General features: G+C 69.0%; 103 protein-coding genes and 1 tRNA gene (2 of these 104 only partly in view). 60 read left to right on the forward strand and 44 right to left on the reverse strand.

The annotated features are described in order from the left end of the window. Window positions 1-1,322, reverse strand: the 5' portion of a protein-coding gene (gene thrS, locus ACFFJC_RS12775; protein ID WP_379487865.1) for a threonine--tRNA ligase. Its footprint begins 685 nt before the window's first position; only the first 1,322 of its 2,007 coding nucleotides appear in the window; its start codon is at window positions 1,320-1,322; the stop codon falls past the left edge of the window. A 476-nt stretch (window positions 1,323-1,798) separates the two neighbouring features. On the opposite strand from thrS, the gene ACFFJC_RS12780 reads away from it, so the two are divergent. The 3 genes from ACFFJC_RS12780 to ACFFJC_RS12790 are packed head-to-tail and all read left to right on the forward strand — an operon-like array spanning window position 1,799 to window position 2,618. Further along, on the forward strand, window positions 1,799-2,224 hold the full coding sequence (locus ACFFJC_RS12780) for a hypothetical protein (protein ID WP_379487866.1): 426 nt from the start codon (window positions 1,799-1,801) through the stop codon (window positions 2,222-2,224). Next, window positions 2,221-2,415 carry a helix-turn-helix transcriptional regulator gene (locus ACFFJC_RS12785; RefSeq protein WP_379487867.1) on the forward strand — a complete coding sequence of 65 codons (195 nt, stop codon included), beginning with the start codon at window positions 2,221-2,223 and terminating at the stop codon, window positions 2,413-2,415. The genes ACFFJC_RS12780 and ACFFJC_RS12785 overlap by 4 nt, the downstream gene beginning before the upstream one ends. Next, window positions 2,415-2,618: a hypothetical protein gene (locus ACFFJC_RS12790; protein ID WP_379487868.1), complete on the forward strand. Its 204-nt coding sequence runs from the start codon at window positions 2,415-2,417 to the stop codon at window positions 2,616-2,618. Before ACFFJC_RS12785 ends, ACFFJC_RS12790 begins: the two co-directional genes overlap by 1 nt. 3 nt (window positions 2,619-2,621) lie before the next feature. Here the strand turns inward: ACFFJC_RS12790 and ACFFJC_RS12795 are convergent, their stop codons facing one another. After that, the gene (locus ACFFJC_RS12795; RefSeq protein ID WP_379487869.1) at window positions 2,622-3,959 is read right to left on the reverse strand and encodes an ArnT family glycosyltransferase; all 1,338 of its coding nucleotides are present in this window, start codon (window positions 3,957-3,959) and stop codon (window positions 2,622-2,624) included. Between the two features lie 125 nt (window positions 3,960-4,084). Here ACFFJC_RS12795 and ACFFJC_RS12800 point away from each other — a divergent pair, with 125 nt between their 5' ends. From ACFFJC_RS12800 to ACFFJC_RS12820, 5 genes are all read left to right on the forward strand, one after another. After that, the gene (locus ACFFJC_RS12800; RefSeq protein ID WP_379487870.1) at window positions 4,085-4,864 is read left to right on the forward strand and encodes an alpha/beta fold hydrolase; all 780 of its coding nucleotides are present in this window, start codon (window positions 4,085-4,087) and stop codon (window positions 4,862-4,864) included. Between the two features lie 17 nt (window positions 4,865-4,881). Next, window positions 4,882-5,790, forward strand: a complete 909-nt coding sequence (locus ACFFJC_RS12805; RefSeq protein ID WP_379487871.1) for a tetratricopeptide repeat protein — start codon at window positions 4,882-4,884, stop codon at window positions 5,788-5,790. Then, a complete protein-coding gene (locus ACFFJC_RS12810; RefSeq protein WP_379487872.1) occupies window positions 5,787-6,779 on the forward strand; it encodes an LLM class flavin-dependent oxidoreductase in 993 nt (330 codons plus the stop codon). The genes ACFFJC_RS12805 and ACFFJC_RS12810 overlap by 4 nt, the downstream gene beginning before the upstream one ends. A gap of 338 nt (window positions 6,780-7,117) precedes the next feature. Then, a complete protein-coding gene (locus ACFFJC_RS12815; RefSeq protein ID WP_379487873.1) occupies window positions 7,118-8,224 on the forward strand; it encodes an NYN domain-containing protein in 1,107 nt (368 codons plus the stop codon). A gap of 181 nt (window positions 8,225-8,405) precedes the next feature. Further along, entirely contained in the window at window positions 8,406-9,632 is a 1,227-nt protein-coding gene (locus tag ACFFJC_RS12820; protein WP_379487874.1) for an NAD(P)/FAD-dependent oxidoreductase, read from the forward strand. A gap of 55 nt (window positions 9,633-9,687) precedes the next feature. On the opposite strand, the gene queG is transcribed toward ACFFJC_RS12820, so the two are convergent. Then, entirely contained in the window at window positions 9,688-10,728 is a 1,041-nt protein-coding gene (gene queG, locus ACFFJC_RS12825; protein ID WP_379488037.1) for a tRNA epoxyqueuosine(34) reductase QueG, read from the reverse strand. Window positions 10,729-10,807: 79 nt separating this feature from the next. On the opposite strand from queG, the gene ACFFJC_RS12830 reads away from it, so the two are divergent. The 3 genes from ACFFJC_RS12830 to msrB are packed head-to-tail and all read left to right on the forward strand — an operon-like array spanning window position 10,808 to window position 13,639. Continuing rightward, a complete protein-coding gene (locus ACFFJC_RS12830; RefSeq protein ID WP_379487875.1) occupies window positions 10,808-11,800 on the forward strand; it encodes an ABC transporter ATP-binding protein in 993 nt (330 codons plus the stop codon). Then, window positions 11,797-13,056, forward strand: coding sequence for an ABC transporter permease (locus ACFFJC_RS12835; protein WP_379487876.1), 1,260 nt, complete (start codon window positions 11,797-11,799; stop codon window positions 13,054-13,056). The genes ACFFJC_RS12830 and ACFFJC_RS12835 overlap by 4 nt, the downstream gene beginning before the upstream one ends. 52 nt (window positions 13,057-13,108) lie before the next feature. Further along, window positions 13,109-13,639, forward strand: a complete 531-nt coding sequence (gene msrB, locus ACFFJC_RS12840; protein ID WP_379487877.1) for a peptide-methionine (R)-S-oxide reductase MsrB — start codon at window positions 13,109-13,111, stop codon at window positions 13,637-13,639. Between the two features lie 4 nt (window positions 13,640-13,643). Here msrB and ACFFJC_RS12845 read toward each other — a convergent pair whose 3' ends face one another. Continuing rightward, window positions 13,644-14,258 carry a PilZ domain-containing protein gene (locus tag ACFFJC_RS12845; protein ID WP_379487878.1) on the reverse strand — a complete coding sequence of 205 codons (615 nt, stop codon included), beginning with the start codon at window positions 14,256-14,258 and terminating at the stop codon, window positions 13,644-13,646. A gap of 235 nt (window positions 14,259-14,493) precedes the next feature. Beyond that, window positions 14,494-14,578: transfer RNA gene (locus tag ACFFJC_RS12850), tRNA-Leu, on the reverse strand. A 386-nt stretch (window positions 14,579-14,964) separates the two neighbouring features. Between ACFFJC_RS12850 and ACFFJC_RS12855 the strand changes: the two genes are divergently transcribed. Continuing rightward, on the forward strand, window positions 14,965-15,546 hold the full coding sequence (locus tag ACFFJC_RS12855) for a hypothetical protein (protein ID WP_379487879.1): 582 nt from the start codon (window positions 14,965-14,967) through the stop codon (window positions 15,544-15,546). Window positions 15,547-15,636: 90 nt separating this feature from the next. On the opposite strand, the gene ACFFJC_RS12860 is transcribed toward ACFFJC_RS12855, so the two are convergent. Both ACFFJC_RS12860 and ACFFJC_RS12865 read right to left on the reverse strand, forming a co-directional pair. Continuing rightward, entirely contained in the window at window positions 15,637-15,837 is a 201-nt protein-coding gene (locus ACFFJC_RS12860; RefSeq protein WP_379487880.1) for a hypothetical protein, read from the reverse strand. Between the two features lie 143 nt (window positions 15,838-15,980). Beyond that, window positions 15,981-16,262 carry an integration host factor subunit beta gene (locus ACFFJC_RS12865; protein ID WP_379487881.1) on the reverse strand — a complete coding sequence of 94 codons (282 nt, stop codon included), beginning with the start codon at window positions 16,260-16,262 and terminating at the stop codon, window positions 15,981-15,983. A gap of 275 nt (window positions 16,263-16,537) precedes the next feature. On the opposite strand from ACFFJC_RS12865, the gene ACFFJC_RS12870 reads away from it, so the two are divergent. The 3 genes from ACFFJC_RS12870 (at window position 16,538) to ACFFJC_RS12880 (ending at window position 20,941) form a co-directional block, all read left to right on the forward strand. Next, window positions 16,538-18,193: a peptide MFS transporter gene (locus tag ACFFJC_RS12870; RefSeq protein ID WP_379487882.1), complete on the forward strand. Its 1,656-nt coding sequence runs from the start codon at window positions 16,538-16,540 to the stop codon at window positions 18,191-18,193. A 67-nt stretch (window positions 18,194-18,260) separates the two neighbouring features. Continuing rightward, window positions 18,261-19,643, forward strand: a complete 1,383-nt coding sequence (locus tag ACFFJC_RS12875; RefSeq protein ID WP_379487883.1) for an amidohydrolase — start codon at window positions 18,261-18,263, stop codon at window positions 19,641-19,643. After that, window positions 19,640-20,941, forward strand: a complete 1,302-nt coding sequence (locus ACFFJC_RS12880; RefSeq protein WP_379487884.1) for an amidohydrolase family protein — start codon at window positions 19,640-19,642, stop codon at window positions 20,939-20,941. The genes ACFFJC_RS12875 and ACFFJC_RS12880 overlap by 4 nt, the downstream gene beginning before the upstream one ends. 204 nt (window positions 20,942-21,145) lie before the next feature. On the opposite strand, the gene dxs is transcribed toward ACFFJC_RS12880, so the two are convergent. From dxs to rpe, 7 genes are all read right to left on the reverse strand, one after another. Continuing rightward, window positions 21,146-23,068, reverse strand: coding sequence for a 1-deoxy-D-xylulose-5-phosphate synthase (dxs, locus tag ACFFJC_RS12885; protein WP_379487885.1), 1,923 nt, complete (start codon window positions 23,066-23,068; stop codon window positions 21,146-21,148). Window positions 23,069-23,222: 154 nt separating this feature from the next. Beyond that, entirely contained in the window at window positions 23,223-23,684 is a 462-nt protein-coding gene (locus ACFFJC_RS12890; protein WP_379487886.1) for a Fur family transcriptional regulator, read from the reverse strand. 76 nt (window positions 23,685-23,760) lie between these two features. Next, window positions 23,761-23,910 carry a hypothetical protein gene (locus ACFFJC_RS12895; protein ID WP_379487887.1) on the reverse strand — a complete coding sequence of 50 codons (150 nt, stop codon included), beginning with the start codon at window positions 23,908-23,910 and terminating at the stop codon, window positions 23,761-23,763. A 165-nt stretch (window positions 23,911-24,075) separates the two neighbouring features. After that, a complete protein-coding gene (locus ACFFJC_RS12900; protein ID WP_379487888.1) occupies window positions 24,076-24,681 on the reverse strand; it encodes a hypothetical protein in 606 nt (201 codons plus the stop codon). A gap of 61 nt (window positions 24,682-24,742) precedes the next feature. Next, complete coding sequence (gene purH, locus ACFFJC_RS12905; RefSeq protein WP_379487889.1) at window positions 24,743-26,335, reverse strand: bifunctional phosphoribosylaminoimidazolecarboxamide formyltransferase/IMP cyclohydrolase; 1,593 nt, start codon at window positions 26,333-26,335, stop codon at window positions 24,743-24,745. Window positions 26,336-26,463: 128 nt separating this feature from the next. After that, window positions 26,464-28,353: a heparinase II/III family protein gene (locus tag ACFFJC_RS12910; RefSeq protein ID WP_379487890.1), complete on the reverse strand. Its 1,890-nt coding sequence runs from the start codon at window positions 28,351-28,353 to the stop codon at window positions 26,464-26,466. 91 nt (window positions 28,354-28,444) lie between these two features. Beyond that, window positions 28,445-29,107 (reverse strand): ribulose-phosphate 3-epimerase, encoded by a 663-nt coding sequence (rpe, locus tag ACFFJC_RS12915; protein WP_379487891.1) that lies wholly within the window; start codon window positions 29,105-29,107, stop codon window positions 28,445-28,447. Between the two features lie 446 nt (window positions 29,108-29,553). Between rpe and ACFFJC_RS12920 the strand changes: the two genes are divergently transcribed. Beyond that, window positions 29,554-30,075 carry a DUF2141 domain-containing protein gene (locus tag ACFFJC_RS12920; protein ID WP_379487892.1) on the forward strand — a complete coding sequence of 174 codons (522 nt, stop codon included), beginning with the start codon at window positions 29,554-29,556 and terminating at the stop codon, window positions 30,073-30,075. On the opposite strand, the gene ACFFJC_RS12925 is transcribed toward ACFFJC_RS12920, so the two are convergent. From ACFFJC_RS12925 to ACFFJC_RS12935, 3 genes are read right to left on the reverse strand one after another with little or no spacing between them, the layout of a single operon-like run. Beyond that, the gene (locus ACFFJC_RS12925; protein ID WP_379487893.1) at window positions 30,041-30,838 is read right to left on the reverse strand and encodes a nucleotidyltransferase family protein; all 798 of its coding nucleotides are present in this window, start codon (window positions 30,836-30,838) and stop codon (window positions 30,041-30,043) included. The genes ACFFJC_RS12920 and ACFFJC_RS12925 overlap by 35 nt on opposite strands. Beyond that, window positions 30,835-31,776: a hypothetical protein gene (locus ACFFJC_RS12930; RefSeq protein ID WP_379487894.1), complete on the reverse strand. Its 942-nt coding sequence runs from the start codon at window positions 31,774-31,776 to the stop codon at window positions 30,835-30,837. The genes ACFFJC_RS12925 and ACFFJC_RS12930 overlap by 4 nt, the downstream gene beginning before the upstream one ends. A gap of 56 nt (window positions 31,777-31,832) precedes the next feature. Beyond that, window positions 31,833-32,882, reverse strand: coding sequence for a diacylglycerol/lipid kinase family protein (locus tag ACFFJC_RS12935; protein WP_379487895.1), 1,050 nt, complete (start codon window positions 32,880-32,882; stop codon window positions 31,833-31,835). Window positions 32,883-33,032: 150 nt separating this feature from the next. Between ACFFJC_RS12935 and ACFFJC_RS12940 the strand changes: the two genes are divergently transcribed. Continuing rightward, the gene (locus ACFFJC_RS12940) at window positions 33,033-34,181 is read left to right on the forward strand and encodes a CDP-alcohol phosphatidyltransferase family protein (RefSeq protein WP_379487896.1); all 1,149 of its coding nucleotides are present in this window, start codon (window positions 33,033-33,035) and stop codon (window positions 34,179-34,181) included. A gap of 4 nt (window positions 34,182-34,185) precedes the next feature. Then, entirely contained in the window at window positions 34,186-34,650 is a 465-nt protein-coding gene (locus ACFFJC_RS12945) for an HIT family protein (protein WP_379487897.1), read from the forward strand. 66 nt (window positions 34,651-34,716) lie between these two features. Here ACFFJC_RS12945 and ACFFJC_RS12950 read toward each other — a convergent pair whose 3' ends face one another. Continuing rightward, entirely contained in the window at window positions 34,717-35,472 is a 756-nt protein-coding gene (locus tag ACFFJC_RS12950) for a phosphocholine cytidylyltransferase family protein (protein WP_379488038.1), read from the reverse strand. A 120-nt stretch (window positions 35,473-35,592) separates the two neighbouring features. Between ACFFJC_RS12950 and ACFFJC_RS12955 the strand changes: the two genes are divergently transcribed. The 5 genes from ACFFJC_RS12955 (at window position 35,593) to ACFFJC_RS12975 (ending at window position 40,404) form a co-directional block, all read left to right on the forward strand. Next, the gene (locus tag ACFFJC_RS12955; protein ID WP_379487898.1) at window positions 35,593-36,969 is read left to right on the forward strand and encodes a lipopolysaccharide biosynthesis protein; all 1,377 of its coding nucleotides are present in this window, start codon (window positions 35,593-35,595) and stop codon (window positions 36,967-36,969) included. Window positions 36,970-36,988: 19 nt separating this feature from the next. Further along, a complete protein-coding gene (locus tag ACFFJC_RS12960) occupies window positions 36,989-38,218 on the forward strand; it encodes a M20 metallopeptidase family protein (protein WP_379487899.1) in 1,230 nt (409 codons plus the stop codon). A 100-nt stretch (window positions 38,219-38,318) separates the two neighbouring features. Continuing rightward, window positions 38,319-38,774, forward strand: a complete 456-nt coding sequence (locus ACFFJC_RS12965) for a nuclear transport factor 2 family protein (RefSeq protein ID WP_379487900.1) — start codon at window positions 38,319-38,321, stop codon at window positions 38,772-38,774. Then, window positions 38,771-39,715: a DUF7064 domain-containing protein gene (locus ACFFJC_RS12970; RefSeq protein ID WP_379487901.1), complete on the forward strand. Its 945-nt coding sequence runs from the start codon at window positions 38,771-38,773 to the stop codon at window positions 39,713-39,715. The genes ACFFJC_RS12965 and ACFFJC_RS12970 overlap by 4 nt, the downstream gene beginning before the upstream one ends. Beyond that, the gene (locus ACFFJC_RS12975) at window positions 39,712-40,404 is read left to right on the forward strand and encodes a phosphotransferase-like protein (RefSeq protein ID WP_379487902.1); all 693 of its coding nucleotides are present in this window, start codon (window positions 39,712-39,714) and stop codon (window positions 40,402-40,404) included. The genes ACFFJC_RS12970 and ACFFJC_RS12975 overlap by 4 nt, the downstream gene beginning before the upstream one ends. 27 nt (window positions 40,405-40,431) lie before the next feature. Here the strand turns inward: ACFFJC_RS12975 and ACFFJC_RS12980 are convergent, their stop codons facing one another. Then, window positions 40,432-42,855 carry a TonB-dependent receptor gene (locus tag ACFFJC_RS12980; protein ID WP_379487903.1) on the reverse strand — a complete coding sequence of 808 codons (2,424 nt, stop codon included), beginning with the start codon at window positions 42,853-42,855 and terminating at the stop codon, window positions 40,432-40,434. Window positions 42,856-43,097: 242 nt separating this feature from the next. Next, window positions 43,098-43,388 (reverse strand): GNAT family N-acetyltransferase, encoded by a 291-nt coding sequence (locus ACFFJC_RS12985; RefSeq protein ID WP_379487904.1) that lies wholly within the window; start codon window positions 43,386-43,388, stop codon window positions 43,098-43,100. A gap of 81 nt (window positions 43,389-43,469) precedes the next feature. Here ACFFJC_RS12985 and ACFFJC_RS12990 point away from each other — a divergent pair, with 81 nt between their 5' ends. Together ACFFJC_RS12990 and ACFFJC_RS12995 are read left to right on the forward strand one after the other, a co-directional pair. Further along, window positions 43,470-44,465 carry a threonine aldolase family protein gene (locus ACFFJC_RS12990; protein ID WP_379487905.1) on the forward strand — a complete coding sequence of 332 codons (996 nt, stop codon included), beginning with the start codon at window positions 43,470-43,472 and terminating at the stop codon, window positions 44,463-44,465. Window positions 44,466-44,490: 25 nt separating this feature from the next. After that, window positions 44,491-45,408 carry a DMT family transporter gene (locus ACFFJC_RS12995; protein ID WP_379487906.1) on the forward strand — a complete coding sequence of 306 codons (918 nt, stop codon included), beginning with the start codon at window positions 44,491-44,493 and terminating at the stop codon, window positions 45,406-45,408. Between the two features lie 61 nt (window positions 45,409-45,469). Here the strand turns inward: ACFFJC_RS12995 and ACFFJC_RS13000 are convergent, their stop codons facing one another. Then, window positions 45,470-45,868, reverse strand: coding sequence for a hypothetical protein (locus ACFFJC_RS13000; RefSeq protein ID WP_379487907.1), 399 nt, complete (start codon window positions 45,866-45,868; stop codon window positions 45,470-45,472). Between the two features lie 308 nt (window positions 45,869-46,176). Here ACFFJC_RS13000 and ACFFJC_RS13005 point away from each other — a divergent pair, with 308 nt between their 5' ends. Further along, the gene (locus ACFFJC_RS13005; protein WP_379487908.1) at window positions 46,177-46,569 is read left to right on the forward strand and encodes a hypothetical protein; all 393 of its coding nucleotides are present in this window, start codon (window positions 46,177-46,179) and stop codon (window positions 46,567-46,569) included. A gap of 76 nt (window positions 46,570-46,645) precedes the next feature. Here the strand turns inward: ACFFJC_RS13005 and ACFFJC_RS13010 are convergent, their stop codons facing one another. After that, a complete protein-coding gene (locus ACFFJC_RS13010; protein ID WP_379487909.1) occupies window positions 46,646-47,437 on the reverse strand; it encodes a Rossmann-fold NAD(P)-binding domain-containing protein in 792 nt (263 codons plus the stop codon). Window positions 47,438-47,545: 108 nt separating this feature from the next. Between ACFFJC_RS13010 and pepN the strand changes: the two genes are divergently transcribed. The 6 genes from pepN to ACFFJC_RS13040 all read left to right on the forward strand — a co-directional run bounded on the left by pepN (window position 47,546) and on the right by ACFFJC_RS13040 (window position 54,590). Beyond that, window positions 47,546-50,200 carry an aminopeptidase N gene (gene pepN, locus ACFFJC_RS13015; RefSeq protein ID WP_379487910.1) on the forward strand — a complete coding sequence of 885 codons (2,655 nt, stop codon included), beginning with the start codon at window positions 47,546-47,548 and terminating at the stop codon, window positions 50,198-50,200. Next, window positions 50,193-50,975, forward strand: a complete 783-nt coding sequence (pgeF, locus tag ACFFJC_RS13020) for a peptidoglycan editing factor PgeF (RefSeq protein WP_379487911.1) — start codon at window positions 50,193-50,195, stop codon at window positions 50,973-50,975. Before pepN ends, pgeF begins: the two co-directional genes overlap by 8 nt. Before the next feature lie 227 nt (window positions 50,976-51,202). After that, window positions 51,203-51,736, forward strand: coding sequence for a ubiquinol-cytochrome c reductase iron-sulfur subunit (petA, locus tag ACFFJC_RS13025; RefSeq protein WP_379487912.1), 534 nt, complete (start codon window positions 51,203-51,205; stop codon window positions 51,734-51,736). Window positions 51,737-51,760: 24 nt separating this feature from the next. Then, window positions 51,761-53,089, forward strand: a complete 1,329-nt coding sequence (locus ACFFJC_RS13030) for a cytochrome b (RefSeq protein WP_379487913.1) — start codon at window positions 51,761-51,763, stop codon at window positions 53,087-53,089. A 28-nt stretch (window positions 53,090-53,117) separates the two neighbouring features. After that, window positions 53,118-53,957: a cytochrome c1 gene (locus ACFFJC_RS13035; RefSeq protein ID WP_379487914.1), complete on the forward strand. Its 840-nt coding sequence runs from the start codon at window positions 53,118-53,120 to the stop codon at window positions 53,955-53,957. A 96-nt stretch (window positions 53,958-54,053) separates the two neighbouring features. After that, entirely contained in the window at window positions 54,054-54,590 is a 537-nt protein-coding gene (locus ACFFJC_RS13040; protein ID WP_379487915.1) for an adenine phosphoribosyltransferase, read from the forward strand. 97 nt (window positions 54,591-54,687) lie between these two features. Here ACFFJC_RS13040 and ACFFJC_RS13045 read toward each other — a convergent pair whose 3' ends face one another. The 3 genes from ACFFJC_RS13045 to ACFFJC_RS13055 all read right to left on the reverse strand — a co-directional run bounded on the left by ACFFJC_RS13045 (window position 54,688) and on the right by ACFFJC_RS13055 (window position 58,199). After that, window positions 54,688-55,962 carry a cytochrome P450 gene (locus ACFFJC_RS13045; protein WP_379487916.1) on the reverse strand — a complete coding sequence of 425 codons (1,275 nt, stop codon included), beginning with the start codon at window positions 55,960-55,962 and terminating at the stop codon, window positions 54,688-54,690. Between the two features lie 74 nt (window positions 55,963-56,036). Beyond that, window positions 56,037-57,047: a zinc transporter ZntB gene (locus ACFFJC_RS13050; RefSeq protein ID WP_379487917.1), complete on the reverse strand. Its 1,011-nt coding sequence runs from the start codon at window positions 57,045-57,047 to the stop codon at window positions 56,037-56,039. Window positions 57,048-57,092: 45 nt separating this feature from the next. Continuing rightward, entirely contained in the window at window positions 57,093-58,199 is a 1,107-nt protein-coding gene (locus tag ACFFJC_RS13055) for a S41 family peptidase (protein ID WP_379487918.1), read from the reverse strand. Window positions 58,200-58,368: 169 nt separating this feature from the next. Here ACFFJC_RS13055 and ispG point away from each other — a divergent pair, with 169 nt between their 5' ends. The 4 genes from ispG to ACFFJC_RS13075 all read left to right on the forward strand — a co-directional run bounded on the left by ispG (window position 58,369) and on the right by ACFFJC_RS13075 (window position 61,285). After that, the gene (ispG, locus tag ACFFJC_RS13060) at window positions 58,369-59,499 is read left to right on the forward strand and encodes a flavodoxin-dependent (E)-4-hydroxy-3-methylbut-2-enyl-diphosphate synthase (RefSeq protein ID WP_379487919.1); all 1,131 of its coding nucleotides are present in this window, start codon (window positions 58,369-58,371) and stop codon (window positions 59,497-59,499) included. 102 nt (window positions 59,500-59,601) lie between these two features. Then, window positions 59,602-60,141, forward strand: coding sequence for a hypothetical protein (locus tag ACFFJC_RS13065; protein WP_379487920.1), 540 nt, complete (start codon window positions 59,602-59,604; stop codon window positions 60,139-60,141). After that, window positions 60,138-60,770: a DUF4956 domain-containing protein gene (locus ACFFJC_RS13070; RefSeq protein WP_379487921.1), complete on the forward strand. Its 633-nt coding sequence runs from the start codon at window positions 60,138-60,140 to the stop codon at window positions 60,768-60,770. The genes ACFFJC_RS13065 and ACFFJC_RS13070 overlap by 4 nt, the downstream gene beginning before the upstream one ends. Further along, window positions 60,770-61,285 (forward strand): hypothetical protein, encoded by a 516-nt coding sequence (locus tag ACFFJC_RS13075; protein WP_379487922.1) that lies wholly within the window; start codon window positions 60,770-60,772, stop codon window positions 61,283-61,285. Before ACFFJC_RS13070 ends, ACFFJC_RS13075 begins: the two co-directional genes overlap by 1 nt. 83 nt (window positions 61,286-61,368) lie before the next feature. Here ACFFJC_RS13075 and rpoC read toward each other — a convergent pair whose 3' ends face one another. The 3 genes from rpoC to rpoB are packed head-to-tail and all read right to left on the reverse strand — an operon-like array spanning window position 61,369 to window position 70,261. Then, complete coding sequence (gene rpoC, locus ACFFJC_RS13080) at window positions 61,369-65,667, reverse strand: DNA-directed RNA polymerase subunit beta' (protein ID WP_379487923.1); 4,299 nt, start codon at window positions 65,665-65,667, stop codon at window positions 61,369-61,371. After that, window positions 65,664-66,104, reverse strand: coding sequence for a hypothetical protein (locus ACFFJC_RS13085; RefSeq protein WP_379487924.1), 441 nt, complete (start codon window positions 66,102-66,104; stop codon window positions 65,664-65,666). Before ACFFJC_RS13085 ends, rpoC begins: the two co-directional genes overlap by 4 nt. A gap of 2 nt (window positions 66,105-66,106) precedes the next feature. After that, window positions 66,107-70,261 (reverse strand): DNA-directed RNA polymerase subunit beta, encoded by a 4,155-nt coding sequence (gene rpoB / locus ACFFJC_RS13090; RefSeq protein ID WP_379487925.1) that lies wholly within the window; start codon window positions 70,259-70,261, stop codon window positions 66,107-66,109. Between the two features lie 498 nt (window positions 70,262-70,759). Here rpoB and ACFFJC_RS13095 point away from each other — a divergent pair, with 498 nt between their 5' ends. The 4 genes from ACFFJC_RS13095 (at window position 70,760) to ACFFJC_RS13110 (ending at window position 72,967) form a co-directional block, all read left to right on the forward strand. Next, window positions 70,760-71,857, forward strand: coding sequence for a hypothetical protein (locus ACFFJC_RS13095; RefSeq protein ID WP_379487926.1), 1,098 nt, complete (start codon window positions 70,760-70,762; stop codon window positions 71,855-71,857). Between the two features lie 161 nt (window positions 71,858-72,018). Further along, complete coding sequence (locus tag ACFFJC_RS13100; protein WP_379487927.1) at window positions 72,019-72,195, forward strand: hypothetical protein; 177 nt, start codon at window positions 72,019-72,021, stop codon at window positions 72,193-72,195. 11 nt (window positions 72,196-72,206) lie between these two features. Beyond that, the gene (locus tag ACFFJC_RS13105) at window positions 72,207-72,740 is read left to right on the forward strand and encodes a DUF2975 domain-containing protein (protein WP_379487928.1); all 534 of its coding nucleotides are present in this window, start codon (window positions 72,207-72,209) and stop codon (window positions 72,738-72,740) included. Beyond that, the gene (locus ACFFJC_RS13110; RefSeq protein ID WP_379487929.1) at window positions 72,740-72,967 is read left to right on the forward strand and encodes a helix-turn-helix domain-containing protein; all 228 of its coding nucleotides are present in this window, start codon (window positions 72,740-72,742) and stop codon (window positions 72,965-72,967) included. Before ACFFJC_RS13105 ends, ACFFJC_RS13110 begins: the two co-directional genes overlap by 1 nt. Before the next feature lie 124 nt (window positions 72,968-73,091). On the opposite strand, the gene ACFFJC_RS13115 is transcribed toward ACFFJC_RS13110, so the two are convergent. Next, window positions 73,092-73,367, reverse strand: a complete 276-nt coding sequence (locus ACFFJC_RS13115; protein WP_379487930.1) for a hypothetical protein — start codon at window positions 73,365-73,367, stop codon at window positions 73,092-73,094. Between the two features lie 84 nt (window positions 73,368-73,451). Further along, a complete protein-coding gene (locus ACFFJC_RS13120; protein WP_379487931.1) occupies window positions 73,452-73,637 on the reverse strand; it encodes a hypothetical protein in 186 nt (61 codons plus the stop codon). A gap of 225 nt (window positions 73,638-73,862) precedes the next feature. On the opposite strand from ACFFJC_RS13120, the gene rplJ reads away from it, so the two are divergent. The 3 genes from rplJ (at window position 73,863) to ACFFJC_RS13135 (ending at window position 77,880) form a co-directional block, all read left to right on the forward strand. After that, the gene (gene rplJ / locus ACFFJC_RS13125; RefSeq protein ID WP_379487932.1) at window positions 73,863-74,378 is read left to right on the forward strand and encodes a 50S ribosomal protein L10; all 516 of its coding nucleotides are present in this window, start codon (window positions 73,863-73,865) and stop codon (window positions 74,376-74,378) included. Window positions 74,379-74,466: 88 nt separating this feature from the next. Further along, window positions 74,467-74,844 carry a 50S ribosomal protein L7/L12 gene (rplL, locus tag ACFFJC_RS13130; protein ID WP_379487933.1) on the forward strand — a complete coding sequence of 126 codons (378 nt, stop codon included), beginning with the start codon at window positions 74,467-74,469 and terminating at the stop codon, window positions 74,842-74,844. A gap of 720 nt (window positions 74,845-75,564) precedes the next feature. Further along, window positions 75,565-77,880, forward strand: coding sequence for a CDC48 family AAA ATPase (locus tag ACFFJC_RS13135; RefSeq protein ID WP_379487934.1), 2,316 nt, complete (start codon window positions 75,565-75,567; stop codon window positions 77,878-77,880). 81 nt (window positions 77,881-77,961) lie between these two features. Here the strand turns inward: ACFFJC_RS13135 and ACFFJC_RS13140 are convergent, their stop codons facing one another. Next, window positions 77,962-79,131, reverse strand: coding sequence for a mechanosensitive ion channel family protein (locus ACFFJC_RS13140; protein ID WP_379487935.1), 1,170 nt, complete (start codon window positions 79,129-79,131; stop codon window positions 77,962-77,964). Between the two features lie 96 nt (window positions 79,132-79,227). Then, window positions 79,228-82,083 carry a DNA polymerase I gene (polA, locus tag ACFFJC_RS13145; protein ID WP_379488039.1) on the reverse strand — a complete coding sequence of 952 codons (2,856 nt, stop codon included), beginning with the start codon at window positions 82,081-82,083 and terminating at the stop codon, window positions 79,228-79,230. 206 nt (window positions 82,084-82,289) lie between these two features. On the opposite strand from polA, the gene ACFFJC_RS13150 reads away from it, so the two are divergent. Continuing rightward, a complete protein-coding gene (locus tag ACFFJC_RS13150) occupies window positions 82,290-82,616 on the forward strand; it encodes a hypothetical protein (RefSeq protein WP_379487936.1) in 327 nt (108 codons plus the stop codon). Between the two features lie 95 nt (window positions 82,617-82,711). Here ACFFJC_RS13150 and ACFFJC_RS13155 read toward each other — a convergent pair whose 3' ends face one another. The 4 genes from ACFFJC_RS13155 to ACFFJC_RS13170 form a co-directional block, all read right to left on the reverse strand. Further along, a complete protein-coding gene (locus ACFFJC_RS13155; protein ID WP_379487937.1) occupies window positions 82,712-83,695 on the reverse strand; it encodes a serine hydrolase in 984 nt (327 codons plus the stop codon). Window positions 83,696-83,993: 298 nt separating this feature from the next. Then, a complete protein-coding gene (gene groL, locus ACFFJC_RS13160; RefSeq protein ID WP_379487938.1) occupies window positions 83,994-85,637 on the reverse strand; it encodes a chaperonin GroEL in 1,644 nt (547 codons plus the stop codon). 52 nt (window positions 85,638-85,689) lie between these two features. Continuing rightward, window positions 85,690-85,977, reverse strand: a complete 288-nt coding sequence (gene groES, locus ACFFJC_RS13165) for a co-chaperone GroES (protein ID WP_160984197.1) — start codon at window positions 85,975-85,977, stop codon at window positions 85,690-85,692. 169 nt (window positions 85,978-86,146) lie between these two features. Continuing rightward, window positions 86,147-87,571 (reverse strand): MATE family efflux transporter, encoded by a 1,425-nt coding sequence (locus ACFFJC_RS13170; protein WP_379487939.1) that lies wholly within the window; start codon window positions 87,569-87,571, stop codon window positions 86,147-86,149. 139 nt (window positions 87,572-87,710) lie between these two features. On the opposite strand from ACFFJC_RS13170, the gene ACFFJC_RS13175 reads away from it, so the two are divergent. Next, window positions 87,711-88,301 (forward strand): c-type cytochrome, encoded by a 591-nt coding sequence (locus tag ACFFJC_RS13175; protein WP_379487940.1) that lies wholly within the window; start codon window positions 87,711-87,713, stop codon window positions 88,299-88,301. Continuing rightward, a complete protein-coding gene (locus ACFFJC_RS13180; RefSeq protein ID WP_379487941.1) occupies window positions 88,298-88,750 on the forward strand; it encodes a nuclear transport factor 2 family protein in 453 nt (150 codons plus the stop codon). Before ACFFJC_RS13175 ends, ACFFJC_RS13180 begins: the two co-directional genes overlap by 4 nt. Here the strand turns inward: ACFFJC_RS13180 and ACFFJC_RS13185 are convergent. The 3 genes from ACFFJC_RS13185 to ACFFJC_RS13195 form a co-directional block, all read right to left on the reverse strand. Then, on the reverse strand, window positions 88,740-89,519 hold the full coding sequence (locus ACFFJC_RS13185) for a 3-hydroxybutyrate dehydrogenase (protein ID WP_379487942.1): 780 nt from the start codon (window positions 89,517-89,519) through the stop codon (window positions 88,740-88,742). The two genes, ACFFJC_RS13180 and ACFFJC_RS13185, sit on opposite strands and share 11 nt — an antisense overlap. A 43-nt stretch (window positions 89,520-89,562) precedes the next feature. Beyond that, the gene (locus ACFFJC_RS13190; RefSeq protein ID WP_379487943.1) at window positions 89,563-90,723 is read right to left on the reverse strand and encodes a patatin-like phospholipase family protein; all 1,161 of its coding nucleotides are present in this window, start codon (window positions 90,721-90,723) and stop codon (window positions 89,563-89,565) included. Between the two features lie 112 nt (window positions 90,724-90,835). Further along, window positions 90,836-93,586: a [protein-PII] uridylyltransferase gene (locus ACFFJC_RS13195; RefSeq protein WP_379487944.1), complete on the reverse strand. Its 2,751-nt coding sequence runs from the start codon at window positions 93,584-93,586 to the stop codon at window positions 90,836-90,838. Window positions 93,587-93,761: 175 nt separating this feature from the next. Between ACFFJC_RS13195 and lgt the strand changes: the two genes are divergently transcribed. Genes lgt through ACFFJC_RS13215 form a run of 4 tightly spaced genes read left to right on the forward strand, consistent with a single transcriptional unit; the run spans window position 93,762 to window position 96,877 of the window. Next, window positions 93,762-94,655, forward strand: a complete 894-nt coding sequence (lgt, locus tag ACFFJC_RS13200; protein WP_379487945.1) for a prolipoprotein diacylglyceryl transferase — start codon at window positions 93,762-93,764, stop codon at window positions 94,653-94,655. Window positions 94,656-94,659: 4 nt separating this feature from the next. Continuing rightward, entirely contained in the window at window positions 94,660-95,715 is a 1,056-nt protein-coding gene (locus tag ACFFJC_RS13205; protein ID WP_379487946.1) for a class I SAM-dependent methyltransferase, read from the forward strand. Further along, on the forward strand, window positions 95,715-96,362 hold the full coding sequence (locus ACFFJC_RS13210) for a TMEM175 family protein (RefSeq protein WP_379487947.1): 648 nt from the start codon (window positions 95,715-95,717) through the stop codon (window positions 96,360-96,362). The genes ACFFJC_RS13205 and ACFFJC_RS13210 overlap by 1 nt, the downstream gene beginning before the upstream one ends. Further along, window positions 96,359-96,877 carry a DUF2306 domain-containing protein gene (locus ACFFJC_RS13215; protein WP_379487948.1) on the forward strand — a complete coding sequence of 173 codons (519 nt, stop codon included), beginning with the start codon at window positions 96,359-96,361 and terminating at the stop codon, window positions 96,875-96,877. The genes ACFFJC_RS13210 and ACFFJC_RS13215 overlap by 4 nt, the downstream gene beginning before the upstream one ends. A gap of 51 nt (window positions 96,878-96,928) precedes the next feature. Here the strand turns inward: ACFFJC_RS13215 and ACFFJC_RS13220 are convergent, their stop codons facing one another. The 4 genes from ACFFJC_RS13220 to ACFFJC_RS13235 form a co-directional block, all read right to left on the reverse strand. Further along, window positions 96,929-98,683, reverse strand: coding sequence for a bifunctional metallophosphatase/5'-nucleotidase (locus tag ACFFJC_RS13220; RefSeq protein WP_379487949.1), 1,755 nt, complete (start codon window positions 98,681-98,683; stop codon window positions 96,929-96,931). Between the two features lie 479 nt (window positions 98,684-99,162). After that, complete coding sequence (locus ACFFJC_RS13225; protein ID WP_379487950.1) at window positions 99,163-99,699, reverse strand: hypothetical protein; 537 nt, start codon at window positions 99,697-99,699, stop codon at window positions 99,163-99,165. Window positions 99,700-99,989: 290 nt separating this feature from the next. Then, window positions 99,990-100,391, reverse strand: coding sequence for a metallopeptidase family protein (locus tag ACFFJC_RS13230; protein ID WP_379487951.1), 402 nt, complete (start codon window positions 100,389-100,391; stop codon window positions 99,990-99,992). Between the two features lie 63 nt (window positions 100,392-100,454). Continuing rightward, a complete protein-coding gene (locus tag ACFFJC_RS13235) occupies window positions 100,455-101,180 on the reverse strand; it encodes an FCD domain-containing protein (RefSeq protein ID WP_379487952.1) in 726 nt (241 codons plus the stop codon). Window positions 101,181-101,316: 136 nt separating this feature from the next. Here ACFFJC_RS13235 and ACFFJC_RS13240 point away from each other — a divergent pair, with 136 nt between their 5' ends. From ACFFJC_RS13240 to tatC, 10 genes are all read left to right on the forward strand, one after another. After that, on the forward strand, window positions 101,317-102,792 hold the full coding sequence (locus ACFFJC_RS13240; RefSeq protein WP_379487953.1) for an aldehyde dehydrogenase family protein: 1,476 nt from the start codon (window positions 101,317-101,319) through the stop codon (window positions 102,790-102,792). A gap of 2 nt (window positions 102,793-102,794) precedes the next feature. Continuing rightward, window positions 102,795-103,571, forward strand: coding sequence for a carboxymuconolactone decarboxylase family protein (locus ACFFJC_RS13245; protein WP_379487954.1), 777 nt, complete (start codon window positions 102,795-102,797; stop codon window positions 103,569-103,571). 13 nt (window positions 103,572-103,584) lie between these two features. Beyond that, entirely contained in the window at window positions 103,585-104,340 is a 756-nt protein-coding gene (locus tag ACFFJC_RS13250) for an SDR family NAD(P)-dependent oxidoreductase (protein ID WP_379487955.1), read from the forward strand. A gap of 24 nt (window positions 104,341-104,364) precedes the next feature. Next, entirely contained in the window at window positions 104,365-105,150 is a 786-nt protein-coding gene (locus tag ACFFJC_RS13255; protein WP_379487956.1) for an SDR family oxidoreductase, read from the forward strand. A 70-nt stretch (window positions 105,151-105,220) separates the two neighbouring features. Next, window positions 105,221-106,231 (forward strand): beta-N-acetylhexosaminidase, encoded by a 1,011-nt coding sequence (gene nagZ, locus ACFFJC_RS13260; protein WP_379487957.1) that lies wholly within the window; start codon window positions 105,221-105,223, stop codon window positions 106,229-106,231. A gap of 1 nt (window position 106,232) precedes the next feature. Then, window positions 106,233-107,024 (forward strand): segregation and condensation protein A, encoded by a 792-nt coding sequence (locus ACFFJC_RS13265; RefSeq protein WP_379487958.1) that lies wholly within the window; start codon window positions 106,233-106,235, stop codon window positions 107,022-107,024. A 181-nt stretch (window positions 107,025-107,205) separates the two neighbouring features. Then, window positions 107,206-107,805, forward strand: a complete 600-nt coding sequence (gene scpB, locus ACFFJC_RS13270) for an SMC-Scp complex subunit ScpB (protein WP_379487959.1) — start codon at window positions 107,206-107,208, stop codon at window positions 107,803-107,805. A 113-nt stretch (window positions 107,806-107,918) separates the two neighbouring features. Then, window positions 107,919-108,161 carry a twin-arginine translocase TatA/TatE family subunit gene (locus tag ACFFJC_RS13275; protein WP_379487960.1) on the forward strand — a complete coding sequence of 81 codons (243 nt, stop codon included), beginning with the start codon at window positions 107,919-107,921 and terminating at the stop codon, window positions 108,159-108,161. A gap of 20 nt (window positions 108,162-108,181) precedes the next feature. Continuing rightward, window positions 108,182-108,568, forward strand: coding sequence for a Sec-independent protein translocase protein TatB (gene tatB / locus ACFFJC_RS13280; protein WP_379487961.1), 387 nt, complete (start codon window positions 108,182-108,184; stop codon window positions 108,566-108,568). 17 nt (window positions 108,569-108,585) lie between these two features. Then, on the forward strand, window positions 108,586-109,431 hold the full coding sequence (gene tatC, locus ACFFJC_RS13285) for a twin-arginine translocase subunit TatC (protein WP_379487962.1): 846 nt from the start codon (window positions 108,586-108,588) through the stop codon (window positions 109,429-109,431). 49 nt (window positions 109,432-109,480) lie between these two features. Here tatC and ACFFJC_RS13290 read toward each other — a convergent pair whose 3' ends face one another. Next, a protein-coding gene (locus ACFFJC_RS13290; RefSeq protein WP_379487963.1) for an amidohydrolase crosses the window boundary here: on the reverse strand, window positions 109,481-111,004 show its 3' portion. 183 nt of this gene lie beyond the right edge of the window; 1,524 of the gene's 1,707 nt are visible here — the last part of the coding sequence; its start codon lies beyond the right edge, outside the window; it ends in the stop codon at window positions 109,481-109,483.

Consider the following 111,004-nt stretch of genomic DNA (forward strand, 5'->3'; position numbering starts at 1 on the left):
TAGGTGAAGCCGAAGTCCTTGTAGACGCGGTCGGCCAGTTCGCAGAAGGCCTGCACTTCGGCGACGATCTGGTCCTCGCGGCAGAAGATGTGCGCGTCGTCCTGCGTGAACTGGCGCACGCGCATCAGGCCGTGGAGCGCGCCGTGCGGCTCGTTGCGGTGGCAGCAGCCGTTCTCGTAGAGGCGCAGCGGCAGCTCGCGATACGACTTGATGCCCTGGCGGAAGATCAGCACGTGCGCCGGGCAGTTCATCGGCTTCAGGGCCATCCACTCGGCATCGTCCGAGACGATCGGGCCTTCATCCGCGACGTTGGGAACCTCGTCGGGGATGACGAACATGTTCTCGCGGTACTTGCCCCAGTGGCCGGACTGCTCCCACTGGCGCGCGTCCATCACCTGCGGGGTCTTCACCTCGCGGTAGCCCGCGCCGTCGATCGCGCGGCGCATGTAGGCCTCCAGCTCGCGCCAGATCAGGTAGCCCTTGGGGTGCCAGAACACCGAGCCATGGGCTTCCTGCTGGAGATGGAACAGGTCCATCTCGTTGCCCAGGCGCCGGTGGTCGCGCTTGGCGGCTTCCTCCAGCCGCGTCAGGTGCTCGTTGAGCTGCTTCTTGTTGAGCCAGCCGGTGCCGTAGATGCGGCTCAGCATCGCGTTGTTCTGGTCGCCGCGCCAGTAGGCGCCCGAGACGCGGGTCAGCTTGAACGCGGCCGGGTCCAGCTTGCCGGTCGAGGGCAGGTGGGGCCCGCGGCACATGTCGAGCCAGTCCTCGCCCGACCAGTAGACCGTCAGCGGTTCGTCGCCGGGCAGCTCGGCCGCCCATTCCGCCTTGAAGCTCTCGCCCTGCTGCTTCCAGCGGCTGATGAGAGCCGCGCGGTCCCACACCTCGCGGCGCAGCGGCTTGTCGGCGGCGATGATGCGGCGCATCTCCGCCTCGATCGCGGGCAGGTCCTCGTCGGTGAAGGGACGGTCCTTGCCATCGATGACTGGCGGCGCGAAGTCGTAGTAGAAGCCGTCGTCGGTCGAAGGGCCGAAGGTGATCTGCGTGCCCGGGAACAGCGCCTGCACCGCCTCGGCGAGGATGTGCGCATAGTCGTGCCGCGCGAGTTCGAGCGCGTCGGCCTCGTCGCGCGCGGTCACCAGCGCCAGCTGCGCGTCGCCGGTGAAGGGGCGCGACAGGTCCACCAGTTCGCCGTCCACCTTCGCGGCGAGCGCGGCCTTGGCGAGGCCGGGGCCGATGGCGGCGGCGACGTCGGCCGGGGTGGACCCTTCCGGCATCTCGCGGACCGAACCGTCGGGCAGGCTGATCTTGAACATCTCGGACATGCGTGGGCTCGTCTCTCGTTGTCCCGGCGCAGCTTGGCTTGTTCCGGGCTTCGGCGCGCCATGGCACAGGCGCGCCTTCGGGTGAAGGTGCGGCGTGGCTAAAAGGCTTCGTTCCGGGGAGAGACGCCGCACTCGCCCGGACCCCGGGCGACGGCGGCTCGCGAACTCAGGCCGCGACCAACCGTGCCCGGGCCTGCCGGGGTGTGTCGGTAGTGGTCGTGGTGCTGCGCGACGGCATGGCGGCGATGTAGCGATTCGGGTGGCGAAAGGCAAACGGCGAGGCCCTCGCCAGGGACGGGGCGCACGGCGTGGGGACACGCGCGCCAGCTCGTCTCGCGGTTCGAGGCAAGCGTCATTGTCAGAGTGTCAACGGGCCTTGACATTGCGCGCGCCGGATGACAAACGCCCTTTACACAAGATCAAGGAAGCTAGACATCATGAACAGGAACCTTGTCCCCGGCGGGAGGCGCTGAACCATGGCCGCAAAGTCCAGGAATCCCGCGTACCGGCGGTACACGCGGCGGATGATGCCGCTCAGCCTGCTCTACGTCGCGGCGATCGCGCTGGCGTCGTGGCTGGTGCCCGACAACGCGCCTGCCAGCGCGCTCACCATTGCGCTCGCGCTGCTGCCCGGGCTGGCGGTGCTCGGGTGGATCTGGGCGATGGGGCGACTGCTGGTCGAACTCGACGACGAGTACCTGCGGGTGCTCGAAGTGCGCAAGTTCCTGGTCGCCACCGGCGTGACGCTTGCGGTGTGCAGCGTGTGGGGCATCCTCGAGCTGTTCTCGCCCTTCGTGCCGCGCATGCCGGTCTTCCTCGTGTTCCCGCTCTGGGCGCTCGGCTTGTGGGTGGGGCAGGCCTACAACCGGCTGACCCTGGGCAGCGGCGCGGGCTGCCCGTGAAGAACCGCCTCAGGGTGCTCCGCGCCGAGCGGGGCTGGAGCCAGCAGGACCTGGCCGAGCGGCTCGCGGTCTCGCGCCAGAGCGTCAACGCGATCGAGACCGGACGCTACGATCCCTCGCTTCCGCTCGCCTTCCGCATCGCCGACATCTTTGGTATGGCGATCGAGGACATCTTCCAGAGGGGCGAGTGATGGCGGCCGGGCCGCGCAGGACAGGAGCATGGATCGGCGCGGCGCTGGTGGTCGTGGTGGCGGCGCTCGTGTTCCTCTCGCTGTTCCATCCCTCGCCGGAACAGCGCCGCCCCCGCACGCAGCCCTCCATCGAAAGAAGCCTCGGCGCGATCGGGGCGGAGGGGCGGCTGGTGCTGCGGGTGCTGGCGCCGGCGCTCTACTGACGGTCAGTGCAGGGTCGGCGCGGGCGCGCGGCGCTCCCCCGCGCGGCCGAGCAGCGTCACCAGCAGCCAGCCCGCGGTCATGCAGACCCACGGCATCACCGGGTAGTGGAAGCGCGACTGGCCCGAGAACACGAGGCAGATCAGCGTCGGGTAGAGGGCGATGCCGTAAGGCAGCAGCCACCACCCGATCCAGCGCTGGCCGTCACGCCGGCGGCGGGCGATCATCGCCGGGAAGGCCACCGCGAAGCCCAGCATCAGCGCGCCGTAGAACGCCTGGTTGAGCAGGCGCACCGCGCGGTAGGCCGGCGCGAACCGGTCGTAGCCGGGGGCGCCGCCCTGGTAGGCCCACTCCGCCTCGCCGTCCGGCAGCCACAGCCGCATCAGCTTCTTCGGTGCCAGCGCGAGGAAACGCCCGGGATGGTCGCGGATCCACGCCAGGCCCAGCCGCCGCGCCTCGGCATCGCGCGCCACCTCGTCGAGGCCGGGGCGCGCCATCAGCGCTTCCACGACCGGGGCGTCGGGCGTGTAGTCGCCGGTCGCGGTGTCGTGGTTGCCGGTCAGCAGGGTGTACCCGCCGTTGGTCGAGACCGCGACCCAGTGGCCGAGCTGCGCCTGATTGCGGATCGACCAGGGCAGCACCGTCAGCGCCGCGATGGCGAGCACCAGCAGCCCTTCGCCCACCAGGCGCGGCAGGCGGCGCCAGAGGTCGCCCGCGCGCAGCCACGCGATCGCGAAGACCAGCGGGACCACCACCAGCGTCTGCGCCTTCACCAGCGTCGCGATGCCGAACAGCAGCCCGGCGCCGACGAGGTGCCAGCGGCTGGTGCGCGCCACCAGCACCCAGCACCCCGCCATCAGCAGCGCGGTGTAGAACACCTCGGTCAGCGCAAGGGGGACGTAGCCGATCGCGTTGGGATAGACCGCCAGCAGCAGCAGCCCCGCCCGCGCGGCGCCCTCGGACCCGAACAGCCGGCGCCCCAGCGCCAGCGTGGTCGCGCCGATCAGCATCGCGCTCACCAGGTTGAAGATCCCCAGCGACACCGTGGAGGCGCCGAAGCGGGCGAAGACCAGGCCGAGCGCGATGGGCCAGCCCGGGGGCCAGAACGCGGTCGGCGCGCCGGCGTTGTCGAGGTAGCCGCGGCCCGCCGCCAGGCTCGCCGCGCGCAGGTAGTACCACTCGGCGTCCGAGGTGGGCGCGACGTCGATCGTCAGCACCGCCACCCGCAGCGCGAAGTAGAGCGCCCAGATGCCGAGCAGCACCGACCGATCGGTGGCGAACCACTCCAGCCGGAGCGCGAGCCGCGTCGGGCGGGTGGGAAAGCGGATGACCTTGGCGCTCATGGTGCCTTTAAGATCGGATTGGCCCGGGGTGTCGAGCGGTTTGTTCCCCCTCCACCGCCCGCCCGGCAGGAGGTGGAGGGGCGACAACCCTTGCCCTGCTCCCCGTGCGTTCCCACTAAGGGCCTATGACGTCCCCCGCCCCCCAGACCCGCTACCTCGACCTGTCCGACGGCCGCTCCATCGCCTACCGCTTCACCCCCGGCACCGGGCCGGTGATCGTCTTCCTGCCCGGCTACATGTCCGACATGGGCGGCTCGAAGGCGACGGCGCTGTTCGCGATGGCGCGCGCCAGCGGGCTCCCCTGCCTGCTGTTCGACTATTCCGGCTGCGGCGAGAGCCCGGGCCTCTTCGCCGACGGCACCCTGTCGCGCTGGAAGGCCGAAGTGCTGGCGCTCGTCGCCGCGCTGGATACGGACGAGAAGGTGGTCCTGGTGGGCTCCTCGATGGGCGGCTGGCTGATGCTGCTGGCGGGCATGGCGCTGGGCGACCGGCTGGGCGGCCTCGTCGGCGTGGCCGCCGCGCCGGACTTCACCGAATGGGGCATCCCGCAAATGGACAAGGCCCTGCTCGCCGACGGCGAGACGATCCTGGAGGACAATCCCTATGGCCCCGAGCCGACGCCGACGCACCCGGGCTTCTGGGCCGACGGGCAGGCGAGCCGCGTGCTGGAGGGGGAGATCGCGATCGACTGCCCGGTGCGCCTGATCCACGGCCAGCGCGACCCCGACGTGCCGTGGGAGATCGCGCTCGAACTGGCGGGCAGGCTGCGTTCAGCCGACGTGCAGGTCACGCTCATCAAGGACGGCGACCACCGCCTCTCGCGCGAGGGCGACATCCGCCTGCTGCTGCGCACCGTCGCCGAGCTGGTGCTGCCCCGCGCGCCGGAGGACCCCGCCGCCGCCTGAGTTCCCCGGAGATCGCCATGTCCCTGCTGCCCCTCCTGCTTCCGCTCGTGGCCCAGGTCGGCCCCGCCTCGGCCCTGCCGAGCGCGGCCAGCCCTTATGCCTCGCAGCTCCCGATCGAGATCATCGAGAAGAAGGAGAGGGAGGCGGCGCGCCGCGCCCGCGAGGCGCAGAGCGTGGCGCTGCCCGCCGCACGCAGCAGCGCCGGCTGCCTGAGCGCGGTCGAATCGAACCCCGAGCGCTCGGCCGAACTGGCGCGCGGGGCGCTGGACGACGCCATCGGGCGCGAGCGGGTGCGCGCCGGGCTCTGCCTGGGCGTGGCGCTCAGCGACCTCTCGCGCTGGGACGAGGCCCGGACCGCCTTCACCCAGGCGCGCGACGCGGCCGCCGCCGAAGACCACCTCAGTCGCGCGCGCCTCGGTGCGATGGCGGGCAACGCGGCGCTGGCGGCGGACCAGCCGGGCCAGGCGCTGTCGCTGCTGGGCCCCGCGGCGACCGACGCCAAGATCGCCGGCGACCCCGAGCTGACGGCCACCATCGCGCTGGACCGGGCGCGGGCCCTGGTCGCGGTCAAGCAGCCGGGAGAGGCCGCGGCGGCGCTGGCGGAGGCGCGCGCGGCGCAGCCCGCGAATGCACAGGCCTGGCTGCTCTCGGCCACGCTGTCGCGGCGGCAGGACCAGCTCGCCCAGGCGCAGGCGCAGATCGAGAAGGCGGCCAGCCTTGCCCCGCAGGATCCCGAGATCGGCCTCGAGGCCGGCGTGATCGCCATGCTCTCGGGCAACGAGGCGGCGGCGCGGCGCAGCTGGACCTCGGCGGTCGCGGCCGGGCCGGGCAGCGACGCCGCCGCCACCGCCCGCCAGTACCTTTCGCAGCTCGGCCCGCAGACCGCGCCGGCCGCATCCCCCGCTCCAGCCAAGGCGAACCCATGATCCCGCTTTCCGTCCTCGATCTCGTTTCCGTCCGCGAAGGCGGCACCGTCGCACAGGCGCTCGACATCTCGGTGGCCACCGCGCAGGCGGCGGAGCGGGCGGGCTACCGGCGCTACTGGGTCGCCGAGCACCACGGCATGGACGGCATCGCCGGCGGCGCCACCTCGGTCGTGCTCGCGCACCTCGGCAACGCCACCTCGACGATCCGCATCGGCGCGGGCGGGATCATGCTGCCCAACCACACGCCCTACGTGATCGCCGAGCAGTTCGGCACGCTGGCGGCGCTGTTCCCGGGCCGCGTGGACCTCGGCCTCGGCCGCGCACCGGGGGCGGACGGGCGGCTCGCCCATGCGCTGCGCAAGGACATCCACGCCGCGGCGGAGCGCTTCCCCAACGATGTGGTGGAGCTCCAGGCCCGCTTCGCCGGGCAGGCGGCGGGCGGCGTGCCCTCGCCGCAGGCGGCGGGCGCCGACGTCGAGATGTGGATCCTGGGCTCCAGCCTGTTCGGCGCGCAGCTCGCCGCCATGCTGGGTATGCCCTACGCCTTCGCCTCGCACTTCGCGCCCGCGGCGCTCGACGAGGCGGCGCGGGTCTATCGCGAGCGCTTCCAGCCGTCCGAGGCGCTCGACCGACCGCATTTCATGGCCGCCATCAACGTCGTCGCGGCCGACACGGACGCGGAGGCGGCCTACCTCGCCTCGTCCACCGACCAGAGCTTCGTGGCGCTGCGCACCGGCAACCCCGGTCGCCTGCTGCCGCCCGTCCGGAACTATCGCGAGACCCTGCCGGCACCCGCGCGCGCCATGCTGGAGCAGGTCCGCTCGGTCAGCGCCGTCGGCAGCCCGCAGACGGTCCGCGCCGGAATCGAGGCGTTCGCCGCCCGCACCGGCGCCGACGAGCTGATCGTCAGCATCGCCACCTACGACCCGGCCGCCCAGGTCCGCTCGCTGGAACTGACCATGGAAGCATTTCGCCAGCCCGCCACCTGAGCTGCGGAAGCGCGTGGCGCCAAGGGCCGGGGAAGAGCGGGCGTCGTCCGCTTGCGCGCCACAGTCGTTCACTCAGTCTAGAGTGACAGCTCTGCGAAACCAAACGTTTATCTATCTGCGACATGTCAGTGTTAGACGACCATGAATACGATGGTCGGTCTTTACATCTTTGGAATGGCGTCAATAGTTACGGCGCGGGAGGGTTGGCTGAACAACCATGTCGGTTTCAGCACCCTGAAGCGATGACGTGTTTTATGCTCGACCTATTGCGGTCCTGCATCGACACGGCGGCGGCCCGGTGTCAGACTCTGTGCGTGACTAATAATGGGGATCAACGAGTGGAGCGCATTTCCGGCCACGCCATCGAGAAGCAAAGTGTGGACGGCTGCAAGCCGATTGCGCTGAACATTGGCGTCTACATTGATGGCTATGGCGCCAAGAGGAGCGCCGATGTGCTCTATGACTTGGGGGACAAGGAGCTCTATGAGCACCTGCGTAGCGACGCGAAGGGCGACGTCGCGCTGCACAAGCGCCTATACGACACGTTTCACTCACCGCCGAATCCTGAGGTTTACGCCGAACTCATCAGTTTTTGCTTGGCGCTTGTCGAGCTGCACGTGGTGGCGTCCATGGAGGACCGCTATCGAGCACAGGGCACGCCCATCCGTCCGAATGCGTTGCTGGTGAACCAATCCAACCCGCTCAACATCGAACTGGAAGAAGGCCGGCATAATCTCCTAGAGGCACTGTTTCCCGCTTCCGAGGAGGAGTGGGAGGCCACCCACTACCTTGATGTCTTCTGCGACGGGACAATATACACAACAAAGAAGATCGATCGTGCGCGAGAAGTCGATAATTTAAACCGAGAACTGTTGGTTGCCCGTCGCATGGGTGATACCTCGCGCATTGCTTGGATCGAACGAAACCTCTCGACGCTTCCGACTGGGATAATTCATTATAGGAATAGGGATGGTTCGATCGGCGGTCCGATCGATTTCGACTTCACGGAGCGCTTTTACGACGCAGTTTCCGACAGAGTGGGGTACTATTCTCGTCTGGGAGAAAGCAAAGTTCACTGGCGAAAGGACTTGAGCGATTTCGGGGAGAAGGGTGTCGACTGCGACCTTATCATGCAGGTGATGGACGATCTGCGTGCTGACAAAGTAGACGCCTTCGTGTTCATGACCAACGACATGGATTTCTTCCCTTTGATCGAGCGTGTCCACGCTGAGGGCAAGGCGGTTTTCGTGTGTGGGCTGGAGGGTCGCGTCTCACATCGCCTGATTGAATCTGCCGGGCGTGACGCCTTCTTTGACTTAGCCAATCAGCGGTTGCTTGCCAGCCTGCCTGCCGTATTCATAGCAGCCAAGAACCCCGCAATGCGTGATGTAACGCTGCAGTGGGCCTATCTGGCAATGATGCGCGAGCGCCAGGCGGGTGGCTGAAAGACGGACCCAGAGTCCGCGCTACACCCCTCGCCGCCGTTTCGCGCCCGGACAATCGGTCACGCGTCCCGACCGCTTCGGCCTGCACGCCGCGCGGGACAGCGATGGATACCGGTCCGGGTAACGAGATTTCGCCGGAGGGCATTGACCGCGCCGCGAAATTGCGGGAACTCCCCCGTTCATGGACACAGCAGACGTCGTCATCGTGGGAGCGGGACATGGCGGGGCGCAATGCGCCATCGCCCTGCGCCAGAACGGGTTCACCGGAACCGTCACCGTCATCGGCCGCGAGCCGGAGCACCCCTATGAGCGCCCGCCGCTCTCCAAGGAGTACTTCGCGCGCGAGAAGACCTTCGATCGCCTCTACATCCGCCCGCCGACGTTCTGGGCCGAGAAGGAGATCGACTTCAAGCTCGGCACCGAGGTCACCAAGGTCGATCCTGCCGCGAAGGTGCTGACGCTCTCCAACGGCCAGGCCTTCGGCTACGGCACGCTGGTCTGGGCCACCGGCGGCGATCCGCGGCGGCTGTCGTGCTCGGGCGCGGAGCTGGCGGGCGTTCATGCGGTGCGCACGCGCGAGGACTGCGACACGCTGATGGCGGAGGTCGATGCGGGGACGCGCAAGATCGTCGTCATCGGCGGCGGCTACATCGGGCTTGAGGCAGCCGCGGTGCTGTCGAAGATGGGGCTCGAGGTCACGCTGCTGGAGGCGCTGCCGCGCGTGCTGGCGCGCGTCGCGGGCGAGGAGCTCTCGGCGTTCTACCAGAAGGAGCACCGCGACCACGGGGTCGACCTGCGCACCGGCGTGGCGGTGGACTGCCTGGTGGGCGACGGGCACCGCGTCACCGGGGTGAAGCTGGCCGACGGCGACGTGATCGCGGCGGAAGCGGTGATCGTGGGCATCGGCATCGTCCCCGCGGTGGGCCCGCTGATCCTGGCGGGGGCGAGCGGCGCCAACGGCGTCGACGTGGACGAATACTGCCGCACCACGCTTCCGGACGTCTATGCCATCGGCGACTGCGCGGCCTTCGCCTGCGACTATGCCGGCGGCACCGTGATGCGCGTCGAATCGGTGCAGAACGCCAACGACATGGCGACCTGCGTCGCCAAGGCGATCTGCGGTGACAGCAAGCCCTACAAGGCGTTTCCTTGGTTCTGGTCGAACCAATACGACCTGCGGCTCCAGACCGCCGGCATCAACCTGGGCTTCGACCGGACCGTGATCCGCGGCAACCCCGAGGAGCGGGCCTTCTCGGTGGTCTACCTCAAGGATGGCAAAGTGGTGGCGCTCGACTGCGTCAACGCGGTCAAGGACTACGTCCAGGGCCGCAAGCTGGTGGAAGCCGGCGCCGCGCCCGACCTGGCGGCGCTGGCCGACGCGGGCACGCCGCTCAAGGAACTGGTGTAGCGGCGGGAGAGGGGCGCGCGCCCTGTCTCCACGCTAACCGCGCGCTAACGGCCCGCTAAGGGCACGCTAGAAGCTTCGCGCGGGCCCATCGGGCCGCCTCGGCGACCACCGGATCTGCGTCCGCCAGCAGCGGCTCGACCTGCGCCAGCAGCGCGGCGCGCCCGCTGTTCCCCGCCGCGTAGAGGCAGTTGCGCACGAAGCGGTCGCGCCCGATGCGCTTGACCGGGCTGCCCGAGAACAGCGCCCGGAAACCCGCATCGTCCAGCGTCAGCAGGTCGGCAAGGTCGGGCGCGGCCAGCTCGGCGCGGGGCAGGAAGGCGCGCATGGTGTGCGCGGTCTGCGCGAACTTGTTCCAGGGGCAGACCGCCAGGCAGTCGTCGCAGCCGTAGATGCGGTTGCCCAGCCTCTCGCGCAGGTCCTCGGGCACCGGCCCCTTGTGCTCGATCGTCAGGTAGCTCACGCAGCGCCGCGCATCGAGGCGATAGGGCGCGGGGAAGGCGGCGGTAGGGCACGCGTCCTGGCAGGCGCGGCACGATCCGCAGCGGTCGTTCGCGGGGCGCGAGGGCGGCAGCTCCAGCGTGGTGTAGATCTCGCCCAGGAACAGCCAGCTGCCGTGCTCGCGGCTGACGACATTGGTGTGCTTGCCCTGCCAGCCGAGGCCGGCGTGCGCCGCCAGCGGCTTCTCCATGACGGGGGCGGTATCGGTGAAGACCTTGACGCCCACCGTCTCCGCCACCTTGCGGGCCTCGCCCTCGGCGACGATCCAGCGGGCCAGGTGCTTGAGCGCCTTTTTCACCGTATCGTGGTAGTCCGCCCCTTGCGCATAGGTGGAGATGCGGCCGACCTGCGGCGCGGCGGCCAGCTGCAGCGGATCGGCCGCGGGCGCGTAGCTCATCCCTAGCGCGATCACGCTGCGCGCCTCGGCCCAGAGGTCCTGCGGGCTGCGGCGCTGGTGCGCGCGCTCCTCCATCCAGCCCATGGTCCCGTGCATGCCCGCCGCGAGCCAGGCGTCCAGCCGCGCGGTGCGCACCGCGTCGGGCGCGGCCGGGGCGATGCCGAAGGCGCAGAAGCCGAGCGCCCGCGCCTGCGCTTCCACGTCCCGCACGAACGCGCTTAGCGCCGTCTTAACCGGGTCTGCGCGATCGGGGGCGCTCGTGCTAGGGCCGGGAGGCGTCATGGATGCGCAAGTAGGAGATCGTCGGTTGACCGGCAATGGATTGCGTCCCGCGTCGGAGCTCGCGATCGAGGCGCGCGCCCTGGTGAAGCGCTTCGACGGGGTCACGGCGGTCGACGGCGTCGACCTCGCGGTCCCGGCAGGCGCGGTCTACGGCATCCTCGGGCCCAACGGCGCGGGTAAGACGACGACGCTGCGCATGCTGCTGGGCATCATCGACCCCGATTCGGGCTACCGGCGCATCCTCGGCGCCGAGCGTCCGCACGCGGTCGCCCACGCCATCGGCTACCTGCCCGAGGAGCGCGGCCTCTATCCCGCGATGAAGGCGACCGAGGCGATCGCCTTCCTCGGCGCCCTGCGCGGCCTGCCGCTGGGAGAAGGGCGGCGCCGCGCGCACGAGCTGCTCGAACGCCACGGCCTGGGCCATGCCGCCGACCGGCAGATCCGGCAGCTCTCCAAGGGCATGGCGCAGCAGGTGCAAATCCTCGGCACGCTGGTCCACCGGCCGCGGCTGGTGGTCTTCGACGAGCCCTTCTCGGGCCTGGACGCGCTGAACCAGGGCAAGCTGGAGCGGATGATGCGCGGCCTGGCCGAGGACGGGGTGACGGTGATCTTCTCCACCCACGTCATCGCCCATGCCGAGCGCCTGTGCGACGAGGTGGCGATCATCGCCGGAGGGCGGGTGCCGTTCGCCGGCCCGGTCGACCTCGCCCGCGACCGCATCCCCGCGCAAGTGCGGCTGGAGACGCGCGCGGCGGAAGGCCCCTGGCGCGCCGCGCTCCCCGCCGAGGCGCGGCGGGAAGGCCGCTTCTGGCACTTCGCGCTTCCGGACACGGGGATCGAGCCGCTGCTGCGCGCGCTGATCGCCGGCGAGGCGGGCGTGCTCTCGCTGTCGATCGAGCGCGCCGGCCTGCACGATGCCTTCGTCGCCATCGCCGGCGAGGCCGCCGCCCGCGCGCTCGACGAGGAGAAGCCCGAGGAGCCGCGCCGATGACGTCCGACATGCACTCCGGGCGGCTCTCCACGCTGGCCGCGGCCTGGGTGGTGGCGCGGCGGGACTTCACCGCCATCCTGCTGTCGCGCACGTTCTTCTTCTTCCTGCTGGGGCCGCTGTTCCCGGTCATCGTCGGCGGGCTGGCGGGCAGCCTGAGCCAGCGGGTGGACGGCACGGCGCAGCGGCCGGCGATCGGCGTGGCGATGACGGCGCAGGACGCGGCCGCCATGCTCGACGCGCGCGATGCGCTGGCGGCACGGCTGGGCGAGGACCTGCCGCCGCTCGTTCCCGCGCGGCGCACTGAGACGGGCGAACACCTCGCGCCGGCCGTGCTTCTCCGGCAAAGCACGGGCAGGTGGGCCGCCGTGCTCTCCGGCACGCCCGCGGCGCCGGTGCTGACCGGACCGCCCGAGCGCGTCGAGCGATGGCGCGGCGCGGTGGCGATGATCGCGGCGCAGGCGCGGGACGGCCGCCCGCTCGCCTGGCCCGCCGTGCGGCTGGAGCCGACCGCGTCGGGGGACCTCGACAATCGCCGCGACCGCCTGCGCACCGCGCAAGGCGCGCAGACGCTGCTGTTCCTCCTGACGATGATGCTCGCCGGCATGGTGCTGTCCAACCTGGTCGAGGAAAAGGCCAACAAGATCATCGAGGTGCTGGCGGCCGCGATCCCGATGGAGGCGGTGTTCCTCGGCAAGCTCTTCGCGATGCTCGGGGTGTCGCTGGTGGGGATCGCAGCGTGGGGCGGGGTGGGAGGCGCGCTCGTCCTGGCGGCGCAGTCGGCGCTGCCGCAGCTTCCCGCGCCGGCGGTGGGGTGGCCGCTGCTGATTGCGCTTGGCGTAGTCTACTTCTCCATGGCCTACCTGCTGCTGGGATCGGTGTTCCTGGCGATCGGCGCGATGGCGGCCACGGTGCGCGAGGTGCAGACGCTCTCGATGCCGGTCACGATGCTGCAGCTGCTGGTGTTTTTCTTCGCCAGCTATGCGATGACGGTGCCGGGCAGCGCGACGGAGATCGCCGCGATCCTGGTCCCGTTCAGCTCGCCCTTCGCGATGCTGGCGCGCGCGGCGCAGGCGCCGCAACTGCTCCCGCACCTGGGTGCGGTGCTGTGGCAGGCGCTCTGGGTGGCGGTGCTGGTGCGGCTGGGCTCGGGCCTGTTCCGGCGGCGGGTGATGAAGTCCGGCCCGCAGGGGACCGGCCGCCGGCTCCGGTTCGGGCGGCGGCGGCGGGAAAGCGGGCGGGCTCGGGCAGGCGGCTGATCGCAACCATTGTTTCCCGCCCCCGCCGTCGCCACATGACAGGAGCGAGAGGATGCTGCCCATGCCCGACTTCTTCATGACCGGTTTGCCCGGACGCAGCGTGGCGAGCCGGCGCCAGGCCCTCAGCTGGCTTGGCGCCGGGGTCGCGCTGCCCGCGCTCGCCGCCTGCGGCGTCTCCGATGCCGAGGCCAAGACCTTCCCGGTGAGCTACAGCGATGCCGAGTGGCGCCGCCGTCTCACCGCCGAGCAGTACCGCATCCTGCGCCAGGAAGGGACCGAGCGGCCCTGGTCCTCGCCGCTCAACGCCGAGCACCGCAAGGGCGTCTTTACCTGCGCGGCGGATGGCAATGCGCTGTTCTCCTCGGCCACCAAGTTCGACAGCGGGACGGGCTGGCCGAGCTTCTGGAAGCCCCTGGCGGGCGGCGTCGGGACCGCGCGCGACGTCACGCTGGGCATGGTGCGCACCGAGGTCCACTGCGCGCGCTGCGGCGGTCACCTCGGCCACGTCTTCGACGATGGCCCGCGACCGACCGGCAAGCGCTACTGCATGAACGGCGCGGCGATGCGCTTCCGCCCCGCCTGAGCCCTCAGGCGGCCTGCCCCGGTTGCATGCGGAAGGCGCGAACCGCCAGGTCCTCCAGGCTCATCAGCTGGCGGAAGACGAGGCCGTAGGAGGGCCGCTCGCGCCAGCAGACGGTCGCCTCGACGTGCGGGAGCGCGTCGCATTCGATCTGCAGCGTCTGGCCGATGGCGAGGTGGTAGTCGGTCACGATCCGCGCGCCCTGCCGCGACAGGTCGTGGATGCGCGCGCTCGCGGAAGCGCCTGCGGAGCGGATCCGCGCCGGCCTGTCCACCCCGATGCGGATCGGCCGCTTGGGGTAGGGCCCGGCCTCGGCGATGAAATGCGTCACGTCGATCGGCTGGACGAAGCGGAACCCCGCCTCGCCTTCGCGCTCCCACACCCGCTCGACCGGCAGGCGCTCGCCAGCGGTGGCTTCAAGCGCGAGCCGGCGCTCGCCGGTCAGCGGATGGAACAGCCGCAGCCTTACGCCGGTCTCCGAGACGTCGCGCACGATGCACAGGTACTCGCCACTGGCGCCGATCAGCTTCGCCGCACGCAGCAACGGCGCGAAACGCGGCGTGACGCTCTGGTCGACCGCCCCGCCGGCACGGTCTGCGGACAGGCAGTCCGGCAAAGTCATGAAGAACGCTACCCCCCGGTGCAGCCGCTCCGGCATGCGCGGCGCATCGCGTCCGGCACGGGTCGTGCTGCAGACGCGTGGATAGCCATGCGAAAGTTACTTATTTGTAAATGCAATCGCTTGCATTGTCGCTGTCGCAGTACACCGGCAGTATCCATCCGAAGCGCGGGGTTGCCTCAGGCATTGCGCAGCACGGCCGCAGTCGGCGCCGGCGATGTCGAAAGCACGAAGGGCTTGGTGCGGGCGGCGGGACTCGAACCCGCACTGGCAAGGCCAAGCGGATTTTAAGTCCGCAGCGTCTACCATTCCGCCACGCCCGCATACCGTGCTTTCGCTTGGTTCTCGCGCCTTAGCCGCCGCCGTTCCGCAGCGCAATCCGGTTAGAGGACGCTTTCGCCGTTCCAGAATTCGGCAAAGTCATTAAGATATCAAGACAGTTTCCGCGCCGATCGCCCGCTTTCCTCAAGCCGTGGGATGGCGCTGAGGACGGATGTCAGCCATTTCCGTATTCAGGAAAAAGTACTTTCTCCGACAAATAGTGGCCAATGCAAAATCGCGTGGCTCATAAAATAAAATAGAGCGGGATATCTAGATTATGAGAATCAGGTCACGCGCCGAAGTTGAGGTTGCACTTTCTGAACAGCGGATGGCGTTGCGCTCATCATGTGAGGCGTATGACGCGGGAAGAGAATGGGAGGCTAAGAGATTGGCCGCCAGCATCTATGTTATTCTCAGTGATGGTCTCGGCCGCTCGCGCGCAAAATCAATACTGTCCCAACTCGGCCTCAAAGGGATGGCCTTTAAATCTTCCGCCCGAAAGCCATTTCTTTCTCATGCCGCGGAAGAAATTGTAATGGGCGATCCTCCACTAATAATGTGCGCTTTCGGAACGACACTCGAGCCGACCTACATACCTCTTTCTAAAATGCCATATGATATGATATTCGAGAATAAGACATTCTCCGAATGGTGGGAGCAGGTTATTTTTAAAAATTCGCATGGATTGTCTTTAACTCGAAAAAATTTAATCATGTCTATGAGAAATCAGGACAACGGCGCTCACTTTGACGAAGCGATTTCTGTTCCAGCATATTTGGAGCTCGCGGAAAGCGCTCATGGAACGATGTTCTTTGGCCGAGGCGGAAACGGGTCGGACCCTGAGACGATGGATTTACGTCCCCCACCATCCAATGCTCACCTTGCGACGGTGCGGCAAATAGCTTTTGAGGTTGAAGCTTCTCTATTCGCCTATTTTAATGATGTGCCGCCGGTAGCACCATCCCCGTAGCTCACATGAGTGCATCCCACTTGAGCTTGCTACGCAACCATACAAGGGTTTAGACCGCCTCAAGCTGCGGTGCAAATGCGCTAGGCCACCTTAATCCGCGGGGGCCTTCTGGACCGATCCGGGATCGGTGTTGGGTCGCTTCAGGATGCCGATCGAGGTCGCGGCGACGGCCATCGCGATGAGGAACATCACGAGCAGCGCGGCGATGATCCAGGGGATCTTGCGCCGTCTGCCGCGGGTGGACCGGGCCGACGCTCCTTCGTTCAGCGGATCGCTTCCGTTGTGGGACAAAGCCTGAACTCCCTCGCCGACCGGAACGGTCCGCCTGCCTTGTCCAACACCTGGCCCCCTCGAGGGTTTCCGCCATGACGTGCGGATGACGAGCTTCCATCCCGCGCAGGCGCGAGCGGGCGCAGCGCCGGTCCGCCCGCGCGTCAGCTCACGTTGAGGCGGGCGCGCATTTCCTTGCCGGGCTTGAAGTAGGGGACGCGCTTTTCCGGCACGTCCACGCTTTCCCCGGTGCGCGGGTTGCGGCCTTGGCGGCTCTCGCGATGGCGGGTGGAGAAGGCACCGAAACCGCGCAGTTCCACGCGGCCGCCGTCGACCAGGCGCTGGCTGATTTCCTCGAAGAAGGCATCCACCGCGCGTTCGACATCCTCGGCGCGCAGGTCCGGGTTCTCCTTCGCCAGCACCTGGAGCAGCTCTGACCTGATCATCGACATAACTCCGGCAAAAAAGTGGTGCGTTCCCCGCGCACGATATTACGCGCGCAGACGCGCAATCTTGCGGGAAAATGCCATCAGCGCCGGCCGTGCGCAATGCCTTGTGTGACATGCGCCAAAGTGCACGTTTCTGCGCCTGTCATGGCGTGTTGGCGGTGGCAGAGGCCATTTACAGCGAAGAATTGGCCGCTAACCTCAGGATCTTTCGCCGTACCCGCTCGCGGGGGCGCGGCGGGGGCAACAACAAGAATGGGCGCAAGGCACAGGGCATGAAGGACATCGCACTTTGGACCGAGGGTGACTGGATCGGCGCGATCGGCGCCGTCGCCCTCTTCGCCGTGCTCGCGATCGGCGGCGTGATCGCCACGCGCAAGAGCGAAGAGTTCGTCGGCCACCCGCGCGGCCTCTTCGTGCTGTTCTATGCCGAGATGTGGGAGCGCTTCTCGTACTACGGCATGCGCGCGCTGCTGATCCTCTACCTCACCAAGTTCTGGCTGTTCTCCGACGGCTCGGCCAACCTGGTCTACGGTGCCTATACCAGCCTCGTCTACATCACCCCGGTGCTCGGCGGCTACCTGGCCGACCGCTGGCTGGGGCAGCGCAAGGCCGTGCTGTTCGGCGGCATCGTGCTCGCGCTCGGACACCTCTTCATGGCCTACGAGGGCCTGCAGGGCATCACCGACCCGGCTGCCAAGCAGGCGGACCCGGCGATCAACGTGTTCTGGCTGGCGCTGGCGCTGATCATCGTCGGATCGGGCTTCCTCAAGGCCAACATCGCGGTGATCGTCGGCCAGCTCTACAAGATGACCGACACCCGGCGCGACGCGGCCTACACGATCTTCTACATGGGCGTGAACACCGGCGCGGCGCTGGGCACGATCCTGGTGGGCTACCTGGGCGAGACCATCGGCTGGTCCTGGGGCTTCGGCCTCGCCGGCATCGGCATGCTGCTGGGCCTCGTCATCTTCGTGCTCGGCCGGCCCGCCCTGCGCGGCCGGGGCGAGCCGCCCCAGCCGCTGGCCAAGAGGAGCGAGATCACCCTCTACGCGGTCGGCGCGGGCGCGGTCGCGGTGATCTGGTTCCTGATCCAGTACGTCGACGTCATCCAGAACCTCCTCATCGTCTCGGGCGTGGCGATGCTGGGCTACACGCTCTACGAGGCGTTCAAGCTGCCCAAGGAAGCGCGCGAGCGGATCTTCGCGATCATCTTCCTGGTCGCGCTCAATCCGATCTTCTGGGGCCTGTTCGAGCAGGCTGGCGGCTCCTTGAGCCTCTATACCGACAAGTTCGTGGACCGCGGCGGCGTGCCCACCAGCCTGTTCCAGTCGATCAACCCGATCTACATCGTCCTGTTCGGCCCGATGTTCGCCGGCTTGTGGCAGTACCTGGGCAAGAAGGGGCTGGAGCCTTCCGCGCCCGCCAAGTTCGCGCTCGCGCTGGCGCAGGTGGGCCTCGGCTTCCTCGTCTTCGTGTGGGGTGCGGGCACGGGCGATCCGGCGGTGATGACCTCGGTGCTGTTCGTGTTCCTGATCTATGCGCTGCACACCACGGGCGAGCTGTGCCTGTCGCCGGTCGGGCTTTCGGCGATGACGCGGCTCTCGCCGCTGCATCTGGGCAGCTTCATCATGGGCGCCTGGTACTACATGACCGCAGTGGGCAACTTCGTCGCCGGCCGGATCGGCGAGGCCACCGGCGGAGAGGGCGGCGTCATGGACAAGCAGCTGACGCTCGACATCTATGCCACGATCGGCTGGGTCACGCTGGGCGTGTCGGTCGCGGTGCTGGCGCTGTCGCCGCTGGTCAGGCGCTGGATGCACCTCGACACCCTGGGCGACAGGGCGAGCGACCACGACCTGGCCGGAGAGCCCGCGCTGGGTCTCGAGGCGCAGGAAGCGGGGTTCCATCCGGGCAAGCGCCGCGACTGAGTTCACGAAGAAAGACCCGCTCCCGGGGGCGTCCCCGGGGACGGGCGAGGCAACAGGGGAAACGGTCATGAGGGTATCGACCGCGATGCGGCGCTGGGCGTCGCTGCTCGCGCTCGGCGGCGCGCTGGCGCTGGGGGCGCAGGCTGCCGACGCGAAGAAGAAGGACAAGGCGCAGGCGCCGGCGGGCACGCCCTACGCCTCGACCTACAAGCCCTATCCGGGCCGTCCCACGGCGCTGGTGGGCGCCACCATCTACGATGGCCGGGGCGCGCGGATCGACAACGGCACCGTGCTGTTCGAAGGCGGCAAGGTCGTCGCCATCGGCGGGGCCGACCTGGCCGTGCCCGCGGGATACGACCGCGTCGACGGCGCCGGCAAGTTCGTGACGCCGGGGGTGATCGACATCCACTCGCACCTCGGCGTCTATCCCAGCCCCCAGGTGGACGCCCTTTCGGACGGGAACGAGATGACCTCGCCCACCACCCCTGACGTCTGGGCCGAGCACTCGGTGTGGCCGCAGGACCCGGGCTTCAGCCGCGCGCTGGTCAATGGCGGCGTCACCGCGCTGCAGATCCTTCCGGGCTCGGGCAACCTCATCGGCGGGCGCGCGGTAACGCTCAAGAACGTTGCCAGCCGGACCGTGCAGGGCATGAAATTTCCCGGCGCGCCTTATTCGCTCAAGATGGCCTGCGGCGAGAACCCCAAGCGCGTCTACGGCGAAAAGGGGCAGAAGCCTTCCACCCGCATGGGCAACTTCGCGGTCGACCGGCAGGCCTGGATCGATGCGCGCCAGTACATGGACGGCGACCACGCCACGCGCGACCTCGGCAAGGACACGCTGGAAGGCGTGCTCAAGGGCGAGATCCTCGTCCAGAACCACTGCTACCGCGCCGACGAGATGGCACTCGTCCTCGATATGGCGAAGGAGATGGGCTACAAGGTCACCGCCTTCCACCATGCCGTGGAGGCGTACAAGATCGGCGACCTGCTCAAGGCCAACGACGTCTGCGCGGCGATCTGGGCGGACTGGTACGGCTTCAAGATGGAGGCCTACGACGGCATCCCGGAGAACGCGGCGCTGCTGGCGAAGCAGGGCGCCTGCGTGGTGATCCACTCCGACGACGAGAACGGCATCCAGCGCCTCAACCAGGCCGCGGCGCGGGCGCAGGCCGCGGGCCGGCGGATCGGCGTCGAGGTGCCGGATGCGCAGGTCATCGGCTGGTTCACCTACAACGCCGCCAAGGCCATGGGCATCGGCGAGAAGACCGGCAGTCTGGAGGCGGGCAAGATGGCCGACGTGGTGCTGTGGAACGGCAACCCGCTCTCGGTCTATTCGCGGCCCGAGAAGGTCTGGATCGACGGGGCGCTGATGTACGATGCCGACGACCCCAGGCGCAAGCCGGTGAGCGACTTCGAACTCGGCCAGCCCGGCGAAGGAGACGTGAAATGAGCCGCCGCCTGATTGTTGCCGCCGTGCTGGCGGCTGCGTCCTTCGCGCCCGCCGCGCTGGCGCAGGATTTCGCGATCACCAACGTCACCCTCGCGACCGGCGATGGCGGCGCGCCGATCGAGCATGGCACGTTGGTGGTGCGCGCGGGCAAGGTGGTCGCCGCCGGGGCCGCAGTGCCCGTGCCGGCCGGTATTCCTGCCGTGGACGGCACCGGCAAGTGGGTGACCCCGGGGCTCTTCTCCGCCGTCACCGATCTCGGGCTGTGGGACGTCGAGGCGATCGACGACAGCAACGACCTGGCGGCCGACAAGTCGCCCTTCAACGCCGCGCTGGACGTGGTGCCGGCGCTCAACCCCGCGAGCGCGCACATTGCCGTCAGCCGCGAGGGCGGTGTCACCCGCGCCAGCGTGACGCCGTTCAATGGCGGCTCGATCTTCGCCGGGCAGGGCGCGCTGATCGACCTGGGTGCGGATGCCGCGCTGGTCATGCGGCCGCGCGCCTTCCAGTTCGTCGAGCTTGGCGAATCGGGTGCGCGGCTCGCCGGGGGCAGCCGCGTCGCGGCACACACCGCGTTGCGCAACGCCCTGCGCGAGGCGCGGGAGGCCGCGACCCTGGCGCCCGGGGCGCAGCGGCAGGGCGACGTGCTGCTCACCCGCGCCGACGCGCTGGCGCTCGCCCCGGTCGTCGCGGGCACGCAGCCGCTCTACGTGGGGGTGGAGCGCGCCGCCGACATCCGCAGCGTGCTCGCGCTCAAGGGGGAGTTCCCGAAGCTCGGGCTCGTGCTCGTCGGCGCCACCGAGGGCTGGCTGGTCGCCTCGGAGATTGCCGCGGCCGGCGTACCGGTCATCACCATGCCGATGCGCGACTTGCCCGCCACCTTCGAGACGCTGGCGGCGACGATGTCGAACGTGGGCCGGCTGAAGAAGGCCGGGGTGAAGGTGGCGATCGGCATGTTCGCGGGCTCGGACCAGCCGCGCTATGCGCCGCAGCAGGCCGGCAACCTCGTCGCGCTGACCCGGATTCCCGGCGCTGCCGGCCTCACCTGGGGCGAGGCGCTGGCCGCCATCACCTCGGTGCCCGCGGAGATCAGCGGCATGGGGGGGAAGGCCGGGGTGCTGGCGCCCGGCGCGGTCGGCGACGCGGTGCTGTGGGACGGCGACCCGCTCGAACTGTCCTCCGCCCCGGTCTCGGTGTGGATCGACGGGGTGAAGCAGCCGCTCGACAACCACCAGAGCCGGCTGCGCGAGCGGTACAAGGACCTGGACGAGACATACCGGCCCAAGGCGTACGTCTGGTAGGGGGCATGTGCGGAGGGGTTTGACCCCTCCGTCACTGACTTTGTCGGCGCCGCGTCCCCATCGCTTCGCGACCGAGAGGATCGGATGCGGGCCATGCCTGAGGCATGGTTTCGGTGTTCCGCCCGCGACCATGGTGATCCTCCCTGTTCCGCTGGAATGGGGAGAGGGACCGCCCGCGGAGCGGGTGGTGGAGGGGGCACGGCCTCAGGCGCGCGCCTCGTTCACGCCGGCGCTGTTGTGGCGCAGGGCCTTGAGCACCGTGTCGACGATCTGCGGCGCGTTGAGGCCGGCCTCGTCGTACTGCGCCTCGGGCTTGTCGTGGTCCTGGAACACATCGGGCAGGCGCATGGTGCGGATCCGCAGGCCGGCGTCGGTCAGGCCTTCGTCGCTCGCCATGGTGAGGACGTGCGCGCCGAGGCCGCCGATCGCGCCCTCCTCGACCGTGACGACCACTTCGTGGCTCAGCATGAGGCGGCGGATCAGGTCGCTGTCGAGCGGTTTGGCGAAGCGCAGGTCGGCGACGGTGGTCGACAGGCCCTTGGCCTCCAGCTGGTCGGCCGCCTTCAGCGCCTCGGTCAGGCGCGTCCCGAGCGACAGGATCGCGACCTTGGCGCCTTCGCGCACGATGCGGCCCTTGCCGATCTCCAGCACCTGCGGGACCTCGGGCAGGGCCACGCCGGTGCCGTTGCCGCGTGGATAGCGGAAGGCGATGGGGCCGGAATCGTGCAGGGCGGCGGTGTGGACCATGTGGACCAGTTCCGCCTCGTCCGCGGCGGCCATGACCACCATGTTGGGCAGGGTGGCGAGGTAGGTCACGTCGAACGAGCCCGCGTGGGTGGCACCGTCCGCGCCCACCAGGCCGGCACGGTCGATGGCGAAGCGCACCGGCAGGTTCTGGATCGCGACGTCGTGGACCACCTGGTCGAAGGCGCGCTGCAGGAAGGTGGAGTAGATGGCGCAGAAGGGACGCATGCCCTGCGCGGCCAGGCCCGCGGCGAAGGTCACCGCGTGCTGCTCGGCGATGCCGACGTCGAAGCTGCGATCGGGGAACGCCTGCGCGAAGCTGTCGAGCCCGGTGCCCGAGGGCATGGCGGCGGTGATGGCGCAGATCGTCGGGTCACGCCGGGCCTCCGCGGTCAGGGCCCTGGCGAAGACGCCGGTGTAGCTGGGCGGACCGGCGGGAGCCTTGGCCTGTTCGCCGGTGATGACGTCGAACTTCTGGACGCCGTGGTACTTGTCGGCGGCGTTCTCGGCCGGGGCGTAGCCCTTGCCCTTCTGCGTCACGACATGGATGAGGATCGGGCCCTCGCCCGCGTCGCGCACGTTCTCCAGCACCGGCACCAGCGCGTCGAGGTCGTGGCCGTCGAGCGGGCCGACGTAGTAGAAGCCCAGCTCCTCGAACAGGGTGCCGCCCATGGCCATGCCGCGGGCGAACTCGTCGGTCTTCTTGGCGGCGAGGTGCAGCGGGCGCGGCAGGCGGCGCGCGAACTTGCGGGCGAGCCCACGCAGCCCCAGGAACTGGCCTGAAGAGACCAGCCGCGCCAGGTAGGCCGAAAGGCCCCCCACCGGCGGCGCGATCGACATGTCGTTGTCGTTGAGGATCACGATCAGGCGGTTGCCCGCCTCGCGCGCGTTGTTCATCGCCTCGTAGGCCATGCCCGCGCTCATCGCACCGTCGCCGATCACAGCGATGCCGCGGCCGGGCTCGCCCTTGATCTTGCTGCCGATGGCGAAGCCGAGCGCGGCCGAGATCGAGGTGGAGCTATGCGCAGTGCCGAAGGGATCGTACTCGCTCTCGGAGCGCTTGGTGAAGCCGGAGAGGCCGCCGCCCTGGCGCAGCGTGCGGATGCGGTCGCGCCGGCCGGTGAGGATCTTGTGCGGGTAGGCCTGGTGGCCCACGTCCCAGATCAGGCGGTCGACGGGCGTGTCGAAGACGTAGTGGATGGCGACGGTGAGTTCGACGACGCCGAGACCCGAACCGAGGTGGCCGCCGGTCTGGCCCACGGCGGAGATCATCTCGGCGCGCAGTTCATCGGCGAGTTGGCGCAGTTGTGCAGGAGCAAGCTTGCGCAGGTCTTCGGGCGTCGAAACGGTGTCGAGCAAAGGTGTGGCCGGATTGGCGTTCATTCAGTCGGCCCTACACTCTTGTTGGGGACGTGTCGATTGACGGGATTCGCAATATCGCGCTGATTTGCAGGCCGCTTGCAGGGGGAAAGGACTTGTGGTGCCGGTCGTTCCCGCCGTGGCCGGCCTGGAACGAGTCACGGCACGGACCCGCCGATCAGCTGCAATCCGCGCAGATGCCCCGCAGTTCGATCACCGGGCGCACGTCCGCGAAGCCGGCGCCACGCGCTGCCGAGACGAGCGCTCCCGTGAGCTTGTCGTCGTCGATATGCACCGCCTGCCCGCAGCTGTCGCAGATCAGGAAGATGCAGTCGTGCTGGCAGCCCGGATGGCTGTTGGCGACATAGGCGTTGGCGCTCTCCACCCGGCGGGCAAGGTTGGTGCGCACGAACAGGTCGAGGATGCGGTAGACGCTGTTGGGCGCGACCCGCTTGCCGCGCAGCGAGGAGACGCTCTCCGCCAGGTCGTAGGCCGATGCCGGACGTTCGAGCCCCGCCAGGGCCGAGAAGACATCGGCGCGCATGTCGGTCCACTGCTCGCCCGCGTCGACCAGGGCGTTGCGAGCAGCCTTGACGAGACCGTCGCCGGAGTGCTCGTGATGGACGTGTTGCGCGGACATGCGTGATATATGGGCGCTAACGCGGCGCTGTGCAATCGGCGCCCGGCCGACCGCGCCGGAGCGGCTCAGGAGCGGCTCAGTCGGCGGCCGCGGCGTGCGCGGGCGGCACGAAGTCGTTGGAGAGCGGCGTGATGCTGCCCAGGCCCATCGCGCCGAGCACCATCAGCGCCCCGCCGGCGAAGCCGAGCGCGAAGAAGCGGTAGAAGTCGGCCTTGAAGAGTCCCATGACGGAATCGGCTTTCGTTGCGGGTGACGGGCACTAAGGCCGGTCCGGGTTTTGCGTGCGGCCCCATTGGACGGAACCGGCTTGCCGTCCAGTGAACAAAAGGATCACAGCTCGAGTCTTCGACGAATGGTGGATCCGGAGCGACGAACGGTTGCAACAATTTAACTATCGACCAAACGCTGCAACAAAGACGGTGCGAGTGGTGGTTTCGTTGCCGGCGCAGAACGCCAGCCGGAACTCGTGCCAGCCGTTCAGGCCGTCGGCCGAGAGAATGGCGGGATGGAGGCACTCGGTGCCCGTGACCAGCTTCCCCGCGGCGGGGCTCGTGGACCGCATCCACCAACCGCCGGCACCGCGTTGAACCCCCCGCAGGGCGAAGTCCTCCGCCGTCATCGCCGCGGGACGAAGGCCGGGAAGGGCGGTCAGGCGGGCGTACTCGGCCGTGGTGGCGTCCAGCCGAAGCAGGATCTCGCGCTGGCGCCCCTCGCCGCGCGCCTCGAAAAGCATGCGCTCGCGATCCGGCATGGGCGGGCCGCCGGTCCCGAACACCTCCGCATAGAGCGCGCGCTCGTCCGGCGCCACCCAGGAGGCCGTCAGCGACAAGACCGCCAGCGCCACGACGGGCAGCGTGGCAAGGGCGAAGGGCAGGGCCGCCGCCGCGAGGGCGCTGCGCGGCGTCTTCAACCGCCCCAGGCGCAGGAGGACGGCGGCAAGCGTCAGGCCGAGCAGGAACCCGGAGACAACGAGAGGCCCCAACCCGGTCACCGACATCCCCGCGCGCCTCCTCGCTCGACCGCGCGGGCGGGCCGCGCCCCGTGGCGTTACGCCCCGATCAGTGCCGGAAGTGGCGCATGCCTGTGAAGACCATCGCCAGCCCGGCCTCGTCGGCGGCGGCGATCACTTCGTCGTCGCGGATCGAGCCGCCCGGCTGGATCACGGCCGTGGCGCCGGCCTCGGCGGCGGCGAGCAGGCCGTCCGCGAAGGGGAAGAAGGCGTCGGACGCCACCGCCGAGCCGACCGTGCGCGGCTTGTCCCAGCCGAACTTCTCGGCCGCTTCGGCTGCCTTCATCGCGGCGATGCGCGAGGAGTCGCGGCGGTTCATCTGGCCTGCGCCGATGCCGGCCGTGATGCCGTCACGGGCATAGACGATGGCGTTGGACTTGACGTGGCGCGCGACAGTCCAGGCGAACAGGCAGTCCGTCAGCTCGCGATCGGTGGGCGCGCGCTTCGTCACGACCTTGAGATCGTCCAACCCGATCGCACCGTTGTCCCGGCCCTGGACCAGCAGGCCGCCGGTGATGGGCTTGACCGACAGACCCGGGCGGCGCGGATCGGGCAGGTCGCCGGTCAGCAGCAGCCGCAGGTTCTTCTTCTTCGCGAAGAACGCGCGCGCCTCCTCGTCGGCATCGGGCGCGACGACCACTTCGGTGAAAATCCGGCAGATCGCTTCGGCGGTGGGCCCGTCGAGCGCCTGGTTCACCGCGACGATGCCGCCGAAGGCGGAGACGTCGTCACAGGCGAGCGCGCCGTCCCAGGCCTCGAGCAGCGAATCGCCCTGGGCGACGCCGCAAGGGTTGGCGTGCTTGACGATGACCACGGCCGGCTTCTGGCCCTTGAACTCGGCGACCAGCTCGAAGGCGGCGTCGGCATCGTTGTAGTTGTTGTAGGACAGCTCCTTGCCCTGCACCTGCTCGGCCTGCGCGAGCCCCCGGGTGAAGGGACCCGCCGGCGTGTAGAGCGCGGCCTTCTGGTGCGGGTTCTCGCCATAGCGCAGCGGGGTGGCGAGGCGGCCGGTGACGCTCAGCATCTCGGGGAACTCGAGATCCTGGTCGACGGTCGCGAACCACTGCGCGATCATCGCGTCGTAGGCGGCGGTCTGCGCGTAGGCGCGCGCGGCCATGAGCTTGCGAAAGGCCAGCGTGGTGCAGCCGTCGGTCGCCTCCAGCTCGACCATCAGCCCCTCGTAGTCGGCCGGGTCGGTGACGATGGTGACGTAGGCGTGGTTCTTCGCCGCCGAGCGCACCATCGAGGGGCCGCCGATGTCAATGTTCTCGATGATCTCCTCGCGCTCCGCGCCCTTCGCCACCGTGGCCTCGAACGGGTAGAGGTTGACGACGACGAGGTCGATGGCGCCGATCGCGTGCTCCGCCATGGCCGCGGCATGCTCGGGATTGTCGCGCACCGCCAGGAGGCCGCCGTGGACCATCGGGTGCAGCGTCTTGACGCGCCCGTCCATCATCTCGGGGAAGCCGGTGATCTCGGAGATGTCCTTCACCGCGAGGCCCGCGTCGCGCAGGGCCTTGGCGGTGCCGCCGGTCGAGACCAGCTCGACGCCGCGGTCGCTCAGCACCTTGCCGAGTTCGGCGAGCCCGGTCTTGTCGGACACCGACAGTAAGGCGCGGCGGATCTGGACGGAATCGGTCATGGAGCGGGCTTCCTTGGCGTAGTCTCTTCGCGCGCGCCCTTAGGACGGGCGGGGGATGGGGGCAAGTGCGGGGGCCCCAGTGCGGGAGGACCAAGTGCGAGGATGCCGGGAGGCATCGCGCGCCTGGCTCAGTTCATCCTCTTGATGACCCAGCCGAAGGTGCCGCCCCCGCGCGAGACCATGCCTTGGACGACGATCTGCTGCGTTGCCTGGGGGCGGCCCTGGCCATCCACCCACAGCGAATCCTCCACCGTCACCGCACCCTCGTCGGAGCCGGAGCGGAACAGCCAGTAGCTGCCGTCGGGGAGCAGCAGCCCCGCGCCCTGGCCGTCCGCGGTGAGGCTGACGTCGACCTCGGGCCCGAGATGGAAGCGGATCGCGAAGCCCACCTTGCCGCGCTTAGCCTTGCGGTTGGCGGGCAACAGCAGATCCTCGCCGCGCAGCTCGGTGCCGTCGTCGCGCAGGAGCAGGATGCGCCGGTGAGTGAGACCGTAGCGCGCGGCATAGCCGTTGTGGCCCGCTTCCAGCCGCGTGGCGTGGGTGCCGCCGTCCTGCGTCAGCGTCTTGCGATCGACCGAGACTTCGGTGACGCCCGAGCCGATCATGCCGTTCAGCAGCACCGCGGTCGAATTGGCGTCGTCCAGCGTCAGCGTGGAATGGGCGGCGGTCGCGCGCAGGCCTTGCTCCAGGCGGACCGGGACCAGCCCGCCGCCGCTCGCCGCGCCGCCGCAGTTGACCACCAGGCGGTGCGGCCCGTGCGACAGCTCGAAGGCGAGGGTGGAGGCGCAGCCGAAGCGGGCATGGGCGGGAAGGGGCGGGGGCGCGGTGTCGAACTGCAGGATCGACTTGGCCGCGACGACGCGCTGGTAGCCCCACTGGCGAACGTCGCGCAGGGGGCGGGTGCGCAGGCCGCTGGCGCGCACGATCCCGTCGACGTCCTCCGCGGAGACCGCCCAGGCGCCCTGCCACGAGCCGAGCCCGCCGTCGCCATGGGTCAGCGCCAGCAGCGGCGGGACCAGCAGCTCGACCACGCGCTCGATCGCGGGCGGCGCGTCGCGGCGGGTGGCATGGTAGCAGTTGCGCAGCCGCACCAGCAGCGCAATCGCCTCGATCTGCGCCAGCGGGCTGCGCGAGAGCACGCCGCCGTCGTCCCCCATGAGCTCGCCCAGCGCCTTGATCAGGCCGGCTTCGCCATAGAGGCGCCGTGGCCGGCCGTCGGGCAGCAGCAGGCCGGCGCAGACGATCCCGACCCAGCCCGCCACTTCCGCCAGCCCGTCCTCCGCGTGAGTGACGTGGCGGTCGAGCCAGCGCGCGGTGGCGGCGATGTGCCCCAGCGTGCGCGAGCGCAGCGCCTTGTCGCCCGAGAGGATCAGGGGCGCGTGCGCCAGCCAGTTGGCCAGCCGCATGCCGGTGTTGCCGATGCTCCAGGCCGGGCCCTTGCCCGGCTTGGCCGGCGGCTCCGGGTTGGCCTGCAGCCATGCCGAGAGGATGCGTTCCGCCACCGGCGCGCCCTGTTCGCGGGGCGCGCAGGCCTCCAGGTCGGTCAGCCAGGAGAACGAGTGGACCGTCTTCTCCAGCGGCGGCGCCACCCGCGCGGCGCCGGCGAAATCCACTTGCGCGATGGGCGTCTTGGCGCCGTGGACGAGGAAGTGGCCGGCGCGGATCGCAGTGCCCGCCATGCGGTTGCCGGGAAGCGAGTTGTTCACCGTCGCCAGCAGCCGCGTGCGTGCCTTCTTGCCCCGCGGGCCGCTGAACATCGCGCCCGGCATGCCGAGCCGGTAGGCCATGCGGATCAGGCGCTCGCCCAGCCCGACCGAAGGCGGCGAGAAATCGACCAGCGCCAGCGCCCGCGCGGGCTCGATGGGTAGTAGCTCGTGATAGCCCGGCTCGGCGGGGGATGCGTTCGCACCCGCCTCATCAACCAACGGCGCGAGCTGGCCGGGCTGGACGACACCGCGCACAGGTTCGCCCTTCGGCTGCCGCGCCTTTCGTGCCGCGCGCCCGCTGCTGCCGTCCACCACGCCCTCCTGCGCCGCCTCCGACAGGGGAATCTCCCGGGACCGGTCCGGGTTCCGCGTCGCCGCAGGAAGGCGCGCGCCGAGCTTCACGCTATGCGATGCCCTTGAGCATCTTGATGTTCCCGGCGTATTGCGACGGCCCGCCGCGGAAGGTCGCCGAACCTGCCACCAGCACGTCGGCACCGGCGGAGACGCAGGACGGAGCCGTGGTCGCGTCGACCCCGCCGTCGACCTCGAGCCGGATGTCACGGCCCGACTTGTCGATCATCTTGCGCACCGCCTCGATCTTGCGCAGCTGGCTGGAGATGAAGCTCTGTCCGCCGAAGCCGGGATTGACGCTCATGACTAGCACGAGGTCGATCTCGTCGATCAGGTAGTCGAGCATCTTGGCGGGCGTGCCCGGGTTGAGCGAGATCCCCGCGCGCTTGCCGAGGTTCCGGATCGTCTGCACGGTGCGGTGGACGTGCGGTCCGGCTTCCGGGTGGACGGTGATGATGTCCGCCCCTGCTTCGGCGAAGGCTTCCAGGTAGGCATCGACCGGCGAGATCATCAGGTGGACGTCGAAGGTCTTGGTGCTGTGCGGGCGCAGCGCCTTCACCACCGCCGGGCCGATGGTGATGTTGGGGACGAAGTGCCCGTCCATCACGTCGACGTGGATCCAGTCGGCCCCCGCTTCGTCGATGGCGCGGACTTCCTCGCCGAGCCGGGCGAAATCGGCCGAGAGGATCGAGGGGGAGATCAGGGGGACGGTCATGGCGGTAACGTACAGCTCCTTTTGCCATGGATAGTGCAAGCGGTTGGGCACGGACAAGCGCGGGAGGCGCCGTTTTCCACACGATCTCTCGGGTTTCGGCGTGGTTCGGCGGCGGATGGGTCCGGGGCTTCGACAGGCTCAGCCCGAGCGGGGCAGGGCAAGGCGTGGACGGCTTGCGCTGGGGCCCTTACCCCGCAACCAGGGCGACAATCCTCTCCCGAACCGCGGCGCAAGGGCAGAGCGCCTTGCCGCCACGTCCGCTCCGGTTGAGCTTGTCGAAACCCCGCCGCAATGCCCTTGCTGGTCCGGGATCAACCGGTGCTTTCCATCGGTGAACGGCAAGTTCAGTGCCTATTCACCGCTTTTCGGGCACATAGCGGCGATCGAAGGGTTGCTGCGGACCGAACCGCGTTCGGACAGCGCCCCGTCCTCTGCATGGGAAAGACATGAAACCGACCCGTTCCTACGCTTCCAACATCCTGCCTCGCCTCACCGCCGCGCTGGCCCTGGCCGCCGTCGCCGGGCTGGCCGCACCGGTGCCGGCGCTGGCCCAGTACCGCAACGAAATCCGCAACGACATGAGCCGCTGCTCGTCCGAGCGCGGCCCGGCGCTGATGGTCACGGTGGACGGGGTGAAGTCGTCGAGCGGCAAGCTGCGCGTCCAGGCCTATCGGGCAACGTCCGCGGAGTGGCTGGTGAAGGGCAAGTGGCTCTCGCGCATCGAGGTCCCGGCCCGCGCCGGCACGATGACCTTCTGCATCCCCGTCTCCGCCGCGGGCACTTACGGCGTGGCCGTGCGCCACGACGTCAACGGCAATGGCGATACCGACATCCGCACCGATGGCGGAGCGATGTCGAACAACCCGGCGATCAGCCTCTTCAACCTGGGCAAGCCGAGCTACACCAAGGTCGGCGTGCCCGTCGGGAACGGCGTCAAGTCGATCCGGGTGCAGATGAAGTACATGTGACCGGCGGCGCGGCGGGCGCGGACAGGCGCGCCCGCACCTCGGCCAGGTCGGCGGGCTTGTCCACGTCGACCGCCGCCAGCCCGTCGCGCGCGGTTACCAGGTGTCCCGCGACGCCGATCCGGCGGCCGAGCCGGCCGATCGCCTCGGCCAGGGTCAGGCGGCCCAGCACGTAGCCGGCCAGCATGTCGAGCCCGAGGCGCGCGGCGATGCGCCAGGGTCGCTTGCGGTCCGCCTCCACCATCTTCCAGGTCTCGATGGCGCGGCCGGCGCGCTCGCTCGCCAGCAGGAACAGGTTGCAGCCCGACCAGTGGCCGTCGGCGAAGCGCAGGTAGGTACGCCGGCTGCCGGGCGCCGCCGCCTCCACCGCCTCGCGCCGCGCGAGCAGGACGGCGACGTCGCTGCCCGCCGGGGTGTCGGCTAGGAAATCGCGCACCCATTCGGGGCGCAGCAGCGCGTGGTCGCTGGTGGTGACGAGCATCGGCGCGCCCAGGGCCTTGAGGCCGATGGCGACGCTCGCGCTCGGCCCTTCGCCCGCCGCGAGCACCTCGCATCCCAGTTGCAGGGCCAGGTCGCGCACGTGCGGCTCGCGGGTGGAGACGGCCAGCCGCTCGATCCCGGCGCCGCGCAGGCCCTCCACCACGTGCGCGAGCATCGGGCGCCCGGCGATCTCGGCCAGGGCCTTGTGCGGGATGTTCTCGGCGGCGGCGACAGGATCGGGGGCGCCTGGGCGCGCGCCGGCCAGGATCAGCGCGGCGGGGGTCATGCAGGCCGGCTTCCGGTCTCGCGTTCGCGCGCCTTGCGGCCGCGCCAGACCTGCCAGAGCACGCCGGGCGCGGCGAGCACGGGATGGCGCTCTCGCCAGGGGGTGAGCACGACCGGGACGCCGGTGTGGCGCTCGATCTTCCACGCGGCGTAGCGCGCCGCGCCGTGGAAGGTGGTGGAGGCCTTGAGCAGCCGCACGACGTTGTAGGGCTTGCCCAGGCGCCGGCGGCGCGACCACCAGGCCAGCGCGCGGCCCCGCGCGCGCCGGTCGAGCTCCGGCCGCAGGACGCCGCCGTCCGCCTGCGCGAAGGCGATCCCACCCGCCCGCAGCGCCAGCGGCAGCAGGCCCGCGAAGTGCTCGCGGTTGGCGGCGAGAATGGAATCCTCCCGGCCCGCCTTCTCCACCCGGAACTCGGCGGCATACGTCGCGCGGAACAGCGCGCGCCAGTAATCCTCGGCCGTCCCTTCGGCGGGGCCGAGGGCGACGGCGAGGCGGGCGGCGGTGCGCGCCGCGCCCGCGACTGCGCTTGCCACGGCGGCGGCGGCGACGCGGTCGCGCTGCCAGGCCAGCGCGCTCGGCTGGACGAAGCGGGCCCAGATGGTGGTGTCCACCCGCTCTCCGGCGGCAGCGGCACGGAAGGTCTCCAGCGCCATCGTGGCGACCTTGGCCCGCAGGACCATGCCCCGGCAGTCCCACTCGTGGTAGCTCACGCGCGGCCAGATGCGCTCCGCCTGGGAGCCGGGCAGCAGCACGTAGAAGTCGAGGACGCCGTCGAGCGAGCCGGTACGCAGGTTCGATCCGTAGAACAGCACGGCCAGTGCGCCCGAGGCGTGAGCAAGCCGTTCCGCGAAGGCCCTGACCTCGGGCGCCACGTCACGCGCGAGCGCGGCGGCGACGCGCTCGTCCAGGTTGCCGTATTCAGCCGTGTTGTCGCTCATGGGCATGGGAGTCGGGCAGGCGGGCCGCAATTACAAGCCCGCAGGCGCGATTCGGCTCAGGGCACCACGAAATCGATCTGGGGCCCTTCCTCCAGCACGTAGCGGCCGGCCGGAAAGGCCTCGCCATCGAGGATGAACGAGCCGCCGAGATCGAGATCGAGCTCGAGGTCGCTGGCGCTGAAGCGCTGCGCGCCGTTGCGGGCGAGGAACCTTGCGTTGAAGCCGAACATCATCGCCGGGAGGAGGGCGACGACCCAGCGCACCGGTCGGTCGATCACCGCGACCTTGAGCCCGCTGGCCGGGTTGCGGCCGAAGGGGCGGGCGCCGAGCGGGAAGCGCTCGAAGGTGGTGGCGATGGCGAGATAGCGCTCGTCGGCGTTGCCGCGGCCGGCGTAGGGCATGCGACGGCCGCTGCGGCGATCCTGGATGCGGGTGCGGGTGCAGGTGCGCCAGGGATTGCCTTCGCGGCCGAACAGCGTCTGCAGCACGCTCCACAGGATCGAGAGCCCCACCGCGAAGCTGTTGAAGGCACCCCGGCGATGGGCTTCCTGCCCGGCCTCGGTGGCGAGAGTGAAGGCGCCGGTGCCCAGGATAAAACCCTGGATGCAGCGGCCGCTGCCGTCGGCGGAGGTGATCCGCAGCGGGCGGCGGGCGAGGGTGCCGCCGCGATGCGCCGCCGCCAGCGCTTCGGCCAGCGACCAGTGGTTGGGCAGGCCGAGGTCGACCGCGAGCGCGTTGGTCTTCCCTTTGGGCAGGACGATGAACGTCGGCCAGTCGTCCCCGAAGATGTCGGCCCCGCACGACAGCACGTCGCGCACGGTGCCGTCGCCGCCGTCGACCACCAGATAGTCGATGCCGCGGCGCGCGAACTCTGCCAGGGTGTGGTGCAGGTCCTCCCGCGTGCGGGGGGTCTGCGTCAGGATGTTCGAGCAGTCCGCCATCTCGGGCGAGATGCCCTTGTTGCGATGGCTGCGCGGGTTGCGGACGATGCCGACGAGCGGCACCGCGCGTCCGCGCCGCGGGGCGCGCACCGTCCGCGCGCCGTCCCGGCGGCCGAGCTCACCGAAGATCGGCAGCGTTTCGAAGGTATAGATACTTCCGTGCACGGAAGCCTATGTAGTGTCGCCCGTCCGCGAAATCACTAGGAATCACGACCTGACACGTTAAAGTTACAGTTCTGTGGCGGTGTGGCCCAAGGGCCACGGCCCGGTGCGCCACGATTGCCACTCTCGGAGGGACTGGCTACGGGCGGCTTCATGGTCAAGGACGCGACAGGATTGCAGGCGCTGACGGTGGGCGCCAACCCCGTGAAGCTCTGGGGCTTGACGATGGCGGAGCGCGTGGCGCGGATCGCCCGCGCCGCCGGAGTCGAGGCCGGATCAGAGGCCAAACTCGGGGAGGTGGCCGGGCCTGCCATCCTCTCCAACGCCGCCCACGCGTGGGACCCGGCGTGGTTCGGGTATGTCGCCGCGCGGCCGGGGATCGTGCTCACCCTCGGCGGCATCCCGGCGCTCGCCCATGCGGCCGACGCAGGGCAGGCGGAGCGCATCGTGCGGGCCATGGAGCGGGGGGAGGGCATCGCCGACACCGCCGGGCTCACGCTCGTTGCCTACGAGGACGGGCCGACGATCGAGAACAAGCAGCTGCGCAAGCGCGAGACGCCCTTCCTCATGGCGCTCACCCCGGCAAGCGTGCGGCAGATCGAGCGCGCGAGCTACTTCGGCGCCTACAAGGGCGTGACCGACGTCCTGACCAAGTATCTCTGGCCCGAGTGGGCGCTGGTGCTGACGCGCATCTGCGCGCGGCTGGGGATCACACCCAACATGGTGACGACCGTGGGTGCCGCCTTCTGCGTCGCGGCCACGGTGCTCTTCGCTTACGGCCACTACTGGGCCGGCATGGCGCTGGGCCTGGTGTTCATGGTTCTCGACACCGTGGACGGCAAGCTGGCGCGCTGCACGATCACCTCGTCGGCCTGGGGCAACGTGTTCGATCACGGCATGGACCTGGTGCATCCGCCGTTCTGGTGGTGGTTCTGGGCGACCGGGCTCGCCACCTGGGGGCTCGGCTACGACGATGCCACCTTCTGGTGGGTGCAGGCGGCGATCCAGGGCGGCTACGTGGTCCAGCGGCTGATCGAGGGGCTGTTCATGCGCCAGAACGGCCTGATGCACATCCACGTGTGGCGCCGGTTCGACAGCCGCTTCCGCCTCGTGACCGCGCGGCGCAACCCCAACATGGTGATCCTGTTCGTGGCCATGCTGTTCGCGCGGCCGGACCTCGGCCTCGTCGCGGTGGCCTGGTGGACCGTGCTCTCGTGCCTGGTCCATGCCGTGCGCCTGGTGCAGGCCTGGATTGTGCGGGCGCGCGGCGGTACGATCACCTCGTGGCTGGCGGAAGGGTGAGCCGATGAACGCGACGATGGAGAAGTTCGGCTGGCCGGCGACGCAGGTGGCGCAGTTCGCGCACTGGACGGTCCTCGCCCGCCCGGCACAGCCGACGCTCGGCGCACTGGTGCTGGCGGCCAAGAGCGACGCCACCGCCTTCGGCGACCTCCCCGCCGAAGCCCATGCCGAGCTCAAGATCGTCACCGCCGCGATCGAGGCGGCGCTGGGCAGGGCCGTGGGCTACCGGCGGCTCAACTACCTGATGCTCATGATGGTGGATCCGCACGTCCACTTCCACGTCATCCCCCGCTACGAAGGCGCGCGCGAGTGGCAGGGGCGAGAGTTCGTCGACTGCGGCTGGCCCAAGGTGCCGGACCTCGGCCACGCCGTGGCGCTGGAGGGCTCCGACCGGGAAGAGTTGGTCCAGTGGCTCAAGGGGCATTTCGACCAGAGCGACGGTTCGGGCGCTTCGACCCGCTCAGCCTGAGCGTGTCGAAGGCCGCAGCTCAGCTCGCGGCCATCTCCCGCGGCCCACCCCCTGCCGCAAGGCCGGTCACCAGGTGTCGGTCAGCCTCGTCGCGATCTCGATGTCGTTGAGGAAGTCCACCTCGGCCCAGTCCAGCCCCTCGATCGAGACGGTGCCGACCTTGCCGGTGGGCGCGATCGAGTCGATCACCTTGAGGTACCAGTGCTGCACGCCTTCGGGGGTGCGCATCGCCTGGCGCACGGTCTCCCGGAACAGGTCGGCACCTTCGCCGCGGAAGGCGAGGAAGCCGATCGACTCGGCGTTCGACTGCGCCGCCGTCAGCGTCTTGCCGATGTGGACGAGGCGACCGTCGCCTGCGCGCTCCACCTTCATGTCGTCGCTGTCGTAGCCCTCGGCCTTCACGTCCACGGTGACGGCGATCGGCCAGGGCTTGCCGTCCGGCCCCGTCGCACCCTGCTGGACCCGGGCGACGATCTCCTCCGACACCAGCGTGTCGCCGTTGAGGATGAGGAAGTCGCCGCGCATCGCCTCGCGCGCGATCCAGCAGGAGCCGAGGTTGTCCGCCACCTTGTAGAACGGGTTGAAGCGGATCGCGATCTCCACCCGCGGGTCGCGGATCGCCTGGAGGTGCTCTTCCAGCATGTCGGTCATGAACCCGGTCACCACGTCGATGCGCCGGACGCCGCCGCGGGCGAGCATCTCGATCTGCCATTCGATGAGCGAGCGGCCGGAAAAGTCGATCAGGCACTTGGGCCGCTCGGCGGTGAGCGGGAGCAGGCGCGAGCCCTGGCCGGCGCTGAGAAGGATGGCGTGTTCGATCATGGTCAAGGCTTCGGTCTGCTGGGGGGAAGCCGCGCGCCATACTCCTTGGCGGACCAAGAGGAAAGGCTGGCGCGCGCGATCCCCTTGCAAGTGGCGGCACCCTCGTCCAAATGCGACGCAATGTCCGCGCAACGATACCGCCGCGAGAGCGCCACCCCGCTAGGGCGGATCCTCCAGAACACGGCATGGCTGCTCGGCGGCAAGGGCTTCGGCGCGATCTGCGGTCTGGCCTACCTGGCGATCCTGACGCGGACGCTCGGCCTCAAGGACTTCGGCCACTTCTCGCTGATCTTCGGCACCGCGCAGGCGCTGACCTCGCTGGCGGGCTTCCAGACCTGGCGGGTGGTGGTCCGCTACGGCTCGGAGCACGTCCACGCGCGCGACTGGGGCAAGTTCGGCCGCCTGAGCATGCTGTGCGGCATGATCGACGCGGCCGGCGCGGTGTTCGGCTGCCTGCTGGCGGCGCTGCTGATCTTCGGCTTCGCCCACGTTCTGGACCTCAACCCGGACTATGTCGACGTCGCCTTCTGGTACTGCTTCGGCTCGCTCTGGGCACTGGTATCTGCACCCACGGGCGTGGTGCGCGCGCTCGACCGCTTCGACATGGCGGTCTACGTCGAGGCCATCGTGCCCAGTGGCCGGTTGGCCGCGGCGTTGCTGATCTGGGCCACCGGCCCCTCGGTCGGGCGCTTCCTGGCGGCCTGGGCGGCGGTCGATATCCTGGAGGCCATCCTCTACTGGATCATGGCGCGGCGTCTTGCGCCCGAGGCGGTGCGGCTGTCCAACCTGGGGCGGTGGCGCCAGGCGCTGCAGGAGAACCCGGGCGTCGCGCGCTTCTTCCTGATTACCTATGGCGGCTCCACCATCGACGCGGCCATGAAGAACGGACCGCTGCTGGTGGTCGGCGGCTGGGTCAGCACGCGCGCGGCGGGCCTCTATCGCCTGGCCTCGCAGCTGTCGCAGGCGCTGAGCAAGCTTTCGACCCTGCTGACGCGCTCGGTCTATGCCGAAGTGGCGCGGGTCCGGGTCGCCTCCAAGGCCGCCGAGTTCCGCAAGCTGGCGGTGCAGACGAGCCTGATCGCGGGCCTCGCCGGGGTCATCGTCGTGCTCATCGCGGTCTTCGCCGGCGAGACGCTGCTGGCGCTGATCGGCGGCGACGATTTCGAGAGCGGCGCGGCGATCCTCGTCCCGCTCTCGCTCGCGGCGAGCTTCGACCTGGCCAGCGTCGCCTTCGAGCCGGTGCTGCACGCCACAGGGCGGGCGCAGCAGTCGCTGGTGGCGCGCCTGATCGCGCTCGTGGCGCTGGGCGTGGCGCTGTGGCAGTTCATCCCGATGGGGCCGAGCGGCGCCGCCTGGGCGGTCGCGCTGGCGGGGGCGGTGTCCTACCTCGCCATGGGGGTGATGGCCTGGCGCACGCTCCAGCAGGTGGAGCGCGGTCGGATCGCCGTCGGCATTGCGGACCCGGTCACGGACGAACCCGCCTCGACAGCCGACTGAGCGCGCGTATCATGCGGCGATGACCGCCAGCCTCGCCGCCGAAGCCGCCGCCTTGGCCGACCGCGCCTTGTCCGAGCGCATCGTCGCGCTGCGCCGGGCCATCCACGCCGACCCCGAGATCGGGCTCCATACCCCCAGGACGCGCGACAAGATTCTTGCGGCGCTGGCCCACCTCCCTCTCGCATGGGCGGAAGGGCCTTCGACCACCGGCCTGGTGGCGACGCTGCGTGGCGGTGCGGGGCCGGGCCGCTGCGTCCTGCTGCGCGGCGACATGGATGCGCTGCCGATGCCGGAGGAGACCGGCCTTGCCTATGCCTCCGCCGTTCCGGGGGTGATGCATGCCTGCGGCCACGACGCGCATGTCGCCATGCTTACCGGAGCCGCTGAGATCCTTGCGGGACGCGCCTCGGACCTGCGGGGCGAGGTGCGCTTCATGTTCCAGCCGGGCGAGGAGGGCTACCACGGCGCTCGCTTCATGCTCGAGGACGGGCTGCTCGGCGGCGCGGGTTTCGACCGCCCCCTGCCCGACGCCGCCTTCGCGCTCCACGTCATGCCCAATGCCCCGCACGGTCTCGTCGGCGGGAAGGCGGGGCCGCTGCTGGCGGCGGCCGACCAGCTGCGCATCACCGTGACCGGGAGAGGCGGCCATGCCTCGATGCCGCACGACACGCTCGACCCGGTGCCGATCGCCTGCGAGATCGTCGGCGCGCTCCAGACCATGGTCGCGCGCCGCTTCAGCGTGTTCGACCCGGTGGTCGTCAGCGTCACCCGGATCGAGTCCGGCACCGCCCACAACGTCATCGCCGACAGCGCCACGCTCACCGGCACGATGCGCACGCTCTCCGCCGCGAACCGTGCGCGTCTGGCCGAGGAGGTTCCCCTGCTCGCCGCGGGGATCGCGGGCGCGCACGGGCTCACCGCCGAAGTGGAGATCCTCCAGGGTTTCCCCGTCACCGTGTGCGACGCCGGCGCGGTCGATTTCGGCGAGGGGGTGGCGCGCGAACTGCTGGGCGAGGGCGCCTTCCTGCGGCTGGCCGACCCGATCATGGGGGCGGAGGACTTCGCCTATGTGCTGGAGACCGTGCCGGGGGCGATGTTCTTCCTGGGCGCCAGTCCCGAAGGGGCGGACTGGCGGCAGTGCTGCGGCATCCACTCCACTCGCATGACGCTGGACGAAAGCGTGATGCCGCGCGGCGCCGCCTTCCTGGCGGCGCTCGCCACCCGTTTCCTGGCGCAGGGCTGGGGCTGAAGCGCCAGCGCGTCGCATTGTCGATGCCGCTGCGTCTCCTGCGCTTGCCACGCCGCGCCCGCTCTGCTGACCTGCCGGCGCAGAACGGGGTGGAGAGGGAATGGACGGCATCGAGCGGATCGAGGCGATCGAGCGCATCCGCAACCTGAAGGCGCGCTACTTCCGGCTGATGGACACCAAGCAGTGGGACCATCTGGCAGAGGTCTTCACGCGCGACATGAAAGTGCTCACCCCTGACGGGAGGATCTGGCTCTGCGGGGGAGAGGCCTATGCCCAGAGCCTGAGGGCCTCGCTGGAGCACGCGGTGTCCTGCCACCAGGGCTTCACCGCCGAGATCACGGTCCACGACGCCGAGCACGCCGAGGGTGTGTGGGCCATGCAGGACGCCATCACCTGGGACACCGCCCACCCGCGCGAAGGCTGGAAGGCCATCCTCGGGCGCGGCCACTATCACGAGACCTACCGCGTAGAGAACGGGGCATGGCGCATCGCCACCCTGACGCTCACCCGCATCAGCCTGGCCATCGAATGGCCCGAAGGAGCGACCGCGCCATGAACGACCTCAGCTTCGCCGACCAGTTCGGCGCCGGACGCGACGACAATCCCTACTGGAACGAGAGCGTGTGGTTCTCGCTCTCGATCCCCGAGCGGCACGTCCACGGGATGATCCAGTACTACTTCCGCCCCAACATGGGGATGCTGAACGGCGGGCCGGTGCTCTGGGATCCTTCGGGGACGTTCCAGTGGAACTGCCTGCACTATCAGTGGAGCCACCTCCAGGCGCTGCCGGCGGACACCCGCGGCAAGTTCGACATGAAGGCGCGCAATTCGCTGTCGTGCCGGATGGTCGAGCCGATGCGCCGGTACAAGCTGGACTACGACAAGGACGGGCTGCTGCTCGACCTCACCTGGACCGCGGTCGGGCCCGCGCACGAGCTGCGCACCGGCGATTCGGGACAGGCGGCGACGGCGAAGTTCCACATCGAGCAACCCGGCCGCATGCAGGGCACCGTGCGGCACGACGGCGAGGAGTGGGCGATCGACTGCTGGTCGATGCGCGACACCTCCTACGGCGCGCGGGAGTACGAGTCGCTCGCTTGCGGCGGGTACTTCTGGGGCATCGCGGACGGCAGCGCCTTCCACGCCATCGCCATGGGCGCCGGCACCGAGGCGCGCTCGATCGGCGGGTTCATCTGGAAGGACGGCACGATGGCGAGCCTCGCCTCCGGCCGCCGCGAGGTGCTGGAATGGGGCCAGTTCGGGCCGGCGCGGGTGCTGTGGCAGGCGACCGACACGCTTGGCCGGACGATGGAGGCCACCGGCACCATCGACCCCGGCCTCGTCTTCACCGGCTATACCGATCACACGGTGGTCTGGTCGTTGGTGCGCTGGGACTGGGACGGGAAGGAGCACTGGGGCGACAATCAGGAGTTCGCCCCGGTCGAGCGCTTCCGCCGCATCGCGCGCGGCGAGATCGCGGTGGGAAGCCCGGCATGACGCCCGCGGTCGCGCCCGGGCAGATCGTCGTCGTCAACGGCACCTCGGGCTCGGGCAAGTCGACCACCTGCGAGCTGTTCCAGAAGCGGCAGGAGGATTACTGGCTGCTCTATGGCATCGACCACTTCACCGCCAACACCCTGCCGGCCCGCTACGGCCACCACGGCCCGCTCGCCGCGCAGGGGATCGAGGCGGTGCCGGTCGATCCCGCGGACCCCGACGGCCCGCTGCGCTGGCGTCTGGGGCCGCAGGGGGTGAAGGCCTTTGCTGCCCTGCACGAATGGATGGCGGCGAGCGCGCGGCAGGGCCTCAACGTCATCTTCGACCACCTGCTGATGAGCGATCCGCCGGTCCTGCAGGACCTGGTGGCGCGCACGGCGGGGCTTCCGGTGCTGCTGGTCACCCTCAGGCCGCCCTTCGACGTGCTCGAGCGGCGCGTGGCCGAGCGGCGGATGGACAAGAAGATCCCCACCGACCTGCTGGGCGAGGATGCCGCGCGCAGGATCGTCGACCGGCTGACCCGCCTGCGCCCCTGGTTCTACGAGGAGGTCTACCGCAACGACGTGTCGGACCTGGTGATCGACACCGCGGTTCATGGTCCCGAGGTGGTCTGCGCGATGATCGAGACGCGGCTGGCGCAGGGGCCGGGCACGGCCTTCGAGACGCTGCGGGCGCGGTACGGCTCCTGACCGGGGCCGGACCGCGCCCGCCGCCCCCTAGAGGCTGAACGGCCGCAGGGTCAGGCGCAGGAACACCTCGCGCCCGCGGTCGGGGATGCAGGCGAGCTCGTCCACGCCCGCGGCGTTGCGGGTGGTGCCACCCGTCAGCGGCGAGAGGAAGATCTGCCCGGTGGCGCCGCTGAACTGGGTGCAGTTGCCCGAGGTGTACTTGTTGGTCAGGTTGTTGCCGATCAGCGCCAGCTCCCAGCCGTCGGTATCGCCCGCAAGCGCGACGTTGCCGTTCAGCTTGAAGAAGGCGGGCTGGTAGAAGTCGGCGCGGTCACCCAGGTTGCGCAGGAATTTCGAGGAATACTGCCCGTTCAGCCCCAGCGTGAGCTTCATGCTGGCGCCGACCGGGGTCTCGTAGTCGACACCGCCCGTGGCGGTCCAGTCGGCCGCCTTGGGCAGGGGCACGCCGGAGAGGTCCTGCGCCTGGAACAGCCCCGTATCCTCGTTGAAGAAGCGGTCGCAGCCGTCCTGGATGCGCTGGCCGCCCCAGCAGGGCGCGTTGTCGAAGGTGGTGAACCGTGCGTGATTCCAGTTCACCGCCAGCCTGGCGCTGAGGCCTTCGAACGCGGGCGGGCGGTAGGTGGCCTCGAAGTCAATGCCGTAGACCTTGGACGAGGCCGCGTTGATCGTGCGGATCACCGGGAGCCCGCCCGAGGCGACCTCGTTGGCGCCGACCTGCAGGTCCGAGTACTTGTAGTAGTAGAAGGCCGTGTTCACCGTCACCGTGCGGTCCGCCAGCCGCGCCTTCACGCCGATCTCGCCGCCGCGCACCTTCTCGTCGCCGAAGGAGTTGTCGACGCCTTCCGCGGGCGGCGTGGTCATGATGAACGAGCCGGACTTGTAGCCCTGCTTGAGCGCGCCGAAGATCGTCAGGTCGTCGGTCGGGGTGTAGGTGATCGTGAGCTCGGGCGACCAGTTCTTCGAGCGGATGTCCGGCTGCCCCACTGTGACCGTGACGGGCGTTGCGTCGATTCCCGTCAGGGTATAGCCGTCGTCATGCCGCTTCTCGTCGGTGTAGCGCACGCCGCCGGCGATCTCGAGCGTTTCCGCCGGGCGCCAGCGCAGCTGCCCGAAGCCGGAGTAGGCGTCGATCCCCACGTCGTTGATGCCGGCGGTCAGCGTGGTGAACGCCGGGCTGCCGAAGAGGGCCAGGTTGCCGCCGACGAAGACTCGGTTGGTGATCCGCCCGTCCTGGTAGTAGCCGCCGAGGAGGAAATTCAGCGCGCTGGAGAAGTCCGACTGGAGGCGCAGCTCCTGCGTGTAGTCGCGCCGGGTGAAATGGTTGTCGGCCATCAGGCTGGGCCCGGCATAGCCCGTATTGACGCCGTTGATGAAGCCGTCGACGGTGGTGTTGAAGTAGCCGGTGGTGGACGTCAGCGTCAGCAGCGGCGCCACTTCATAGTTCATCTCCAGCGTGCCGAACTGGGTCTGGTACTTCATGAAGGGCACGCCGCCGTTGCGCGCGCTGGGGAAGGCGGCCGGATCGAGATCGACGATGTAGATGTCGCGGTCCACCCTGCAGTCGTCGGCCGGGTTGATGAAGGGAATCCCGGCCGGAGCGCCGTTCCCGTCCGGGCAGCTGCCGTAGGCCGAGCTGCCGCCGGTGATGCGCTTCTCCGTCGCATTGGCCTTGAGGCGCAGGCTGAAGCTGTCGTCCGGCTCCCACACGAAGGTTCCGCGCACGATGAACTCGTCGCCGCCGTTGTAGCGCTTGCTCGAGGGATCGACGGCGCCGGTGCCGGGGAGGGCCGTGGCCCGGTTGCGGAAATAGCCGTCGTCCTTGGAGTACATGCCGGCGAAGCGGAAGCCGACGGTGTCGCTGAGCGGCGCCGAGTAGATCAGTTCGCCGCGCCGCTCGCGCGATTCGAACAGGTAGCTGGCGCGGGCGATCAGCTCCGCCTCGTCGCCGGGATCGGCCGTGCGGATCGAGATCACGCCGCCCGGGCTGTTCTTGCCGAAGAACAGCGCCTGCGGACCCTTGAGCACTTCGACCTGCGCCATGTCGAACAGTCCGACCGCATACGTGGCGCCCTGGGTGAGCTGGAGCCCGTCGATGTTGAGCGAGACCGACTGGTCGACGCCGGCATCGAGCGAGCTGGTGCCAACGCCGCGCAGCGAGATCTGGGTGCCCACGGTCAGCACGTTGTTGCCCACCTGCAGGCCGGCGACCTGGTTGGTGATGCCCGTGATATCGGTCACTTGCGCCTTGGAGAGGATCTCCGGGCTCAGCACCGTCTCGATCACGGGAACCTTGAGCACCGATTCCTGCCGCTTGCGGGCGGTGACGATGATATCGCCGTTCTCAACCCTCGGGGCCTCGGCCGGCCGGGCGGCGGCTTCCTGCGCCTGTCCGGCGACGGGGCAGGCCAGCGCGCACCCGGAGGCGGCCAGCAGGAGCATGCTCTTGCGCATCGTGTTCTCTCCCATCCCTGCTCCGCCGCGCGAGCCGCGTCATGCGGCGTCGGTCCGTGGCGGAGGTCTTGCCGGCTTCTGCGGCCGGCCGGTGTTCGGACGGGCTGTCTAGCGCGGGATCGCTCCGGGCGATTTCCCCCGCGCGCAAGCGGCCTTGACTGCGGTTGCGCTCGGCGCACCCATTGCGCGCGAGGTCACGCCCGCGCTCAGGTCTGGACCAAGGAGGGGATCGGCGCGGGCGCTCAGGCCTGGACGTCGGCCCAGTCGGGATGGCGACGGAAGGCGGTCACGACGTAGCTGCACACCGGCGCGATCCGGAAGTCGTTCTCGCGCGCGTCTGCGACCATCGCCTCGACCAGTCGCATCGCCACGCCGCGACCGCCGATCGGCGGCGGGACCAGCGTGTGCTCGGCGTAGCGAACGCCGCCCCGCTCGGTCCAGGTGAGCCGGCCGATGTGATCGCTGTCGGCGACGTGCGCGTGGTACTCGCCGGTCGAGCCGTTCTCGTGCTTGGTGATGGTAACGCCGACCATGGGCGGTTCTCCTCTTTGTCAGGGTGCGAACGCCGGGGTAGTGCTTGACGTTCCAGGCGGCTGCTTTCAGGGCATGGGGCCATGCAGTTCACGTCCGACAATGCCGCCGCCGTCCATCCCGCCGTGTGGAAGGCGATGATGGCGGCCGATGCCGCCGACGCCCCATACGACGGTGACGATCTCAGCCGCCGGCTCGACGGCGCCTTCTCCGCGCTGTTCGGGCGCGAATGCGCGGTGCTGTGGGTGGCGACGGGGACCGCGGCGAACTGCCTGGGCCTGGCCGCGCTGGTGTCGCCGCACGGCGCGGTCGCGTGCCACCGCGAAGCGCACATCGAGATGGACGAGGCGGGCGCGCCCGGTTTCTACCTCCATGGCGCCAAGCTGCTGCTGGCCGAAGGGGAGAGCGCCCGGGTCACGCCCGAGACGCTCGCCGCCATCCTCGACCCGATCCGCGACGACGTCCACCAGGTGCAGCCCCACGCGGTCTCGATCACCCAGGCGAGCGAGTACGGCTGCGTCTATAGGCCGGCGGACCTGGCGGCGATCGCGGCCTTCGCCCGTGGTCGCAAGCTGGGCCTGCACATGGACGGGGCGCGCTTCGCCAATGCGGTGGCGTTCCTCGGCTGCAGCCCGGCCGAGGCGGCAGGCGACATCGACGTGCTCAGCTTCGGCTTCGTCAAGAACGGCGGGATGAGCGCGGAGGCGATCGTCTTCTTCGACGTCGAGGCGGCCCGCACGATCCGGTATCGCCGCAAGCGCGCCGGCCATCTCCAGTCCAAGGGACGGTTCATGGCCGCGCAGATCCTGGCGATGCTGGAGGACGACGTGTGGCTGGCCAACGCGCGCGCGGCCAATGCCGCCGCGGCCCGGATCGCCGCGGCGGACCCGGCTCGGCTGCTGCACCCGGTAGAGGCCAACGAGGTGTTCCTGTCCTGCACCGCGAACGAGCGCGAGGCGCTGCGGGCGCAGGGCTTCGCCTTCTACGACTGGGGCCCGGACGCGGCGCGGCTGGTGACGGCATGGGACGCGCGCGACGATCACGTCGAGGCGCTGGCCCGCGCCATCGCGGCGCTGTGAGCATCGCGTCGCAGACGAGGGCGCCGTGAGCGCCGGTGCCGGGGAGGCGCCGGCCTCCCGTGCCCGCATCGTCATCGCCTTCCTGGTGGTGACCGCGATCTGGGGCTCGACCTGGCTGGTCATCAAGGACCAGGTCGGATCGGTCCCGGCCTCGTGGTCAATCACCTACCGCTTCCTCGTCGCCTGCGTCGGCATGTTCGTCCTTGCGCTGCTGCGCCGGGATCCGCTGCGCCTCCCGCGCGAGGGGATGGTGCTCTCGATGCTGGTCGGGCTGGCGCAGTTCGTCGGCAACTTCCAGTTCGTCTACCAGGCCGAAATCCACCTGACCTCGGGCCTGGTGGCGGTGTTCTATGCGCTGTTGATGGTGCCCAATGCGATCCTTGCGCGCATCTTCCTCCAGCAGCGGGTCGCCCCCGGTTTCGTGGTCGGTTCGCTGGTGGCGATGTCGGGCATCGCGCTGCTGCTGGTCCACGAGTACCGCTCCGCCCCGCCCGAGGGTCGCATCGTGCTGGGCGTGGCGCTCACCTGCGCCGGGCTGCTGAGCGCCTCGGTGGCGAACGTGCTCCAGGCCGGGCGCGTCGCGCGCGGGCTGGCGGTGGTGCCGCTGATCGCCTGGTCGATGCTGTGGGGGACCCTGATCGACATCGTCTGGAGCCTGGCGACTGCGGGGCCGCCGGTGATCGAGACGCGCTGGGAATACCTGGCGGGCATCCTCTATCTTGCGATCATGGGCTCGGTGGTGACGTTCCCGCTCTACTTCATGCTGATCCGCCAGCTCGGGCCGGGCCGCGCGGCCTACAACGGCGTCGCGGTGCCGGTGGTGGCGATGGCGCTCTCGACGCTGTTCGAGGGCTATCGCTGGACCACGCTGGCCGTGGCCGGGGCGGTGCTGGCGATGGCGGGGCTGGTGATCGCCCTCTCGGCGCGGCGCAAGGCGGCGTAGGGCGCGTGGACAAATTCAGACGGTCCGGTCACGCCCCATGGCGGACATTTCGCGCAAAAGATTAGCCCGGCTTGCGGCGACCCAACAAAGCAATAACTGCGCCGATGGGCAGCACCCACAGAGGTTGAAAGATCAACGGATGAATAAGCAAGGCAACGGCAGATGTTGAAGATCTTGCGAGATCGATCAAGATAACCAACCGTAGATAATCAAGCGCAGCTGCGAGTGAAAAGACGACAATAGCGCCCTTAAATCTTATAGGTATCGACTTCTTGACAATGAAGACGCCGAGAATTTGCAGCCATGCAATAATGGGCGACGCCATCAAGAATGCTAATGCCTGCGTCAAGAAGTCCCCAACGCTCTTATCCCAAGATATAACGCTTGCAGTGGCAATTGGGTTTACAAAACACAGAGCACAGGCGGCAGGGATCAATTTGATTCGCATAGCTGATGCCATCCGCTTTGTGGCAGCAATCCACCCAACCTGGCCATTCCGGTGCGAAAAATCGCACTTTCAAGCGAAATGGCAGCTTACGCCCCATCCTCCCCTTGGGGGAGGGGAACCATGCGAAGCATGGTGGAGGGGCACGAGCGTTTGCGTGACCGTGATCGACAGGAAGTTCTGCTGTGGGCTAACGAGATGGCACGCACACCGAGGGTGCCCCTCCACCACCCTCCGGGTGGTCCCCCTCCCCGTTCCGGGGAGGATGGCTACGGCGGCTTCCGCCCCGTTGCAGTCCTTCGCTGATTTTCTAACATGCAGCGATGTTGCGCTATTACATTTCCTTGTCGCTGACGATTTTAGCTTTGTCGGGATGCAACTTCCCGGGAAAATATGAGCGGTTCCGAGGAATGGCAGTATTGGGACCGCATGGCCCCGAGTTTTATCCGGAAATGGAATTCAGGAGCGGACAGGAAAAGATTTCTCCTTGGCGTATGTCGGGGATCGGAAAGGATTTAAAGCCCCGACTAGAGAAAGCAAAGCGCAACGCAGCCGAGCTTGGCCTGTCGTCGTTTCCTTGGATCACAGTCGAATTTTTGGGCGAAGAGATCACCCCTTCGCCTAAATACGATGGACCCACAAAGGAAGTCAGGGTGGTCGAATGGGTAAAGGTAGAGCCGTGCACGACAATGCCGGACAAGTGCTTAGATCAATGACCGCTTTCCACTCCGTTGCTGCCATTTAGCAGACGTCGAATTTGTCCACGCCGCCTAGCGAACGGCCGGCGGTACATCAGCCGGGGCGCAGTGCCCGCAGCCCCTCCCGGTAGGTGGGATAGCGCGGTTGCCAGCCGAGGACGCGGCGGGCCTTGCCGTTGGCGACGCGGCGGTTCTCCGCATAGAACGCCCGCGCCATCGGCGAGAGGCCGGCCTCGTCCAGCGCCTGCAGCGGCGGCAGCGCGGCGCCGGTGAGGCGGCAGGCCTCCTCCACCAGCCGGTTCTGCGCGCAGGGCAGGTCGTCGGCGAGGTTGTAGGCGCCGCCCGGGGCGGCGATGCCGCCGACGACGCCGGCTGCGATGTCCTCCACGTGGACGCGGCTGAACACTTGCGCCGGCAGGTCGATGCGGTGGGCGCGTCCTTCGGCGAGCCGCTCGAAGATCGAGCGTCCGGGCCCGTAGATCCCCGGGAGGCGGTAGACCCGCGCACCCCGCGCCAGCCAGGCGGCGTCGGCCTCGCTGCGAGCGGTGCGGCGGCCACGGCCGACGGGGGCGCTCTCGTCCACCCAGGCGCCCCCGGTGTCGCCATAGACACCGGTGGAGGAGAGATAGGACAGCGCCTTGCCGCCGAGCGCGTCGCCGTAGCGCTCCAGCACCGGGTCGAGCGGCTCGCCCCGCCCCTCGCGCCCGGGCGGGACCGAGGAGAGCACATGGTCGGCGTCGGCCAGCGCCACGCGCACGCTGCCGGCGTCGTCGAAGCCGAGATCGCCCTCGCGGCCGGTCGCGATCACCTCCCAGCCGAGCGCGGCGAAGCGGCCCGCCACGAAGCGCGCGGTGTAGCCGAGGCCGAAGATGAAGAGACGAGGCATGCCGGCGACGTCATAGTCACCATCGCCGCTGCAGAGAAGCGCCCATCCGCGCCGGAATTCGGATGAGCCCGCGCTGGCAATCCCGGTCCGAGCCTCTAAGTATGCCGCATGGACATCGCCAGCAGACCCTCCGAGCCCGCCGAGAACCCCAAGGTTGCCGACGCCGCCCCGCCGCCGCAGGCGCCGCCGTCGATCCGCCGGGAGGATTACCTGCCGCCGGCCTGGCTGGTCCCCGAAGTGGCGCTCGATTTCCGCCTCGGCCTCGAGGAGACGCGGGTCGCCTCCCGCCTCTCGGTGCGGCGCAATCCGGAGGGCAACGGCACGGCCACGCTGCGGCTCAATGGGGACCAGATCACCCCCCTGACCCTGCGTATCGACGGGCAGGAGGTCCACGACTGGCGCATGGATGGGCCCGACCTGCTCGTCGCTTTGCCCGGAGAAGCGCACCAGGTGGAGATCGAAACGTGCCTCAACCCCGGCGCTAACAGCCAGCTAATGGGCCTCTATGCGTCGAACGGCATGCTCTGCACCCAGTGCGAGGCCGAGGGCTTCCGGCGCATCACCTTCTTCCCCGATCGCCCCGACGTGCTCTCCACCTACACCGTGCGGATGCGCGGGGACAAGGCTAAGTTCCCGATTTTGCTGGCAAACGGCAACTGCACCGCGCAGGGCGAGGACGCCGACGGCACGCATTGGGCCGAATGGCACGACCCCTGGCCCAAGCCCAGCTACCTCTTCGCCCTCGTCGCCGGCGAACTCGTCGCCAACCACGCCACCTTCACGACGATGACCGGTCGAACGGTCGACCTCAACATCTGGGTCCGTCCCGGAGACGAAGATCGCACGCAGCACGCGATGGACTCGCTGATCGCTTCGATGAAGTGGGACGAGGAGACGTTCGGGCGCGAATACGACCTCGATCTTTTCAATATCGTCGCCGTATCCGACTTCAACATGGGCGCGATGGAGAACAAGGGCCTCAACGTCTTCAACACGCGTTACGTGCTGGCGGACCCGGAGACGGCCACCGATGCCGACTACGACGCGGTCGAGGGCGTGATCGGCCACGAATACTTTCACAACTGGTCCGGCAACCGCGTGACCTGCCGCGACTGGTTCCAGCTCAGCCTCAAGGAAGGCTTCACGGTGCTGCGCGACCAGCTGTTCAGCGCCGACATGGGCAGCGAGGCGGTCAAGCGGATCGAGGACGTGCGAGTGCTGCGCATCGCCCAGTTCCCCGAGGATTCCGGCCCCCTCGCACATCCGATCCGGCCCGATTCCTACCAGGAGATCAGCAACTTCTACACCGCCACCGTCTACAACAAGGGTGCCGAGGTGATCCGCATGATGCGCACCATGGCGGGCCCGGAGCGGTTCCGGAAAGGCACCGACCTCTATTTCGACCGCCACGACGGCCAAGCGGCCACTTGCGAGGACTTCGTCAAGGCGATCGAGGACGGCGCCGGCCTCGATCTGAGGCAGTTCCGCCTCTGGTACGCGCAGGCGGGCACCCCGCAAGTCGGCGTGGAACTGGAGCACAAGGGCACGCAGGCGATCCTCCGGCTCACCCAGAGCGTGCCCGCCACTCCTGGCCAGCCCGAGAAGCAGCCCATGCCGATCCCGCTGCGCCTCGCGCTCTACGACCGCGACCGGGGCGAGCACTCGGGCGAGAAGCTCGTCGTGCTGGACAAGGATAGCGACACCTTCGTCTTCGACGGCTTCGCTCGGCCGCCGGTGCTCTCGATCAACCGCGGCTTCTCGGCGCCGGTCGCGATCCGCTTCCCGCGCGACAATGCCGACCTGGTGTTCCTCGCCGCGCACGATGACGATCCCTTCGCCCGCTACGAGGCGATGCAGGGGCTGGTAGTGCAGCACCTCGTCGCTGCGGTGAGCGGGCAGCTCGACGAAGCCACCCGGGCCGAGGCGCGCCACGCGATCGGCGAGGCTTTCGCCGCGATCATCGCCGATCCGGCTCTCGACGACCTCATGCGCGGCGAGCTGATGATCCTCCCGGCGGAGACCTACCTGGCCGAGCAGCTTGCCGTCTCCGATCCCGGCGCCATTCACGCCGAACGGGAGGGACTGAAGCGCTGGCTCGGGCGCGAGCTGGCAGGGCCGCTGCGGTCCCTGCACGATCGCGCCGCCGCCGTGGCTTACGCGCGCGATGCCGCGGCCCGCGGCGCACGTAAGATCAAGACGCAGGCGCTCACGCTCATCGCCGCCGGCGATCCGGCCGAGGGCGCCCGGCGGGCCTACGCCCAGTACACCGCCGCCGACAACATGACCGACCGCCAGGGCGCCCTCATGGTGCTCGCCAGCCTCGATGCGCCCGAACGGGAGGAGGCCTTGGCCGACTTCCACCGCCGCTATGAAGGCAATGCACTGGTCATCGACAAGTGGTTCTCGCTCCAGGCAGGCTCGTTCCACCCGCGCGTGCTCGAGCACATTCGCGCGCTTGCCCGGCACCCCGACTTCACCATGGGCAACCCCAATCGCGTCAGGGCGCTCTACATGGCGGCCACGGCGAATCCCGACGCCTTTCATCACGAGAGCGGCGAGGGTTACCGCATGATCGGCGAGCTCATCCGCAAGCTCGACCCGATCAATGCCCAGACCGCCGCGCGCTTCGTTCCCGCGTTGGGGCGCTGGCGCCGGATCGAGCCGGTGCGCGCGGCGCAGATGCGTGCGGAGCTGGAGCGGACGGCGGCGGTGCCGGACCTGTCGCGCGACGTGCGCGAACAGGTGTCGAAGAGCCTTGGCTGACGCCGAGCCCGGTGCGGTCGACGTCAGCCGCGCGCCGCTTCTCGAAGGGCTGCCGCACGGCTTCCTCGGCCGCTCCGGAGGCGTCAGCACGGGGGACGTGGCCGGCCTGAACGTCGGCCACGGCGCCGGGGACGATCCGGCCAGCGTCGCCCGCAATCGGGCGCTCGCCACCGATGCGGTGCTGCCTGGCGTGCGGCTGGTCACGGTCTACCAGGTCCACTCGGCCCTGTGCACCGTCGCGGGCGATCCGCTCTGGGCCGAGGCGGAACGCCCGCACGCTGACGCGCTCGTCACCGACCGGCCGGGCCGGCTCCTCGGCATCCTCACCGCCGACTGCGCGCCCGTGCTCCTCGCGGATCGCTCTGCCGGCGTTGTGGGCGCGGCGCACGCGGGGTGGAAAGGCGCGATCCAGGGCGTCACCGACGCGACGATCGCGGCGATGGAAGGTCTCGGCGCCCGCCGCGCAAGCATCGTGGCGGCGGTCGGTCCCTGCATCGCCTCCCCCTCCTACGAAGTGGACCAGGCGTTCCGCGACCGCTTCCTGGCCGAAGGGCCGGACAATCCCCGCCATTTCGCCGAAGGGCGGCCCGGCCACTGGCACTTCGACCTCGAAGGCTACCTCATGGGCCGCCTGCGCGCAGCCGGGATCGGCCATGTGGAAGGCCTCGGCCTCGACACTTATGCCGCGCCGCAGCGATTTTATTCGTACCGCCGCGCCACGCACCGCCAGGAGCCCGCCTACGGGCGGCAGATCTCCTTGATCGGACTGGCTTGAGTTACTTGCGCGACGATTGAACCGCGCGCCGTTACAGTGCCTTGCCACGACCAAAAAGGCGGTTGGCACGATCCGGTTTCGTGTATATCAGGCCGGCAAAGTCGGAAGAGGAGCGGGCTGCGCCCCGCGAATTGAGCCGACAAGGGGGATACCAGGATACCGTTGGTCAGATTGGCCTCCTGTCGGTCCCCCGGCAGTGGGTTGTCGAAAGCAAGGCAAGGGCAAACATGGCAGAAACAGAGGGCGTGCGGCGGCGCGATTTCATCAACATCGCCGCAGTGAGCGCCGCGGGTGTCGCTGGCGTCGGGATCGTCATCCCGCTGGTCAGCCAGATGTCGGCGTCGGCTGACGTTCTTGCGGCTTCCTCGACCGAGATCGACATTTCCGCAATCCAGCCCGGCCAGGCGATCAAGGCGATCTTCCGCAAGCAGCCCGTGTTCGTGCGTAACCTCACTCCCAAGGAGATCGAGGAGGCCAACGGCGTCGACGTCGGATCCCTGCGTGATCCGCAGACGCTCAAGGAGCGCACCAAGGAGGGCAAGGAGAACTGGCTCATCACCATGGGCGTGTGCACCCACCTGGGCTGCGTGCCGCTCGGCGCCGGAGAGGGCGAGGTGAAGGGCGAATTCGGCGGATACTTCTGCCCCTGCCACGGCTCGTCCTACGACACCGCCGCCCGCATCCGGAAGGGCCCTGCGCCCAAGAACCTCGAGGTTCCGGAATACGCGTTCGCCTCCGACACCGTCGTGAAGATCGGCTAAGGGCCAAGAGAGAGGATCACTGACATGAGCTTTCCCTGGGCCAAGGAATATACCCCCAGCCATCCCTTCATGAAGTGGATCGACGAGAAGCTGCCCGTGCCGCGCCTCGTCTTCAATGCGGTGGGCGGCGGCTATCCGGTTCCGCGCAACCTCAACTACTTCTGGAACTTCGGCTTCCTGGCGCTGATCTGCCTGACGATCCAGATCGTCACCGGCATCGTCATGGCCATGCACTACGCGGCGAACACCGCCGTGGCGTTCGACACGATCGAAATGACCGTGCGCGACGTGAACTGGGGCTGGCTGATGCGCTACGCGCACGCCAACGGCGCCTCCGCCTTCTTCGTCGTCATCTACATCCACATCTTCCGCGGCTTCTACTACGGCTCTTACAAAGCCCCGCGCGAGATGGTGTGGCTGCTGGGCGTCACCATCTTCCTGCTGATGATGGCGACGGCGTTCATGGGCTACGTGCTCCCCTGGGGGCAGATGAGCTTCTGGGGCGCCAAGGTCATCACCGGCCTGTTCGGCGCGATCCCCTTCGTCGGCGAGCCGCTCCAGCAGTGGCTCCTCGGCGGCTTCGCGCCCGACAATGCCGCGCTCAACCGCTTCTTCTCGCTGCACTACCTGCTGCCTTTCGTGATCGTGGGCGTGGTCGTGCTGCACATCTGGGCGCTGCACATCCCGGGCTCGTCCAACCCGACCGGCGTCGAGGTGAAGACCGAGAGCGACACGGTCCCTTTCTACCCCTACTACATCGCCAAGGACGGCTGGGCCGTGGGCGCCTTCGCGCTGCTCTTCGCGATTGCGGTGTTCTACTTCCCCAACGCGCTGGGCCACCCGGACAACTACATCCCGGCCAACCCGATGAGCACGCCCGCGCACATCGTTCCCGAATGGTACTTCTGGCCGTTCTATGCGATCCTGCGCGCCTTCACCCAGGACTTCTTCATCATCCCGGCCAAGCTCATGGGCGTGCTCGCGATGTTCGGCGCGATCCTGGTGTGGTTCTTCCTGCCCTGGCTGGACAAGTCGCCGGTGCGCTCGGGCAACTACCGCCCGATGTACCGCAAGTTCTTCTGGTTCGGCCTGATCCCGGCGATGGCGGTGCTGTTCTACTGCGGTGGCGCGCCGGCGGAGGAACCCTACGTCATGCTCAGCCAGCTCGCCGCGCTCTACTACTTCGCGCACTGGCTGATCATCCTGCCGATCTGCTCTGCGATCGAGAAGCCGCTGCCGCTGCCTTACTCCATCACGGAGTCGGTGCTCGGGCACGACGAGGGCGCGCAGCTGCGGCCCGCCCACGGCGCGACCGAAGCGGTGCACGGCGAAACCGCCGTCCACGGCGCCTGATCAACAGCTAGAGCGAAAGACGAAAGACATGGCACGCATTCTCTCGATCCTCGTCGGGCTGTTCTTCACGGTCGCCCTGGCGTGGTCGTTCGGCAAGGGCGCCTACACGGCGATCACCGAGCCCGCCGCGCCCACGGCCGAGCACGAGTTCCACCTCCACCCGCGCGAAGTCCACTTCGCCAGCGACGGCGCCTTCGGCCGCTTCGACAAGCAGCAGCTGCAGCGCGGCTTCCAGATCTACAAGGAAGTCTGCTCGGCCTGCCACTCGCTGAGCCACGTCGCCTTCCGCGACCTGGAGCAGCTGGGCTACTCCGAAGGCCAGGTGAAGGCCATCGCAGCGGGCTTCCAGGTCCCCGGCACCGATCCCAACACGGGCGAGGCCAACATGCGCCCGGGCCAGCCCACCGACTACTTCCCCAAGCCCTTCGCCAACGACATCGCCGCGCGCGCCGCGAACAACAACGCGATCCCGCCGGACCTGTCGCTGATGACCAAGGCGCGCCACGACGGCCCCGCCTATATCTATTCGCTGATCACGGGATACCGTCCGCAACCGGCGGAACTGCTCAAGCACTTCCCGGATGCCAAGACGCCGCAGGGCCTTCACTACAACCCCTACTTCGCGAACCTGAACCTCGCGATGGCCCCGCCGCTCACCAGCGACGGACAGGTCGAGTACGGCGCCGGCAATCCCAAGCCGACGGTGGACCAGATGGCCAAGGACGTCTCCGCGTTCCTGATCTGGACGGCCGAGCCCAAGCTGGAAAAGCGCAAGCAGACCGGCCTGGCGGTGACGCTCTTCCTGCTCTTCGCGACGGTGCTGGGCTACATGGCGTACCGGAACATCTGGGCCGGCAAGAAGCACTGACACAGCGTCCCTGGGACTGCTAAGGGCTGCGACGCCCCCGCCATCGGGTGATGGCGGGGGCGTCTTGCTTTTTGGGCCGATGTGGAGTGCGAAACTGTGACCGTCGACGAACTGCGCGCCTTAGTGCGCACGATCCCGGACTTCCCCAAGGCGGGAATCCTGTTCCGCGACGTGACCACGCTGATGGGCCACGGCGCCGGCTTCGCAGCCGCGATCGGGCATCTCGCTCAGCTGGCGCAGAGCGCGGAGGCGCAAGCGATCGCCGGGATCGAAGCGCGCGGCTTCATCTTCGGCGCGGCGATGGCAGCCCGGATGGGCCTGCCCTTCGTGCCGGTGCGCAAGCCGGGCAAGCTGCCGGTCCCGGTGCTCGCGATCGACTATGCCCTTGAATACGGGACGGACACGCTGGAGGTCGATCCCGGCGCGGTTGCCGAGGGTGCGCGCATCGTGCTCGTGGACGATCTCATCGCCACCGGTGGCACGGCGCTGGCGGCGGTGGAACTGCTCCGCAGGGCGGGCGGCGATGTGGTCCAGTCGCTCTTCGCGATCGACCTGCCGGACCTCGGGGGCGCCGAGCGGCTGCGCGACGCAGGTGTTCCGGCCAGCGCCTTGATGGCCTTCCCGGGGCACTGACAGGGCGGCCGTAAGAGGCCGTTAGGGCGCGGCTAAGACGCACTTAGCGTAGGCGTTGCGCGCGGGGCGGACACCGCGGCTCCAGCGTAGCGCGGCGCTAGGCCGGATCAAAGGCGATGTGCAGCCGGGCGATGTTGCGGAAGCTGTAGGTGGGTTCGAAGGCATAGCGGCGGGCTTCGGGGGGGCCATGGTGGGGCTCGCTGATGCGAATCTCGGAGGTACGGGCCAGCAGCTCCTCGATCGCGACACGCGCCTCGAGGCGCGCCAGCGGCGCCCCCATGCAGGCGTGGCCGCCGCGGCTGAACGCCATGTGGTCGCGCAGCGCGGCGCGGTCCATGTCGAAGCTGTCGGGCTCGGCGAAATGGCGGGGATCGTTGCTGGCGCCGGTCAGGCTGACGTTCACGACGGTGCCGGCGGGCACGTCCACGTCGCCGATGGTGGTGGTGCGGCGCGCCACGCGATAGATCGCCTTGACCGGCGGATCGATGCGCAGCGTTTCCTCAATGAAGTCGCCGATGCGGGCGGGTTCGGCGCGCAACTGGGCCTGAAGATCGGGGCGGTCGCCCAGCACCCGCACGGCCATCGCGATCAGCCGCGAAGTGGTGTCCTGCCCCGCCCCGAACAGGAAGCGCGCCAGTTCGGAGAGCCGTTCGTAAGGCGGCACGGTGCCGTCCTTGAAGCGTGCGTTGGCGAGGTCGGAGAGCAGGTCGCCACGCGGCTGCGCCTGCCGATCGAGGATATAGCGGTCGAACCGGTCCTTGAGGAAAACCAGCGGATCGGGGCCGACCTTGTGCGCGGCGTCACCGTCGATCTGGCTCGGCGGAGCGCCGAGCAGGTCGAGCAGCTCGGCGCGATCGTCCATCGGGATGCCCATGATGTCGCTGATCGCGTAAGTGGAGGTGGCGTGGGCGAACTGGGTCACCACTTCGCACCCGCCGGCCGCGGAAAAACCGTCGATCAGCCGGTTGACCAGATCGCGCAGGTACGCCTCGTTCGCCTTCAGGCGCTTGAAGGTGAGCAGGCTGGTGAGAAGCGCGCGATGACGCACGTGGTCCTCGCCATCGAAACATACCAGGTGGGCGCTCCAGGGCAGCGTCTCGCGGTGGGCTTCAAGCTGCGCCCCGATGTCGTCGCCCTCGGGCGCGAAAGGCAGGCCAGGCAGGGGACCCAGCACCGAGACGAGCGAGGAGAAGGTGCCGTCGCGGCGGGTGAGCACTTCGTTCGCCTCCTCGTAGCCGGAGACGATCAGCGAGCCGTGGTAGCCCTCGCGCAGCACCGGCGAGCGGCTTCGCAGGTCGGCGAAGAACTCGCGCGGGCGGTCGATCACCTCGGGGTCCGAGTAGAAGTCGGGATAGTCCGGCCGGTCTGACACACCATCTCTCCCATGGCGTTTTCGTCAGAGTGTTGGCGGCCCGGCACACTGTCAACCGCTGGGGCGATGCCTGGTCAGAACCACTTGAGCCTTCGGAGCAGGAGCACCTCGATCCCCAGGATGCCGGCGCACAGCCCGGCGATGATCCAGAATCCGTGGGACCCCGGATGGGAGAGGGGGATGTCGCCGACGTTGATGCCCAGCAGTCCGGTGATGAAGGTCAGGGGCAGGAAGATGCCGGCGATCACCGCCAGGACGTACTGCGTGCGCTGGGTGTTGGCGGCGGCGCGCGCGCGGATGTCGTCCTGCAGCACCAGCGCCGATTCCTTGCTGATGTCGAGGTCGTCGAGGTAGCGGCGCAGCCGCGCGATCGATTCGGCGATCTCGCGCCGGTCGTGATCCTCGAACCAGTCGGGCGCTCCGCTGGCGATCGCCATCAGCGCTTCGTGCTGCGGCGACATATGGCGCTTGAGAGCCAGGCTCTGGCGGCGGATCATGGCGATGCTGTCGAAGGTCTGGTCCGAATAGGTGTCGGCGGTCGCGTCCTCGAGCGCGTCGATCATCGCGTTCATGTCGACCACGGCGTGGCTCATGCGGTCGATCAGGTGCTCGGCCAGCGCCGTGACGAGGGCACCCGCGTCCACCGGACCCTCGCCCGCGTCGAGGTCGTTGCACACCAGCCGCGGCGTCTGCAGCGGCGCGCGGCGAAGCGTGATCACGCGCGTGCCGTCGCTCCACAGCTGCAACGACAGCATGTCCTCCGGCGCTGCGCCGGGATTGAAATTGATGCCCCGCAGCGTGGCCACCAGGGCACGGCCCTCGCGGAAGGCGCGGGGGCGGGTGGCATCGCCGGTCAGCAGCTCGGCGGTGGGCTCGGGGATGCCCAGGTGGTGCTTCAGCCAGTCCTCCACGCCGGGATGGGTGCGCAGCAGGTGGATCCACAGGATCTCGCCCTCATGCCGCGGGTGCCAGTGGCGCGCCTCGTCCCAGTCGATGCGGCGGGCGCCGCCCGCTCCGTCGAGCACGCGGCCGAACAGCAGCGGCAAGGTACAGTGCTCGTCGTCCAGCGGCATCTCGGGCGTCATCCCGCTTCCATGCCCCAAATACGCCAGGGGCAAAAGAGGGCGCGCTCAGCCGCGCGGGCGGCGATCCATGGGCAAGGTGGGGCGGTGGCTTTGCGAAAGCGCGCGCGCCTGCGCAGCGGACAGGCCCAGTTCGACGAGCACCCGTTCGAGCGCGACCTCCTTGGCGACCGCCAGGTCGGGGAGCACTCCGGTTCCTTCCCAGTCCTGCCCCGTCACCGGGTCGAAGGTACGCCCGACCGGGAGGAAGGCCGCAAGGCCGCCGGCCAGTGCGATCTCCCCGCCGAAGTGGTTCGCGCCCGCGGTCGGCTCGCCGACCAGCGTAGCGCGGCGGGTCGTCTTCATGGCCCATGCGAAATGTTCGGCAGCCGAGGCCGTGCGCGGTCCGACCAGCAGGTAGACCTGCGCTCCGCGCAGCGAGCTCTCGGCATTGGGGGTGACCCAGTGCTCGCGCCGCACCATCGCCGGATCGTCCAGCTTGCGCATCGAGGCAAGTCCCTCGACCGGGGAGCCCAGCTCGCGTTCGGCCGCCAGGGTGGTCTCCATGGTGACGAGCCGCGTCGGCTCGGCGAACAGCCACGGCAGGATGACGTCCATCTGCTCGACGCCGCCGCCCCGATGCGTGCGCAAGTCGAAGATCAGCGCACGGGCCGTCGCATGCTCCGCCATGAAGCGCGCCGCAGCCTGGGTCACCGCGGGATCGTGAGGGAACATGGTCATCCGCAGGTAGGCAATGCCCGGCGCGATCCAGCCTGCCTGCTCCAGCGCCGGCGCCTCGGCACCTTGCGGCGGACCCTTTGCGCCAGGGCGCGGTCCGCCGGCCGGAAAGACGCGCAGGTGCCCGTCGGGCGAAACGGCCTGGAGGTCGCGCGTGATGGCCGCGGCCGCCTGCTCGGCCGACAGGGAGGCATAGCGACCCGCCGCGACGCTGTCGCGCAGCGCAGCGGCGTACCGAGCGCCGGTTTCCCGATCGAGGTACAGGCGCTCCAGCTTCGCGGCGAGTTCGCAGGCTGCGGCGTCGGCATCGGTCGCAGGCGGCGCGTCGCAGGTCTGGGCCGGCGTCGAGCGTGCCGGGACCGCCAGCAGCACGGCGCCCACGCCAGCGGCGGCGACGCCGGCGGTCATCGCCAGGTAGAAGGAGGTCTGCTGGGGCATGGCGAAGTGGGGGGCTTTCGCGTGAGAGGTGATACCGCGACACTGTCGCAGGAGACGAAAGGCAGCGCCAGTGCGCAGATCGGGCGATCAATGCTGTTGATCGAGTGGCAACCAGACGAGGTGCCGGAATCGTCTTCAATCCGCAGCCTCGAGCGCCTATAGAAGGCGCATGTCTTCCGTACGACCCTGGCGCGACATCGCGCGCCGCAAGAGCCGCCAGATCATGGTGGGCAGCGTCCCCGTCGGCGGCGACGCGCCGATCACGGTGCAGACCATGACCAACACCCTGACCTCCGATGCGGCCGCAACGATCGACCAGATCCGCCGCTGCGAGGATGCCGGTGCCGATCTCATCCGGGTCTCCTGTCCCGATGTCGAGAGCACCGCGGCGTTTCGCGAGATCGCCCGCGCGGCGCGGGTGCCGCTGATCGCCGACATCCACTTCCACTACAAGCGCGCCCTGGAAGCGGCCGATGCCGGCGCGGCCTGCCTGCGGATCAATCCCGGCAACATCGGCGGCGACGATCGCGTGGCGGAGGTGGTGCGCGCGGCCAAGGCCAACGGCTGTGCCATCCGCATCGGCGTGAACGCGGGCAGCCTCGAAAGAGACCTGCTGGAGAAGTACGGCGAGCCCTGCCCAGAGGCGCTGGTCGAATCGGCGCTCGACCACATCAAGCTGCTGCAGGACCACGACTTCCACGAGTTCAAGGTGGCGGTGAAGGCCAGCGACGTGTTCCTTGCCGTCGCCGCCTACCAGGGGCTGGCCGAGGCGGTGGACTGCCCGCTGCACCTCGGCATCACCGAGGCCGGCGGGCTGATCGGCGGCACGGTGAAGTCCTCGATCGGGATGGGCATGCTGATGTGGTCCGGCATCGGCGACACGCTGCGCGTCTCGCTCTCGGCCGAACCGGAAGAGGAAGTCCGCGTCGGCTTCGAGATGCTCAAGGCGCTGGGCCTGCGCACCCGCGGCGTGCGCGTCGTCTCGTGCCCCAGCTGCGCGCGGCAGGGCTTCGACGTGATCCGCACCGTGGAGGCGCTGGAAGAACGCCTGCAGCACATCAAGACGCCGCTCTCGCTCTCGGTGCTCGGCTGCGTGGTCAACGGCCCCGGAGAGGCGCGCGAGACCGATATCGGGCTCACCGGCGGCGGCAACGGCAAGCACATGGTCTATCTGTCGGGCGTGACCGACCACACCGTGCAGAGCGAAACGATGCTCGACCATATCGTCAGCCTGGTCGAAGCCAAGGCTGCCGAGATCGAGGCGGCGAACGCGGCGCAGGAAGCCGTGGCGGCGGAATGAGACGCGCCGAATTTCTACATGACTATTATCGCTGAATAAGTTTCGGTAGACTTCGAAGAAGTAATTCAACGAATATACGCCATCCGAGGCCGAGGTGGCAGTATGGTCGATGGGACGTCTTCCGGTGCGGTGCGAGAGGCCAAGTCGTTCTCCGCGATGATAGGTCGGTTCACGGCGGCCGTCGTCGCCATCACCGCGCTGATCGCGGCGCTGACGTCGATGACGGTGGCTATCAAGGCAGGGTGGAAGGAAGTCGGCCCCTTCTTCGTCCAACTGCTGACGACCGGCAAGGCCGAGATACCACCACGGACGGAGCCGAAGCCCGATCCCGTCCTGATGTCCGGGGATCTGGCGGCGCGTCTCAAGGATGACGATTCCGTCGACCGACACAAGGCGCGCGACGATCTGGCGCAGGCGATTGCCACGGCATCGCCGGGGTCGGTCAGCGCGCTCGTGGCGCAGGCGTCGCCCCAGGACTATCGTTTGCAGCTGGGCATTGCGGTAGCGCTCGCGAAGGCCCCCGGAGGCTGGCGCGCCGCCGACGGCACGGCCCAGGCCAGATTGCAGGAGATGGCGGCCGGTGCCCGCGATGCCACCCTCGGCCGGGCCCTCCGGGCGGCCCTGGCCAATCAGCGTCGATGATCGCCGCCATGGTCGGGCCGGGAGCGCTGTCGGACCTGATGCCCTTGCTTGTCGCGGCCTTGCTGGGCTGCATGGCGAGCCTGATCCACCTGCTGGTGCAAAGAGGCGATCGGGCGGCGATGGCGCTGTCATGCGCCGGTGCGGTCATCGCGACCGCCATCTGCCTGATCACCCGCGTCGTGAGCGATCTGCCGACCGCGTTCATCGTGGTGGGGGCACTGACACTGGTGCGCCTGCGCGCGGCGATCGAGGACGTCCGCGAATTCGGGTTCTTGCTCGTGTGCGTGGCGATCGGCCTCGGCTGCGGTGAGGAGCGCTACGGCATCGTCGCGGCGGGGGCGGGCCTCACGTGCCTGCTGGGCGTGCTGCTCGTCCCGGGGCGAAGCCGGCAGCGCGAGCATCGCATCACGGTGACGCTGCTGGCGGAGCAGGCGGCGGAGTTCTCGGAATGGCTGCGCAATGCCGTGAAGGACCATCGGCTGAGCCTGCGCAACCTGGGGGAAGGGCGGATGCGGTTGCGCGTGACGTTCAGCGGTGCCGCGTCTGCAGCGGACCCGGTCCTGCGCCACGTCGGAGCGACCTGGCCCTCGCAGGCCGATCTTCAATACACGATGCGGGAGGACGACTGATGGCGCGATCGCTGGCCGTTCGCATGCTGCTGGTGGTGGGGGGGCTGATCGCGATCCTGGCGCTGGTCCTGCTCTATGCGCCGACCAGGGCGCTCATGGTGCAGGAGAAGCGGCAGTATTACTTCGGGCCGGAATCCAGCCTGTCGCGGTTCTCCTCGCTGGAGTTCGCGGTGCTGCCAGGGCAATCGCGCACCGACGCGCTGGCCTGGTTGCCAGGAGGCCTGGCCCTGCTCCCGAAGAAGTCGGACACCGCGGCCTTGTTCGGGCACCGCGAGCCCGCTCCCGGTTCTGCGGTGCGGGCGATCCTGCAGCCAGAGGAATGCCTCGCCGTGAAGGCCCTGGTGGTGACCGGAAGCGCTGCTCCCTACGCCGAGCGTCTGCGGATCGATGCCGCCTTGCGCGGCGCTGCAGGGCTCGAGCGGCTGCGCAAGGTGGTCCCGGCACAGTGCGGCGTCGACCCGGCGCAGGCGGACTGTCCGGTGTTCTGGCTGGAAGGCCGACCGGACAAATGCTGAGATCGAAGCTCAGGCTGGAGTAGACGAAAAAGCCCCGCCGGATCGCTCCGACGGGGCTTTCTATGGGTCCGGGGACGAGAGGCTTATTCGGCCCCGTTGTCCTGGTCGTCACCCTTCAGCAGGTAGTCGCCAGCATCCGCGTCGGTGCCGTGGGTCTCGCCCTCGACCGCCGCCAGCGGGCTGTCGCCCAAGTCGTCCGCAGGATCGCGGGCGAGCTCGGCGCGGTGCTCTTCCTCGGCGGTGTTGGCGAGGATCATGGCCTCCTGCACGCGGCGGGTCGCCGCACGCAGCGCCGCGTCACGGCTGGACGCCGCCACGCGGACGCGGTTCATGCCCGCACCCGTACCGGCCGGGATGAGGCGACCGACGATGACGTTCTCCTTCAGGCCGATCAGCGAGTCCTTCTTGCCCTCGACCGCCGCCTGCGTGAGCACGCGGGTGGTCTCCTGGAACGACGCCGCCGAGATGAACGAGCGCGTCTGCAGCGAGGCCTTGGTGATGCCCAGCAGCACCGGCTTGCCTTCCGCGGGGCGCTTGCCCTCGGTCAGCTTGCCGTTGATCTCGGCCATCTCCTCGTAGTCGACCTGCTCGCCCGCCAGCAGCGTGGTGTCGCCGCCGTCGGTGATCTCGACCTTCTGCAGCATCTGGCGAACGATCACCTCGATGTGCTTGTCGTTGATCTTCACGCCCTGCAGTCGATAGACTTCCTGGATTTCCGCCACGAGGTATTCCGCCAGGGCCTCGACGCCGAGGACCTCGAGGATGTCGTGCGGATCGGGCGAGCCCGAGACCAGGTTGTCGCCCTTCTTGACCCAGTCGCCTTCCTGGACGTCCACCACCTTGGACTTGGGGATCAGGTACTCGACCGGCTCGCCGTCCTCGGGGATGATCGCGATCTTGCGCTTGGCCTTGTAGTCACGGACGAACTCGACGCGGCCGGAGACCTTGGCGATGACCGCGTTGTCCTTCGGCTTGCGGGCCTCGAACAGCTCGGCAACGCGCGGCAGACCGCCGGTGATGTCGCGGGTCTTGGCGGCTTCGCGGCTGGCACGCGCGACGATGTCGCCCGCTTCGACCACCTGGCCGTCCTCGACCGAGAGCGTCGTGCCCGGCGCCAGCATGTAGCGCGCGGTCTCGCCCGAGCCCTCGTCGAGAAGGGTGATGCGCGGACGCAGGTCCTCCTTCTTCTTCGAGCGCGCCGAGGAGCGGTCCTCGGTGACGATGCGGCTGGTCATGCCGGTCGCGTCGTCGACCACTTCGGTCAGCGTGCGGGTGTCGATCAGGTCCTGGTACTTCACCACGCCCGAGGTCTCGGTGATGATGGGCAGGGTGAACGGGTCCCACTCGGCCAGGCGCTCGCCTTCCTTCACCGCCGCCCCATTGGTGTGGAGCAGCACGGTGCCGTAGGGCACGCGGTGCATGGCGCGCTCGCGGCCCTCGGTGTCGATCACCACGATCTCACCGTTGCGGGCGAGGCTGAGGCGACGGCCGCGCTTGTCGACGATCGTCGGGATGTCGCGGTACTCGACCGTGCCCTCGCAGATCGCCTCCAGGTGGCTGGTCTCGTTCAGCTGGGCGGCACCGCCGATGTGGAAGGTACGCATGGTCAGCTGCGTGCCGGGCTCGCCGATCGACTGCGCGGCGATCACGCCGACAGCCTCGCCGATGTTCACCGGCGTACCGCGGGCGAGGTCACGCCCGTAGCACGTGCCGCAGACGCCCTGCGTGGCTTCGCAGATCAGCGGCGAGCGGATGCGCGCGGCCTGGATGCCCGTCGCCTCGATCGCGGCCACGGCCGGCTCGTCGAGGAGCTGGCCCTTCGACGCGACCACGTTGCCTTCCTTGTCGACGATGTCCTCGGCCAGGGTGCGGCCCAGGATGCGTTCGGCGAGCGAGGCGATGGTCGAGCCGCCCTGCACGATCGAGCGCATTTCCAGCGCGCGTTCGGTGCCGCAGTCGTCGATGACGACCACGCAGTCCTGCGACACGTCGACCAGACGACGGGTCAGGTAACCCGAGTTCGCCGTCTTGAGCGCGGTGTCGGCCAGACCCTTGCGGGCGCCGTGGGTCGAGTTGAAGTACTCGAGGACGGTCAGGCCTTCCTTGAAGTTCGAGATGATCGGCGTCTCGATGATCTCGCCCGACGGCTTGGCCATGAGGCCGCGCATGCCGGCGAGCTGCTTCATCTGGGCCGGGCTGCCACGCGCGCCCGAGTGGCTCATCATGTAGATCGAGTTGATCGGCTTCATACGGCCGGTCTCCTCGTCCACCGGCGCGGCGCGGATCTCGTCCATCATGGCGTTCGCGACCTGGTCGCCGCAGCGGCTCCAGGCGTCGATCACCTTGTTGTACTTCTCCTGCTGCGTGATGAGGCCGTCCTGGTACTGCTGCTCGTAGTCGGCCACCAGTTCCTTGGTCTCGTTGACCAGCGCTTCCTTCGAATCGGGGATGATCATGTCATCCTTGCCGAAGGAGATGCCCGCCTTGAACGCGTTGCGGAAGCCGAGGCTCATGATGGCGTCGGCGAACAGCACCGTGTCCTTCTGGCCGGTGTGACGGTAGACCTGGTCGATGACGTCGCCGATCTCCTTTTTGGTGAGGAGACGGTTGACGACGTCGAAGGGCACCGTGTGCGACTTCGGCAGGCACTCGCCGATGAGCATGCGGCCCGGGGTCGTCTCGAAGCGCTTCATGTACTGCTGACCGTTCTCGTCGGTCTGCGGCACGCGGGCCTCGATCTTCGTGTGCAGCGTGACCGAGCCGTTGAACAGCGCCTGGTGCACTTCGGCCATGTCGGCGAACTTCATGCCTTCACCCGGCTCCCCGTCGCGGTCGAGCGACAGGTAGTACAGGCCCAGGATCATGTCCTGCGAGGGCACGATGATCGGCTTGCCGTTGGCGGGCGAGAGGATGTTGTTGGTCGACATCATCAGCACGCGCGCTTCCAGCTGGGCTTCCAGCGAGAGCGGCACGTGGACGGCCATCTGGTCACCGTCGAAGTCGGCGTTGAAGGCCGAGCAGACGAGCGGGTGCAGCTGGATCGCCTTGCCTTCGATGAGGACCGGCTCGAAGGCCTGGATGCCCAGACGGTGCAGCGTCGGCGCGCGGTTCAGCATGACCGGGTGTTCGCGGATCACTTCGTCGAGGATGTCCCAGACTTCCTTGCGCTCCTTCTCGACCCACTTCTTGGCCTGCTTCAGGGTCATGGACAGACCTTTGGCATCGAGGCGGGCGTAGATGAACGGCTTGAACAGCTCGAGCGCCATCTTCTTGGGCAGGCCGCACTGGTGCAGCTTGAGCTCGGGACCGGTCACGATGACCGAACGGCCCGAGTAGTCGACGCGCTTGCCGAGCAGGTTCTGGCGGAAGCGGCCCTGCTTGCCCTTGAGCATGTCGGACAGCGACTTGAGCGGACGCTTGTTGGCGCCGGTGATGACGCGGCCGCGGCGACCGTTGTCGAACAGCGCGTCGACCGCCTCCTGCAGCATGCGCTTTTCGTTGCGCACGATGATGTCGGGCGCGCGCAGCTCGATCAGGCGCTTCAGACGGTTGTTGCGGTTGATGACACGGCGATAGAGGTCGTTGAGGTCCGAGGTCGCGAAGCGGCCACCGTCCAGCGGCACCAGCGGGCGCAGCTCGGGCGGGATGACCGGCACGACGTCGAGGATCATCCACTCCGGGCGGTTGCCCGAATCGATGAACGATTCCACGACCTTGAGGCGCTTGATGATCTTCTTGGGCTTGAGCTCCGACTTGGTCGTCTCAAGCTCCTGCAGAAGGTCGGCGCGCTCCTGCTCGAGGTCGAGCGCGATGAGCATCTGCTTCACCGCCTCGGCGCCGATCCCGGCCGAGAACGCGTCCTCGCCGTACTCGTCCTGCGCGTCGAGCATCTCGTCTTCGGTGAGCAGCTGGTACTTCTCGAGCGGGGTCAGGCCCGGCTCGATCACGATGTAGCTCTCGAAGTACAGCACGCGCTCGAGCTGCTTGAGCTGCATGTCGAGCAGCAGGCCGATGCGCGAGGGCAGCGACTTAAGGAACCAGATGTGCGCGACCGGCGCGGCCAGCTCGATATGGCCCATGCGCTCGCGGCGCACCTTGGTGACGGTGACCTCGACGCCGCACTTCTCGCAGACGACGCCCTTGTACTTCATGCGCTTGTACTTGCCGCAAAGGCACTCGTAGTCCTTCACGGGGCCGAAGATGCGGGCGCAGAACAGGCCGTCACGCTCGGGCTTGAACGTGCGGTAGTTGATGGTTTCCGGCTTCTTGATCTCGCCGAAGGACCAGGAGCGGATACGCTCGGGGCTCGCCAGACCGATCTGGATCTGGTCGAACGTCTCGGGCTTCGCCATCTGGTTCGTGAACTTGGTCAGGTCGTTCATTTTTGTCTCCAAGGCAGGAGCGTAACAACAAATTGTGCGAAGCGATCTAGCAGTTCGAAAGAGGACGGCTGTTTTTGAAAGCTGGCACTTTCTTCAACCCTTTCTCTTTCTTTACGCCACTTCCTAAAGTTTCCCCGAACTTCAGGGACGGAAAGCTCGCTTCTCACAAATTCGAAATTGTCACTGATTGCTTCGATCGCGAATGCTCTTCGGGGAGAAGTAAAGTTAAAAAATTCGACCAACTGGTCTGCAGGAAATTTGTAGATGTCATTCAAAATAACGTCGTGAAAAATTCCGTCTCGGCTGGCTTCGTAATCAAACTTCACGTTCTCCCTTTGCAATATCAGGCGGTTATTAGGCCCTGAGTTCCAGTGGCTGATGACGCTCCATCCGGCTTGCTCGACTAGGCGGTCGAAGGGTGGATGGAGCGTCGCCAAATTCACTCCGCCGCGATCGCCACGCCATCTTCGTCGGTATCGAGCGAGGACAGTTCGACGTTGAGGCCCAGCGAGCGCATTTCCTTGACGAGAACGTTGAAGCTCTCGGGAATGCCGGCCTCGAAGGTGTCGTCGCCCTTGACGATCGCTTCGTAGACCTTGGTGCGGCCGACCACGTCGTCGGACTTCACCGTCAGCATTTCCTGCAAGGTATACGCCGCGCCGTAGGCCTGGAGCGCCCAGACCTCCATCTCGCCGAAGCGCTGGCCGCCGAACTGCGCCTTGCCGCCCAGCGGCTGCTGGGTGACGAGCGAGTACGGACCGATCGAACGGGCGTGGATCTTGTCGTCGACCAGGTGGTGCAGCTTGAGCACGTACTTCATGCCCACGGTCACCTTGCGGTCGAACTTGTCGCCGGTGCGCCCGTCGTAGAGGTTCACCTGGCCCGATTCATCGAGCCCGGCGAGCTTGAGCATGTCGGTCACGTCCTTCTCGACCGCACCGTCGAACACCGGCGAGCCCATCGGCACGCCCTTGCGGACGGAATCGGCGAACTCGACGATCTGCTCGTCATCGCGCGCTGCGATGTCGGCCGCGTAGTTCTCACCGTAGATCTCGGTGAGCAGTTCGCGGACCGCCTCGGGCGGCTGACCCGCTTCGGGATTCGGATTGGCCGCTCGCCATGCGTCCAGCGCCTCGCCGATCCGCGCGCCGAGGCCGCGAGCGGCCCAGCCCAGGTGCGTCTCGAAGATCTGCCCGACGTTCATGCGCGAAGGCACGCCGAGCGGGTTCATCACGAAGTCGACCGGGGTGCCGTCTTCCAGGAAAGGCATGTCCTCCAGCGGCAGGATGCGGCTGATGATGCCCTTGTTGCCGTGACGGCCGGCCATCTTGTCGCCCGGCTGCAGCTTGCGCTTCACCGCGACGAAGACCTTGACCATCTTGAGCACGCCCGGTGCCAGCTCGTCGCCGCGCTCCAGCTTCTCCTTGCGATCCTCGAACTTCTCCTGGATCGCCTTGACGGTGGCGTCGTACTGCGCCTTCACCGCTTCGAGCTGCGACTGCATGTGGTCGTCCGCGACCGCGAACTTCCACCACTCGTGACGCTCGACCTCGCCGAGGGTCTCCTCGGTGATCTCGCCGCCCTTCTTCACGCCCTTGGGGGCCGAAGCGGCCACCTGGCCGATCAGCATGTCGCGCAGGCGGTTGTAGGTGGCGCGGTTGAGGATCGCACGCTCGTCCTCGCGGTCCTTGGCGAGGCGTTCGATCTCCTCGTTCTGGATCGCGCGGGTACGGTCGTCGATCTCGATGCCGTGGCGGTTGAAGACGCGCACGTCGACGATCGTGCCCGAGACGCCCGGCGGCAGGCGCAGCGAGGTGTCGCGGACGTCCGAGGCCTTCTCGCCGAAGATGGCGCGCAGGAGCTTCTCCTCCGGCGTCATCGGGCTTTCGCCCTTGGGCGTGATCTTGCCGACCAGGATGTCGCCGGGGTGCACTTCGGCGCCGACGTAGACGATGCCCGCCTCGTCGAGGTTGCGCAGGGCTTCCTCGCCGACGTTCGGGATGTCGCGGGTGATGTCTTCCGGCCCCAGCTTGGTGTCGCGGGCCATCACCTCGAACTCGTCGATGTGGATCGACGTGAACACGTCGTCCTTCACGATGCGCTCGGAGATGAGGATGGAGTCCTCGTAGTTGTAGCCGTTCCAGGGCATGAACGCGACGAGCACGTTGCGGCCGAGCGCCAGCTCGCCGAACTCGGTGGACGGACCGTCAGCGATGATGGTGCCGGCCTGGACCACTTCGCCTACCTTCACCAGCGGACGCTGGTTGATGCAGGTCGACTGGTTCGAGCGCTCGAACTTCTGCAGGCGGTAGATGTCCACGCCCGACTTGCCGGGTTCGATATCGCCCGAGGCGCGGATGACGATACGCGTCGCGTCGACCTGGTCGACGATGCCGGCGCGCAGGGCCGAGATCGCGGCGCCCGAATCGCGCGCCACGGTCTCTTCCATGCCGGTGCCCACGAAGGGCGCGTCGGCCTGGACCAGCGGTACCGCCTGGCGCTGCATGTTCGAGCCCATCAGCGCGCGGTTGGCGTCGTCGTTCTCCAGGAACGGGATCAGCGAGGCGGCGACCGAGACGAGCTGCTTGGGCGAGACGTCCATCAGCGTGATCTGGTCGCGCGGGCTCATCACGAACTCGCCGTTCTGGCGGGCCGAGACGAGTTCCTCGACGAAGCTGCCGTCCTCGTTGGTTTCGGCCGAAGCCTGCGCGACGGTGTGCTTCTGTTCTTCCATCGCGGACAGGTACACGACGTCGCCGGTGACCTTGCCGTCGAGCACCTTGCGGTACGGCGTCTCGATGAAGCCGTACTTGTTGACGCGCGCGAAGGTCGAGAGCGAGTTGATCAGGCCGATGTTCGGGCCTTCCGGCGTCTCGATCGGGCAGATGCGGCCGTAGTGGGTCGGGTGGACGTCGCGGACTTCGAAGCCGGCGCGCTCACGGGTGAGACCACCCGGCCCGAGCGCCGAGACGCGGCGCTTGTGGGTGACTTCCGAGAGCGGGTTGGTCTGGTCCATGAACTGCGAGAGCTGCGAGGAGCCGAAGAACTCGCGCACCGCGGCCACGGCGGGCTTCGCGTTGATGAGGTCGTTGGGCATGACCGTCGACACGTCGACCGACGACATGCGCTCCTTGACGGCGCGCTCCATGCGCAGCAGGCCGACGCGGTACTGGTTCTCCAGCAGCTCGCCCACCGAACGCACGCGGCGGTTGCCGAGGTTATCGATGTCGTCGATCTCGCCCTTGCCGTCCTTGAGGCCGACAAGCTCCTTCACCACGGCGAGGATGTCCTCGACGCGCAGCGTGGTGACGGTGTCCTCGGCGTCGAGGCCGAGGCGCATGTTCATCTTGACGCGGCCGACGGCCGAGAGGTCGTAGCGGTCGCCATCGAAGAACAGGCCGTCGAACAGCGACTCCGCGGTCTCCTTCGTCGGCGGCTCGCCCGGGCGCATCACCTTGTAGATCGCCTCGAGACCCATGTCGCGATTCTCGGCCTTGTCGGCCTTCATCGTGTTGCGGATCCACGGGCCGGTGTTGACGTCGTCGATGTCCAGCAGCTCGATGCGGTCGATGCCGGCGCGGTCGAGCGCTTCGAGGTTCTCGGGCGAAACCTCGTCACCCGCCTCGATGTAGATGCGGCCGGTCGACTCGTCGATGAGGTCCTTGGCCGAGTAGCGGCCGAAGATTTCCTCGGTCGGGATCAGCAGCTCTTCCAGGCCGTCCTTCTGCGCCTTGTTGGCGGCGCGGGGGCTGATCTTGGTGCCCGCCGGGAACACCACTTCGCCCGACTTGGCATCGACGATGTCGAACGCCGGCTTGGCACCGCGCCATGCCTCGGGGGTGTAGGGCAGCTGCCAGCCGCCAGAGCCGCGCTTCCACGCCACGGTGGTGTAGAAGTAGTCGAGGATCGCCTCGCTATCGAGACCCAGCGCGTAGAGCAGCGAGGTGACCGGCAGCTTGCGCTTGCGGTCGATGCGGACGTTGACGATGTCCTTGGCGTCGAACTCGAAGTCCAGCCACGAGCCGCGATAGGGGATCACGCGGGCCGCGAAGAGATACTTGCCCGAGGCGTGGGTCTTGCCGCGATCGTGGTCGAACAGGACGCCCGGCGAGCGGTGCATCTGCGAGACGATGACGCGCTCGGTGCCGTTGATGAAGAAGGTGCCGTTCTCCGTCATCAGGGGCATGTCGCCCATGTAGACGTCCTGCTCCTTGATATCGAGGACCGAGCGGGTCTCGGTCTCGGCGTCGACCTCGAACACGATGAGGCGCAGCGTGACCTTCATCGGGGCGGCGTAGGTGATGCCGCGCTGGCGGCACTCGGTCACGTCGTACTTGGGGTCTTCCAGCTCGTAGTGGACGAAGTCCAGCTCGCTGGTGCCCGCGAAGTCGCGGATCGGGAACACCGAGCGCAGGGTCTTCTCCAGGCCCGAGACGTAGCCGGTCGCCGGATCGGAGCGCAGGAACTGCTCGTAGCTTTCGCGCTGGACCTCGATCAGGTTGGGCATCTGGACGACTTCGTGAATGTCGCCGAAGATCTTGCGGATGCGCTTCTTGGCGGAGCGTACCGCAGTGTCGATGGGCTTGGTGGCCATGAGCTGGTCTTGCCTCTTCGCTTCAGGGGGCCGATTCGCTGGTGGATCGGCCTAGAAAATGTCGTCTTCGCGAGATCGTGCGCCTGCCGGGGCAGGCTATCCGAAACGCAGAAAAGGCCGCCTGGCGCGCGCATTCCCGGATTTGGGAACACCTTGCGGCCTGCAGCCTTCCACGTCGGATGAAATCCCGATCGCTTCCTTCCCGGGCGTGTCCCCGCGCATGGACCCGCCTTGCTCGAAGCGATCGAGCAGACTGCCCATATAGGAGGCAGACGGGGTGCTGTCAAATGGGTGTCGTGGGCCGCGAAGACTCTCCCTGCGAGCGGGATGGACATCAGCGGAGATGCGCCATTCCGTTAATCTGCCGTAAATGTCAAGAACGCCGCGGCTAAGATGCGGAGAACCAGAGATCATCAACTCGTCGCAACAAGAAGTTCGTCTGGTCTTGTATTCGCCGGATGCGAAGCACTTTACTACAAATACTGCATTTACGATTGCATGGACAACAATTCTTACGCCCGCTCGCCCCACAGCCTGACGGCGATTGCCGCCGTCCTCGCGCTGTCCTCCGTTCCCGCCATGGCGCAGGAGGTGCAGCCTCCCGCGCCCGCAGCACCCGCCCCCGTAATCGACGCGGCGCCGCCAGCCACGCCCATCACGCCGACCCTCGTCCTCCCCCCGGCAGCAACGGCGCCGACCGCCGCGCCCGATGCGACCACGACGGCTGGCACCACGCCGTCGGCGGCCGCCCCGGTCGTCGTGCCCGAGCCGGCTCCCGCCGCCGGGGAGGGGGCGCGGTCGCAGACCGTTCCCGCCCAGGTTACGAGCCGCACCGCCTCGACGCCCCCGACTCGGACCCGCCTGGCGCAGCCTGTCGCCGTCGAGGCGAGTGACGCGCAGCCCACGGTGCCCACGGCTCGGCAGAACGGCACAGCGGCAGACGGCGCGCTGGCGCAGGGCGGGGTGCCACGCGCCGTAGCATCCCCGGCCGGTGACAGCACCGCGCCTGCCCCCGCCGCGCGTGCTCCGGCCCGAGCCGAAGACGCTGATCGCGGCCGGAAACTGCCGCTCGCCGAGATCGCCGGCATCCTTGCCGCGCTCGGCATCGCCGGCGTCGGCATTGCAGCCATGATGCGGCGCCGTCGCAGCCCGGTAGCCGGAGACCTCGACGATGCGCCCGAGCCGCTGCCGCCGATGAGTGCGGCGGAGCCGGTGCCTGCCCCAGCCCGGGCGGTGGCAGCGGCCCAGCCCGGGGTGGCGGAACCGGCCGTGGTCGAGCCCCCGGTCCGCGCGGCCGCTCCGGTCGGGGCCGGTGCGACGGCCATGCTCGCAGCGTCGCCGCTCCCGCGCACGGCGCAAGAGCGCCAGTCCATTCTCGACCGCATGGTCGCAGCCACGCCCGACGAGGGCAATCCGTTCACCTCGCGCAAGGGTCGCCTGCGTCGTGCGCGCATCCAGCTCCAGCATCGCGAGCATCGGGAACAGGCCGCGGCCGAGCGGGCCTCCTCCTTCGACTTCCGCACCTACAGGTCGTCCAAGCAACCCGGAACGGAGACCGCCTCGAGCCCAGCGCGCCCCGATCTGGTCGACGCCTGAACTGCCGGCCGTCACGCCCGGCACGAGGGGCGGCTCCATCCGGAGCCGCCCCTTCTTTCTGCTTTCCACGCAGCCGCATATCGAATTTCGATATTATCGATTGACGATAAGGCGGATCGCGCTTATTGATTTTCGATATGACGCATATCGGAGATCGACAAATGCCTCGGCTCTTCTTCCCCATTCCACGGCTGCACCCCACGGCTGGCGCCCTTATGCTGATGGCGCTGGTCCTGCTCCCCATCCTGCCTGCCGGCGTGCCCGCGCCCCTGCGGCCGGCGCCACCCTCCGCTCCGGGGGTGGTCCTGGTGGTCGCGCATGCGCCGGTGCTGATGTGAGGGGCGGGCCCATGCGCTCCATCGCCCGCGATCCGCTTCTCGCGTTCGCCCGCGTCGTCCTGTTCCTGGCCATGGGGCTGTGCGGCCTGGTGGGCGCCGTCATGCTGGTCACCGCACCCTTCATGATCTTCGGTCGCTTTTCCATCCTGGATGATGTCTCGGCCGACCTCGAAGGCGCCACGACCGGCACGTTTCTGGCGATCGGCGGCGTGATGCTGCTCGTCGCGGTGGCGGCGGCGCTCGCCTTCCTGTTCCTGCGGCACCTGCTGCGGATCATCGATTCGGTGGGAGAGGGCGATCCCTTCGTCCCGGTCAACGCCACCCGCCTGGCGGCCATGGCATGGCTGACGATCGCGATAGAGGCGCTGACTTACCCCATCGGCGGCCTCGGAATCCTGATCGCGCGCAGCTTCCCCAATGTCCATTCCGACCTCGAGGTGGGCTTTTCGCTCAGCGGCGTGCTGCTCGCGGTGATCCTGTTCATCCTCGCCCGGGTCTTCCGCAAGGGCGCACAGATGCGCGCCGACCTCGAGGGCATGGTGTGATGGGGGAGGAGACCGAAGGAACCAGTATCGTCGTGCGCCTCGATGACCTCCTGCACGCGCGGCGCATGACGCTGACCGAACTGGCCGAGCGGATCGGCATCACGCTCGCCAATCTCTCGATCCTCAAGACGGGGAAGGCCAAGGCGATCCGCTTCTCCACGCTGGAGGCCATCTGCCGCGAACTCGATTGCCAGCCCGGCGATCTGCTGGGCTACGAAGAGCGCTGAACCGGACCCGCGGGCCCTCGGGTGCTGTGGGGGCCCGGGCGCCGCGTCGTGCTAGGCGGCGTGGACAAATTCGACGTCTGCTAAATGGCAGCAACGGGTGGCTAGTTGCCGATGTTGCTGAGGGTCAGCGAACGGAATTAGTGCGCTCGAAGCCCCGATCCGAACCTCTAAGCTTGAGAAGTCCGTCGATACCTATCGTCAGAAGAGCGAGGGTCATAATCGCCGTGTTCCATGAAGACGGAATTGACATCTCGATGCTGCGAAACGCAAAGAAACCGGCAGGAACAACAAGCATCAACGGCACTATGCGCTGTGCCAACGACCCACGCGGCAAGAACCTTGCAAACAGCGTTGAAGCCGCAAGACATACGAAAACGCCTGTCGCTGAAATATCCGTCATAACGCAAGCGTGCCATGTGGATCGCCTCAACGCAACATGTCCGCTAAGGGGCGTGACCGGACTGTCTGAATTTGTCCACGCGCCCTAGGCACCGCGGCGGTTGTTGTCGCGACGGGAGCGATAGGGGGAAGCGGCGTTGCCGGCGATGGCGGTGGTGGCGATCGTGGCGGTGATCGCCCGTAGCCGGGTGGAATGGCGCTCCGCTTGACTTTCCCGCCCTTCTCGGCCATTGGCCCGCTCCGACCGGCGGGGTGATTCTCCGTCGTTCATCCGTCCGAGACCGCTGCTGAGGGTTCCCCTCTTAATTCGCAGCCTAGACGGGGAACAGGATATCTCCCGGCCCTGCCGCTCTTTCGAGCGTGGTGCCATGCTCGTGCTTCGGCACGAGGACTCCTTCCCCTTCGAACGGACTCGCCCGGGGCGCCTCGCGCGCCCTGGACTACGTAGCCGGCTGCGAGGGGTTCGCCTTTCGCGGCCATTGTGAAGGAGTAAGGCATGGATCGTTCGCAGAAAGCCGAATCGGTCGCCCAGCTCAACGCGGTCTTCTCCGAGGCCGGCGCGGTGGTCATCACCCGCAACCTCGGCATGACGGTGGCCCAGTCCACCGCCCTGCGCGGAAAGATGCGTGATGCGGGCGCGACCTACAAGGTTGCGAAGAACCGTCTTGCCAAGCTTGCCATCGCGGACACCGACTACGTCGGTATCGGCGACTTCCTGACCGGCCCGACGGCCATCGCCACTTCGGTGGACCCCGTCGCAGCCGCCAAGGCCGTCGTCGACTTCGCCAAGACGACCGACAAGATCGAGATCGTCGGCGGCGCGATGGGCTCGCAGGTTCTGACCCCCGAAGGCGTCAAGGCTCTGGCCTCGATGCCCTCGCTCGACGAACTGCGCGCCAAGCTCATCGGCCTCGTCCAGGCTCCGGCGACCAAGATCGCCCAGCTCTCGACCGCTCCGGCGGCCAAGCTGGCGCGCGTCTTCGCTGCCTACGCCGAAAAGGACGCTGCCTGAGCCGCAAGCGAAAGCATTGCGTTTCTAACGATTTATTCCGGCGGTTCGCATGAGGCGGCCCCGGACCACAGATCAGGAGTGAAGTAACATGGCCGATATCGCCAAGCTTGTTGAAGAACTGTCGCAGCTGACCGTCCTCGAGGCGGCTGACCTCGCCAAGGCCCTCGAAGAGGCGTGGGGCGTTTCCGCCGCCGCCGCTGTCGCCGTTGCCGCGCCCGCCGGCGCTGGTGGCGACGCTCCGGCCGCCGAAGAGAAGACCGAATTCGACGTGATCCTCACCGGCGACGGTGGCAAGAAGATCCAGGTCATCAAGGAAGTCCGCGCCATCACCGGCCTGGGCCTCGCTGAAGCCAAGGCTCTCGTCGAAGGCGCTCCGAAGGCCGTCAAGGAAGGTGTCAACAAGGCGGAAGCCGAAGACATCAAGAAGAAGATCGAGGAAGCCGGCGGCACCGTCGAGCTCAAGTAATCTTCTTTCCGGTTCTGCCGGACAGATCAGGGAAGGGCGGCTCCGCAAGGGGCCGCCCTTTTCGCGTGGGACCCGGATCGCGGAGCGGTTGAATCATTGCGAGACCGTCATGACGGACTCTTGGCGGGTTGGACCGGGCATCTGGGCCGCGCAGCGAGTCGCTGCCCCCCGGATGCTCACCCAGGCAAGTAAATGGCGCGGCGCAGCAGGCAAGCGTTTGCAGCCATCGCCGTGGCGGCGCTTCCCAAGCTTCGGTCGCCGCGGCCAGAGGGTCCTGTACGCGTATGCCGATCCTAGCGTTTCTGCCATTCCTGCTGTTCGCCTAGCGATAACATGCAGGATTATGCAACTAAACGTGCGTCCTATGCAACCGCTGGAACGATTTCGCACTTGCACAAAAGCGCGGTTCGGAGCATACAGACAGTGCCTTTCAGGCATCCTCTCCCAAAACTTCCACGGCCCGGTCGGTTTCGATCGGGCCTTTTTTTCTTGTCCGGGTAATCCGCGGAGCCTTCCGTTTCGGCACCCGCTTCCTGCCAACATGCAGCACGCCCGCGGCCGCGACGGGAACCCCGAACCCCGGCGCGGGTTCGCCCCATGCCGCCTCTCGCGGCCGGTTTGAAATCCAGGGCGGCGATACCTAGCTCCACCTTCGCCGTCCGATCGCGCCGCCGTCCTCCGGCTCGATCATCGGCACCGGGATCGAAGAAGGGAAGCGCAATGGCGGATACGGACACCAGGACAGACGAGCGCACGGTCAGGCTGCAGGTCGCGGCCGCCCGTCAGGAAGAGAGCGGCCAGGGCATCGCCCGCCTCTCGCGCGCCGCCCTGTCCGAGATCGGCGCGATGGAAGGCGACGTGCTGGAGATCACCGGCAAGGCCGTGACCGTCGCGCGCGCCGTGCTCGCCTACGACGAGGACGAAAGCCTGCAGGTGATCCGCCTCGACGGGCTCCAGCGCGGCAACGCCGAGGTCGGTTCGGGCGACCATGTGGTGGTGCGCAAGGCCGAGTCCCGCGCCGCCCAGCGCGTCGTCTTCGCGCCGGCGCAGAAGGACATGCGCCTGCAAGGGCCCTCGGCAGCGCTCAAGCGCAACTTCTTCGGCCGTCCGATGGTGCAGGGCGATCTCGTCGCCACCACCGGCCAGCAGCAGGTCGCGGACATCCCGCCGCAGCTGCGCCGCATGTTCAACGCGCCGGCCTACGCCCTGACGCAGATCCGCCTCAACGTCGTCTCCACCACACCGCGCGGCATCGTCCACATCGACGAGAACACCGAGGTGGAACTGCGCGAGACCTTCGAGGAGGCGCACGACGCCCGCGGCGACGTCAACTACGACGACGTCGGCGGGATGGGCGACACCATCCGCCAGCTGCGCGAGATGGTGGAACTGCCGCTGCGCTATCCCGAGCTGTTCACCCGCCTCGGCGTGGCGCCGCCCAAGGGCGTGCTGCTCCACGGCCCGCCGGGAACCGGCAAGACCCGCCTGGCGCAAGCCGTCGCCAACGAGAGCGAGGCCAGCTTCTTCTCGATCAACGGGCCCGAGATCATGGGCTCGGGCTATGGCGAGAGCGAGAAGCACCTGCGCGAGGTGTTCGAGGAGGCGACCAAGTCCGCCCCGGCCATCGTCTTCATCGACGAGATCGACTCGATCGCGCCCAAGCGCAGCCAGGTCCACGGCGAGGCGGAAAAGCGCCTCGTCGCCCAGCTGCTCACGCTGATGGACGGCCTCAACAGCCGCGCGCATGTCGTCGTCATCGCCGCCACCAACCGGCCCGATGCCATCGACGAGGCGCTGCGTCGGCCCGGCCGCTTCGACCGCGAGATCGTCATCGGCGTGCCGGACGAAAGCGGGCGCCGCGAGATCCTGGGCATCCACACCCGCGGCATGCCGCTGGGCGACAAGGTGGACTTGCGCGAGCTGGCCCGCACCACCCACGGCTTCGTGGGCGCCGACCTCGCGGCTCTCGCCCGCGAGGCGGCGATCGAGGCGGTGCGCCGGATCATGCCCAAGCTCGACCTGGAGGCGCGGACCATCCCCGCCGAGGTGCTCGACAACCTCCAGGTGATCCGCGAGGACTTCCTTGCGGCCCTCAAGCGCGTCCAGCCCTCCGCCATGCGCGAGGTCATGGTGCAGGTCCCGAACATCGGCTGGAGCGACATCGGCGGCCTCGACGAGGCGCAGATGAAGCTCAAGGAAGGCATCGAGCTGCCGCTCAAGACCCCCGAGGCGTTCCACAAGCTGGGCATCCGGCCGGCCAAGGGCTTCCTGCTCTACGGCCCGCCCGGCACCGGCAAGACCCTGCTCGCCAAGGCCGTGGCGAAGGAGGCCGAGGCGAACTTCATCTCGATCAAGTCGTCCGACCTCCTCAGCAAGTGGTACGGCGAGAGCGAGCAGCAGATCGCCCGCCTGTTCGCCCGCGCCCGCCAGGTCGCGCCCTGCGTCATCTTCATCGACGAGATCGACAGCCTGGTGCCCGCGCGCGGCATGGGCGGGTCGATGGGCGAGCCGCAGGTCACCGCGCGCGTGGTGAATACGATTCTGGCCGAGATGGACGGGATGGAGGAACTGCAGTCGGTCGTCCTCGTCGGTGCCACCAACCGGCCGGCGCTGGTCGATCCCGCGCTCCTGCGCCCCGGCCGCTTCGACGAACTGGTCTACGTGGGCACGCCCGATGCCGCCGGCCGCGAGCACATCCTGGGCATCCACACGGCCAAAATGCCGCTGGCCGAGGACGTCTCGCTCAGCAGCATCGCCGATCGCACCGAACGCTTCACCGGCGCCGACCTGGAAGATGTCGTGCGCCGCGCCGGCCTCATCGCCATCCGCAAGCGCGGAGCCGACGTCGCCGCGGTCACGCGCGAGGACTTCGAGGACGCACTCGAGGACAGCCGCGCTACCGTGACCGAGGACATGGAGGCGGAGTACGAGCGGATGAAGGGCGAGCTCAAGAAGCGCGCGATGGAAATCTCCCCCATCGGCTTCATCGCCCCTGGCATGGTGGAAAGCACCCGCGAGCGCAAGCACGGCGGCTGACACGGGATGGTGGCGTGACGAGAGGCCGGGCGGCAATCCGCCGCCCGGCCTCTCCACGCGGGCATCGGCCCGGCGGCCCGTTCAGTGGGTCTGGTGCCCCGAGGCGGCCTTGCCGTCGGGGACGTCCGGCAGGCCCTTCCCCCCGGCGAACGCCTCCATCATCGACGGCGTGGCGGCGAGTTCGATCGGCGCGGTCGGAAGCACGCGCTGGCGGGCGAGCGCTTCCGGCATCTCGCGGCGGATCCATTCCATCATGCCTTCGCGGATCTCGCAGCGCAGGTCGAACAGGGTGGGCCCGTCCCGGGCGCTCATCAGGAGGCGCACCTCCAGCGTCTGGTCGCGGCAGTCCGTCACCTGCAGGATCTGCGCGCGCTTGTCCCACAGGCGATGGGCGGTGATCTGGCGCGTGTACTCCTCGCGTATCGGCGCGATGTCGACGGCGTGGTCGAGGTAGAGGAACACGGTGCCCAGTAGCTGCGAGGTGGTCTTGGTCCAGTTCTGGAAGGTGTCCTCCAGGAAGCGGCTGGAGGGCACCACCAGCCGCCGGTCGTCCCACAGGCGCACGACCACGTAGGTCGTGCGGATGTCCTCGATGCGGCCCCATTCGCCGTCGAGGATGACGACGTCGTCGATGCTGATCGGCTCGGTGATCGCCATCTGGAAGCCGGCGATCAGCGCCTTGAGCGCGGGCTGCGCCGCGGCGCCCACCGCCAGCGCGGCAAGACCGGCCGAGGCCATCAGCGTGACGCCGATCTCGCGCACGCCGGGGATCGAGGCGAGCATGCCGGCAACCGTCAGGAACACGATCAGGAACGTGCCGATGCGGCTGAAGATGGACAGCCTGGTGCGGCGGCGGCGCGCGTTGCGGTTGTTCTCGACGGTGATGTCGGCGCGCACGATCATCGCTTCGACGAAGGCATGCAGGATGGCGATCGCGACCCAGCCGATCAGCAGCGGCATGACGAACGGCGCGAAGCGCTCCCACACCGATTCCAGCGCCTCGGTTTCGCGCGCGGCCAGCACCACGCCCATCGCGACGAAGGCCCAGCGGGTGGGCCGGTAGAGACGGCTGACGACAAGATCGTCCGCCTCGCTGGTGCTGCGATGCGCCACGCGGTTCAGCACGCGGAACAGCGCGCCGTGGACGAGCAGCGCGATGACGATGCCGAGCACCGCGGCCAGGATCGCGAGCACCGGCTGCTCCGCCCAGTCGGGCAGGCCCGTGATGTGGCGTTCGATGAAGTCGATCATGGGCGTGAAACGATGCTGCAGCGCAGCAGTTGCGCGGCGTGTCTCACCGTGCCGCCCTTTGGTCGCGTGTTCAGCGTGGCGGCCGGCAGCTCACACTTAGTGCGCGGCGCCCCAGCTCGGCCCGGAACCGATCTCGATCCCCAGCGGAACATCCAGCGCCACGGCCGGCAGCGCCGCCTCGGCCATGACCCGCTCGATCACCGGCGATGCGGCGGCGACGTCGCCCTCGGGCAGTTCGAACACCAGTTCGTCGTGCACCTGGAGCAACATGCGCACGTGAGGCAGGCCGGCATCGGCGAGGGCCGGTCCCATGCGGACCATGGCGCGCTTGATGATGTCGGCGCTCGTCCCCTGGATCGGCGCGTTGATCGCGGCCCGCTCCGAGCCCTGGCGTTCGGCCTGGTTCTTGGAGTTGATGCGCGGGAACCAGGTCTTGCGACCGAACAGGGTCTCCGAATAGCCCTTGGCGCGCACGCTCTCCAGAGTTTCGTGGATGTAGCGCTGGATGCCCGGGAAGCGCTCGAAGTAGCGGTCGATCATCGCCTGCGCCTCGTCGGCGCCGACACCGAGGCGGCCGCCGAGTCCCCAGCGCGAGATGCCGTAGAGGATCGCGAAGTTGATCGTCTTCGCGCGGCCGCGGGTATCGCGATCGACGGTGCCGAACATCTCCATCGCCGTGCGCGCGTGGATGTCCTCGCCCGCGGCGAAGGCGTCCTTGAGGCTCGGCACGTCGGCCATGTGGGCCGCCAGGCGCAGCTCGATCTGCGAGTAGTCGGCGGCGAGCAGGACATGCCCCGGCTCGGCCACGAAGCAGTCACGGATCTGGCGGCCGATCTCGGTCCGGATCGGGATGTTCTGGAGGTTCGGATCGGTGGACGACAGCCGCCCGGTCTGGGCGCCGACCAGGCTGTAGCTGGTGTGGACGCGGCCGGTCGCCGGGTTGATCGCCGCCTGCAGTGCCTCGGTATAGGTGGAGCGCAGCTTGGACAGCTGGCGCCACTCCAGCACCTTGGTGGCGACCTCGGCGCCTTGGGTGGCCAAGCCTTCCAGGATCGCCTGGTCGGTGGAGTACTGCCCGCTCTTGCCCTTGCGGCCGCCCTTGTAGCCGAGTTTGTCGAACAGGATGTCCCCCAGCTGCTTGGGACTGCCGATGGTGAATTCCTGGCCGCACAGGTCGAAGATCTCGCACTCCAGCGCGCGGATCGCTTCGGCAAACTGGCTGGACAGGCCCGCCAGCCGTTCGCGGTCGACTTTCACGCCGTGCCGCTCCATCTGCGCCACGACCGGGATCAGCGGGCGGTCCACGCGCTCGTAGATGCGGGTTCCGCCTTCGTAGGAGAGCCGCGGACGCAGCTGGGTGTGGAGGCGCCAGGTGACGTCCGCGTCCTCGGCCGCGTACTGGGTGGCGCGGTCGAGCGGCACTTCGCCGAAGGGAATCGCCTTCTTGCCGGTGCCGCAGATGTCCTTGAAGGTCAGCGTCGTGTGGCCGAGGTGCCGCTGCGCGAGCTCGTCCATGCCGTGGCCGCCGCCGATCCCGTCTAGCGAGCGCCCCGCATCGAGGCAGAAGCTGACGATCATGGTATCGTCGATGGGGGCCACGGCGATCCCGTGGCGGGCCAGGATATTGAGGTCGTACTTGATGTTCTGCCCCACCTTCAGCACCGCGTCGCTTTCCAGCAGCGGCTTGAGGCGGCGCAGCGCCTCCTCGAGGGGCACCTGCTGCGGCTTCTCGGCGAACATGTCCGAACCGCCGTGGCCGAGCGGGATGTAGCAGGCCTCGTTCGGGCCGACCGCCAGGCTGATCCCGGCCAGGTCGGCGCGCATGGCGTCGAGCATCGAGGTCTCGGTGTCGATGGCGACGAGCCGCGCCTGCGCCGCGCGGGCGATCCAGCTGTCGAGCTGCGCCTCCTCGGTCACGCATGCGTAGGCGTTGCGGTCGATCGCGGGCCATTCGGGCAGCGACTGCCGGGCGGCGCCCTCGGGGGCCTTGGTGCCCGTGGTGACCGCCTTGGCGGGGTGCAGCTGCGTCGCCCGCTCGGGGCTGCCGGTGCCCAGGTCGAGGCGCTTGAGCAGGCTGGTGAACCCGTGACGGCCGAGGAACGCGGCCAGCGGCTCGGGCGGGATGGCCTCGAGCTTGAAGGCGTCGAGCGGCATCGGCAGCGAGCAATCTTCCTTGAGCGTGACCAGCACCTTGGACAGGCGCGCCTGCTCGGCCTGCTCGATCAGCCGTTCCTGCAGCTTGGACTTCTTCATCTCCGGCGCCGCGGCGAGCGCGCTCTCGAGGTCGCCGTAGTCCTGGATCAGCTTGCTGGCGGTCTTGGGGCCGACGCCGAACACGCCCGGCACGTTGTCGACCGAATCGCCCATCAGCGCGAGCACGTCGCCCACCTTTTCGGGCGGCACGCCGAACTTCTCGATCACCTCGGGCACGTCGATGCGCTGGTTCTTCATCGTGTCGAGCATGTCGATGCAGCCGCCTTCCACCCCGTCGTGGGGCTGCGCGCACTTGCCGACGAGCTGCATGAGGTCCTTGTCGGAGGAGACGATCGTGACGTCCCAGCCGCGGCGGGTGGCCTCGCGCGCGTAGGAGGCGATCAGGTCGTCCGCCTCGAATCCCTGCTCCTCGATACAGGGCAGCGAGAAGGCGCGCGTCGCGTCGCGGATCAGCGGGAACTGCGGGACGAGATCCTCGGGCGGCGGCGGGCGATTGGCCTTGTACTGGTCATAGAGGTCGTTGCGGAAGGAGACCGCGCCGGCATCGAGGATGACGGCAAGGTGCGTTGGCCCGTCGGCCTTGTTGAGGTCCTCCGCCAGCTTCCACAGCATCGTCGTGTAGCCGTAGACGGCCCCCACGGGCGTGCCCTCCGGGTTCGTGAGCGGCGGCAGCCGGTGATAGGCACGGAAGATGTAGGCCGAACCGTCGACGAGGTAGAGGTGCTGCTTGGACTCCATGGGCGAACCCGTAGCAGCGTGGGCGTCGGTCGTCAGCATCAGTCATTTGTGGCTGTGCAGGAACCGTGCATCTCCGCAGGAGTTTCAGCCGGGCGCTTGCTACGCCGCACGCGGCCCCGTACCCAGGCCTCCGGGCCCGCTCAAGGAGGCCCACGCGGCGACCACGCCGACGGGGTAATTCGCAGAAGAAGAGGGATTGAAGCACAATGCGCAAGATCGTTTTCGCCGCCGCCGCCAGCCTGGCGGCCATGTCGCTGGGCGCCTGCTCGGAGCAGACCCAGGATGCCACCGAGGCCGCGGCCTCGGCTGCCGGCAATGACATCGAGGCTGCCGCTTCCGACGTCGGCGACGCGCTGGGCAACGCCGGCGACAAGGCTTCGGAAGCCGCCAACGACACCGCCGACGCCGCCAAGGACGCAGCTGCGGACGCCGAGAAGACGACCGACGACATCGCCGCCGACGCCGAGAAGGCTGCGAACGACGTCGCCAAGGAACTCGACGACCACACGGACGGCAACCCGCACACGAACTGATCGACGCGGGTCGGCAAATGGAAAAAGGGGGCCGCGGCCCCCTTTTTTTGTGCCGAGCGGTCCGGTTCAGCGTGAGGCGGCCCGGCGCGAGCCGCTCAGCGTGAGGCGGTGCGCGTGGGGCCTTCGCTGAGGTAGCCGTTGTAGATCGTGCGTGCGATGCTGGCGATGCGCGCTTCGCGACCCGGCCGGCCGCCCTGGCCGGTCACGTAGATGGCGATCGCGAAGACACGGCCGTCCGGGGTCTCGATGATGCCGACGTCGCTGGAGGTGTTGTTGAGCGAGCCGGTCTTGTGCGAGACCTGCACGCCGGCCGGCAGCCCGGCCGGGATGCGCCGCTTGCCCGTGATGCAGCGGCTCATCGCGCCCAGCAGCACCTTGCGGCTGGAGGGGCTGAGCCACTTGCCCTGGTAGATGCCGGCGAGCAGCGTGACCATGGCCTTGGGCGTGGCGCTGTCGCGCTTGTCGACCACCCGGGCCGGGTCGATGGCGCCGTCGTCGCGCACCAGCGTGGCGATGTCGCGGTCGATGTGCCAGTCGTCGACGCCCGCGCGCTCGATCCAGGCGTTCACCGCCTTGGGGCCGCCCACGACCTTGAGCAGGGCATCGGTGGCATAATTGTTGGAGCGCGTGATCATCAGTTCGATCAGGCGCTGGGCGGTCATGTACTCACCGGGACGCACGGGGGCCACCGCGCTGGAAAACGGGCGGGAGGCGACCGGGACCATCAGCGGGAACTCGCTGGACAGGCTCCACTTGCCCTTGTCGACCCCTTCGAGGAACGTCGCCGCGATCGCGATCTTGCTGGTGCTCGCCATCGGGAAGCGCTGGTCGCCCAGCACGTCCACCATGCGGCCGGTGGTCAGGTCCATCGCGGCCACGCCGATGCGTCCCTGCGCGGCATTGGCCACGGCGGCGAGCTGCTGGCCGAGCGGCGAAGCGTACTTGCGGGGGCCCCGCAGTTCGGTGCCGAACAGGTCATCGAAGCTGTTCTGGACTTCCACCACCTGCTCGGTCGCGCGGCCCGGCGGATCGATCTGGTCCGCCCATGCGCCGTGCGGCAGTGCGGCGGCAGCGATCATCGTCACCACAGCGAGAAAGCGTCCGGCGCCCTTTCGGCACCGTGCGAACAGTCGGTCTGCCCCGGTCATGCAGCCCACACCCTAGCTTCGTCCATGTTCCCAAACGGTTAACGGCAGATCGACGAAACGCCAGAGTCCAGCGACGAACCGTCTTGGGCTTGCGGTGATTCCCCAAGTGCGCAGCTTCCTTTCACTCCGATGAACGGAAATTGCGGAAGAAGCGCAAGGGCCGCGCACACGGAAAAGGCCGGGGGATCGCTCCCCCGGCCTTTCCGAAAATGCCTGGATGGCGGGCTGCTTAGAAGCCCATGTCACCCATGCCGCCCATGCCGCCGGGCATGGCGGGCATCGCCGGCTTGTCGTCCGGACGCTCGCTGATCGCCGCTTCGGTGGTGATCAGCAGGCCGGCGACCGAAGCCGCATCCTGCAGCGCGGTGCGCACGACCTTGGTCGGGTCGATGACGCCGGCGGCCTTGAGGTTCTCGTAGACGTCGGTCGAGGCGTTGAAGCCGAGGTTCTCGTCCGACTGGTCGAGCAGCTTGCCCGCCACGACGGCGCCGTCGTTGCCGGCGTTCTCGGCGATCTGCTTGAGCGGCGCGGTGATCGCCTTGCGGACGATGTCGATGCCGCGGGTCTGGTCCTCGTTCACGCCCGAGAGGCCCTCGAGAGCCTTGGTCGCGTAGAGCAGCGCGGTGCCGCCGCCGGGGACGATGCCTTCCTCAACCGCGGCGCGGGTGGCGTGGAGAGCGTCGTCGACGCGGTCCTTGCGCTCCTTCACCTCGACTTCGGTCGCACCGCCGACCTTGATGACGGCCACGCCGCCCGCCAGCTTGGCGAGGCGCTCCTGGAGCTTTTCGCGGTCGTAGTCGCTGGTGGTGACTTCGATCTGGGCGCGGATCTGCTCGACGCGAGCCTTGATCTCGTCAGCCGAGCCGGCGCCGTCGACGATGGTGGTGTTGTCCTTGTCGATGGTGACCTTCTTGGCCTGGCCGAGCATGCCCACGGTCACGTTCTCGAGCTTGATGCCGAGGTCTTCCGAGATCATCTCGCCGGCGGTCAGCGTGGCGATGTCGCCCAGCATGGCCTTGCGACGGTCGCCGAAGCCGGGAGCCTTGACGGCCGCGACCTTGAGGCCGCCGCGCAGCTTGTTCACGACGAGCGTGGCCAGCGCCTCGCCCTCGATGTCCTCGGCGATGATGAGGAGCGGACGGCCCGACTGCACCACGGCCTCGAGGATCGGCAGCAGCGACTGCAGGTTCGAGAGCTTCTTCTCGTGGATGAGGATGTAGGGGCTGTCGAGCTCGACCGTCATCTTCTCGGGGTTGGTCACGAAGTAGGGCGAGAGGTAGCCGCGGTCGAACTGCATGCCCTCGACGACGTCCAGCTCGAACTCGAGACCCTTGGCCTCCTCGACGGTGATGACGCCTTCCTTGCCGACCTTCTCCATCGCTTCGGCAATCTTCTGGCCGACTTCGATGTCGCCATTGGCCGAGATGATGCCGACCTGGGCGATCTCCGAGGAACCGGCGACCGGGGTCGAGCGGCCCTTGAGGTTCTCGACGACCTTGGTGACCGCGAGGTCGATGCCGCGCTTGAGGTCCATCGGGTTGGTGCCGGCGGCGACCGACTTCATGCCCTCGCGGACGATCGCCTGGGCGAGGACGGTCGCGGTGGTGGTGCCGTCACCGGCCTTGTCGTTGGCCTTCGAGGCCACTTCGCGCAGCATCTGCGCGCCCATGTTCTCGAACTTGTCCTTGAGTTCGATTTCCTTGGCGACCGAGACGCCGTCCTTGGTGATGCGGGGAGCGCCGAAGCTCTTCTCGATCACGACGTTGCGGCCCTTGGGGCCCAGGGTCACCTTGACGGCGTTGGCGAGGGTGTCGACACCGGCGAGGATGCGCTCGCGAGCGTCACGCGAAAAGCGTACGTCCTTGGCTGCCATTTCGAAATTCCTTCAGTAAATCAGAGTGTGGTTCCGGATTCCGGGGTTCGGCTCAGCCGATCACGCCCAGGATGTCGGATTCCTTCATGATCAGCAGGTCTTCGCCGCCGACCTTGACCTCGGTGCCCGACCACTTGCCGAACAGCACGCGATCGCCGACCTTGACGTCGAGCGGGGTCACGGTGCCGTTCTCGGCGCGGGTGCCGGTGCCGACCGAGACGATCTCGCCTTCGGCGGGCTTTTCCTTGGCGCTGTCAGGGATGATGATGCCGCCGGCCGTCTTTTCCTCGGCCTCGACGCGGCGCACGAGAACACGGTCGTGCAGCGGGCGGAAAGTCATTGGGTGTCTCCCTCAAATCCAACGAACTGAAAACTGGGGTTGGCACTCTGGCCATGAGAGTGCCAACGCGGCGGGATATGGTCCGCTGCTGAAAAGCCGTCAAGCGCGTGTGGCAGAAAAATTTAGGCGCGGTTCAGCTTCGCGGCGAAATGGTGCGCGCGGCGGATGACTAGGCGATGACGGCGTGGATCACGGGTGCGGAAACCGGCCGCGGCGCCTGCGGCAGCAGGCCGAAGCGTCCCCGCCAGTGCCAGCGGGCGAGCAGCAGCGCCGCCGCGACGGTCAGCCCCACGGCAAGGCCGATCCAGACGCCCACGCCGCGCAGCGGGGTGAACAGGCCCAGCGCGACCGAGGTGGCAAAGCCGGCCAGCCAGTAGCCGACGATGGCGATCACCGCCGGCACGCGTGTGTCCTGCACCCCGCGCAGGACTCCGGCGGCGATGGCCTGGAGCCCGTCCGTCAGCTGGAACACCGCGGCGACGAAGAGGTACTGCAGCGCCAGCGCGACGAGCCCGGCGTTGGCGGGCGCCGACACGTCGATGTACGCGGACAGGATCGTGCGCGGGAAGACCAGCATCGCCAGCGCCGAAAGGCACACGAAGGCCATGCCGATGGCGATCGCGGCCCAGCCGGCGCGGCCGATCGCCGCCTTGTCGGCCGCCCCGAAGTGATAGCCGACGCGGATCGTCGCGGCCTGGCCGATGCCGAAGGGCACCTGGAAGGCGAAGGCGGCGATCTGCAGCGCCACCGTATGCGCGGCCAGCTCCGCCTCGCCGACGCGGCCCATCAGGAAGGCGGCGCCGCTGAACAGGCCGCCCTCGGCGATGAGCGTCGCGGCGATCGGCAGGCCGAGCGCGAGCATCTGCCGCAGGCGGCTCCATTCCGGTCGCCACCAGCGCCCGAACACGTGGAAGCGGCGCAAGGCGCGGTCGCTTTGGATCGCGAGGACGTAGGCGAGCACAGTGACGCAGGCGGTGATCGTGCTGGCGACCGCAGAACCGTTGAGGCCGAGCGCGGGCATCCCCAGGTTGCCGAAGACGAGCGCGTAGTTGCCCAGCGCGTTGACGGCAATGGCGAGCGCGGTGATCATCGTCGCGAACACCGGGCGGCCCAGCGCCGAGACGAAGGTACGCAGCACGTTGGCGACGGCCATGGGCACGAGCGCGAGCGAGAGCACGCGGATGAAGCCGCCGGAGATCTCCGCCACGCGCGGGTCCTGCCCCGTCGCGAGCATGATGGCCTCGCCGGTGAAGCACACCGCGACCGCCGCTACGCCGATGATCACCGCCAGCCACAGCGCCATGCGCGCCGAGCGGCGCACCTCGCGCACCGAGTTGCGCCGACGGCCGATCTCGGCCGCGATCAGCGGGGCGACGGCGCCGGTGACGCCGTTGAGGCCCATCATCAGCACCGCGACGATGGCGACCGCCAGGCTGGAGGCGGCGAGCGATTCCTGCCCGAGCCGGGCGACGAAGATCACGTCGACCGCGAAGACCGCCATCTGCAGCATGTTGGCGAGCGCCAGCGGCCCGGCGAGCCGCAGCGTGGCGCTCAGTTCGGCGCGGAAGGGATGGACGGGGGCGCTCTCCTGCATGGGGCGCGGCGATAGGCGGTCGGGACAAGCGACGAAAGCGATTTCCTTCGCACCGGCGGTCCATGGATCTGCACGTCGCCTCGACGCTTTTCCTGGCCGCGCCGGTATATTACGTCCGCAACCAAGGAGAAGGATGCCCATGACGAAGACGGCGACCATGCTCGCGGCGGGCCTCGCCGCTCTGCTCGCGGCTTGCGGCGGCAACGCGCCCGAGGAGAGCGCCAGCACGGCGCCGGCGACGCAAGCGCAGGCGGGCGGTACAGAGGCCGCGGTCCCGCCTGCGCCCGAGCCGGCCGCCAGCGTCGATCCCGCCGCCACGCCGATCCCGACCCCCACTGCGACGTCCGAGGTGCCTGCCCCGGCTGCGCTCGCCCCGGCCGCCGCCCAGGCCGCCGCCTCGGGCGCCCCGGGCAGTGCAGCGCCCAAGCCCGTGGTGGCCGCCGCTCCGCCGCCGGCCTTCGCGATCTGCCGCTCGTGCCACGCGACCGAGCCTGGCCGCAACGGCATCGGGCCGACGCTGGCCGGCATCGTCGGCTCCAAGGCGGGCGAGGTGCCAGGCTACGCCTTCAGCCCCGCGCTCGAGGCCTCGGGCATCACCTGGGACCGCGCTTCGCTCGACACCTGGCTCAAGGGACCGACGAGGATGGTGCCGGGCACCAAGATGGTGCTCCCGGTGTCGGACCCGGGCAAGCGCGCGGCGATCATCGACTACCTCGAAACGCTCAAGTGACCGCTGCCGAGGTCCAGGCCGAGGCGGAGATCCGCCAGCTGCTGGCGCGCTGCACCCAGGCGGGCGACGCGCGCAAGGCGGAGGCCTACGCCGCCTGCTACGCGCCCGACGGCATACTTGCGCTCGACGGCGGGGCGGTTGCCGGGCGCGAGGCGATCCGCGACTGGATGCGCGCGCCCTCGGTGATTCCCCCGCCGGCGAGCGGGGCGCCGGGCTTCGTGAGCCATCACCTGACCACCTGCAGCGTCGCCTTCGACGGCCGGGAGGCGGCGACGGCCCGCACCTACTGGCTGGTCACCAGCGCCGCGGGGCTCGACCACAACGGCTTCTACGTCGACCGCCTCGTCCACGACGGCGGCGGCTGGCTGATCGCCCACCGCCGCCCGCGCACGCTCTGGATCAGCCCCGCGAGCGTTCTGCGCCGGGGAGACCCTGCGGTCACTCCATGAACCAGCCGTGGCTGGCGACCAGCGACTGGCCGGTCAGCGCGTTGGTCGGGAAGGCGGCGAAGAACAGCGCCACCTCGGCGATGTCCTCGACGGTGGTGAACTCCCCGTCCACGGTCTGGCCGAGCATCACGCGCTGCACCACCTCTTCCTCGGTGATGTTCAGTTCCTTCGCCTGCTCGGGGATCTGCTTGTCCACCAGCGGGGTGCGCACGAAGCCGGGGCAGATGACGTTGGTGCGCACGCCCTTGCGGCCGCCTTCCTTGGCGATCACGCGGCTGAGGCCGAGCAGGCCGTGCTTGGCGGTGACGTAGGCGCTCTTGAGCGGGCTGGCCTCCTTGGAATGGACCGAGCCCATGAAGATCACCGAGCCCGATCCTTGCGCGTACATGTGCGGCAGCACCGCCTTGGAGGTCAGAAAGGCGCCGTCGAGGTGGATCGCCAGCATCTTCTTCCAGTCGGTGTAGGCGAAGCTCTCCACCGGGTTGACGATCTGGATGCCCGCGTTGGAGACCAGCACGTCGACCGTGCCCCAGGCCGCGACGACGTTGGCGACGCCGGCCTCGACCTGCTCCTCGCTGGTCACGTCCATCGCCACCGCCATCGCGGTGCCACCCGCGGCGGCGATCGCGTCCGCCGCCTTCTGCGCCGCGTCCAGGTTGAGGTCGGCGATGACCACGCGGGCGCCTTCGCCGGCATACCGATCGGCGATGGCCCTGCCGATGCCGCTGGCGGCGCCGGTGACGATGCAGACCTTGTCCTTGAGCTTCATGCTGGTTCTCCGTGTCGAAGGCCGCTCCGGCCCCGTTCGTCCGTCATTCCGGGTTCATGCCAGCGGTAGCCCGCGATGCAAGGGGCCGCTCCAGCCGGTTGCCGGCCAGGTCGAAGGTGACGATCTCGTCGGGGTTGAGGTCGCGGCCGACCCAATCGGGGTGCCGCAGCGAGTGCTCGGCGTCGTACTTGCCGCAGCCCCAGTGCTCGTCCACCGTCATGCGCGAGAACTCGTAGTCCTTCGAATTGGTCTCGTAGCCATGCGCGCGGTTGATGAGGTGCATCACCGCCACGGCGCCCGCCGGCTGGCAGTCGAGCAGGCGGGCGAGGTCGGGGTCGTCCCGGAGCTCCTCGGGCAGCTTGCGGGCGAGGCGGCGTGCCGCCGCGCGCATCTTCTGCAGCGCCTTGGACATGTCGGTGTTGAGGCGGGTGCGGCTGGAGTAGCGAATGTCCTTCTCGCGCTGGGCGATGTCCGCCATCGTCTCGGGCACGATCCCGCGCGAGGAGAACAGGTCGACCTGATAGACGGTCATCTCCTCCGAGCTGCGGTTGTCGAGCACGTACTGCAGCGGCGTGTTGGAGACGAGGCCGCCGTCCCAGTACCATTCGCCGTCGATCTCCACCGGCGGAAAGCCCGGCGGCAGCGCGCCGCTGGCCATCACGTGCTCGGGCCCGATGGTGCGCTCGGTGTTGTCGAAGTAGGCGAAGTTGCCGTTCAGCATGTTGACCGCTCCGACGCTGAACCGGATCTCGGCGCGGTTGAGCCGGTCGAAGTCGACGAGGTCGAGCAGCGTCTGGCGCAGCGGCGCGGTGTCGTAGTAGCTGAGGCGCCCGAGCCGGTTGGGCCACTCGGGCAGCGGCATGGGGAAGCGCGGCGTGAAGAAGCCGGGCACGCCGAAGGTCGCGGCATACTGCGCGGAGATCTCGTTGAAGGCGCGCCGGGCGAAGCCGATCGGCTCGTCGAGGCGATAGGGCAGTTCGCGCGAGACCATGTGCCAGAACCGGCGCAGCGCCGGGATGCGGTCCGCGGGCGCGTTGCCGGCGATCAGCGCCGCGTTGATCGCGCCGATCGAGATGCCCGCCACCCAGCGCGGTGCGATGCCGTCCTCGTGCAGCGCCTCGTAGACCCCGGCCTGGTAGGCGCCGAGTGCGCCGCCCCCTTGCAGGACGAGGACGGAATGCGGTTCGGTCTGCGGAGCGTTCACGTGGGATCCTGCGGCGGGGAGAGGGATGCTGCAGTGCAACAAATGGCGCCTCGCCGGGTTCCCCGCAAGAGTCCTCCGCAGGCCTTGCCCGGGCGCGCCGGAGGCCTGCGGATCAGGCCGCCACCCCGTCCGTCGCGCCTTCGCTGGCAGCCTCGAGCAAGCGGCGCTCGAGCGTCTTGAGCCGCGCCGGCGCGGTCAGCTTCTCGCCCAGCAGGTCGGTGACGTAGAAGGTGTCCGCCGCGCGCTCGCCGTACGTGGCGATGTGGGCGGAATGGACCATGAGCTTCGATTCGAACAGGGCATGCGCCAGGCGGTTGAGCAGCGCCGGCCGGTCGCGCGAATTGACCTCCACCACGGTGAAGCGGTTGGATCCCTTGTTGTCGAACAGGACGCGCGGGCGCACCTCGAAGGCGTCCGCGCGCGGCCGGGCGTCGGGCCTGGCGACGAGCTGGGGCAGGATCTGGATGCGGTTGGCGAGCGCGTTCTCGATCGACAGGCCGAGCCGCTGGAGCTGGGTCTCCTCCATGAAGGGACGGCCGAGCGGATCCTGCACCAGGAAGTTGTCGACCGCGCGTCCGGTGCGGGTGGTGTGAATGCGCGCATCGATGATGTTGCCGCCCGCCAGGTGGATGCCGCCGGCGATGCGATAGAACAGGCCGGGGTGGTCGGAGGCGATCACCGTCACCAGCGTGGCGCCGCGTGCCGGGTAGTACTCGGTCGAGATCGACAGCGGCTCCTCGCCCGCGGCGACGAGCTGGGCGAGGTTCCTGGCGATCACGTCGTCGGGCTCGGCGATCCAGTAGGCATCCCCCATGACGCCGCCGATCTGCTCGACCAGCGCCGGGTAGTCGCCACCCCGTGCCGCGACCGCGGCCTTCTTGGCCTCGACCCGCTTGGCGCGGCCGAACTCGGCATGGCCCAGGCGCAGGCGCTCCTCGGCCGCGCTGTAGAGCGTGGCGATGAGCTGGCGCTTCCACGAGTTCCAAGTGCCCGGGCCCACGGCGCGGATATCGACCACGGTGAGCACCGTCAGCTGGCGCAGGCGGTCGATCGACTGCACCACCTCGACGAAGTCGGCGATGGTCTTGCCGTCCGAGAGGTCGCGCTTCATCGCCGTTGCGGAGAGCAGGAGGTGGTGCCGCACCAGCCACGAGACCAGCTCGGTCTCCTCCTCATCCAACCCGAAGCGGGGGCACAGCTTCAGTGCGATCTCGGCGCCCAGCACCGAATGGTCGCCGTTGCGGCCCTTGGCGATGTCGTGCAGCAGCACCGCGACATAGAGTGCGCGGCGCGAGCGCAGCTTGTGGATCACCTCGTGCGCGAGCGGATGGTCGTCCTTCAGCTCGCCTCTCTCGATCCGGGAAACGAGACCGATGGCGCGGATGGTATGCTCGTCCACCGTGTAGTGGTGGTACATGTCGAACTGCATCTGCGCGTTGACGCGGCCGAACTCGGTGACGAAGCGGCCGAACACACCCGCCTCGTTGAAGCTGCGCAGCGCGGCTTCGGGGTTGTTGCGGGTGGTCAGCAGCTCCATGAACAGCTCGTTGGCGCGGCGGTCGTGGCGCACCTCGTCGCGGATCAGCGCCGCGTCGCGCGAGATCAGGCGCAGCGTCTCCGGATGGATCTCCAGCCCTTCGCGGTCGGCCAGCACGAAGATCTCGATCATCCGCACGGGATCGGCGGCGAACCAGTCATCCGACGGCGCCTTGAGCCGGCCCCCGAAGACCTTGTAGCCCTTGACCATGCGCTCGCGCGCGCGGAAGCCGGCCAGCAAGCCGCGGGGCTGGCGCCGCGCGAACTGTTCGTCGAGCTGGGCCAGGAACACGCCGGTCAGGCTGCCGACCACTTTCGCCTGGAGGAAGAACATCTGCATGAACCGCTCGACCGCGCTCTTGCCGGGGCGGTCGGAGAAGTTCATCCGCGCCGCCACTTCGCGCTGCAGGTCGAAGGTCAGGCGGTCCTCGGCGCGGCGGGTGATCGTGTGGAGGTGGCAGCGCACCGCCCAGAAGAAGTTCTCGGCGCGGCGGAAGGCGCGGTATTCGCGGTGCGTCAGCAGGCCCACGTCGACCAGTTCGGCCGGAGAGCGGACCTTGTGGATGTACTTGCCGATCCAGTAGAGCGTATGCAGATCGCGCAGGCTCCCCTTGCCCTCCTTGACGTTGGGCTCGACGACATAGCGGCTGTCGCCCATCCGCTTGTGCCGCTCGTCACGCTCGGCCAGCTTCTCGACCACGAACTGGCGCTCGGTGCCCGAGACGACGTCCTTGAAGAAGCGCGTGCGTGCCTCCTCGAAGAGCTGCTGGTCGCCCCAGACGTAGCGCCCCTCCAGCATCGCGGTGCGGATCGTCAGGTCGGCCTTGGACATGCGGACCATGTCGTCGAGCGAGCGGCTGGAGTGGCCAACCTTCAGCGACAGGTCCCACATGAAGTAGAGCATCGCCTCGATCACCTGCTCGCACCAGGGCGTCTGCTTGATCGGGGTCAGGAAGGCGATGTCGACGTCGGAATGCGGCGCCATCTCGCCGCGGCCGTAGCCGCCCACCGCCATGATCGTCAGCCTCTCGCCCTTGGAGCGGTTGCTGGCGGGGTAGACGTTGGTCACCACGTGGTCGTGGATGATGCGCAGGAGCTGGTCGACCAGGAACGCCTGCGCCTCGGCCACCTCGTGCCCGGCGGACGGCCGCGCGATCAGCCGGCGCGCGATCTCGGCCCGCCCCGTTTCCAGCGCCCCGCGCAGGATCTCGACGATCACCTTGCGGGCCTTGGCGGCGCCGTGTTCGGCGACAACCTCGCCGATGCGGCCGACGAGGTCGCGGCGGTCGATCACGGAACGGGGGGCGGGGATTCGGATCACGCTCATGGCGCTCTGATCTAGGGATTGCCGGGCGCGAGGGAAAGCGGCCAGGTGGCGCCAGGCCGGGCTCATTCGTGCGACAAGCGAATTGCCCGCTACCATCGGGCCCGGGGCTATGCCAGAAGGCCGCCGGCGAAGGCCATGAGGCCCGCCCGGACATGAAGCACGCGAGGTCCCCGACTTGTCCCTGACACTGCTTGCCGCCGCCGCCACGCAGGCGCCCCAGCCGATCTACTGGGTCGAACTCGGCCTGCGGAACGGCATCGACCTGGGGTTCTTCACGCTGCGGTACTACTCGCTCGCCTACCTGGCGGGCATCATCCTGGGATACTGGCACCTCGGCCGTATGATCAAGGGACCGGGCGCGCCGATGGCGCAGCGCCACGCCGACGACCTGTTCTTCTACTGCACCATCGGCATCATCCTGGGCGGGCGCCTGGGCTACGCCACCTTCTACACCGGCGGCAGCTCCGACATCCCGAGCCTGTGGCTGCACCCGGCCGAGCTGGTGAAGCTGTGGCATGGCGGCATGAGCTTCCACGGCGGCCTGATCGGCGTGCTGCTGGCGCTGGCGTGGGTGTCGTGGCGCAACCGGCTCGATTTCCTGCGGGTGGCGGACTACATCGCGGTCTGCGTGCCGTTCGGCATGCTGTTCGGCCGCCTCGCCAACTTCGTGAACGGCGAGTTGTGGGGCCGCGTGGTCTCCGGGCCGCTGCCCTGGGCCATGGTCTTCCCCGACGCAGGACCGCTGCCGCGCCACCCCAGCCAGCTCTACGAGGCGGGGCTGGAGGGGCTGGCGATGATCGTCGTCATGCTGGTGCTGTTCTGGAAGACGCGCGCCCGCCATCGTCCCGGCCTGCTGGTTGGCGTGTTCACCGCGGGCATCGCCTCGGCCCGCTTCACGGTCGAGTTCTTCCGCGAGCCCGACGAGCAGCTCCAGCACTTCGCGCAGGCGACCGGCCTATCGATGGGCCAGTGGCTGACGATGCCGCTGATCCTGCTGGGGCTGGTCCTCGTCGCCCGGGCGCTCGCCCGCCCGGTGGTGCCGACGCGCCGGCCGATCGAGATCACCTGACCACGTGCCGGAGCAGGGCCACGAGCCGCTGGCGGCGATCTTCCGGCGGCTGATCGCCAGCTACGGGCCGATCACGCTGCAGCAGTACATGGGCGAATCGAACGCCCGCTACTATGCCGGCAAGGACCCGCTCGGCAGCGGCGGCGACTTCGTGACCGCGCCCGAGATCAGCCAGATGTTCGGCGAGCTGCTCGGCCTGTGGCTCACCGACATGTGGATGCGCGCCGGGGCGCCCACGCACGTCCACTACGTCGAGCTGGGCCCCGGCCGCGGTACGCTCGCGCGCGATGCGCTGCGGGTCATGCGCCGTCAGGGGCTGGCGCCGCAGGTCCACCTCGTCGAGGCGTCCGAGGCGCTGCGCGCGGTCCAGGCCGGCGCGGCGCCCGAGGCGCGATGGCATAGCGACATGGCCTCGCTGCCCGAAGACGGCCCGCTCCTGCTCGTCGGCAACGAGTTCCTGGACGCGCTGCCGGTGCGCCAGCTGGTGCGCGTGGCGGGCGGCTGGCGCGAGCGCATGGTGGACTGGCGCGAAGGGCGCTTCGTGCCCGTCGCCGGCGACCGGCCGATGGACGCGGCGGTTCCGGCCCCTCTCCTCGAGAGCCCCGAGCAGACCATCATCGAGACCTGCCCCGGGGCGGCGGCGGTGGTCGACGAGATCGCCGGCCGCCTTGCCCGCCAGGGCGGGGCGGCGCTGCTGGTGGACTACGGCCATGCCGAGCCGCGGACCGGCTCGACCCTCCAGGCCTTGCGGGCGCACCGCAAGGTCGATCCCTTCGCCAGCCCGGGCGAGGCGGACCTGACGTGCCTGGTCGATTTCGCGGCGATAGCCGAGGTCGCCACCGCCGGCGGAGCGCGCCACCTGGGCACCGTGACGCAAGGCGCGTTCCTGCGCGCGCTGGGCATCGAGACCCGCGCCGCCCAGCTCAGTGCCGTTGCACCGCAGCAATCTTCTGCCATAAGGGCCGCTACGGATCGCTTGATCGGTGAGGGGCAGATGGGGACGTTGTTCAAGGTCATGGGGCTGGCCGCCGACGGCTGGCCCGAGGGGGCGGGCTTCTGATGGACGCGCAAGCCACGGTGCCCGAGGCGGTGCCCGGGGTGGCGCCAGGGGAGGCGCCCGCCGGAGCCAAGTTCGCGCTGGAGCGCGTGGTCTTCTTCTCCGATGCCGTCTTCGCCATCGCCATCACCCTGCTGGTGCTCGAGATCGAGGTGCCGCACCTGCCGCACGACGCGCCGCCGCATCGCTACTGGGAAGCGCTCTACGAGCTGGTTCCGAGCTTCCTTGCGTTCCTGCTGAGCTTCCTGGTGATCGGGCGCTTCTGGCTCTCGCACCACCAGATCTTCGGGCGTGTGAAGCGCTTCGACGTCCGGCTGATCTGGCCCAACATGCTCTACCTGCTGTCGATCGGGTTCATGCCCTTCACGACCGCGTTCATGGCCGCGGGGCGCAACACCTTCGTCCCCGCCTTGTGCTACAACCTGAACCTGCTGGTGGCAGGCCTGCTGGTGTGGCTGCTGATGTACCGGGTGGAGAAGCTGGACCTGGCCGCCCCCTCGCCCGACCAGGGGCAGACCGGATCGCCCAGCGTCGTTGCCGCCGCGCTGCTCTCGATCGCGCTGACTTTCGTGATCCCGGCGCTGAGCCAGTTCGGCATGGTCACCATCCCCCTCTGGCGCAGGCTGTTCCGCCGCCGGAGCGCCGCATGACCGCGGCCGCTGCCCGCCGCGGCGCCGCCGCGGCGCCGCGCCCGATCACGCCCGACCGGCTGGAGCGCGCGCTGGGCTGGCTGTCGCTCGTCATGCTCGCCTTCGTCGTCCTGGCCGTGTTCCGCGGCATGGCCGACTGGGGCAAGATCCCGGGCGTGATCTGGCTGCACCTGGCGACGATCGCGATCGCGCTGGGGCTGACGCCGGTGCTGCTGTGGAAGCCGCGCGGGACCGCCGGCCACCGCAAGCTGGGCTATGCCTGGAGCGCGGCGATGTTCCTCACCGCGGTCGACAGCCTGTTCGTCACCACCAGCCACCCCGGGCAGTTCAGCCCGATCCACGCGCTCTCGGCGTTCACGATCGTGGCCGTGCCGGTGGTGGTGCTGTCCGCCCGCCGCCACAAGGTGGAGCGCCACCGGCGCACCGTGCGGGGCCTGGTCATCGGGGCGCTGCTGATCGCCGGGTTCTTCACCTTCCCGTTCGACCGGCTGCTGGGGCATTGGCTGTTCGGCTGAGCGCCCCGGCTGCGGGCTTGGGGCCCGGGCGCCGGTCGATCGAGCGCCAGCTCAGCGGTCCAGCCGGACCGCGCGTTCTTCCTGGGGCACCTGGCGCACCGGAGCCGCCGCCAGCCACTGCTGCAGCGCTTCGCTGTCGATCATCCCGCGGACGGGATCGACGCCTTGCCGGAACGTGGCGAAGCCATCGCCGCCCTCGGCCAGGAAGTTGACGACGGTGACCCGGTAAGTCGCGGCCGGCGCCAGCGGCTGGCCGTCGAGCGTCAGCGACACCACGCGGCTGCCGGCGGGGCGCCGCATGTCGTAGGTGAACCGGAACCCGGCCGAGGGCGAGAGCGCCTGGAGGCTGCCGGCATCGTTCAGCCCTTCCTCGATCACGGCGCGGACCTGTGCGCCGGTCAGCGTCATCGTCACCAGCTCGTTGTTGAACGGCTGGGTGGCGTAGACCTGGCCGAAGGTGACGGTGCCGTCGGCGGCGGGGTCGATCGGGGCGCGCAGGCCGAAGGGGTTGGTGAAGGCGATCCGCGCACCCGCGCCCTTGCTGGCGGCGAGCTGCGCATCGGCGACGAGGTTGCCCAGCACGCCGCCGCTGGCGTCTTCGGACGAAGGCTTGGCGGCGACCCCGGACAGGCGGCCGACCGGGCGGTTGATGAGGTCCTTCGCGGCGCCGACGTACTTGGCGACGTAGCTGGCGACGTCGGGCCGCGGCTGGAACTGGGGGTAGGCGGCGGTGTTGGGCGCGTCGCCCCGCCCGCTGGTGTAGGGCTGCGACTGCACGATCACGTTCTGCGCCTTCTTGCCCACGACCGTGTGGGTCGCCGGATCGATGGTGAGGGTGATGTCGGTCACGAGCTTGCCGTAGACGCCGGCGCTGGTCAGCAGGATCGAGCCGCCGCCGTGGGCGTAGTCGCACACGTACTGCCAGTGGGTGTGCCCCGAGACGACGAGATCGACGCCCGGGTCCAGCTGGTCCAGGATCGGCCGGATGTCCCCGGTCAGTCCCTCGCACGAGTTCGGGTCCTCGGCCGTGGTCTTGCCACCCTGGTGGATCAGCACCACGACGGCATCGGCGCCCTGCGCCTTGAGCGCCGGGATAGCCCGGTTGATCGCCTGCGCCTCGTCCCCGAAGGTGAGCCCCGCCAGCTGGTTGGGCGAGACCAGCGTGGGCACGCTGCGCAGCGAGAGGCCGACGAAGCCGATCGTCACCTTCTCCCTGCCCGTGCCGAAGCTCTTGAGCCCGGTGGCCGGGAACAGCGTGGAGCCGTCCGCGCGGTAGGTGGTGGCCGATAGGTACTGGTATCCCGCGCCCTTGAACGGCTCCAGCTGGCAGGGTTCGAGCCGGGTGTTCTTCTCGCAGCCCCCGCTCTGGAGGCGCTGGAGCTCCTTCCAGCCGCGGTCGAACTCGTGGTTGCCGACCGCGTTGAACTCCAGCCCGATGCGGTTCATCACGCCCACAGCGGGCTCGTCGAGGTAGAGCGAGGAGGCGAGCTGCGACGCGCTGGTGAGGTCGCCCGCCGCGACCACGACGTGGTTGGGGTGCCGCGCCTTGACCGAATCCACCGCCGAGGCGAGCCAGGCCGCGCCCCCCGCAGGGACGGGAATCGCCTCGCCGCCCGGACCCGGCGCGACCACGGCGGCGCGCGGCGGCTCCAGCGCGCCGTGAAAGTCGTTGAGCGCGATGATGCCGACCTCGACCCGCGCCGCCGCGGCACCGGCCGGCGCCTGGCGAAGCCCCGAAGTGGTCCCGCAGGCGGCGACGAAGGGAAGCGGGAGAAGCGCAAGCGCTGCGGACGGACGGATTTTCATGGCCGGGCCATATCGCACCGGGGTGTGACAGACCAAGGACCATTTTTTCGCGGTTGCGGCGAAGATGCTGCGCTGCGCCCCCGGGGACCGTAGTGCGCGGCGACCATTTCCGGCAATCGCTTCCGCGCCATTCCTCCCCCTTGGGGGAGGGGCACCATGCGAAGCATGGTGGAGGGGCACGGGCGGTTTGCGTAACCTCGATCGGCGGGATGTTATGCTGTGGGCCAACGCGATGGCCCGCATACCGAGGATGCCCCTCCACCACCCTGCGGGTGGTCCCCCTCCCCGTTCCGGGGAGGATGGCTGCGACGGCGTCCCACCCACATCAGACCGCCTCACCCCGCTCAGCTAACGACCCATGCCGGGCATGCGCTTGCGCCTTCAGCCTTCCCGATAGAGGACGGGCTGCTTCGCCCACTTTGCGCCAATAGGTGCCCCCCGAGGCTAAGCCCGTAAGACGCTTCTGACACCGTGGGGAGCTACCGTGGTGGACACGCCATCCTGTGAAGCGAATACTGTGCGAAGGGCTTCTCAACGTTGTTTCCGTCCCGTGCTACGATCTGCCACACGAGGTGGTCTCCCGAGAGGTGCCAACGGTTCACGAACGCGTCGTCAGGATACTGGTAGGTGACGGTGAACCCATCGGAGCTGACTTCGCCTTGCCCCGAAGCGGCGAAGCCACCTCCGAAGCTGTCTGCCCAAAATCCCACGATCTGATCTGCCGCCTTCCCCGGCTGCTTGTTGGCTCCGCCGAATACCAGGTGAGCCGAGTAGCGATCTTCGGCATCGGCCATGGCGCTGCTTTCGAGATCGAGCGCCACCATCGCCTCCTGGACGATCGGCTTTGCGAGGATGCCGATGGTGACGGGCTTGTTCATCACCTCGCCGCTGCCTTCCCAGCAACCCTTGAGGGCGATCACCGGCGCCGGAACCGGCGTGGAGCCCGGCTCCGCAGAATGGGCCGCCGATGACGCGGCGAGCAGAGCCGCGACGGCACAACATAGCTTCTCGAACATCGAAACCCCCTGGATTTCTGCTTTTACTAGAGCGGGGGAGCCACGAAGCAAGGCGTGTCGGCTGATGGCGGTTCGTGGCCGCAAGCCGACCGAGCGCTCACCACCCACTTCAGACCTCCTCACTCCGCTCAGCCTGAGCTTGTCGAAGGCCGAGGCGTGGCGCGAGGTTCCGTGCTTCGGCAAGCGCAGCATGCGCGGAGTGATTGGACCGCAGTGCAGCTGACCACCCCAACTCGGTCGTTCCTGGCATCGCGGAATGCGCCTCCGCGGCAGGCCGGGGCTGGTGCGTGTCAGCGGGCCTCGTCCTCCAGTGCGTGCATCTGTGCGTCCGAGAGGCCGAAGTGGTGGCCGATCTCGTGGATGACGACGTGGGTGACGAGGTCTTCGAGCGCGACTTCGGTCTCGCACCACTCGGCCAGCAGCGGCTGGCGATAGAGGGTGACGCGCGGGGGCAGCTCGCCCGAGGTCCAGACCGAGTCGAGGTCCATCGAGCGTCCGTGGTAGAGGCCGGTCAGGGCGAACGGATCCTCGATCTCCAGCGCGCGCAGCGTCTCCTCGTCCGCGAACTCCTCGACATGGACGGTGATGCCGTCGAGGTGGCCGGCGAAGGGGTCGGGGATGCGCGCGAAGGCGGCCTGGGCCAGGGCCTCGAAGTCGGCGGCGGAGGGCGGGGGTCCGAAGCGGCGTGTCATGCCGGTGCTTGTGGCACTACGCACCCCTTGCGTAAATCGCCCGGTGCAAAGCCCTGCTCGCCATTACTCCGGAGCCAGGGCCAGGTGCCGCATGACGACGGCGCGGTTGCTGCGGTCGGCCTCGAAGCGGGCCAGGGCCGGGTCGCGGGCGAGGATCGCGGCGATGATCCGGCGCCGGCCCGCCTTCCAGCCGGGCAGGTCCTGGTCCAGCGCATGGACCGGCGCGCCGCTGCGGGTGGTCGCATAGCCCAGCGTCACGCGGGTGAGCATCTCGAACAGCGGCCGGCGCACCATGCGGAACAGCAGTTCCTGGAAATCGAACTCGAAGGCGCCGAGCTCGGCCTGGGTCGCGCAGGCCTCCACCCGCTCGGCTATGGCCCGCAGCTGCGCGAGGAGGTCGGCGTCGTCGCAGGCCGCGGCCGCTGCGGCGAGTTCGTTGAACAGGAGCGAGGTCATGTCGAGCGCCTCCTCCCAGGTGGCGGGATGGACTCGCAGGTAGGCGTCGAACGCGCGCTCCAGCGCGGCATCGTCGGGCCGGGCGCCGTAGTAGCCGCCGCCCGGCCCGCGGCGGACCTCCAGCAGCCCCTCGTGCTCCAGCACGCGCGCGGCCTGCTGCAAGGTGACGATGCCCACCTCCAGGCTCCGCGCCAGCGCGTGGAGCGATCCGATCAGCGTTCCCGTGGGCGCCGCGAAGATGCGCTGGCGCAGGACCTCGGTGGTGGCGGCAACGAGGTTGGTGCCGCGGCGCCGGCGGACGGCGACGGGCGCCGCAGGATCATTCATAGGCATAGTATAGGGTCCAGCGTTGCTGCTTTGGGGGCGTATCTTGCAATTCAACTCCGTTGCGAGGCTATTTAGAGGCACATAACATGCCGCTCAAGCAGGCAGGCCCGAAGGCCGGCCGATCGCAGGTTGGGAGCAGGCGATGGCATTCCTCACACCGGACCGGGCGGTTCTGCCGCGCCATAGCCTCGTGGTGGGCGACACCCGCGAGACGGGGGGCGGCGGCGCGCGGTTCGAGCACGTCTACCCGGGGACGGCGCAAGGCACCGGCGCGTTCCACCTCGCCGATGCCGGGGACGTCGATCGCGCCGTCGCCGCGGCGCGGGCCGCCGCGCCCGCCTGGCGCGCGCTGCCCGGCGACAAGCGGCGCGACCTCATGTTCCGCCTCGCCGCGCTGATCGAGGAGAAGGCGGCGGAGATGACCCCGCTGCTCTCGATCGAGAACGGCTCGATCATCCTCGCCGGCCCGCACATGAGCGCCGATGCCGCGCAGAAGTTCCGCTACTTCGGCGGCTGGGCGGATAAGATCGAGGGGCGCACGGTCTCGACCTGGGGCGGGCCGGCGCACGACTACGTGATGTACGAGCCCTATGGCGTCGTCGGCGTGATCGTGCCGTGGAACGGGCCGCTCTTCGCCGCCACGATGTGCCTGGCGCCCGCGCTCGCCACCGGCAACTGCGTGGTGCTCAAGGCGCCGGAGAACGCGCCCTATTCGCTGATGAAGCTGGTCGAGATCATCGCGGAGGCGGGGTTCCCGCCGGGCGTCGTCAATCTCGTCACCGGCGGGCCCGATGTCGGCGCGGCCATGGTGGCGCACCCCGGCATCGGCAAGATCGAATTCATCGGTTCGGGCGCCACCGCGCGCAAGATCCTCGCCAGCGCGGCCGAGACGCTCAAGCCGGTGGGGCTGGAGCTCGGCGGCAAGTCGGCGGTGCTGGTCTTCGCCGATGCCGACCTGCAGGCGGCGGCGAAGCGCGGGCTGTCCGGCGCGGTCAGCGCCAACGGGCAGGGCTGCGTCAACGGCACGCGGCTGCTGGTGGAGCGCGCGATCTACGAGCCCTACGTGCAGATGCTCGCCGCGATGGCGGGGCACGTGAAGGTCGGCGATCCGCTGGCGATGGACACGATCATGGGCCCGGTGATCTCCGAGGCCGCGCTCGCCCGGATCCAGGGCATGGTCGAGGGCGGCTTGGCCGACGGCGCCCGCCTCGTCTGCGGGGGCGAGCGGCTGGGCGGCGAGCATGCCCCCGGCTTCTTCCTGCCGATCACCGTGCTCGCCGACGTCGCTCCGCAGAGCGCCATCGCCCGCAACGAGGTGTTCGGCCCCGTCCTCGTCGTGACGCCGTTCGACAGCGAGGAGGAGGCGATCGCGCTCGCCAACGACAGCGACTACGGGCTCGGCGCCTACATCCACACCACCAGCCTCGCCCGCGCGCACCGCGTGGCCGGGCAGATGATGGCCGGGCAGGTGCAGGTCAACGGCTCGGGCGAGGCGATGACGCCCTGCGTGCCGTTCGGCGGCATGAAGCATTCCGGCCACGGGCGACTGGGCGGGATCGAGGCGTTGCGCGAGTTCCAGCAGGTCCGCAACGTCTGGGTCAACCTGCAGGAGGGATGACGATGCTCGATCCGCAGGACCGCATCGCCGCCGGCCTCGCCGCCGAAGCCCGCGCCACCGCCCGCCCCGCGCGCGCGCCGCAGACGCTGTTCGAGCAGTCGTGGCGCGACTTCGTGTGGGCCGAGGTCTGGACCCGCCCCGGCCTGCCGCCGCGGCCGCGCCACCTCGTCGCGATGGCGAGCGCGGCGACCTGCGGGCTGGAGGAGCGCCAGCTCGACGACTTCGTGCGCGGCGCGCTGGTGGGCGACCACCTGAGCCTGCCCGAACTGCGCGAGGCGGCGCTGCACCTGGCGGTCTACGCCGGCTGGGGCAACGGCGGCAAGCTGGACCGCGCCGTCACCCGCGTCGCAAGCGAGCTGGACCTGCCGCCGGCCGAGCTGCCGCCGCTCGCGCCCGCGCCATGGGACCCGCAGGCGCGCAACGACCGGGGCCACGCCGCCTTCGCCAAGGTCATGACCTTCGCGCCGGGCCCGCCGAGCTCCCCCTACCTGGAGGGCATCAACAACTTCGTCTTCGGCGAGATGTGGTGGCGGCCCGGCCTCGACGAGCCGTCGCGCCGCTGGATCACGCTGGTGGGGGTGTGCGAATCGGCGGCCGAGATCCCGATCCGCAGCCACGTCCACGCCGCCATGGCGAGCGGCAACTGCACCGGCGAGGAGATGCTCGAGTTCGTCCTGCAGTACGGCACCCACGCCGGCTGGCCCAAGGCCTCGCGCATCAACGGCGTGGTGATCGAGATGATCGACAAGGTCGCCAAGGGCCTGCCGTGGCACGGATGAGGGAGACGAGACGATGAACACCGACATGACGGGCAAGGTCGCCCTCGTCACCGGCGCCGCATCGGGGCTGGGCCGGGCCAGCTCGCTGAAGCTGGCGAAGGCCGGGGCCGACCTGTGGCTGGTCGACGTCAACGCCCAGGCGCTGGCCGAGACGGCGGCGATGCTGGAGAAGAGCGGGCGCGCCGTCGCCACCCAGGTGGTCGATCTCTCCGACCCGGCGGCCTGCGCCGGCGTCGTGCCCGAGGCGACCCGGCGCTTCGGCCGGCTCGATGCGCTGTGCAACGTCGCCGGGCTGATCTACCTCGCCAACACGCCGCAGATGCCGCTGGAGCAGTACCGCCGTACGATGGCGGTCAACCTCGACGCGGCATTCATCCTCTCGCAGGGGGCGATCCCGCACCTGCTGGAGACGAACGGGGCGATCGTCAATGTCGCCTCCTGCGCCTCCTACATCGGCGAGGCCTATGCCGCCGCCTACTGCGCCAGCAAGTGGGGCATCCTGGGCATGACCAAGGCGATGGCGATGGAATACCAGAAGGCGCCGATCCGCATCAACGCGGTGGCGCCGGGCGGCATGGTCACCAACATCGCCATCAACTTCCGCCCGCCCGAGAACTGCGACTTCGAGCTGCTCAAGCGCTACTCGGGCCTGCGCGGGCAGGTGGAGGTGGACGACGTCGCCGACATGGTCCTGCTGCTCGCCTCCGAGGCCGGGCGCGGCTTTCACGGCAACTGCATCGACATCGACAAGGGGATCACGGCGGGCTGAGCCGCCGTCAGGGGAGCCATCAGGATGACCTTCACGCTCGATCAGTTCCGCCTCGACGGCAAGGTGGCGGTGGTCACCGGCGCCGGCGGGCGCGGCAATTCCATCGGCCGCGCCTATGCGCTCGGCCTGGCGGGGGCGGGTGCGAGCGTCGTCGTGGCCGATCTCAACCGCGAGGGGGCGGAAGCGGTCGCCGCGGAGATCAACGCGGCGGGCGGCAGCGCGGCGGCCGTGCAGGTCGACGTGTCCGACGAAGCCTCCACGCTGGCAATGGGCAGGGCCGCGACGGACGCGTTCGGAGGCGTCGACATCCTCGTCAACAACGCCGCGCTGATGGTCGACATCAGCTACGACAGCTGCGAGACCGTCAGCCTGGAGGCGTGGAACCGGGCGTTCTCGGTAAACCTCAACGGCGCGCTGCTCTGCGCCCGGGCGGTCATCCCCGCGATGCGCGAGCGCGGCGGCGGGCGCATCGTCAACCAGACCAGCGGCGGCGCCTTCCCGGCCAGCGGCCTCTACGGCATTTCCAAGCTGGCGCTGGTGGGGCTCACCACCACGCTGGCGAAGCAGCTCGGCAAGGACGGCATCACCTGCAACGCCATCGCGCCCGGCAACGTCACCTCGGACGCGGGCAAGCTGCTGGTGCCGGACGACTCGCCCTTCATCCGGTTCCTGGAGATGGCCTGCGCCACCAGGGCGCGCGGCGGTCCGGACGAGCTGGTCGGCACGCTGCTGCTGCTGTGCTCGGCGGCGGGGCAGTGGATCACCGGCCAGACGGTGCATGTCGACGGCGGCTGGGTCATGCGGCCCTAGGCGGGGCCATCCACATTCCGATGCCCGGGCTTCCTTGCGGAAGCGCGCCGTTTCTGCGAGCAAACCGGGCATGCTACCGGCGATCTTCGGCCTTTCGGGCCTGACCCTCACCGACGACGAGCGCGCCTTCTTCCGCGACGCCGATCCGGCGGGCTACATCCTGTTCGGCCGCAACGTCGAAAGCCGCGCGCAGCTGCGCGCGCTGACCGACGACCTGCGCGCCATTCACGGGCGCGATCGGCTGTTCGTCTGCATCGACCAGGAGGGCGGCCGCGTCGCCCGCATGAAGCCGCCGGTGTGGAGCGCCTACCCGCCGGGCGAGGCGTTCGACCGGCTCTACGACCTGGCGCCCGCCAGCGCCATCGAGGCGGCGCGGCTAAATGCGCAGGCGCTCGGGCTGGACCTCGCCGAAGCGGGGATCAGCGTCGACTGCCATCCCTCGCTCGACGTGCGCCAGCCCGGCGCCCACGACGTCATCGGCGATCGCGCGCTGGGTTCGGAGCCGATGCGGGTGGCCGCGCTCGGCCGCGCCATCCTCGACGGCTTCGCCCGCGCTGGGGTGGCGGGGTGCATCAAGCACATCCCGGGGCACGGGCGCGCCCTGGCGGACAGCCACAAGGAGCTGCCGACGGTCACGGCATCGGCGCAGGAGCTGGAGACCGACCTGGCGCCGTTCCGGACGCTGGCCTCGGCACCGATCGGCATGACCGCGCACGTGCGCTACACCGCTTGGGACGCGGAGAATCCCGCCACGCTCTCGCCCACGGTGATCGGCGAGGTGATCCGCGGCACCATCGGCTTCGACGGCCTGCTGCTGAGCGACGACCTCGACATGGAGGCGCTTTCGGGCACGGTGCCCGAGCGAGCGGCGCGGGCCATCGCCGCGGGCTGCGACATCGCGCTCAACTGCTGGGCGCGGATGGACGACATGGCGGGCATCGCGCAGGTCCTGCCGGCCTTGGGCGAGGAGACCGCCGCCCGCCTGCACCGCGCATTGCAGGGAACCGGCGAAGGCACGGCGGGCGACCACGCGGCGCTGCTCGCGCGGCGCGACGCGCTGCTGGCGCTGGGAGCCGCCTGAGATGGCCACCCTCTTCGACGCGCAGGGCTGGGAAGGGGAAGCGCGCGCCGAGGACCAGGGCGACAAGCTTTACCTGGAGATCGAGGGCTGGGAAGGCCCGCTCGACCTCCTGCTCGACCTCGCCCGGCGGCAGAAGGTGGACTTGCGGCGGATCTCGATCCTCGAGCTGGTCGACGCCTACCTGAGCTACATCGAGGAAGCCGAGGCGCTGCGGCTTGAGCTGGCCGCCGACTACCTGGTGATGGCCGCGTGGCTGGCCTATCTCAAGTCCGCGCTGCTGCTGCCGCGCGACGAGCAGGAGGACCCGAGCCCGGAGGAGCTGGCGCTGCGCCTGCAGATGCGCCTGCAGCGCCTGGGCGCCATGCGCGAGGCGGCGGCGCGGCTGATGGGGCGCGACCGGCTCGGCCGCGACGTGTTCCCGCGCGGCGCCCCGGAAGGGCTGCGGGTGGACCGCAAGTCGCTGTGGCAATGCGAATGGTTCGACCTCGTGCGTGCCTATGGCGACGTCAAGATCCGCTCGCAGCCGGTCGTCCACATGGTGCGCGAGCGCATGGTGATGACGCTCGACAGCGCGATCCAGCGCGTCTCCTCGATGCTTGGCGTGGCGATCGACTGGATGGACCTGCGCGAGTTCCTGCCGCCCGCGCACGACGCCTGGGCCGACCCGCGGCTGCGCCGCTCCGCGCTCGCCTCCAGCTTCGTCGCGGCGCTGGAACTGGCGCGCACCGGGCGCGCCGAGCTGGCGCAGGACGAGACCTTCGGCCCGCTGCGCCTGCGCGCGGTGAAGCCGTGAGGGCGGACTGGGCCCCCGCGGGCTTCGACAGGCTCAGCCTGAGCGAGGGGAAGAGTAGAGGGGCAACGCGGCCTGCGGGTCCGCCGAAGTGCCATCCCAGCGCGATCACACACCCATTCTTCCCACACCCGCTCAGGCTGAGCCTGTCGAAGCCCCCGCGGCCAGACGCAGGGCCTCTCGCATGACCCCACCCGACGAGCTCGTCCGCGCGGTGGAGGCCACGCTCTTCGCCGCGGAGGAACCGCTGACGGCAGCGCAGATCGCGCTGCACCTCGGCTTCGGGGACAAGCCGGGCGAGGTGCGCCCCGCGCTGGCCGAGCTGGAGCGCCACTACCGCGAGCGCGGCGTGCGGCTCGTCGAGCGCGGCGGGCGCTGGCACTTCGAGACCGCGCCCGACCTCGCCCACCTGCTGCGGCGCGAGAAGGAGGAGCTGCGCCGCCTCAGCCGCGCCGCGACCGAGGTGCTGGCGATCGTCGCCTACCACGAACCCGTCAGCCGCGCCGAGATCGAGGCGATCCGCGGCGTCCAGACCGGCAAGGGCACGCTCGACGTGCTGCTGGAGGCGGGCTGGGTGCGCGTGGCCGGCCGGCGCGAGGTGCCGGGCCGACCGGTGATCTACGCGACGACGCCGGTGTTCCTCGACCACTTCGGGCTCGCCTCGCTCAAGGAGCTGCCGGGAATCGACGAACTGCGCGCGGCAGGCCTGCTCGACCCGGTGGACGAGGACATGATCGAGACGGCGCTCGGCGGCGGCGCAGGGCGCGGTTCCCCGTCAACCTGACAGGCACGTGACGGCCGCGGGACAGAACCATGACGGGCTGGCAACTTGCCCGCAAAGCGCTTACATGCGCCCCATGACCGGCCGGAATCGGCCGCGCTTTTGGAGTTGAGGTTATGGGTAGCTTCTCGATCTGGCACTGGCTGATCGTCCTCGTGATCGTGCTCGTGCTGTTCGGACGCGGCCGCGTGTCGGAAATCATGGGTGACTTCGGCAAGGGCATCAAGAGCTTCAAGGACGGCATGAACGAGGAGGAGGCGAAGAAGGCCTCGGCCTCGACCACCCCGCCCGCGCAGATCCCCGCGCAGAAGGCCGACGTCGCGCCGACGGCGACCGAGACCAAGACCGAGCAGCTCTGAGCGCTCGGGGCTGACACGCGATGTTCGACATCGGCGCATCCGAACTGCTGATGATCGTCATCGTGGCGGTCGTCGTCATCGGCCCCAAGGATATGCCGATGGCGCTGCGCACCGCCGGCCGCTGGATCGGCAAGATGCGCAAGATGTCGAACCACTTCCGCTCCGGCCTCGACGCCATGGTCCGCGAGGCCGAGCTCGAGGAGATGGAACGCAAGTGGCGCGAGCAGAACGAGGCGATCATGAAGGCGGCGCCGCAGGTCCACCTGCCGACCGCCGAGGACATGCAGCCGCCGGCCGGGACGCCGGCGCTGGTGGCCGCCGACGCGCCTGACGGGCGCGATGATCCCGAAGGCAGCGCGGCGAACCCCCGGCAGGCCGAGCTGCACCTGCCCCCGCCGCCGCCCTGACCCTCCGAGCCCCGCCCATGCAGCCGTTCCGCATCTCCGACATCGACGACACCCAGGCCCCGCTGCTCGACCATCTGATCGAGCTGCGCACGCGGCTCGTGCGCGCCTTCCTGGCCTTCGGGCTCGCCTTCGGCGTGTGCTTCTACTTCTCCGAGGACATCTTCTCGTTCCTCGTGCGGCCGCTGACCGCGGCCTTCCCGCCGGGGCAGGGCACGCTGATCTACACCAAGCTCTACGAAGCGTTCTTCGTGAACGTGAAGATCGCGCTGTTCGCCGCCTTCTTCGTGAGCTTTCCGGTGATCGCGAACCAGCTCTGGCTGTTCGTGGCACCCGGCCTCTACGCCAAGGAGAAGAAGGCGTTCCTGCCCTTCCTGGTGGCGACGCCGGTGCTGTTCACGATGGGCGCGGCCCTGGCCTACTACGTGGTGATGCCGACCGCCTTCCACTTCTTCCTGAGCTTCGAGGGCACCACCGGCGGCCTCAAGCTGGAGGCGCTGCCCGGCACCGGGGACTACCTCGCCCTGGTCATGCAGTTCATCCTGGCCTTCGGCATCAGCTTCCTGCTGCCGGTGCTGCTGATGCTGCTCAACCGCGCCGGGATCGTCACGCGGGCGCAGTGCGTGGCGGCGCGCCGCTATGCCATCGTCGGGGTGTTCATCGTCGCTGCCGTGGCGACCCCGCCGGACGTCGTCTCGCAGCTGCTGCTGGCGATCCCGCTGCTGCTGCTGTTCGAGGGGACGCTGGTCGTCATGTGGTTCACCGAGCGCCGCGACGCCCGCGAGCGCGCGGCCGAGGACCAGGCGGCCGAGGAACAGGCAATCGCGGAGAACGCCGAGGCGGCCGGGCGGGCCGTCGCCGAGTAGCGACGCCAACCCGCTCCTGTTGCCGCGCTAATGCGGCGCTAATGCGGCGCTATTGTCGCCTGACGCCGGCCTTGCCACCGTCCTGCGCGGCGGACCAGGCAAGCTTGCCGCCGATCCAGGTCTCCAGCACCCTGATCCCCCGCACCTGCTCCGGGCTCGCCGTCATCGGATCGGCGTCCACGAACAGGAAATCCGCGCGGAATCCCTTGGCGATGCGCCCCAGGCGATCCTCGGCGAACAGCGACCACGCCGCGCCGGTGGTGTAGGCGGACAGCGCCGCCTCGCGGCTCAGCGCCTCCTGCGGCTGCCAGCCGCCGGCAGGCTGTCCGTCCGTCCCGGTGCGGCTGATCGCCACGGCCAGGCCTTCGAACGGATGCGCCGGCTCGACCGGAGTGTCGGAGCCGAACGCCAGCGTCGCCCCGGCCGCCGCGATGGACTTCCACGCATAGGCGCCCGCAAGCCGCTGCGGCCCAAGGCGCGCCTCGGCCATCAGGCGGTCGGAGGCCTGGTGCTGCGGCTGCATCGAGGCGACGACGCCGTTGCGCCCGAACCGCGGAATGTCGGCAGGATCGACCACCTGCGCATGCTCGATGCGCCAGCGGCGGTCGCCCTTGTAGGTCTGCGACAGCTCCTCGATCGAATCGAGCACGGTGGCGTTGGCCTCGTCGCCGATGGCGTGGACCGCCACCTGGAAGCCATCCATCGCCGCGCGGCTCATCAGGTTGCCGAGCTGCGTCTGGCTCATCTGCGGCAGGCCCCTGGTCGAGGCATCGTCGGCATAAGGCGCCTTCAGCCAGGCCCCGCGCGAGCCGAGCGCGCCGTCGAGGTAGAGCTTCACACCGTTCATCTTGAGCCGGTCGTCATAGAGCCACGGCGTCGGCCCGGGGCCGCCGATCAGCGTCATGGCGTCGGTCCCGCCGGCGTAGGCGACGATCCGGATGCGCAGGTCGCCGCGATCGGCCGAGCGGCGGAAGGTCTGCCAGTCCTCGATCGCAGTGCCCATGTCGGCGATGGTGGTGACGCCGGCGGCCAGGAACTGCAGCTGGGCTTCCCCGAACGCGGTGTCCCGATCCTCGGGCCGGGGCTGGGGCGCCTTGCTCTCGACCAGCCGGGTCGCTGCGTCGACCAGCACGCCTGCAGGCGCCTTGGAGCCTTCCGCGCGCAGGATTTCGCCGCCCGGCGGGTTGGCCGTGGCGGCGGTCACCCCGGCTGCGGCGAGCGCGGCGGAGTTGGCCCAGCCGGCATGGCCGTCGACCCGCATGAGCCAGGCCGGCTTGCCGCCGGTGGCCGCGTCGAGCTCGGCCGCGGTGGGCATGCGGGCGAGGCCCCATTGCGCCTGGTTCCAGCCGCCGCCCAGGATCCACGGCGCGTCGGGATGCGCCGCCGTCCAGGCGCGGATGCGCGACAAGGCCTCGTCCAGTGAGCGCGCCGCCGACAAGTCGAGCGTCATGCGCGCGAACCCGGTGGCCATGACGTGGCCGTGCGCGTCGATCATGCCGGGCACGACCACGCGGCCCTTGCCGTCGACCTGGTACTCGACCTTCTTAGGCCGCTTGTCGCCGTGGCGGAACAC

The organism is Novosphingobium soli (assembly GCF_042432915.1).
Classification (GTDB): Bacteria; Pseudomonadota; Alphaproteobacteria; order Sphingomonadales; family Sphingomonadaceae; genus Novosphingobium; species Novosphingobium soli.

Bases quoted from the DNA above. Each gene is read 5' to 3' on its own strand.
- ACFFJC_RS12780 (WP_379487866.1), top strand. From the start codon at position 1,799: ATGGCCGCAAAGTCCAGGAATCCCGCGTACCGGCGGTACACGCGGCGG.
- ACFFJC_RS12790 (WP_379487868.1), top strand. From the start codon at position 2,415: ATGGCGGCCGGGCCGCGCAGGACAGGAGCATGGATCGGCGCGGCGCTG.
- ACFFJC_RS12795 (WP_379487869.1), bottom strand. From the start codon at position 3,959: ATGAGCGCCAAGGTCATCCGCTTTCCCACCCGCCCGACGCGGCTCGCG.
- ACFFJC_RS12800 (WP_379487870.1), top strand. From the start codon at position 4,085: ATGACGTCCCCCGCCCCCCAGACCCGCTACCTCGACCTGTCCGACGGC.
- ACFFJC_RS12805 (WP_379487871.1), top strand. From the start codon at position 4,882: ATGTCCCTGCTGCCCCTCCTGCTTCCGCTCGTGGCCCAGGTCGGCCCC.
- ACFFJC_RS12810 (WP_379487872.1), top strand. From the start codon at position 5,787: ATGATCCCGCTTTCCGTCCTCGATCTCGTTTCCGTCCGCGAAGGCGGC.
- ACFFJC_RS12820 (WP_379487874.1), top strand. From the start codon at position 8,406: ATGGACACAGCAGACGTCGTCATCGTGGGAGCGGGACATGGCGGGGCG.
- ACFFJC_RS12830 (WP_379487875.1), top strand. From the start codon at position 10,808: ATGGATGCGCAAGTAGGAGATCGTCGGTTGACCGGCAATGGATTGCGT.
- ACFFJC_RS12835 (WP_379487876.1), top strand. From the start codon at position 11,797: ATGACGTCCGACATGCACTCCGGGCGGCTCTCCACGCTGGCCGCGGCC.
- msrB (WP_379487877.1), top strand. From the start codon at position 13,109: ATGCTGCCCATGCCCGACTTCTTCATGACCGGTTTGCCCGGACGCAGC.
- ACFFJC_RS12845 (WP_379487878.1), bottom strand. From the start codon at position 14,258: ATGACTTTGCCGGACTGCCTGTCCGCAGACCGTGCCGGCGGGGCGGTC.
- ACFFJC_RS12865 (WP_379487881.1), bottom strand. From the start codon at position 16,262: ATGATCAGGTCAGAGCTGCTCCAGGTGCTGGCGAAGGAGAACCCGGAC.
- ACFFJC_RS12870 (WP_379487882.1), top strand. From the start codon at position 16,538: ATGAAGGACATCGCACTTTGGACCGAGGGTGACTGGATCGGCGCGATC.
- ACFFJC_RS12875 (WP_379487883.1), top strand. From the start codon at position 18,261: ATGAGGGTATCGACCGCGATGCGGCGCTGGGCGTCGCTGCTCGCGCTC.
- ACFFJC_RS12880 (WP_379487884.1), top strand. From the start codon at position 19,640: ATGAGCCGCCGCCTGATTGTTGCCGCCGTGCTGGCGGCTGCGTCCTTC.
- dxs (WP_379487885.1), bottom strand. From the start codon at position 23,068: ATGAACGCCAATCCGGCCACACCTTTGCTCGACACCGTTTCGACGCCC.
- ACFFJC_RS12890 (WP_379487886.1), bottom strand. From the start codon at position 23,684: ATGTCCGCGCAACACGTCCATCACGAGCACTCCGGCGACGGTCTCGTC.
- ACFFJC_RS12895 (WP_379487887.1), bottom strand. From the start codon at position 23,910: ATGGGACTCTTCAAGGCCGACTTCTACCGCTTCTTCGCGCTCGGCTTC.
- ACFFJC_RS12900 (WP_379487888.1), bottom strand. From the start codon at position 24,681: ATGTCGGTGACCGGGTTGGGGCCTCTCGTTGTCTCCGGGTTCCTGCTC.
- purH (WP_379487889.1), bottom strand. From the start codon at position 26,335: ATGACCGATTCCGTCCAGATCCGCCGCGCCTTACTGTCGGTGTCCGAC.
- rpe (WP_379487891.1), bottom strand. From the start codon at position 29,107: ATGACCGTCCCCCTGATCTCCCCCTCGATCCTCTCGGCCGATTTCGCC.
- ACFFJC_RS12920 (WP_379487892.1), top strand. From the start codon at position 29,554: ATGAAACCGACCCGTTCCTACGCTTCCAACATCCTGCCTCGCCTCACC.
- ACFFJC_RS12925 (WP_379487893.1), bottom strand. From the start codon at position 30,838: ATGACCCCCGCCGCGCTGATCCTGGCCGGCGCGCGCCCAGGCGCCCCC.
- ACFFJC_RS12930 (WP_379487894.1), bottom strand. From the start codon at position 31,776: ATGAGCGACAACACGGCTGAATACGGCAACCTGGACGAGCGCGTCGCC.
- ACFFJC_RS12940 (WP_379487896.1), top strand. From the start codon at position 33,033: ATGGTCAAGGACGCGACAGGATTGCAGGCGCTGACGGTGGGCGCCAAC.
- ACFFJC_RS12945 (WP_379487897.1), top strand. From the start codon at position 34,186: ATGAACGCGACGATGGAGAAGTTCGGCTGGCCGGCGACGCAGGTGGCG.
- ACFFJC_RS12950 (WP_379488038.1), bottom strand. From the start codon at position 35,472: ATGATCGAACACGCCATCCTTCTCAGCGCCGGCCAGGGCTCGCGCCTG.
- ACFFJC_RS12955 (WP_379487898.1), top strand. From the start codon at position 35,593: ATGTCCGCGCAACGATACCGCCGCGAGAGCGCCACCCCGCTAGGGCGG.
- ACFFJC_RS12960 (WP_379487899.1), top strand. From the start codon at position 36,989: ATGACCGCCAGCCTCGCCGCCGAAGCCGCCGCCTTGGCCGACCGCGCC.
- ACFFJC_RS12965 (WP_379487900.1), top strand. From the start codon at position 38,319: ATGGACGGCATCGAGCGGATCGAGGCGATCGAGCGCATCCGCAACCTG.
- ACFFJC_RS12970 (WP_379487901.1), top strand. From the start codon at position 38,771: ATGAACGACCTCAGCTTCGCCGACCAGTTCGGCGCCGGACGCGACGAC.
- ACFFJC_RS12975 (WP_379487902.1), top strand. From the start codon at position 39,712: ATGACGCCCGCGGTCGCGCCCGGGCAGATCGTCGTCGTCAACGGCACC.
- ACFFJC_RS12980 (WP_379487903.1), bottom strand. From the start codon at position 42,855: ATGCGCAAGAGCATGCTCCTGCTGGCCGCCTCCGGGTGCGCGCTGGCC.
- ACFFJC_RS12985 (WP_379487904.1), bottom strand. From the start codon at position 43,388: ATGGTCGGCGTTACCATCACCAAGCACGAGAACGGCTCGACCGGCGAG.
- ACFFJC_RS12990 (WP_379487905.1), top strand. From the start codon at position 43,470: ATGCAGTTCACGTCCGACAATGCCGCCGCCGTCCATCCCGCCGTGTGG.
- ACFFJC_RS13000 (WP_379487907.1), bottom strand. From the start codon at position 45,868: ATGGCATCAGCTATGCGAATCAAATTGATCCCTGCCGCCTGTGCTCTG.
- ACFFJC_RS13005 (WP_379487908.1), top strand. From the start codon at position 46,177: ATGTTGCGCTATTACATTTCCTTGTCGCTGACGATTTTAGCTTTGTCG.
- ACFFJC_RS13010 (WP_379487909.1), bottom strand. From the start codon at position 47,437: ATGCCTCGTCTCTTCATCTTCGGCCTCGGCTACACCGCGCGCTTCGTG.
- pepN (WP_379487910.1), top strand. From the start codon at position 47,546: ATGGACATCGCCAGCAGACCCTCCGAGCCCGCCGAGAACCCCAAGGTT.
- petA (WP_379487912.1), top strand. From the start codon at position 51,203: ATGGCAGAAACAGAGGGCGTGCGGCGGCGCGATTTCATCAACATCGCC.
- ACFFJC_RS13030 (WP_379487913.1), top strand. From the start codon at position 51,761: ATGAGCTTTCCCTGGGCCAAGGAATATACCCCCAGCCATCCCTTCATG.
- ACFFJC_RS13035 (WP_379487914.1), top strand. From the start codon at position 53,118: ATGGCACGCATTCTCTCGATCCTCGTCGGGCTGTTCTTCACGGTCGCC.
- ACFFJC_RS13050 (WP_379487917.1), bottom strand. From the start codon at position 57,047: ATGACGCCCGAGATGCCGCTGGACGACGAGCACTGTACCTTGCCGCTG.
- ACFFJC_RS13055 (WP_379487918.1), bottom strand. From the start codon at position 58,199: ATGCCCCAGCAGACCTCCTTCTACCTGGCGATGACCGCCGGCGTCGCC.
- ispG (WP_379487919.1), top strand. From the start codon at position 58,369: ATGTCTTCCGTACGACCCTGGCGCGACATCGCGCGCCGCAAGAGCCGC.
- ACFFJC_RS13065 (WP_379487920.1), top strand. From the start codon at position 59,602: ATGGTCGATGGGACGTCTTCCGGTGCGGTGCGAGAGGCCAAGTCGTTC.
- ACFFJC_RS13070 (WP_379487921.1), top strand. From the start codon at position 60,138: ATGATCGCCGCCATGGTCGGGCCGGGAGCGCTGTCGGACCTGATGCCC.
- ACFFJC_RS13075 (WP_379487922.1), top strand. From the start codon at position 60,770: ATGGCGCGATCGCTGGCCGTTCGCATGCTGCTGGTGGTGGGGGGGCTG.
- rpoC (WP_379487923.1), bottom strand. From the start codon at position 65,667: ATGAACGACCTGACCAAGTTCACGAACCAGATGGCGAAGCCCGAGACG.
- rpoB (WP_379487925.1), bottom strand. From the start codon at position 70,261: ATGGCCACCAAGCCCATCGACACTGCGGTACGCTCCGCCAAGAAGCGC.
- ACFFJC_RS13095 (WP_379487926.1), top strand. From the start codon at position 70,760: ATGGACAACAATTCTTACGCCCGCTCGCCCCACAGCCTGACGGCGATT.
- ACFFJC_RS13100 (WP_379487927.1), top strand. From the start codon at position 72,019: ATGCCTCGGCTCTTCTTCCCCATTCCACGGCTGCACCCCACGGCTGGC.
- ACFFJC_RS13105 (WP_379487928.1), top strand. From the start codon at position 72,207: ATGCGCTCCATCGCCCGCGATCCGCTTCTCGCGTTCGCCCGCGTCGTC.
- ACFFJC_RS13110 (WP_379487929.1), top strand. From the start codon at position 72,740: ATGGGGGAGGAGACCGAAGGAACCAGTATCGTCGTGCGCCTCGATGAC.
- ACFFJC_RS13115 (WP_379487930.1), bottom strand. From the start codon at position 73,367: ATGACGGATATTTCAGCGACAGGCGTTTTCGTATGTCTTGCGGCTTCA.
- ACFFJC_RS13120 (WP_379487931.1), bottom strand. From the start codon at position 73,637: ATGAACGACGGAGAATCACCCCGCCGGTCGGAGCGGGCCAATGGCCGA.
- rplJ (WP_379487932.1), top strand. From the start codon at position 73,863: ATGGATCGTTCGCAGAAAGCCGAATCGGTCGCCCAGCTCAACGCGGTC.
- rplL (WP_379487933.1), top strand. From the start codon at position 74,467: ATGGCCGATATCGCCAAGCTTGTTGAAGAACTGTCGCAGCTGACCGTC.
- ACFFJC_RS13135 (WP_379487934.1), top strand. From the start codon at position 75,565: ATGGCGGATACGGACACCAGGACAGACGAGCGCACGGTCAGGCTGCAG.
- ACFFJC_RS13140 (WP_379487935.1), bottom strand. From the start codon at position 79,131: ATGATCGACTTCATCGAACGCCACATCACGGGCCTGCCCGACTGGGCG.
- polA (WP_379488039.1), bottom strand. From the start codon at position 82,083: ATGGAGTCCAAGCAGCACCTCTACCTCGTCGACGGTTCGGCCTACATC.
- ACFFJC_RS13150 (WP_379487936.1), top strand. From the start codon at position 82,290: ATGCGCAAGATCGTTTTCGCCGCCGCCGCCAGCCTGGCGGCCATGTCG.
- ACFFJC_RS13155 (WP_379487937.1), bottom strand. From the start codon at position 83,695: ATGATCGCTGCCGCCGCACTGCCGCACGGCGCATGGGCGGACCAGATC.
- groL (WP_379487938.1), bottom strand. From the start codon at position 85,637: ATGGCAGCCAAGGACGTACGCTTTTCGCGTGACGCTCGCGAGCGCATC.
- groES (WP_160984197.1), bottom strand. From the start codon at position 85,977: ATGACTTTCCGCCCGCTGCACGACCGTGTTCTCGTGCGCCGCGTCGAG.
- ACFFJC_RS13170 (WP_379487939.1), bottom strand. From the start codon at position 87,571: ATGCAGGAGAGCGCCCCCGTCCATCCCTTCCGCGCCGAACTGAGCGCC.
- ACFFJC_RS13175 (WP_379487940.1), top strand. From the start codon at position 87,711: ATGACGAAGACGGCGACCATGCTCGCGGCGGGCCTCGCCGCTCTGCTC.
- ACFFJC_RS13185 (WP_379487942.1), bottom strand. From the start codon at position 89,519: ATGAAGCTCAAGGACAAGGTCTGCATCGTCACCGGCGCCGCCAGCGGC.
- ACFFJC_RS13195 (WP_379487944.1), bottom strand. From the start codon at position 93,586: ATGAGCGTGATCCGAATCCCCGCCCCCCGTTCCGTGATCGACCGCCGC.
- ACFFJC_RS13210 (WP_379487947.1), top strand. From the start codon at position 95,715: ATGGACGCGCAAGCCACGGTGCCCGAGGCGGTGCCCGGGGTGGCGCCA.
- ACFFJC_RS13215 (WP_379487948.1), top strand. From the start codon at position 96,359: ATGACCGCGGCCGCTGCCCGCCGCGGCGCCGCCGCGGCGCCGCGCCCG.
- ACFFJC_RS13220 (WP_379487949.1), bottom strand. From the start codon at position 98,683: ATGAAAATCCGTCCGTCCGCAGCGCTTGCGCTTCTCCCGCTTCCCTTC.
- ACFFJC_RS13225 (WP_379487950.1), bottom strand. From the start codon at position 99,699: ATGTTCGAGAAGCTATGTTGTGCCGTCGCGGCTCTGCTCGCCGCGTCA.
- ACFFJC_RS13230 (WP_379487951.1), bottom strand. From the start codon at position 100,391: ATGACACGCCGCTTCGGACCCCCGCCCTCCGCCGCCGACTTCGAGGCC.
- ACFFJC_RS13235 (WP_379487952.1), bottom strand. From the start codon at position 101,180: ATGCCTATGAATGATCCTGCGGCGCCCGTCGCCGTCCGCCGGCGCCGC.
- ACFFJC_RS13240 (WP_379487953.1), top strand. From the start codon at position 101,317: ATGGCATTCCTCACACCGGACCGGGCGGTTCTGCCGCGCCATAGCCTC.
- ACFFJC_RS13245 (WP_379487954.1), top strand. From the start codon at position 102,795: ATGCTCGATCCGCAGGACCGCATCGCCGCCGGCCTCGCCGCCGAAGCC.
- ACFFJC_RS13250 (WP_379487955.1), top strand. From the start codon at position 103,585: ATGAACACCGACATGACGGGCAAGGTCGCCCTCGTCACCGGCGCCGCA.
- ACFFJC_RS13255 (WP_379487956.1), top strand. From the start codon at position 104,365: ATGACCTTCACGCTCGATCAGTTCCGCCTCGACGGCAAGGTGGCGGTG.
- nagZ (WP_379487957.1), top strand. From the start codon at position 105,221: ATGCTACCGGCGATCTTCGGCCTTTCGGGCCTGACCCTCACCGACGAC.
- ACFFJC_RS13265 (WP_379487958.1), top strand. From the start codon at position 106,233: ATGGCCACCCTCTTCGACGCGCAGGGCTGGGAAGGGGAAGCGCGCGCC.
- scpB (WP_379487959.1), top strand. From the start codon at position 107,206: ATGACCCCACCCGACGAGCTCGTCCGCGCGGTGGAGGCCACGCTCTTC.
- ACFFJC_RS13275 (WP_379487960.1), top strand. From the start codon at position 107,919: ATGGGTAGCTTCTCGATCTGGCACTGGCTGATCGTCCTCGTGATCGTG.
- tatB (WP_379487961.1), top strand. From the start codon at position 108,182: ATGTTCGACATCGGCGCATCCGAACTGCTGATGATCGTCATCGTGGCG.
- tatC (WP_379487962.1), top strand. From the start codon at position 108,586: ATGCAGCCGTTCCGCATCTCCGACATCGACGACACCCAGGCCCCGCTG.